Annotated in this window: 115 protein-coding genes, 9 tRNA genes and 3 riboswitches (1 of these 127 only partly in view); of the genes, 17 read left to right on the top strand and 107 right to left on the bottom strand. The window is 30.5% G+C overall.

Translation table 11 applies throughout. The features are described from left to right. Positions 1-10: 10 nt before the first annotated feature. From ACI48Q_RS14325 to yedE, 8 genes are all read right to left on the bottom strand, one after another. Positions 11-1,942 (bottom strand): OPT family oligopeptide transporter, encoded by a 1,932-nt coding sequence (locus ACI48Q_RS14325; protein WP_474919795.1) that lies wholly within the window; start codon positions 1,940-1,942, stop codon positions 11-13. A gap of 158 nt (positions 1,943-2,100) precedes the next feature. Continuing rightward, the gene (locus tag ACI48Q_RS14320) at positions 2,101-3,543 is read right to left on the bottom strand and encodes an aminoacyl-histidine dipeptidase (RefSeq protein ID WP_474919794.1); all 1,443 of its coding nucleotides are present in this window, start codon (positions 3,541-3,543) and stop codon (positions 2,101-2,103) included. 328 nt (positions 3,544-3,871) lie between these two features. Continuing rightward, positions 3,872-4,570, bottom strand: a complete 699-nt coding sequence (locus ACI48Q_RS14315) for a lysophospholipid acyltransferase family protein (protein ID WP_474919793.1) — start codon at positions 4,568-4,570, stop codon at positions 3,872-3,874. Positions 4,571-4,663: 93 nt separating this feature from the next. After that, the gene (gene queG, locus ACI48Q_RS14310; protein WP_474919792.1) at positions 4,664-5,650 is read right to left on the bottom strand and encodes a tRNA epoxyqueuosine(34) reductase QueG; all 987 of its coding nucleotides are present in this window, start codon (positions 5,648-5,650) and stop codon (positions 4,664-4,666) included. 11 nt (positions 5,651-5,661) lie between these two features. Beyond that, a complete protein-coding gene (locus ACI48Q_RS14305) occupies positions 5,662-6,639 on the bottom strand; it encodes an NAD(P)/FAD-dependent oxidoreductase (protein ID WP_474919791.1) in 978 nt (325 codons plus the stop codon). 234 nt (positions 6,640-6,873) lie between these two features. Beyond that, complete coding sequence (locus ACI48Q_RS14300) at positions 6,874-7,107, bottom strand: putative Se/S carrier protein (RefSeq protein WP_474919790.1); 234 nt, start codon at positions 7,105-7,107, stop codon at positions 6,874-6,876. A gap of 1 nt (position 7,108) precedes the next feature. After that, positions 7,109-7,315 (bottom strand): sulfurtransferase TusA family protein, encoded by a 207-nt coding sequence (locus tag ACI48Q_RS14295; RefSeq protein WP_474919789.1) that lies wholly within the window; start codon positions 7,313-7,315, stop codon positions 7,109-7,111. Next, complete coding sequence (gene yedE / locus ACI48Q_RS14290; RefSeq protein WP_474919788.1) at positions 7,308-8,411, bottom strand: YedE family putative selenium transporter; 1,104 nt, start codon at positions 8,409-8,411, stop codon at positions 7,308-7,310. The genes ACI48Q_RS14295 and yedE overlap by 8 nt, the downstream gene beginning before the upstream one ends. 145 nt (positions 8,412-8,556) lie before the next feature. Here yedE and ACI48Q_RS14285 point away from each other — a divergent pair, with 145 nt between their 5' ends. Both ACI48Q_RS14285 and ACI48Q_RS14280 read left to right on the top strand, forming a co-directional pair. Then, positions 8,557-9,708 carry an aminotransferase class V-fold PLP-dependent enzyme gene (locus ACI48Q_RS14285; RefSeq protein WP_474919787.1) on the top strand — a complete coding sequence of 384 codons (1,152 nt, stop codon included), beginning with the start codon at positions 8,557-8,559 and terminating at the stop codon, positions 9,706-9,708. Between the two features lie 119 nt (positions 9,709-9,827). Further along, positions 9,828-10,022 (top strand): asparagine synthase, encoded by a 195-nt coding sequence (locus tag ACI48Q_RS14280; protein ID WP_474919786.1) that lies wholly within the window; start codon positions 9,828-9,830, stop codon positions 10,020-10,022. A 401-nt stretch (positions 10,023-10,423) separates the two neighbouring features. Here ACI48Q_RS14280 and ACI48Q_RS14275 read toward each other — a convergent pair whose 3' ends face one another. The 13 genes from ACI48Q_RS14275 to ACI48Q_RS14215 form a co-directional block, all read right to left on the bottom strand. Beyond that, the gene (locus tag ACI48Q_RS14275) at positions 10,424-10,969 is read right to left on the bottom strand and encodes a GNAT family N-acetyltransferase (protein ID WP_474919785.1); all 546 of its coding nucleotides are present in this window, start codon (positions 10,967-10,969) and stop codon (positions 10,424-10,426) included. Positions 10,970-10,981: 12 nt separating this feature from the next. Continuing rightward, a complete protein-coding gene (locus ACI48Q_RS14270; RefSeq protein ID WP_474919784.1) occupies positions 10,982-11,725 on the bottom strand; it encodes a class I SAM-dependent methyltransferase in 744 nt (247 codons plus the stop codon). A 563-nt stretch (positions 11,726-12,288) separates the two neighbouring features. Then, the gene (locus ACI48Q_RS14265; RefSeq protein ID WP_474919783.1) at positions 12,289-13,056 is read right to left on the bottom strand and encodes a cobalt-precorrin-6A reductase; all 768 of its coding nucleotides are present in this window, start codon (positions 13,054-13,056) and stop codon (positions 12,289-12,291) included. A 1-nt stretch (position 13,057) separates the two neighbouring features. Beyond that, a complete protein-coding gene (cobJ, locus tag ACI48Q_RS14260) occupies positions 13,058-13,783 on the bottom strand; it encodes a precorrin-3B C(17)-methyltransferase (protein ID WP_474919782.1) in 726 nt (241 codons plus the stop codon). Positions 13,784-13,821: 38 nt separating this feature from the next. Continuing rightward, positions 13,822-14,817 carry a cobalt-precorrin 5A hydrolase gene (gene cbiG / locus ACI48Q_RS14255; protein ID WP_474919781.1) on the bottom strand — a complete coding sequence of 332 codons (996 nt, stop codon included), beginning with the start codon at positions 14,815-14,817 and terminating at the stop codon, positions 13,822-13,824. Positions 14,818-14,978: 161 nt separating this feature from the next. Continuing rightward, positions 14,979-15,734: a precorrin-4 C(11)-methyltransferase gene (gene cobM, locus ACI48Q_RS14250; protein WP_474919780.1), complete on the bottom strand. Its 756-nt coding sequence runs from the start codon at positions 15,732-15,734 to the stop codon at positions 14,979-14,981. A gap of 46 nt (positions 15,735-15,780) precedes the next feature. After that, entirely contained in the window at positions 15,781-16,446 is a 666-nt protein-coding gene (locus tag ACI48Q_RS14245; protein WP_474919779.1) for a cobalt-factor II C(20)-methyltransferase, read from the bottom strand. A gap of 19 nt (positions 16,447-16,465) precedes the next feature. After that, entirely contained in the window at positions 16,466-17,026 is a 561-nt protein-coding gene (cbiT, locus tag ACI48Q_RS14240) for a precorrin-6Y C5,15-methyltransferase (decarboxylating) subunit CbiT (RefSeq protein WP_474919778.1), read from the bottom strand. Then, positions 17,027-17,641, bottom strand: a complete 615-nt coding sequence (gene cbiE / locus ACI48Q_RS14235) for a precorrin-6y C5,15-methyltransferase (decarboxylating) subunit CbiE (protein WP_474919777.1) — start codon at positions 17,639-17,641, stop codon at positions 17,027-17,029. It lies immediately after the preceding gene. 5 nt (positions 17,642-17,646) lie between these two features. Further along, entirely contained in the window at positions 17,647-18,726 is a 1,080-nt protein-coding gene (cbiD, locus tag ACI48Q_RS14230) for a cobalt-precorrin-5B (C(1))-methyltransferase CbiD (protein WP_474919776.1), read from the bottom strand. A gap of 13 nt (positions 18,727-18,739) precedes the next feature. Further along, positions 18,740-19,366, bottom strand: a complete 627-nt coding sequence (locus ACI48Q_RS14225) for a precorrin-8X methylmutase (RefSeq protein ID WP_474919775.1) — start codon at positions 19,364-19,366, stop codon at positions 18,740-18,742. A 54-nt stretch (positions 19,367-19,420) separates the two neighbouring features. Further along, entirely contained in the window at positions 19,421-20,731 is a 1,311-nt protein-coding gene (locus ACI48Q_RS14220) for a cobyrinate a,c-diamide synthase (RefSeq protein WP_474919774.1), read from the bottom strand. Positions 20,732-20,777: 46 nt separating this feature from the next. Beyond that, entirely contained in the window at positions 20,778-21,608 is an 831-nt protein-coding gene (locus ACI48Q_RS14215) for a sirohydrochlorin cobaltochelatase (RefSeq protein ID WP_474919773.1), read from the bottom strand. A gap of 176 nt (positions 21,609-21,784) precedes the next feature. Further along, positions 21,785-21,958, bottom strand: a riboswitch (cobalamin riboswitch). Positions 21,959-22,229: 271 nt separating this feature from the next. On the opposite strand from ACI48Q_RS14215, the gene ACI48Q_RS14210 reads away from it, so the two are divergent. Continuing rightward, complete coding sequence (locus tag ACI48Q_RS14210) at positions 22,230-22,475, top strand: GIY-YIG nuclease family protein (RefSeq protein WP_474919772.1); 246 nt, start codon at positions 22,230-22,232, stop codon at positions 22,473-22,475. A gap of 91 nt (positions 22,476-22,566) precedes the next feature. On the opposite strand, the gene ACI48Q_RS14205 is transcribed toward ACI48Q_RS14210, so the two are convergent. From ACI48Q_RS14205 to ACI48Q_RS14125, 17 genes are all read right to left on the bottom strand, one after another. Beyond that, positions 22,567-23,886: a D-serine ammonia-lyase gene (locus ACI48Q_RS14205; protein WP_474919771.1), complete on the bottom strand. Its 1,320-nt coding sequence runs from the start codon at positions 23,884-23,886 to the stop codon at positions 22,567-22,569. Between the two features lie 282 nt (positions 23,887-24,168). Further along, positions 24,169-24,513 (bottom strand): hypothetical protein, encoded by a 345-nt coding sequence (locus ACI48Q_RS14200; protein ID WP_474919770.1) that lies wholly within the window; start codon positions 24,511-24,513, stop codon positions 24,169-24,171. Positions 24,514-24,887: 374 nt separating this feature from the next. Beyond that, positions 24,888-25,058 (bottom strand): Spo0E family sporulation regulatory protein-aspartic acid phosphatase, encoded by a 171-nt coding sequence (locus ACI48Q_RS14195; RefSeq protein WP_474919769.1) that lies wholly within the window; start codon positions 25,056-25,058, stop codon positions 24,888-24,890. An 890-nt stretch (positions 25,059-25,948) separates the two neighbouring features. Beyond that, positions 25,949-27,103 carry an N-acetylglucosamine-6-phosphate deacetylase gene (nagA, locus tag ACI48Q_RS14190; RefSeq protein ID WP_474919768.1) on the bottom strand — a complete coding sequence of 385 codons (1,155 nt, stop codon included), beginning with the start codon at positions 27,101-27,103 and terminating at the stop codon, positions 25,949-25,951. A gap of 12 nt (positions 27,104-27,115) precedes the next feature. After that, entirely contained in the window at positions 27,116-28,045 is a 930-nt protein-coding gene (gene pfkB / locus ACI48Q_RS14185) for a 1-phosphofructokinase (RefSeq protein WP_474919767.1), read from the bottom strand. Between the two features lie 3 nt (positions 28,046-28,048). Further along, positions 28,049-28,903, bottom strand: coding sequence for a class II fructose-1,6-bisphosphate aldolase (gene fba / locus ACI48Q_RS14180; protein ID WP_474919766.1), 855 nt, complete (start codon positions 28,901-28,903; stop codon positions 28,049-28,051). An 89-nt stretch (positions 28,904-28,992) separates the two neighbouring features. After that, the gene (locus ACI48Q_RS14175; protein WP_474919765.1) at positions 28,993-30,087 is read right to left on the bottom strand and encodes an ABC transporter ATP-binding protein; all 1,095 of its coding nucleotides are present in this window, start codon (positions 30,085-30,087) and stop codon (positions 28,993-28,995) included. Positions 30,088-30,187: 100 nt separating this feature from the next. Continuing rightward, positions 30,188-31,177, bottom strand: a complete 990-nt coding sequence (locus ACI48Q_RS14170) for an N-acetylglucosamine kinase (protein WP_474919764.1) — start codon at positions 31,175-31,177, stop codon at positions 30,188-30,190. A gap of 31 nt (positions 31,178-31,208) precedes the next feature. Continuing rightward, positions 31,209-32,456: a Gfo/Idh/MocA family protein gene (locus ACI48Q_RS14165; RefSeq protein ID WP_474919763.1), complete on the bottom strand. Its 1,248-nt coding sequence runs from the start codon at positions 32,454-32,456 to the stop codon at positions 31,209-31,211. Between the two features lie 60 nt (positions 32,457-32,516). Further along, positions 32,517-33,350, bottom strand: a complete 834-nt coding sequence (locus ACI48Q_RS14160; RefSeq protein ID WP_474919762.1) for a carbohydrate ABC transporter permease — start codon at positions 33,348-33,350, stop codon at positions 32,517-32,519. 25 nt (positions 33,351-33,375) lie between these two features. Then, on the bottom strand, positions 33,376-34,320 hold the full coding sequence (locus ACI48Q_RS14155) for a carbohydrate ABC transporter permease (protein ID WP_474919761.1): 945 nt from the start codon (positions 34,318-34,320) through the stop codon (positions 33,376-33,378). A gap of 93 nt (positions 34,321-34,413) precedes the next feature. Continuing rightward, positions 34,414-35,688, bottom strand: a complete 1,275-nt coding sequence (locus ACI48Q_RS14150) for an ABC transporter substrate-binding protein (RefSeq protein WP_474919760.1) — start codon at positions 35,686-35,688, stop codon at positions 34,414-34,416. 35 nt (positions 35,689-35,723) lie between these two features. Then, positions 35,724-36,911, bottom strand: a complete 1,188-nt coding sequence (locus ACI48Q_RS14145) for an SIS domain-containing protein (RefSeq protein WP_474919759.1) — start codon at positions 36,909-36,911, stop codon at positions 35,724-35,726. 53 nt (positions 36,912-36,964) lie between these two features. Beyond that, positions 36,965-37,693 (bottom strand): GntR family transcriptional regulator, encoded by a 729-nt coding sequence (locus ACI48Q_RS14140; protein WP_474919758.1) that lies wholly within the window; start codon positions 37,691-37,693, stop codon positions 36,965-36,967. Between the two features lie 246 nt (positions 37,694-37,939). Beyond that, positions 37,940-38,015: transfer RNA gene (locus ACI48Q_RS14135), tRNA-Trp, on the bottom strand. Between the two features lie 154 nt (positions 38,016-38,169). Next, positions 38,170-38,736, bottom strand: a complete 567-nt coding sequence (locus ACI48Q_RS14130; protein WP_474920182.1) for a DUF3867 domain-containing protein — start codon at positions 38,734-38,736, stop codon at positions 38,170-38,172. A 174-nt stretch (positions 38,737-38,910) separates the two neighbouring features. Next, complete coding sequence (locus tag ACI48Q_RS14125; protein ID WP_474919757.1) at positions 38,911-39,531, bottom strand: CBS domain-containing protein; 621 nt, start codon at positions 39,529-39,531, stop codon at positions 38,911-38,913. A 172-nt stretch (positions 39,532-39,703) separates the two neighbouring features. Here ACI48Q_RS14125 and ACI48Q_RS14120 point away from each other — a divergent pair, with 172 nt between their 5' ends. From ACI48Q_RS14120 to rimI, 4 genes are all read left to right on the top strand, one after another. Continuing rightward, positions 39,704-40,954, top strand: coding sequence for an HD-GYP domain-containing protein (locus ACI48Q_RS14120; protein WP_474919756.1), 1,251 nt, complete (start codon positions 39,704-39,706; stop codon positions 40,952-40,954). A gap of 117 nt (positions 40,955-41,071) precedes the next feature. After that, positions 41,072-41,530, top strand: coding sequence for a tRNA (adenosine(37)-N6)-threonylcarbamoyltransferase complex ATPase subunit type 1 TsaE (gene tsaE / locus ACI48Q_RS14115; RefSeq protein WP_474919755.1), 459 nt, complete (start codon positions 41,072-41,074; stop codon positions 41,528-41,530). After that, positions 41,527-42,234, top strand: coding sequence for a tRNA (adenosine(37)-N6)-threonylcarbamoyltransferase complex dimerization subunit type 1 TsaB (tsaB, locus tag ACI48Q_RS14110; RefSeq protein ID WP_474919754.1), 708 nt, complete (start codon positions 41,527-41,529; stop codon positions 42,232-42,234). The genes tsaE and tsaB overlap by 4 nt, the downstream gene beginning before the upstream one ends. Further along, entirely contained in the window at positions 42,227-42,673 is a 447-nt protein-coding gene (gene rimI, locus ACI48Q_RS14105; RefSeq protein ID WP_474919753.1) for a ribosomal protein S18-alanine N-acetyltransferase, read from the top strand. The genes tsaB and rimI overlap by 8 nt, the downstream gene beginning before the upstream one ends. Positions 42,674-42,832: 159 nt before the next feature. Here rimI and ACI48Q_RS14100 read toward each other — a convergent pair whose 3' ends face one another. Together ACI48Q_RS14100 and ACI48Q_RS14095 are read right to left on the bottom strand one after the other, a co-directional pair. Then, on the bottom strand, positions 42,833-43,429 hold the full coding sequence (locus ACI48Q_RS14100) for an ECF transporter S component (RefSeq protein WP_474919752.1): 597 nt from the start codon (positions 43,427-43,429) through the stop codon (positions 42,833-42,835). A 130-nt stretch (positions 43,430-43,559) separates the two neighbouring features. Next, a riboswitch (FMN riboswitch) is annotated at positions 43,560-43,672 on the bottom strand. 74 nt (positions 43,673-43,746) lie between these two features. Continuing rightward, on the bottom strand, positions 43,747-45,909 hold the full coding sequence (locus ACI48Q_RS14095) for a Tex family protein (RefSeq protein ID WP_474919751.1): 2,163 nt from the start codon (positions 45,907-45,909) through the stop codon (positions 43,747-43,749). Positions 45,910-46,037: 128 nt separating this feature from the next. On the opposite strand from ACI48Q_RS14095, the gene ACI48Q_RS14090 reads away from it, so the two are divergent. After that, a complete protein-coding gene (locus ACI48Q_RS14090; RefSeq protein WP_474919750.1) occupies positions 46,038-47,369 on the top strand; it encodes a M28 family metallopeptidase in 1,332 nt (443 codons plus the stop codon). A gap of 122 nt (positions 47,370-47,491) precedes the next feature. Here the strand turns inward: ACI48Q_RS14090 and prfB are convergent. From prfB to ACI48Q_RS14065, 5 genes are all read right to left on the bottom strand, one after another. Continuing rightward, positions 47,492-48,596, bottom strand: a protein-coding gene (gene prfB, locus ACI48Q_RS14085) for a peptide chain release factor 2 (protein WP_474919749.1) whose coding sequence is annotated in 2 segments (ribosomal slippage) — positions 47,492-48,517 and positions 48,519-48,596 — 1,104 coding nt in all. Because the reading frame shifts where the segments join, the coding sequence is not laid out codon by codon here. Between the two features lie 2 nt (positions 48,597-48,598). Beyond that, positions 48,599-51,100: a preprotein translocase subunit SecA gene (gene secA, locus ACI48Q_RS14080; RefSeq protein ID WP_474919748.1), complete on the bottom strand. Its 2,502-nt coding sequence runs from the start codon at positions 51,098-51,100 to the stop codon at positions 48,599-48,601. A gap of 337 nt (positions 51,101-51,437) precedes the next feature. Then, a complete protein-coding gene (hpf, locus tag ACI48Q_RS14075; RefSeq protein WP_474919747.1) occupies positions 51,438-51,968 on the bottom strand; it encodes a ribosome hibernation-promoting factor, HPF/YfiA family in 531 nt (176 codons plus the stop codon). Between the two features lie 423 nt (positions 51,969-52,391). Beyond that, entirely contained in the window at positions 52,392-52,607 is a 216-nt protein-coding gene (locus ACI48Q_RS14070; protein WP_474919746.1) for a hypothetical protein, read from the bottom strand. Positions 52,608-53,255: 648 nt separating this feature from the next. Continuing rightward, a complete protein-coding gene (locus ACI48Q_RS14065; protein ID WP_474919745.1) occupies positions 53,256-53,402 on the bottom strand; it encodes a hypothetical protein in 147 nt (48 codons plus the stop codon). A gap of 163 nt (positions 53,403-53,565) precedes the next feature. Between ACI48Q_RS14065 and ACI48Q_RS14060 the strand changes: the two genes are divergently transcribed. Further along, positions 53,566-53,898 carry a YmaF family protein gene (locus ACI48Q_RS14060; RefSeq protein ID WP_474919744.1) on the top strand — a complete coding sequence of 111 codons (333 nt, stop codon included), beginning with the start codon at positions 53,566-53,568 and terminating at the stop codon, positions 53,896-53,898. A 100-nt stretch (positions 53,899-53,998) separates the two neighbouring features. Here ACI48Q_RS14060 and ACI48Q_RS14055 read toward each other — a convergent pair whose 3' ends face one another. Next, positions 53,999-54,139, bottom strand: coding sequence for a hypothetical protein (locus tag ACI48Q_RS14055; RefSeq protein WP_474919743.1), 141 nt, complete (start codon positions 54,137-54,139; stop codon positions 53,999-54,001). A 374-nt stretch (positions 54,140-54,513) separates the two neighbouring features. On the opposite strand from ACI48Q_RS14055, the gene ACI48Q_RS14050 reads away from it, so the two are divergent. Together ACI48Q_RS14050 and ACI48Q_RS14045 are read left to right on the top strand one after the other, a co-directional pair. Further along, the gene (locus tag ACI48Q_RS14050) at positions 54,514-54,960 is read left to right on the top strand and encodes a helix-turn-helix domain-containing protein (RefSeq protein WP_474919742.1); all 447 of its coding nucleotides are present in this window, start codon (positions 54,514-54,516) and stop codon (positions 54,958-54,960) included. 25 nt (positions 54,961-54,985) lie between these two features. Continuing rightward, on the top strand, positions 54,986-55,420 hold the full coding sequence (locus ACI48Q_RS14045) for an ImmA/IrrE family metallo-endopeptidase (protein ID WP_474919741.1): 435 nt from the start codon (positions 54,986-54,988) through the stop codon (positions 55,418-55,420). A 307-nt stretch (positions 55,421-55,727) separates the two neighbouring features. On the opposite strand, the gene ACI48Q_RS14040 is transcribed toward ACI48Q_RS14045, so the two are convergent. The 13 genes from ACI48Q_RS14040 to ACI48Q_RS13980 form a co-directional block, all read right to left on the bottom strand. Then, positions 55,728-56,408, bottom strand: a complete 681-nt coding sequence (locus ACI48Q_RS14040) for a ComF family protein (RefSeq protein WP_474919740.1) — start codon at positions 56,406-56,408, stop codon at positions 55,728-55,730. Beyond that, complete coding sequence (locus tag ACI48Q_RS14035; RefSeq protein WP_474919739.1) at positions 56,381-57,394, bottom strand: hypothetical protein; 1,014 nt, start codon at positions 57,392-57,394, stop codon at positions 56,381-56,383. The genes ACI48Q_RS14040 and ACI48Q_RS14035 overlap by 28 nt, the downstream gene beginning before the upstream one ends. A gap of 14 nt (positions 57,395-57,408) precedes the next feature. After that, positions 57,409-59,613, bottom strand: a complete 2,205-nt coding sequence (recD2, locus tag ACI48Q_RS14030) for an SF1B family DNA helicase RecD2 (RefSeq protein ID WP_474919738.1) — start codon at positions 59,611-59,613, stop codon at positions 57,409-57,411. Between the two features lie 213 nt (positions 59,614-59,826). After that, positions 59,827-61,002, bottom strand: a complete 1,176-nt coding sequence (gene metK / locus ACI48Q_RS14025; RefSeq protein WP_474919737.1) for a methionine adenosyltransferase — start codon at positions 61,000-61,002, stop codon at positions 59,827-59,829. A gap of 184 nt (positions 61,003-61,186) precedes the next feature. Further along, a riboswitch (SAM riboswitch) is annotated at positions 61,187-61,287 on the bottom strand. A 100-nt stretch (positions 61,288-61,387) separates the two neighbouring features. After that, positions 61,388-61,472 (bottom strand) — tRNA-Tyr (locus ACI48Q_RS14020). 6 nt (positions 61,473-61,478) lie between these two features. After that, positions 61,479-61,553, bottom strand: a tRNA-Thr gene (locus tag ACI48Q_RS14015). Between the two features lie 25 nt (positions 61,554-61,578). Further along, a tRNA-Val gene (locus tag ACI48Q_RS14010) sits at positions 61,579-61,654 on the bottom strand. Between the two features lie 6 nt (positions 61,655-61,660). Further along, positions 61,661-61,745 (bottom strand) — tRNA-Tyr (locus tag ACI48Q_RS14005). Between the two features lie 6 nt (positions 61,746-61,751). After that, positions 61,752-61,826 (bottom strand) — tRNA-Thr (locus tag ACI48Q_RS14000). 25 nt (positions 61,827-61,851) lie between these two features. Beyond that, positions 61,852-61,927: transfer RNA gene (locus ACI48Q_RS13995), tRNA-Val, on the bottom strand. Positions 61,928-61,933: 6 nt separating this feature from the next. Next, positions 61,934-62,018: transfer RNA gene (locus tag ACI48Q_RS13990), tRNA-Tyr, on the bottom strand. Positions 62,019-62,024: 6 nt separating this feature from the next. After that, positions 62,025-62,099: transfer RNA gene (locus ACI48Q_RS13985), tRNA-Thr, on the bottom strand. A gap of 144 nt (positions 62,100-62,243) precedes the next feature. Then, positions 62,244-62,822: a hypothetical protein gene (locus ACI48Q_RS13980; protein WP_474919736.1), complete on the bottom strand. Its 579-nt coding sequence runs from the start codon at positions 62,820-62,822 to the stop codon at positions 62,244-62,246. A 149-nt stretch (positions 62,823-62,971) separates the two neighbouring features. On the opposite strand from ACI48Q_RS13980, the gene yyaC reads away from it, so the two are divergent. Beyond that, positions 62,972-63,502: a spore protease YyaC gene (gene yyaC, locus ACI48Q_RS13975; protein WP_474919735.1), complete on the top strand. Its 531-nt coding sequence runs from the start codon at positions 62,972-62,974 to the stop codon at positions 63,500-63,502. 177 nt (positions 63,503-63,679) lie between these two features. On the opposite strand, the gene mreB is transcribed toward yyaC, so the two are convergent. The 16 genes from mreB to ACI48Q_RS13895 all read right to left on the bottom strand — a co-directional run bounded on the left by mreB (position 63,680) and on the right by ACI48Q_RS13895 (position 78,296). Beyond that, positions 63,680-64,714, bottom strand: coding sequence for a rod shape-determining protein MreB (mreB, locus tag ACI48Q_RS13970; protein ID WP_474919734.1), 1,035 nt, complete (start codon positions 64,712-64,714; stop codon positions 63,680-63,682). A 92-nt stretch (positions 64,715-64,806) separates the two neighbouring features. Continuing rightward, positions 64,807-65,061, bottom strand: coding sequence for a sporulation transcriptional regulator SpoIIID (spoIIID, locus tag ACI48Q_RS13965; RefSeq protein WP_474919733.1), 255 nt, complete (start codon positions 65,059-65,061; stop codon positions 64,807-64,809). Between the two features lie 130 nt (positions 65,062-65,191). After that, entirely contained in the window at positions 65,192-65,884 is a 693-nt protein-coding gene (locus ACI48Q_RS13960) for a peptidoglycan DD-metalloendopeptidase family protein (RefSeq protein WP_474919732.1), read from the bottom strand. 182 nt (positions 65,885-66,066) lie between these two features. Next, on the bottom strand, positions 66,067-67,170 hold the full coding sequence (spoIID, locus tag ACI48Q_RS13955; RefSeq protein WP_474919731.1) for a stage II sporulation protein D: 1,104 nt from the start codon (positions 67,168-67,170) through the stop codon (positions 66,067-66,069). A 124-nt stretch (positions 67,171-67,294) separates the two neighbouring features. Continuing rightward, positions 67,295-68,548, bottom strand: a complete 1,254-nt coding sequence (murA, locus tag ACI48Q_RS13950) for a UDP-N-acetylglucosamine 1-carboxyvinyltransferase (protein ID WP_474919730.1) — start codon at positions 68,546-68,548, stop codon at positions 67,295-67,297. A 28-nt stretch (positions 68,549-68,576) separates the two neighbouring features. Continuing rightward, entirely contained in the window at positions 68,577-69,269 is a 693-nt protein-coding gene (locus tag ACI48Q_RS13945) for a hypothetical protein (protein WP_474919729.1), read from the bottom strand. Positions 69,270-69,603: 334 nt separating this feature from the next. Next, entirely contained in the window at positions 69,604-69,777 is a 174-nt protein-coding gene (locus ACI48Q_RS13940) for a hypothetical protein (protein WP_474919728.1), read from the bottom strand. A gap of 241 nt (positions 69,778-70,018) precedes the next feature. Beyond that, positions 70,019-70,420 (bottom strand): ATP synthase F1 subunit epsilon, encoded by a 402-nt coding sequence (atpC, locus tag ACI48Q_RS13935; protein WP_474919727.1) that lies wholly within the window; start codon positions 70,418-70,420, stop codon positions 70,019-70,021. A 35-nt stretch (positions 70,421-70,455) separates the two neighbouring features. After that, positions 70,456-71,850 (bottom strand): F0F1 ATP synthase subunit beta, encoded by a 1,395-nt coding sequence (gene atpD, locus ACI48Q_RS13930; RefSeq protein WP_474919726.1) that lies wholly within the window; start codon positions 71,848-71,850, stop codon positions 70,456-70,458. 28 nt (positions 71,851-71,878) lie between these two features. Next, positions 71,879-72,739 carry an ATP synthase F1 subunit gamma gene (gene atpG, locus ACI48Q_RS13925; RefSeq protein WP_474919725.1) on the bottom strand — a complete coding sequence of 287 codons (861 nt, stop codon included), beginning with the start codon at positions 72,737-72,739 and terminating at the stop codon, positions 71,879-71,881. A 29-nt stretch (positions 72,740-72,768) separates the two neighbouring features. Beyond that, a complete protein-coding gene (atpA, locus tag ACI48Q_RS13920; RefSeq protein ID WP_474919724.1) occupies positions 72,769-74,286 on the bottom strand; it encodes a F0F1 ATP synthase subunit alpha in 1,518 nt (505 codons plus the stop codon). A 36-nt stretch (positions 74,287-74,322) separates the two neighbouring features. Beyond that, positions 74,323-75,375 carry a F0F1 ATP synthase subunit delta gene (locus ACI48Q_RS13915; RefSeq protein WP_474919723.1) on the bottom strand — a complete coding sequence of 351 codons (1,053 nt, stop codon included), beginning with the start codon at positions 75,373-75,375 and terminating at the stop codon, positions 74,323-74,325. 1 nt (position 75,376) lies between these two features. Then, entirely contained in the window at positions 75,377-75,856 is a 480-nt protein-coding gene (locus ACI48Q_RS13910) for a F0F1 ATP synthase subunit B (RefSeq protein ID WP_474919722.1), read from the bottom strand. 75 nt (positions 75,857-75,931) lie between these two features. Beyond that, the gene (gene atpE / locus ACI48Q_RS13905; RefSeq protein ID WP_474919721.1) at positions 75,932-76,180 is read right to left on the bottom strand and encodes an ATP synthase F0 subunit C; all 249 of its coding nucleotides are present in this window, start codon (positions 76,178-76,180) and stop codon (positions 75,932-75,934) included. A 67-nt stretch (positions 76,181-76,247) separates the two neighbouring features. Then, entirely contained in the window at positions 76,248-76,925 is a 678-nt protein-coding gene (locus ACI48Q_RS13900) for a F0F1 ATP synthase subunit A (protein ID WP_474919720.1), read from the bottom strand. Between the two features lie 882 nt (positions 76,926-77,807). Further along, positions 77,808-78,296 (bottom strand): deoxycytidylate deaminase, encoded by a 489-nt coding sequence (locus ACI48Q_RS13895; RefSeq protein WP_474919719.1) that lies wholly within the window; start codon positions 78,294-78,296, stop codon positions 77,808-77,810. Positions 78,297-78,937: 641 nt separating this feature from the next. Here ACI48Q_RS13895 and ACI48Q_RS13890 point away from each other — a divergent pair. Continuing rightward, entirely contained in the window at positions 78,938-79,486 is a 549-nt protein-coding gene (locus ACI48Q_RS13890) for an NADH peroxidase (RefSeq protein WP_474919718.1), read from the top strand. A gap of 42 nt (positions 79,487-79,528) precedes the next feature. Here the strand turns inward: ACI48Q_RS13890 and upp are convergent, their stop codons facing one another. The 10 genes from upp to ACI48Q_RS13840 all read right to left on the bottom strand — a co-directional run bounded on the left by upp (position 79,529) and on the right by ACI48Q_RS13840 (position 87,539). Then, on the bottom strand, positions 79,529-80,158 hold the full coding sequence (gene upp, locus ACI48Q_RS13885) for a uracil phosphoribosyltransferase (protein WP_474919717.1): 630 nt from the start codon (positions 80,156-80,158) through the stop codon (positions 79,529-79,531). Between the two features lie 18 nt (positions 80,159-80,176). After that, positions 80,177-80,626: a ribose 5-phosphate isomerase B gene (gene rpiB / locus ACI48Q_RS13880; RefSeq protein ID WP_474919716.1), complete on the bottom strand. Its 450-nt coding sequence runs from the start codon at positions 80,624-80,626 to the stop codon at positions 80,177-80,179. Positions 80,627-80,693: 67 nt separating this feature from the next. Next, positions 80,694-81,146 carry a low molecular weight protein arginine phosphatase gene (locus ACI48Q_RS13875; protein ID WP_474919714.1) on the bottom strand — a complete coding sequence of 151 codons (453 nt, stop codon included), beginning with the start codon at positions 81,144-81,146 and terminating at the stop codon, positions 80,694-80,696. Between the two features lie 20 nt (positions 81,147-81,166). Then, positions 81,167-82,216 (bottom strand): L-threonylcarbamoyladenylate synthase, encoded by a 1,050-nt coding sequence (locus ACI48Q_RS13870; RefSeq protein WP_474919713.1) that lies wholly within the window; start codon positions 82,214-82,216, stop codon positions 81,167-81,169. 147 nt (positions 82,217-82,363) lie between these two features. Then, positions 82,364-83,092, bottom strand: coding sequence for a ZIP family metal transporter (locus tag ACI48Q_RS13865; protein ID WP_474919712.1), 729 nt, complete (start codon positions 83,090-83,092; stop codon positions 82,364-82,366). Between the two features lie 38 nt (positions 83,093-83,130). Beyond that, positions 83,131-83,724, bottom strand: coding sequence for a hypothetical protein (locus tag ACI48Q_RS13860; RefSeq protein WP_474919711.1), 594 nt, complete (start codon positions 83,722-83,724; stop codon positions 83,131-83,133). 34 nt (positions 83,725-83,758) lie between these two features. Further along, positions 83,759-84,838, bottom strand: coding sequence for a peptide chain release factor 1 (gene prfA, locus ACI48Q_RS13855; protein WP_474919709.1), 1,080 nt, complete (start codon positions 84,836-84,838; stop codon positions 83,759-83,761). A gap of 208 nt (positions 84,839-85,046) precedes the next feature. Continuing rightward, positions 85,047-85,898 (bottom strand): peptide chain release factor N(5)-glutamine methyltransferase, encoded by an 852-nt coding sequence (gene prmC, locus ACI48Q_RS13850; RefSeq protein WP_474919708.1) that lies wholly within the window; start codon positions 85,896-85,898, stop codon positions 85,047-85,049. A 14-nt stretch (positions 85,899-85,912) separates the two neighbouring features. Then, positions 85,913-86,821 carry a DUF1385 domain-containing protein gene (locus tag ACI48Q_RS13845; protein ID WP_474919707.1) on the bottom strand — a complete coding sequence of 303 codons (909 nt, stop codon included), beginning with the start codon at positions 86,819-86,821 and terminating at the stop codon, positions 85,913-85,915. A gap of 121 nt (positions 86,822-86,942) precedes the next feature. Continuing rightward, positions 86,943-87,539 carry a thymidine kinase gene (locus tag ACI48Q_RS13840; protein WP_474919706.1) on the bottom strand — a complete coding sequence of 199 codons (597 nt, stop codon included), beginning with the start codon at positions 87,537-87,539 and terminating at the stop codon, positions 86,943-86,945. A 191-nt stretch (positions 87,540-87,730) separates the two neighbouring features. Here ACI48Q_RS13840 and ACI48Q_RS13835 point away from each other — a divergent pair, with 191 nt between their 5' ends. Further along, positions 87,731-88,282 carry a cupin domain-containing protein gene (locus ACI48Q_RS13835; protein ID WP_474919705.1) on the top strand — a complete coding sequence of 184 codons (552 nt, stop codon included), beginning with the start codon at positions 87,731-87,733 and terminating at the stop codon, positions 88,280-88,282. A 231-nt stretch (positions 88,283-88,513) separates the two neighbouring features. Beyond that, positions 88,514-88,723, top strand: a complete 210-nt coding sequence (rpmE, locus tag ACI48Q_RS13830) for a 50S ribosomal protein L31 (RefSeq protein ID WP_474919704.1) — start codon at positions 88,514-88,516, stop codon at positions 88,721-88,723. 197 nt (positions 88,724-88,920) lie between these two features. On the opposite strand, the gene rho is transcribed toward rpmE, so the two are convergent. Next, on the bottom strand, positions 88,921-90,399 hold the full coding sequence (rho, locus tag ACI48Q_RS13825; RefSeq protein ID WP_474920181.1) for a transcription termination factor Rho: 1,479 nt from the start codon (positions 90,397-90,399) through the stop codon (positions 88,921-88,923). 366 nt (positions 90,400-90,765) lie between these two features. On the opposite strand from rho, the gene ACI48Q_RS13820 reads away from it, so the two are divergent. Next, positions 90,766-90,948 (top strand): hypothetical protein, encoded by a 183-nt coding sequence (locus ACI48Q_RS13820; RefSeq protein WP_474919703.1) that lies wholly within the window; start codon positions 90,766-90,768, stop codon positions 90,946-90,948. A 349-nt stretch (positions 90,949-91,297) separates the two neighbouring features. Here the strand turns inward: ACI48Q_RS13820 and ACI48Q_RS13815 are convergent, their stop codons facing one another. The 17 genes from ACI48Q_RS13815 to ACI48Q_RS13735 all read right to left on the bottom strand — a co-directional run bounded on the left by ACI48Q_RS13815 (position 91,298) and on the right by ACI48Q_RS13735 (position 110,460). After that, positions 91,298-92,896 carry a CTP synthase gene (locus ACI48Q_RS13815; protein ID WP_474919702.1) on the bottom strand — a complete coding sequence of 533 codons (1,599 nt, stop codon included), beginning with the start codon at positions 92,894-92,896 and terminating at the stop codon, positions 91,298-91,300. Between the two features lie 440 nt (positions 92,897-93,336). After that, positions 93,337-94,257 carry a sigma-54 interaction domain-containing protein gene (locus ACI48Q_RS13810; RefSeq protein WP_474919701.1) on the bottom strand — a complete coding sequence of 307 codons (921 nt, stop codon included), beginning with the start codon at positions 94,255-94,257 and terminating at the stop codon, positions 93,337-93,339. Between the two features lie 130 nt (positions 94,258-94,387). Continuing rightward, entirely contained in the window at positions 94,388-94,807 is a 420-nt protein-coding gene (locus tag ACI48Q_RS13805; RefSeq protein WP_474919700.1) for a YwiB family protein, read from the bottom strand. 15 nt (positions 94,808-94,822) lie between these two features. After that, a complete protein-coding gene (locus ACI48Q_RS13800) occupies positions 94,823-95,803 on the bottom strand; it encodes a tRNA 4-thiouridine(8) synthase ThiI (protein WP_474919699.1) in 981 nt (326 codons plus the stop codon). A gap of 20 nt (positions 95,804-95,823) precedes the next feature. Then, complete coding sequence (locus tag ACI48Q_RS13795; RefSeq protein ID WP_474919698.1) at positions 95,824-96,855, bottom strand: D-alanine--D-alanine ligase family protein; 1,032 nt, start codon at positions 96,853-96,855, stop codon at positions 95,824-95,826. Between the two features lie 159 nt (positions 96,856-97,014). Further along, positions 97,015-97,695 carry a stage II sporulation protein R gene (spoIIR, locus tag ACI48Q_RS13790; protein ID WP_474919697.1) on the bottom strand — a complete coding sequence of 227 codons (681 nt, stop codon included), beginning with the start codon at positions 97,693-97,695 and terminating at the stop codon, positions 97,015-97,017. Positions 97,696-97,909: 214 nt separating this feature from the next. Beyond that, a complete protein-coding gene (locus ACI48Q_RS13785) occupies positions 97,910-99,085 on the bottom strand; it encodes a Ger(x)C family spore germination protein (RefSeq protein WP_474919696.1) in 1,176 nt (391 codons plus the stop codon). After that, complete coding sequence (locus ACI48Q_RS13780) at positions 99,075-100,181, bottom strand: GerAB/ArcD/ProY family transporter (protein WP_474919695.1); 1,107 nt, start codon at positions 100,179-100,181, stop codon at positions 99,075-99,077. The genes ACI48Q_RS13785 and ACI48Q_RS13780 overlap by 11 nt, the downstream gene beginning before the upstream one ends. A 20-nt stretch (positions 100,182-100,201) precedes the next feature. After that, positions 100,202-101,665, bottom strand: coding sequence for a spore germination protein (locus ACI48Q_RS13775; RefSeq protein ID WP_474919694.1), 1,464 nt, complete (start codon positions 101,663-101,665; stop codon positions 100,202-100,204). 18 nt (positions 101,666-101,683) lie between these two features. After that, a complete protein-coding gene (locus ACI48Q_RS13770; RefSeq protein WP_474919693.1) occupies positions 101,684-101,884 on the bottom strand; it encodes a CLC_0170 family protein in 201 nt (66 codons plus the stop codon). A 251-nt stretch (positions 101,885-102,135) separates the two neighbouring features. Further along, positions 102,136-103,512 carry a TIGR00366 family protein gene (locus tag ACI48Q_RS13765; RefSeq protein WP_474919692.1) on the bottom strand — a complete coding sequence of 459 codons (1,377 nt, stop codon included), beginning with the start codon at positions 103,510-103,512 and terminating at the stop codon, positions 102,136-102,138. Positions 103,513-103,832: 320 nt separating this feature from the next. Then, positions 103,833-104,675 (bottom strand): 4-(cytidine 5'-diphospho)-2-C-methyl-D-erythritol kinase, encoded by an 843-nt coding sequence (gene ispE / locus ACI48Q_RS13760; protein WP_474919691.1) that lies wholly within the window; start codon positions 104,673-104,675, stop codon positions 103,833-103,835. A gap of 278 nt (positions 104,676-104,953) precedes the next feature. Beyond that, entirely contained in the window at positions 104,954-106,516 is a 1,563-nt protein-coding gene (locus ACI48Q_RS13755) for a DUF3794 and LysM peptidoglycan-binding domain-containing protein (protein ID WP_474919690.1), read from the bottom strand. Positions 106,517-106,959: 443 nt separating this feature from the next. Next, positions 106,960-107,196, bottom strand: coding sequence for a Veg family protein (locus ACI48Q_RS13750; protein WP_474919689.1), 237 nt, complete (start codon positions 107,194-107,196; stop codon positions 106,960-106,962). 351 nt (positions 107,197-107,547) lie between these two features. After that, positions 107,548-108,582 carry an SPFH domain-containing protein gene (locus ACI48Q_RS13745; RefSeq protein WP_474919688.1) on the bottom strand — a complete coding sequence of 345 codons (1,035 nt, stop codon included), beginning with the start codon at positions 108,580-108,582 and terminating at the stop codon, positions 107,548-107,550. Positions 108,583-108,594: 12 nt separating this feature from the next. Beyond that, a complete protein-coding gene (locus ACI48Q_RS13740) occupies positions 108,595-109,659 on the bottom strand; it encodes a TFIIB-type zinc ribbon-containing protein (protein ID WP_474919687.1) in 1,065 nt (354 codons plus the stop codon). A 126-nt stretch (positions 109,660-109,785) separates the two neighbouring features. After that, positions 109,786-110,460: a PspA/IM30 family protein gene (locus ACI48Q_RS13735; RefSeq protein ID WP_474919686.1), complete on the bottom strand. Its 675-nt coding sequence runs from the start codon at positions 110,458-110,460 to the stop codon at positions 109,786-109,788. Positions 110,461-110,704: 244 nt separating this feature from the next. Between ACI48Q_RS13735 and ACI48Q_RS13730 the strand changes: the two genes are divergently transcribed. After that, complete coding sequence (locus tag ACI48Q_RS13730) at positions 110,705-111,127, top strand: SoxR reducing system RseC family protein (protein ID WP_474919685.1); 423 nt, start codon at positions 110,705-110,707, stop codon at positions 111,125-111,127. A gap of 475 nt (positions 111,128-111,602) precedes the next feature. Here ACI48Q_RS13730 and ACI48Q_RS13725 read toward each other — a convergent pair whose 3' ends face one another. The 4 genes from ACI48Q_RS13725 to ACI48Q_RS13710 all read right to left on the bottom strand — a co-directional run. Then, entirely contained in the window at positions 111,603-111,938 is a 336-nt protein-coding gene (locus tag ACI48Q_RS13725; RefSeq protein WP_474919684.1) for a cupin domain-containing protein, read from the bottom strand. 2 nt (positions 111,939-111,940) lie between these two features. After that, a complete protein-coding gene (locus tag ACI48Q_RS13720) occupies positions 111,941-112,279 on the bottom strand; it encodes a cupin domain-containing protein (protein WP_474919683.1) in 339 nt (112 codons plus the stop codon). Between the two features lie 118 nt (positions 112,280-112,397). Continuing rightward, positions 112,398-114,035, bottom strand: coding sequence for a ribosomal protection-like ABC-F family protein (gene abc-f / locus ACI48Q_RS13715; protein WP_474919682.1), 1,638 nt, complete (start codon positions 114,033-114,035; stop codon positions 112,398-112,400). Between the two features lie 600 nt (positions 114,036-114,635). After that, positions 114,636-115,343, bottom strand: partial view of a peptidoglycan binding domain-containing protein gene (locus ACI48Q_RS13710; protein ID WP_474919681.1) — the 3' portion only. 678 nt of this gene lie beyond the right edge of the window; 708 of the gene's 1,386 nt are visible here — the last part of the coding sequence; its start codon lies beyond the right edge, outside the window; the stop codon is at positions 114,636-114,638.

Below are 115,343 nucleotides of genomic sequence, written 5' to 3'. Positions count from 1 at the left end.
ATATTTTTATCTAATTAGTACTTTTATCTTTCTTGCAAGAGAACTTGTAAATCCATAAACCTAGCAATAAGAACATTATACAAGCAAATAAATTGCTTTGAGTTAAACCAGGCAATAAATTTTTACCAAATGCTATGTTCACTTCTAAAGCCGCAAATCCTGCTACAACTATTCCCATTAATGCATCTCCAGCAACTAGACCTGAAGCAAGCAAAGTTCCTCTTTCAACAACCTCTGCTTTTCTGTCTTTTTCTTTAGCAAATTTTCTTTCAACAATTTCTCTTATAACGCCACCAACTAAGATAGCAGCATTTAAAGTTATTGGAAGATATATTCCAAGAGCAACTGGTAATATTGATATGCCAGCCAATTCACAGAATAGTGCTATAGATGCTCCAACTATTATTAATGTCCATGGAAGCTGAGCTGTCATTATACCTTCAACGATCATTTTCATAAGTGTAGCTTGTGGTGCAGCTACATCTGCAGAACCTATTCCATAAGCTTTATCTAACATGTTAATTACAAGAGCAGCAAATACACCGGCTACTGCAAGAGCAATAAACATTCCTAATTGAACCTTCTTAGGAGTACCACCAATAACAAATGTAGTTTTTAAACTTTGTGCAGCTCCACCAGCTACTGCTATAGCAACACAAACAACTCCACCTATTAATATACATTTAGTCATATAATCTTGAGACACTCCACCAGTTAACTTAATTACAGTGGTTACAAATAGCATTGTAGCTATAGTCATACCTGAAACTGGGTTGTTAGATGCTCCAATTATACCAACCATTCTAGCTGAAACAACAGCAAAGAAGAAGCTGAATATAACTGCCATAAGTCCACCTAAGAATCCTCCATTTATCATTGGTAATAACCAAGTTAATGCAAATCCAAAGGCTGCTGCTAAAATAACCCAAGTTAGAGGTGCTTCTAAGTCAATTCTACTAACTTTTTCATTTCCACCAGCACCTATTCCACTCATAGCTTGTTTAAAGCTTGTTATTATAGTTGGAATAGATTTAGCAAGAGAGATAAATCCTCCCATGGCAACGGCTCCAGCACCTATATATTTAATATAGTTGGCCCATATCTCATTAGCACTCATCTCAGCTATAATCTTAGTTGCTGGGAATAGTGGCTCTACTAATCCTACTCCTAAGAACTTAATTAATGGTATAAGTGCAAACCAAGCTATAACAGATCCACCAAACATAAGTAATGATGCTCTAGTACCAACTATAAATCCAACTCCTAGAAGTGATGCTAAAGTATCAAATCCCATCATTGTTCCCTGATAACTTTTAAATATATATGTAGCTTGTTCTCCCCAAAGTGCAAATCCACCTGAAGAAAGTTTATATCCAGCTCCTACTCCAAGTCCAGTCATAACTGTTTTAAATCCTTCTCCACCTTCACTACCTGTTACAAGAACCTCAGCTGCAGCCATACCTTCTGGGTAAACTAAATTTCCATGTTCTTCAACAATTAAGTATCTTCTAAGTGGTGTGATAAAGAATACACCCATAAGTCCTCCAATGATTGTAACAATAACAACTGTGAAAATACTTAACTTTAATCCCCATAGAATTAATGCTGGTAAAATAAATATAACACCACCAGCAAGAGATTCTCCCATAGCAGCTAGTGATGCTACCATATTAGCCTCTAGAATATTGTTTCTTCTGAACATTCCTTTAAGTACTCCAGTAGCTATTATAGCACCTGGTATACCCGCTGATATTGTCATACCAACTTTTAAGCCAAGGTATGTATTAGCTGCTGCAAAAAGACATGCTAATATAATACCTAAGATAATTGAGTATCCTGTTGTTTCTGGCATAGCCACTGAGGTTGGCACAAACGGAACATAATCTTCTCCCTTACACTCACCATAAGCTGTGTGGGATAATTTTTTCTTTTCTTGGCTCATAAAATAATTCCCCCTCTTTTCCAATTTTCTTTTAGTAATTAGGTCATATAGCTTGTCTTAAGAAAAGCTATATATTTAAATCTACAAAGATTTATTAATAAAGTTCAAATGAATTTACTAATAAAATTCAAATCAATAAATTCATTTGACCATTTATTCTATTTTATGTTTTTTAATAATCCTTGTATAAATGCCCACATATTTTGTACTGAAGTTATACTCATATGTTCTTGTGGGGTATGAACGTCATATAGATTTGGTCCAAAACTTATCATGTCAACATCAGCCATCTTTTCCTTAAGAAGTCCACATTCAAGGCCAGCATGTATAGCATCTATTTTCGGCTCCTGTCCAGTAATTTCCCTATATGTCTCTACACATAAATCTCTTATTTTTGAGTCTGGTTCATATTGCCATTCTGGATAATCTGAATCGTTTACCATTTCAGCACCAACTAATTTTGATAATGCTCCTACTCTATCGACTATCTCATTTTTTAATGACTTAACAGAACTTCTTATTGCTGATACAAAAGTAACTTTTTCTTCACTAAATACTATAACCCCTAAATTTAAACTGCTCTCTACTAGCCCTTCTATGTCTTTACTCATAGTCTGAACTCCATTAGGCATTAAATTCAAGAAATTCACTATACTAGCTGTCACTTCGCAATTTAAGTGCTTTTCAACTTTAGTTTCTGAAATTTCTAATTTTATATCTGGATCTTGAATTCTTAATTCATTCTTAAATATATCTACAGATTTATTAGCTATAGTTTTAACATTTTCAATACTTGATGCATTTACTGTTATTACGACTTCAGCTTCACGTGGAATTGCATTGTTCTTTGCTCCACCACTAATATGAGCAATATTAAAGTCAACTTCTTTGCTTATTGAATTTAATAACCTTCCCATAAGCTTATTAGCATTTCCTCTTTGCTTAATTATTTCCATTCCAGAGTGTCCGCCTTTTAAGCCCTTTATTTCAAGCTTTAATGCAGAACTGTTAGTAGTTTCCCATTGATTATTGATGTGTACATAGTTAGTAACTCCACCTGCACAACTCACTAAAAATATTCCCTCTTCCTCAGAGTCAATATTTAGTAGTATTTTTCCATCTAAATGTTTAGGATCTACAGCAATAGCACCATACATACCTGTTTCTTCACCAGTAGTAACAAGTAATTCTAATGCTGGATGTGGTATATCTTTAGAATCCAATAATGCTAATCCATAAGCTACGGCAATTCCATTATCTGCACCTAGAGTTGTTCCATTTGCATATATATAATCTTCCAAAATTCTAAGCTCTAATGGATCTTTTTCAAAGTCATGCTCTGTTCCTTTATTTTTTTCACAAACCATATCCATATGACCTTGAATTATAACTGTTGTTGCTTTTTCATATCCAGGTGTAGCTGGCTTCTTTATAATTACATTTAATTCACTATCTTGTATTACCTCTAAATTTCTCTCTTTAGCAAAGTTAACTAAAAAGTCACTTATAGCTTTTTCATTGCCTGATCCATGAGGTATCTTAGTCATGTCTTCAAAAAAGCTAAAAACCTTACTTGGTTTTAAATTTCCTAATACTGACATATTGCTTCACTCACCTTTCTAAATTTACAAAATTATTATCATAAAATATTAATATATTAATGAAATTTTAATATATTAATATTTTATTAAAATTTACTAATATAACATCTTAATAATAATGATAATCATAACTGAAATCAAACTCAGCATTATTAGATAAAACGGCAAATTCTTTAAAATTTATTGTATTCTCTTTATTTCTTTGAATTTTTCGTTTATTTAGAATTTTTTATAAATAGTTTAATAAAATTTAACAATTTACACTGCTGAAATTCATCATAGTAAATTAAACATAAAAAAATAGGCTGTTTTCACAGTCTATTTTAATTCAATTATATATTCCTCTGTATTCTTCTGGCAACAGATTTGATATTTTTCTCATTATTTCTGTCATAGCTCTTTCATTATACTGGTTTTTATCCTCTTCCTTAATTTTTTCTGGAAGATATGTAGCTTCTCCAAATCTTACTATAACATTAGCTGAACTAAAGTCTTCTTCTCCCATATCCGTATCATTAATAGGTAAAAAGTCCTCTGTACCTGTTATTCCAATGGGTACAATTTTAGCCTTAGATAGCTTAGCAATTAACAATAATCCTTTTTTTCCTTCTATCATCTTCCTAGTCCTACTCCTAGTACCTTCTGGAAACATCATAATATTTCCTCCCGTTTTTAAGGTTTGAACTATCTTATTTATAGCATCTTTATCAGCTGAATTAGGTTTAATCGGTATAGTTTTTACATATCTAATTCCATTTTTAGTAAAGTTATTATCAGAAAGTTTTACCCCTGCCACAAAGATAGGATTTCTGTCTTTTAATATCTCATTTAAGATTAATCCATCTGCATTACTTAAATGATTTGCAATAAATATTATTGGTCCTTGCACTTCTTTAACTTTATCATAGCCTTCAATTTTTAAATTAGCATACTTTTTTATATTGTTTTGCACATATTTACGAACTAGTTTATCTGAAAAACTATCTGGTAATATATTTAACATCTTCAAAAGAGTTTCCTTTTTCATTTAAATCTCCTCTTTCTTCAATACTCAATACTAAGTTCTAAATAATCATATCAAAATTACTTTAATTATCTACTAAATATTACGTATTGGTATTTAATATTTCTTAAATAACTTATTATAGTACTCTCTTACATAGGGTGATTTTATATTGTCTTCTATATTATCTACATCCTCACCATATATTTTTTTATAATTTATTAAGGCATTTCTTATAATAATATTCTTTCCTCTCCAACCACAAGAATGATTATGATATTTCTCCTTAAAGGTTTTATTATCTAAATTTATTAACTCTAATAGATTGGTATTGCTCATGTATTCTTTAGGATGAAATTCCTTTATATTAGATATTTCAGTATGTTTATTATGCGGACACACATCTTGGCATACATCACAACCAAAAATATTTCCATCGATTGTATCTATATCACTAGCATCTATTTCTTTTTTTTGAGTTATATATGATATGCATGAATTTGAATTTAAAAAATCTTTTTCTATTATAGCATGATTAGGACAATGTTTTATACATAAATCACACCCATAACAGCTTTTATTTAAAGGAACATCCCAAGGTACCTCTAAATTCATTATTATTTCTCCTAAAAATACAAAGGATCCATATTTTTCTGTTATCAATGTGTTGTTTTTTCCTATAAATCCTATGCCACTTAAGTATGCTATATATCTTTCTGGAAGTGGATTATTATCTACAAAACCAATAGCTTTCCCTCCTAAACCTTCTATATAATGGCAAATCTCCTCTAGATATTTTTTTATCACATTATGATAATCTAACCCTAAGGTATATTTAGAAAAGAATTTGTTTTTTCTTTCTAGAAAAGTTTCATAATTATAAGGAAATGCTATAGACATTATGGTCTTTCCATCCTTCATTAATAACATGGGATTTATTTTCTTTTCTATATCCTGTTCTTCAAATTCATTAAAAAAATTCTTTTCTTTTCTTATGTGAAAAAAATCTTTTATTTCCTTAAATTCTCTACATTCAATAAATCCTATTGTATCAATCCCTAGGCCATTACAAAAATTAATTATTTTCTCTTTAATTTCCTTCATATCTTATCCTTCTAAGTAATATTTTTTATATATTCGCTAGCTTTTTTACCAGCTAATTGTCCTTCCTTTATAACCCTATCAGATATATTATACCCTCTAAGCACTGTTCCACAAGCAAATATGCCATCTTCCGATGTCTCCATATTTTCTGAAACTATAATTCCTCTATTATCCCTATTTAAATTTATACCTATTTTCTGAGCTAATATGCTATCAGGCTGTAAATGGACTGACAATACTAAGGTATCGCATTTTATATGTTGTTTGCTTTCTTTTATGAAATCTTTATTTTTATCTATTTTTATTATATCTACGCCTTCAACTCTAGCATCACCATAAATTTTAATAACTCTATGTTTGAGCAATACTGGTATATTAAAATCTTCAATGTGCCCCCTAGATGATTGATTAATTGCTCTAATATTATCGCTGCTCTCTATTATTGCCTTAACCTTTGCCCCTTCTAACACTAACGTCCTAGCGACTAACGCAGCTGTATCCCCTGACCCTAAAATTATGCAATTCTTCCCTGGCAATACTCCTCTTCTATTTATATAATTTAATGCTGAGGATGCTGTTACTATGCCTGCAATTCTATGGCCTAATATATTTTTATAGCCTAATGGTCTCTCTCTGCATCCCATAGCTAATATTATTACCTTAGCTTTAAGGTTTCTTACACCTTCATCCCCATTAACCATAGTTACAGATTTATCACTATGAATATCTATCACTGTAGTATTACATTTAATATGAATCCCTAAATTTAACGCATCCTCTGTTAACCGCTCTATAAGCTCTGATGTTGTGAGATTCTCCTTAATACTTTTATAATGAAATCCACTATGAACACATTTATTTAGAGTCCCTCCAGCTTCTATATCTCTATCTACTATCAGAATACTTTCAACACCATTACTTTTTGCTTCTATAGCGGCCATAAGACCACTTATTCCTGCTCCCACAATAATTATATCGTAGTTTTTCATAATTCTCCTCCGAATGATTTTATCATAGCTCTATTATACTATTTTTTAAATAAATATCATACTATACTTGGGTATAATATATAGTTATTCAATACTCTATTTTAATATAGTGTTGGTAAAAAGCTACTCTATATTAAAACAGAGCTAAGAATAAAATTAAAGCTGTTCCATAAATTATCAACATCTAACTTATGAAACAGCTAACCTAAAAATTATATATTTATTTAACTACTACTATTCTTCATATACTACATCATATATCCCATTTTTTATTTCATATATTTTTTCTACGTCTGCCGTAATCATTTCATTTATGTTATTACTAGTATAGAATTTAACTCCAATTCCACAATTGGAGCTCAACTTCCTAGGAATTGGTAATGTTTCATTTTCTATTCCTGTAGACTTTAGATGTCTATGATATTTAATAGCACCAGAGTGAGTAAAAAAAACTGCAATATAATCCATACTATTTATCAGCCCTTATTAAAAAATCCTCATCTAACTCTTTTGTGCTAGCTTTTAATCCAGAATTTTTAATAAATCTACATACATTTTCTTTAGCCACATTATTATCAACTAGAATTTCAAAACCATCTCTATTCTCTGTCAACGCTTTCTTAGCCATTAACACTGGTTGCGGACAACTTACTCCTCTTGCATCTATTCTATTCAACTGACATACCTTCTTCCTTAATAATTTTTTTCTTTCCAATACTAAAGGATTTATCTATATTGAAATAAGATATTAAAAGTAATACTCCAAAGCCTATAATTACCGCTATTTGTCCATTTGGTGTTGGCCCCTTTGCACTTGATGCTAATTGAAAATTATGAGCGAAGGCTGCACCTAATACCATTCCCATCACTGAAATAGATGAATCTGCATTTCCTTCCCCTGATAAAATTAATTGTCTTAGTGGGCATCCTCCTAAGAGTACTGATCCCCAACCAGCTAAAACCATACCTAGAAAATTCCATAATCCATCTGAATGAGCCACTGGCTGTTCTGCGAATCCTAATTTAAAAAATTCTGATCCTAATAATACATTTCCTATAAGTGCGAATACAAAGATTGATAGAAATCCTAACATTAAATAACTATCCTTAAACATAATTAGATCTCTTATTCCACCAACCATACATAATCTTGTTTTCTGAGCAACAATACCGATAATAACTCCAGCAGCTAATGCCATCCATATAGGAGCATGGCTAGCTCCTGGTCCCTTTTTACTAATAAATATGAACGCTGGTGTCGCTATTGCTAAGACTAAAAGTAATATAGCTATCATTGGCATAGCGTAACCTTCTATAGTAGTTTGAGTATAGTTCCTTTTTAAAGTAAATCCTTTGTTTAAAAATTGAATTCCAACAAATATGCCCCCTGCAAAACCTAAAAGTCCAATAATAGCATTTAAATCTCCACCTGCTAATCTTAGAACCATTCTTAATGGACAGCCTAAAAACATTAATGCACCTATCATAACAAAAAAGGCTATAATAAATCTTAGAAATGGTGATGAACCACCCTTTACTTTAAACTCTTTAGTTGCTAATGAAATTATAAACGCACCTAATATCATACCTATAATTTCTGGCCTAATATATTGCACAATTTCTGCTCTATGAAGTCCTAATGAACCAGCAGTGTCTCTTATAAAGCATGCAATACAGGCTCCCATATTTTTAGGATTTCCAAAATACACTAGTACAACAGATAATATTCCTATAATTCCCCCTGCAACTATTATATTTCTCTTCTCTTTCATAAGCTTTACTCCCCCTTTAATATTTGGTAATATTTACTTATCATGTTAATTCTAACATTTGTTATAAAATTAATTAAATTCTTATTTCCAATAGATAATAATTTAACTATTAGTTTAGTTAATAATAAATAATAAGGAGATTATTATGCCTGAAATATATTTAGATAATGGATCCACTTCCTTTCCAAAACCTATTGAAGTAGTTGACAGCATTTCTGCATACATCTCCTCTATAGGTGGAAATATAAATAGAGGGGTCTATGAAAATTCCTTTAATGCAGAAAATACTGTCTTTGAAACCCGTGAACTATTGTGTGAATTATTTAACTACCATGAACCCACTAATGTAGTTTTTACAAAAAATATAACTGAAAGTTTAAATATAGTGCTTAAAGGTTTATTAAAAAATGGGGACCATGTAATAGTTTCATCCATGGAGCATAATGCAATAATGAGACCACTTAATTCACTAAGTTCTAAAGGTATCTCTTATTCTGTATCGCAATGTAATAAATATGGAGAATTAGATGTATTAGATCTTACAAATCATATTACACCCAATACTGTTGCCATAATTATGACTCATAGTTCAAATGTATGTGGAACTGTCCTTCCTTATAAAGAAATAGGTGCTTTTTGTAAAAAAAATAATTTATATTTTATAGCTGATACAGCTCAGACAGCTGGATTTTTAGATATAGATATGGAAGATATGAATATAGATGCTCTTTGCTTTACTGGTCATAAGTCTTTACTGGGACCTCAAGGTATAGGTGGACTAATAATAAAAGATAAATTATTATCTAAAATATCTCCTCTTATAGAAGGAGGAACTGGAAGTTTATCGGAATATGAAATTCAACCAAACTATATGCCTGATAAATTTGAAAGTGGAACCTTAAACATACCTGGTATTTATGGACTAAATGCCTCTTTAAAATATTTAAAACATAAAGGGTTAGAAAATATTAGAAAAAAAGAACTATATTTAACTGGATTATTTATAGACAGTGTATTACCTTTAAAAAATATAAATATTTTAGGAAAAACTTCAACAGATAATAGAACTCCTGTTGTTTCTATAAATTTTTTAGAGAAAGATAATGGAGAAATTGCTTACATACTTTCAAAAAATTATGGAATCTCTACTCGCTGCGGACTACATTGCGCACCATCAGCTCATAAGACATTAGAAACTTTTCCTAATGGAACAATTAGATTTAGTTTTGGAGAGTTTAATACTGAAGCTGAAATAAATTATACTGTTAATGCAATAAAAGAAATTTGTCATATGTAATTACTTACTTTAAAGAACTATTTATCCTTAAAACTCAACAACATCATAGTAATTAATAAAATTCATTGAGCAAACTATAAATATGACTTAATTTTAAAAAAATATAGTGAGGTGCTATTATGAGAGTTAAAGAAGGTTTAGTTCCCATAGTTCTTGGTACAGTGGTTACAGGTGCTTCTGCGGCACTTAGAGCGCAAGATATGAGAAGACATAAAATGAAAAAGAAAGATATGGTTCCAATGGCTGAGACTGCCCTTTTAGGATTTGGTGCTGCTCATATTGTTTTAGGTGCAATCGATTTAATCAAACATTAATATTTCATTTATAATAAAATTAAGAGATCACTAAGAATATAAGTCTCTTAACAATTCATGAGTTTAACTAGGATTAAATAATATCTATTTTTATGTCAAGAATAAATGATAAGTATTATCATTTATTCTTGACATTATTTATTCGTTATTGTAAAATATAAATAATTGATAATTCATGTCAATTGAATTTTATTCTCATTATATCTGTAGAAGATGATTTTATGCCTAATAGCTTTTTTAATCTATTAAACTCTCTTGATAATATTAAATATAAGGAGAACCTTGTATCTCGCTTGATTCCTCCGGTTATTATTGGTGTAAAACCATCTTCCACTATATTTTTTGACTCAATAAAAAATAAAATTCATTTCATATTTTATAAACTAAGACTACTATAAAGATTACATTTCATCGTATTCCTTCTTTAATATGGACATAATTATATAGTCTGTATATTTTCCATTTTTATAAAAATGTTGTCTCATTATCCCTTCTTCCACAAAGCCGCATTTTCTATAACAAGCCCTTGCTCTTTCATTATAATCATGAACATGAAGCTGCAATTTATTAAGATTTAAGGTGTTAAATACAAAACTTTGTAGCAACTTTATTGCTTCATAGCCATAACCTTTACTCCAATTCTCTTTTGTGCCTATTACTATTCCAATCTCTGCAAATCTACTTCTCCAATCGACCTTAAGCAAATCTATTTGCCCTATATATTTTTCTGAATCCTTATGCGCTATTATAAAGTTTCCTCTTTCTATTCCTGTTTTGCTTAATACAGAGTTTAGATATTCCTCTGTTTCATTGATGGTGTTAGGATATATAAAAATATCAGATAAGAAATCCACCACTTCTGGGTCATTTACCCATTTTCTTATGTCCTCTAAATCTTCTCTTCTATATTCCCTTAATACTATTCTCTCTCCATAAAGTTTCCCCATTGTAAATCCTCCCTATAGTTTCTCTACTGCCCAAAATATACACTCTGTTGAAAATTCTTTTACCTTTTCACTTTCTTCACACAACACACTTCTACTTGTACATTCTATAATGTTAAATTCACCTCTTCGTAATAATCTCATTACCTCCTCTAAAGTTGGAATGTGTATAAAACTTTCTCTTTCTTTATTTGGTATAATCCTATCCCCAAATTCTAATAGTTTAGGATCATTATTATTTTTTCTCCATCTTTTTTCTTCTTCCTTCCAGTATTCCAAATAATTACTGTTTCCTCTATTATGAGTGGTAAAAATAAATACTCCTCCATTTTTTAATACCCTGTGTATTTCTTTTAGCGCCCTAATTCTATTACTTTCCCCTGGTATTTGCATAAAACCATTAAATGAAAATATTACTGCATCAAAACATCCCTTTTCATAAGGTAGTCTTATTGCATTCCCTATAGTAAAATCTATTTCATATCTTTTAATTTCATTAAGCTTTTTAGCATTTTCAATCATAACTTCACTTAAGTCTATTCCTTGAATGTTCTTATATCCAAGTTCATAAAGTGAAAATGTAGTTCTTCCAGCTCCACATCCTATATCCAATATTTTATTTTTCTTTTCAATATATCTATTAAAGATTATCTCCTCCGATTTCCATAACCCAATTTCATTTACTGCATCTCTATATTCTTCCGATGTTACTTTTTCATTAAAAACTTCCTTGATAAAACTAAAATCCACTTTTGGCATTCCTTCTCCCCCAATTTCTAAATTCTTCTTATATTTATATTCATAGGTGCTAAAATATATAATCAAACAACAAAAAAACCTACAAAGACACTATTTCCGAGGAAATTAGTGACTCCGTAGGTTTAAAATTTCTACGTGTAGGATCTTACCATATCCCTGTACCGCTCAGTTTAAAACCTAGATACACTCACAAAACAATATTATTTATATTCTAATTATAATATGACCTTATGTCAACCTTTAAATAAAGTGTGAAGCATCTTTATTTAGGTAAGGGCAACCGTAGGTTGCAGGTAAAAGGCTCACTTTGTTCGCAGGGAAGGAGTGCCTTTGGCACAGGTAAGGCGCTCGCTTCGCTCACAGGTGAAGGTAACTTTTGCATAGGCAAAAGCAGTTATATTACGACTTTGTTGCTTTAAAATATAAAATCAGCTTTGCTGATTTTTTCCTTTCCTGCAACCTTTGGTTGCGCCTTACCTGTCAAAAAGTGACTCCTTACCACGAAAGCAGTGAGTACTTACCTATGCCTAGGGCACTCTTCCCTAAATAAGTTACTTCATACTTTATTTATAATGTTCACATATATAATTAACTAAATCTACTTCTTTATTAAAGACTTTCCCATATTCCATAGTCTTTCTGCCTATTACTATAACCTTAACTCCCATATCTATGGCAGCTTTTAATTTTTCATAGGTTCCACCCTGCGGTCCACTATCCTTGGTAAGTAGAACCTCTGCACCGTACTCATTTATAAAAGCACAGTTAAAATCATAGCTTATAGGGCCTTTTATGAATACTAAATCCTCTACCTTGATTCCTAGATCAAAACATTCTTTCATAACTTTTAATGACGGTAACACTCTATGAATGATTCTATTAGGTAAGTTTAAGCCTAGTATTTTATCTAAATTTCTACTTCCTGTGGTATTTAATATATTACCATTTACATCTTTTAATGCTTCTGTTAAGCCTGTATAATCCTCTATTTCTATAATTAATGGGTTATCAGGAAATTCCTTTAGAGTGCTTTCTCTTTCATATCTTAAATATTCTATATTAAGCTCTTTAGCTATTTTCATTGAGGTTTTACTTATTTCTAGTGCATAAGGATGAGATGCATCTACAAGGACCCTTACTCCATTTACTACTAATAAGTTTTTTAACTCCTCATAAGTTAGAGCTTTGTCATTTAAAACCTTATATTTATAATCCTTAAGCAATTCTCCTCCATATGTAGTAGCTGTTGATACTAATATGTCTGAAGTCTTCTCATTTAGCTTTGATAATATTACCTTACCTTCTGAAGTACCTAAAATTAAGGCTATCATTTTACTTCTCTCCTACCTTATATCCTCTTGGAGTTACAAATAATCCTTCTTTTATATAACTCTTACTATTTCCTATAATAACTAACGTAAACATATCTACCAGTGAATCATCAAAGGTATCTATTGTTAATACATGTGACTCCTGTCCATCTCTAAGAGCATTCTTTACTATAGCTACTGGAGTGCTTCCATTTCTATATTCTTTAATTATATCTATAGCTTCACTTAAATAATGAGGTCTTCCCTTACTCTTAGGGTTATAAAGCGATATCACAAAATCTCCTTCTGCTGCAAGCCTTACTCTTTTTTTAATATCCTCATATGGAGTCATTAAATCACTTAAACTTATATTACAGTTATCATGCATTAATGGAGCTCCTACTACAGATCCTGCTGAAGATGATGCTGTAACTCCTGGAATTATTTCAATTTCCTCATCTTTCTTCATCTCTAGTATTAAACCTGCCATACCATATATTCCCGCATCTCCTGTGGAAACTACAGCTACAGTGCCTTCTTTTGCAAGGTTTAATGCCTCTTCACATCTAGCTTCTTCACCCTTCATTCCTGTAGAATATATTCTCTTTCCATCTAATAATGGCTTTATCATTTCAATATATTTTGTATATCCAACTATGATATCACATTCTTCTATAGCCTTTGCAGCCTTTAATGTCATATGCTCAAGTCCACCTGGTCCTATTCCTATTACGTATAATTTTCCCATCTTTATTCCTCCTTAGAACTTAGTATTAATGTAGAATTCTAAATTGTTATTTTACCTATACAAAGGGTTATACCTTCAAAGCTTAGCTTCTCTGTGATTAATTCTCCTCCACTAAGCTCTACACATGGCTCACACACAGCCCTAGCCCCTATAGTTTTTTGAACAAAATCACTCCCTTTATATTTATGCTCTACAGTTTTTATTTCATCTACAGAATGTATATCTATAGGACAATCTAAAAATCCACTTAAAGCTATAAGTGCCTGTTCATCTTTTTTTATCTCCACAGTGGATATCTTTTTTACTGCTCTTAAATCTATATTATATTTCCTTAAAGTATCCACAACAAAATTTCTAACCTTCAAACTATCCACATTTTTTCTACATCCCATGCCTAAAATTATATTTTTTCTTATAAGTCTTAGCTCTGAAGTGCTCTTTCTCTTATGTGGATATTCAGTATTTAACTTATTCGTAACTATGACAACACCTGTGATATTTTCACTTCCACTTTTATATCCCTTTGGTAATGTTATCTTTTCTTCTTCATCTATAAAACCAATTACTTCTCCATCTACTAATCTAGCAGCAATATCTTTAGCTTTTTTCAAGTCCTCTATAATCAGATTATTGTCCTTAGCTAATATATCTGGAGCCACTATTCCTAAACTATCTGTAGCTGTTGTTATAACAGGAATACACTTTAAAATATTAGAAATTTTGAGAGCAAGATCATTAGCCCCTCCTAGATGTCCTCCTGCAAGACTTATAGAAAATTTACCTTCACTATCTATTACCACTATAGCAGGATCCTTATCCTTTCCTTTAAGAAAGGGGGCTATAGCTCTAACAGCTATTCCTGTAGAGGCTATAAATATTATTCCATCCATGTTTTCCATTAAGTTCTTAGTTACGTCCCTAAGCTTAAACTCTTTATTCTTATAACTTGAATAAAGCTCTAGTTCAAAATATCCCTTTAACTTCTCAGCTATAGCATTGCCATTTCTAGTTACAGAGACCACCGCTAACCTCATACCTTCACTCCCCTCCTTAAAACTCATAACTTAAAAATTCTAATTTCATCAACCCAAAGCTTACCTTCCCTGTTCACAAAGTGAATATTTCACCGTGAACATAGTGAACACTTCTCTGTGAACGCAGTGAACTCTTCTCTGCGAACGTAGTGAGCACTTCTCTATTCCGCTGTTCCTTCTCTAAACATATGAGTAAAAGTTTTATCATATAAAAGACTCTTCTCATAATCACAATCTATAAAGTCTCCTACTAATATTTGCGCACATTTTACTATATTTGCTTCTTTAACCTTTTCAGCTATATCATCAAGAGTCCCGATAATAATTCTTTGATCTTCCCATGTAGCTCTTTCTACTACAGCTATATTCACATTTCTGCCATACCCTTTTCTTAATTTAGCTACTACCTTATCAATCATACTTATAGATAGGAATATAGCCATAGATGCACCTATAGATGCTAATCTTTCTAAATCTTCTGTTTCTGGAACTGGAGTTCTTCCTTCAACTCTTGTTAATATTACTGTTTGAGTTACTGATGGAAGAGTGAATTCCTTTTTAATAGCTGCTGCAGCTGCACTGAAAGAACTTACTCCTGGAATTACTTCATAATTTATATTCATTTTATCAAGCTCATCCATTTGCTCCTTTATGGCTCCATAAATAGCAGGATCTCCAGTATGAAGTCTTACTACCATTTTACCTTCTTTTTCAGCCTTATCCATAACCTCTAAAACTTGCTCTAAACTCATGGATGCTGAATTATGTATTTCACAGTCTTCTTTACAAAAATCTAAATGCTCTTTACTTACAAGTGAGCCTGCATATATTACCACATTTGCCTTTTGCAATGTATCTCTACCTTTTATTGTTATTAAATCAACATTTCCTGGACCTGCTCCTATAAAATAAACCATTGTGATATCCTCCTATTTATTTAACATTATATATTAAATACTAATGTTAAGCTCTATTAGCTATAATTAGTGACATGTATTCATTGTTGTTAAGTATCTCTTCTCTATTTTTTAATATCTCTTGCCCTTCTCTTCCGGCTCTTTTTATATACACATAGTTAAAACCCTTTTTATCTAATACATTAAGTACTTCTTCTTCTCTTTTATAAACCTTCATTATTACCACATATTTTTCATCTTTAATATCTTGAACTCTACTTGCTGGTAAAATTAATAATGGTTCATCTCCAATAACCAATGGAGTTTGTGCAAGGCTTGCTGAAGCACAGAAGGATGTTATTCCTGGTACTGTCTCAACCTCAAAGCCATGTTCCTCTATATACTTCAGTAAATATATATAAGTACTATATACAAATGGATCTCCAAGGGTTAAAAATGCTATATTTTTTCCTTCTTTTAGCTTCTCTTCAATAGCCTTGAAAGCTTCATATATTTTTTCCTCTTGGTCTTCTCCTCCCATGGGGAACTGTTTTATCATAATTTCTTGTTTTTCAGATATATAATCCTCAGCAATACCCAGCGCTATACTAGTACCGCCCTTCATTGCACTTGGTGAAACTATTACATCACATTTTTCTATGGTTTTAATAGCCTTTATTGTTAAAAGCTCCTTATCTCCTGGACCTACACCTACTCCATATAACTTTGCCATATATTTCACTCCTTAACTTTTACTTCTCTGCTTCAACTATAAATATTGGATTATATCCGAACAACATATAGCTCTGCCCTCTAGTTTTGCTAACTCCTACTTGAGTACAGCTAATCTTAAACTCTAGTTCTTTCAAAGTGTTCATAGCTTTATATACATTATCTAGGGTTATGAAATTTAACACCATTTTTCCACCCTCATGTAACTTTAAACTATAATTCTTAATTATTCCTTCTAGGTTTCCGCCACTTCCACCTATAAATATGCTATGAAACTTTTCTTCTATATTATCTAATATTTCCATAGCATCTCCTTCAACTATTTCCAAGTTGTGGCACCCAAATTTCTCCTTATTCTTATGCGCTATTTCTAAGGCTTCTTTATCTCTCTCTATAGCAATAACTTTACCTTTGGTACATATCTTGCATCCTTGTATACCAATTGTACCCGTACCTGCACCAATATCTAATAGGTTTGAATCTTCTTCTAAATTTAATTTAGCTATACTAAGAATTCTTATATCCTCTTTAGTCATAGGACAATTTCCTCTAATAAATTCTTCATCTTTTATAAACTTCATCTAAGCTTCCTCCACTATAAAAACACTTAAGGATGTAAATTCTCCCTTAGATATTTCCAAAGGATTTCCTATAGTTATTTTTTCATCTTCATAGGATAGATTTTCTCCTACATAAACTTTACAGTTTATATTTCCTTCTAAAAGCTTCTCAGCTAAAATCTTTGGAGAATTAGTCTTATCCGTTAAAAAAACACACGTTTTGTTTTTACTAACTATACTTAAAAAATCTGCTTCTCTTCCATGAACACTTCCTAAAAAAGCTCCTTGCCAGCTTTTACCTAGTTTACACATAAGATATTGAAAAGAGCTGATTCCTGGAATTATCTCTACTTTATCTTTATTTAAATTTCTCTTTATATATTCAGTCACTCCATAAAAACATGGGTCTCCTGAAGCTATTACAGCAATGTCTTTATCTTTATTTTTCTCTACATTATCTAATATATCACTTAAAGTTTTAATAGCTATTTTATTATTGTCTATGAAATCAATACTTTCTAAAGCTCTAGAAAAACCCATTACTAAATCAGCATTTTCTAAGGTTTTTAAAGCTTTAGGAAGTATATAATCACTACTACCAGGCCCTAATCCAACTATATATATCAAACATTTCACCCACTTTATTCTGCAGTAGCTAGTATTTTAGGATCTGTAGCTCCCCAATACATTACTGCATTACATTTAATTGCATCATAGCTATAGGCTTCCATTCTCTTTTTAACCTTTTTAACTATACTTTGATATATCTCCTTATAATCATCACCAAGAGCTTTTATGGCTCCTTCAGTGGTCTTCTCCATATATATTCTTTCTATTACTTCCTTTGGTGCACCTAATAGTGCAAGCTCTAGTGCTATTACCTCTAATCTTACGTCACACACTCTACTATGAGTATTAAAACATCCTGCCGATACCTTACATAGTTTACCTATATGACCAATTATTAAAATCTCCTCTACTTTACACTCTATACAGTATTCTATTGCAAGACCTACGAAATTAGATATAATAGCCACTTGCTCTTCTCCATATCCCATTTGTTCTGCAACCTTTTCTCCCATGTTTCCAAAAGCTAAGATAAGTTTTTTATGTTTTAGCGCTTTTTGGGTAATCTCTATTTTTATGGATTCCTTAATGGAATCTTCTGACATCGGATATACTATTCCTGTAGTCCCTAAAATAGAAATGCCTCCAATTATATTTAATCTAGGATTAAAGGTTTTTTTAGCTATTTCTTCTCCTTTAGGTACAAAAATAGTTATTGATACCCCTTTATCCTTAGGAAGCACTTCAGCAACGCTTTGTTCAATCATAACTCTAGGCACAGGATTTATAGCTGGTTCTCCTTTACTTATATAAAGTCCCTCACCCATAACAACTCCTACACCTTTTCCACCCTTTAGCACATATCCATGATCTAATTTCTCAGCTCTCGCCCATATGCTAAGGCCATGAGTTGCGTCTATATCATCTCCACCATCTTTTATAATGGAGCATTCAACATAATCCTCTTCAATTACTACTTTATTTATTTTTAAATCTAGGGTTATACCCTTAGGTGTAGTAATTTGAATTTCTTCTATAACCGTTCCTGTATAAAGCATGAATGTTGCTGCCTTCGCAGCCCCTGCTGCGCAGGAACCTGTAGTATATCCACATCTTAATTTTTTCCCATTACTATTAACATATAAATTTAACATAATTATCCCTTCTTTATCTTTCCACTAACATGTACATAAGAGCATTTACTATAGCCGCTGCCACAGCACTTCCACCTTTTCTTCCTCTAACTGTCATCATTGGCACATTTTCAAGCTTTTCTATTTCCTCTTTAGATTCAGCTGCTCCAACAAAGCCTATAGGTGCTCCAATTATGAACTTCGCATTAGATTTTCCTGCTTCAATCAATTCCTTAAGTTTAAATAACGCTGTTGGTGCATTTCCAAATACGAAGAACTCTACTCCATCTTCTACAGCTTTCTCAACTGCTGCCATAGAACGAGTTATTCCTTTTTCTTTAGCAATTTCAGCTACATCTTTTTCAGCCACATAACAAACTACCTTACAGTTTAATTTCTCTAGTGCCTTTTTATTAATTCCTGAAAGAGCCATATTAGTGTCAGTATAAATAGTAATACCTTTTTTAAGAGTTTCTAAGGCAGCATCAATAGCTCCTTCTCTCATATAAACAAGATTTTTATATTCAAAATCCGCTGTAGTATGAATAACTCTTTTTATTATTGAAAGTTCTCTATTATCAAAATTATGAGGACCCATCTCTTCTCCAATAATTTCGAAACTCTTTTTTTCTATATCCATTGGCATTTTTATATAATCCATTTTTTATCTCCTTCTTACTTATGCTAAAGATAATAGCTATTTGTTTCTTTACGCTTATTCAACTAAACTTTTTAAAAACTCTATATTTGAAAAGAAATGAACATGACCGTAAGCTGCTAAGGTATTTCTTTTAACATATCCACAATTCCATTGCTTTTTACTTCCATCATAAACCTGCTTCTCTAAAGCATAAACTTGTTCTTCCTGTAGTTCTACTAAGGATTTATGGAATTCATGGCAGTTTATTTTAGTACCTACTGAAATCATTGTATTTTTCTTTTTTACTTTAATTGATGCATATCCAAAATTATTTAATCTCTTAGTCATATATGACTTTCCTTTTAAAAATCCAACCATCTCTACCCCCTCTATGCTTTCAGTAAGGTACATCAACCCTCCACATTCCGCATAGCATTTTAACCCATCATTTAGAGCTTCATTAATACTTTTAAGCATAGACTTATTAGCACTCAACTCTTCTCTAAACACTTCAGGATACCCACCTCCTATATATAGAAAGTCTATATTTTCTGGAAGCTTCTCATCTATTAGGGGGCTAAAATATTGTATGTTACCTAATTGCTCTAAAAGTTCTAAATTTTCTTTATAATAGAAGCTAAAAGCCTTATCATAAGCTACTGCAATATTTAGTCCTTTATTTTTAAGTAAAAACTTATTTTCTGAATGTTGCGCTTCACATTCTTTAAATACTTTTAAAATTTCATCTATATCTACATACTTCTCTAAAAGTTCACTACATAGTTCTAATTTTTCTTCTAAATCCTCTACTTCACTGCTTTGTACAAGTCCTAAATGTCTGCTCTTTAAGCTCAATCTTTCATCTTTAGGTACATATCCAAAAACCTTAGTATTACAATTTTTTTCTACACAAAGCTTTAGTAATTTATAGTAACCTTCTGCGATATTATTTAGAATTACTCCTCTTATATCTATATCTTCATATTCCATAAGCCCTTTAATCTCTGCACAAAGAGTAGCAGCCTGAGCCTTAGGTGACAATACAAGGATTACTGGTATCTTTAAAACCTTCGATACATGTGCTGTGGAATAGCTACTATCTATTCCCTTACCATCATAAAGTCCCATAACCCCTTCAATAACACCAAGATCACCTTGACCTCTAGCATAACTTTCAACTACACCTTCTTCTCCCATAAGAAACAAATCTAAATTTCTTGAAGCAACTCCAGTCACTGTTTTATGGAAAGCAGGATCAATATAATCAGGTCCTACTTTATATCCCTGTACAACATATCCTCTTTTTCTAAGAGCTTTCATAAGTGCTAAAGTTATGGTAGTCTTTCCTCCACCACTACTATTAGACGAAATTATTATACTTTTCATATAATCACATCCTATACTTTTACCTATAACTGTAAGGAATATTTTCTTATATAGTTTTTTTTGTATCACCCAAATGGAGATATTTACCATCTATTACATCTTGAACGTGGTCTATATATATTTTTCTAAACTTTTCTATTTCTCCTAGTCCATGAAGATAAACTTCTGTCTGTATTCCATTCTCATTCAAAATAGTTTTCCATGAATCTTCTTCATCAGAGGCCATATCATTTGTAGCATGGTCTCCAGCAACTAACATTAATGGAGCTAACTTAACTTCTTTTACCTTATCCTTTTTAAGCATTTCTATCATTTTTTCTATAGTTGGATATCCTTCAACAGTTCCCACATAAACATTATCTATATGCACATATTTAAATACACTCTGAAGACTCACAAAACATGCATTAGATGGGTGATTACTTCCATGTCCCATAAATAGCATTGTCTTATACTCTGGTATTATTTCTTTTATAGATTCAATGAATATCTCATAATCATTTGGAGTTTCTTCTCCTCCTTGAAAGTGTAGTGCTGGTCTTCCAACCTTTATAGATTTAAATTTATTTTCTGTTCTAAACTTATCAACTACTAATCTTACATATTGAAATTCTTCTCCTGGAATAATATGTAGCGGTTGAACTATAACCTCTTCATAACCTTCCTTATAAAGTTCCTCTAATGCTTCTTCTGGAGTTGGAACTATTATTCCATCTCTTTTCTTTAATTTATTGATAATCATATGAGCAGTAAATGCTCTTTTAACATAATACTCCTTAAAAGTATCTCTTATCTCATTTTCTATTTTTTCTATAGTTAGTTCTAAAGTCTCCTTATATGTCGTACCAAAACTAACAACTAAAATTGCCTTTTTCATCCTCAAACTCCTCCCAAATTATGTAACCACCCCAGGGGTCGTAACAATTTTTCCCAATAAAAAACCTCTACCATTAGAGGTAGAGGTTAAAGTTATCTTTAACTATAAACATAATTTATTAGCATAATTTTATTATGCCGAAGCAACATTATGTATTTTACCTTCCCTCCGAAGTATTAGCTTCAAGTTTTAAGGCAGGTCTCCTGACTCACGGTTCATCCTTATCTTGTCTTCCCAGATATTAATCCAGTGACTTATAAGATTCGTCGCCGTTTACAGTAGCGGGGGCTGTAGTGGATTTAAACCACTTTCCCTATTAAACATAATGTACCCAAAACTACATATATTCTATTTTACTTATTTATTATATACTAACCAATAACTTATTTCAACGGAAAATTTTTATTATCAATATATTAGCATTTATACTATACTTATGATATAACTTATTTACTTTTAAATTTATAATGTAGGATACAAAATAATCTTACAAATTTAAATTTATCCTAATTTATAAATATTTTTAATTCCTGATAAACACTATATATTTATATATTTTTAACCGTGTATAAATATATAAATTATGATAAGTATATTTTAATTAATGAAAGGATTTAACTTATGTGTTATGTATATATTCTAAAATGTAGCGATAATACCTTATATACTGGTTGGACTAATGACTTAGGAAAAAGACTCTTAACTCATAATAATGGAAAGGGCGCTAAATATACTCGATGTAGATTACCTGTAGAAATAATTTATCATGAAGAATTCCAAGACAAGTCATCCGCTCTTAAAAGAGAGCACGAAATAAAAAAGCTTTCCAGAACCGAAAAGCTTTCTCTTATAAATATTCTACCTTAGAATCTGAAATACAAATTTCATAGAGAGTGAGTGTGTGTAAATTAATCTGTGTATACTTTATATAAGTTCTCACTCTAGTTATATATTTTTACTATTTCTTATTACTCCCTTTGATATAGTATTCATCAAACATCTCCTTAGGCAAGAATAATCCTCCTGTTGTCCATGCTATATGAGTTGCACCTTCTATGTTTATATCTTCTATATGGTTTTCTGCCATTCTCTTTAATCCTAAAAATGCTGCTGCTGATGATGGTTCTATTATTAATCCTTCTCTATCCTTTAACTCTTTTAAAATAGGATAGAGTTCCGAATCTTCTACCGTATAACATCCACTTATCCATGGACCTATAAATTTGCTTACTAAGGCTGAAGGGCATCCCACTGCAAGTCCATCTGCTTCTGTTATATTATCTATTCCTAAATCCTGAACTTTGATTTCATCATGTTCGCCTGTAATCAGCCCTAACATCATAGCTGGGGCATGAGTAGGCTCTCCAAAATAACACCTAACATTATCTCCATATATTGCTTTAAGTCCAAAAGTTATTCCTCCTGGACCTCCACCAACACCACAAGGAAGATATACAATTAGTGGATGTGTTTTATCTACTATTACATTAAGATTATCTAATTGCTCTTTAAGTCTAAAAGCAGCCACTGCATATCCCATAAACAAGTCTTTAGACTTTTCATCATCTACAAAATAACTCTTAGGGTCCTCTAGTGAACTTTTTCTCCCCTCTTCTACAGCTTTCGTAAAATCAGAGCTATACTCTCTAACCTCTACACCTTTGCTTCTTAATAAATCCTTTTTCCACTGTTTCGCTTCTTGAGACATATGAACTATTGCCTTAAAACCCATAGCTGCAGACATAATTCCTATGCTTAATCCCAAATTTCCTGTAGATCCAACTTCTACCTTGTAACCTGAAAGAAATTTCTTCATCTTTTTAGTTCCAAATGTTTCATATTTGCTATTATCGTCTATAATTCCATTTTCTAAAGCAAGAGTTTCAGCATGCTTTAATACTTCATAAATTCCTCCTCGTGCTTTTATAGATCCTGCAACCTTTAATTCACTGTCACACTTCATAAGAAGGGTTCCATTAATGCTAATGCATAATTCTTTCTGAAAATACTCCTTCATATTTTTAATTTCTTTCAATGGTGATTCTATGATTCCGCCTGTATCCTTCAACTCCTGAAATTCATTCATTAAAAATGTAGAAAACTTTTTTAGCCTACATTCTGCTTGAGTCATATCATCTAGAGTAAACGGCATGTTCTCTTTGGATTTTAGATATCCTTCTGTCTTAGGGTTCTCCCAAAATAGAGGCTTATATTTTATCATATCCTCTATTATCTCATACTTCTGAATATAATAATTCAACTCTCTTCTCATACTCATAACTCCCCCTCGTGTAAGAACTATACTTACTAACTTAATTTTACTACATTAACATTAATTTCTCTATGTTATCTACGCTCCAACACTTAATCCTATTCTCCATTTTCTTTTTCTATCCCTCGCTGAATAATATTGAGTAAAGGTAACTCTATTAATAATGTTGCCTTTACTTCATATAGCTGAATATAATTTTCTTTGTATACATTTACATTATTATATGTTATCATGTAGTTGTTTCGAATAGTGAAAAGGTAGTTTCGTAATGGGACTACTTTTTTGCTATTATTTTATATCTAATATTTTATTTAAATCAGTATTTTTAATACCTATACTTATATTTAGATTTGCAGCATAGAAATTAGTGACTTCTGGAAGTATAGTTATATGAACTTTACTCTTTACCGGTATTATATTCCAATTAGACATATACATATATACTCCATCTGTTTCAAGATTTTGTTCTTTAGATAATGCTTTTTTTAATATTTCTTCATTTAATAGTAATTGCTCCTCTACAGCTTCTATTGCAAAGCTCATAGAATCATTTCTTGAAAGCGCACTGCACTCATATTCTATCTTTTCATCTCTACAAGAGTATACACATGGTATTCCTTTAAATAATTTCATAGTAATATCTCCTATCTAAATCAGTTGTACAAGAACATATGTTCTTGTATCTATTCTACTATGTATCCATAAAATTGTAAATATTTAAATAAAAAATAGAGGACTTCATCAAGCCCTCTATTTTTATCGTAATGAATTGTACCTATTTCAAGATTTTATATATTCCTATATATGACTATACAGCAACTCCTTGGTTTATTTTTTATTATCTATTGTCAACTAAAATTATACTCTAACCACTTAGCTTTTACACTAAGTATCTTCTATGGGTGGAATATTTAGGGCTATGTCTTTAATATCTTGTTGTTATCTTACCTTGTTTTGTATGTATAATTAGAAGGGAGGAATTATATTAAATTCCTCCCCATTTGGCATTACTTGTTCAGTTCTCTAAGTAAATTATTATACTCATTAAGAACTACGTCAAGCTCTTGACTAGCTGCAACAACTACAGGATCTGCTAAATCTTCTTTTTGTTTAATAAGTTCTTGCAGTGCTTGTCTTAAGTTATAAATTTTTCTGTACATTTCTTCAATACTTTCCATAATAACCCTCCTTTCGCTCTTTATTATAATCGTGCTGAGGTATATTATGGAAAACTTGAGATAAAATAAAAGACACCTAGTTTCCTAAGTGCCTCTTTGGAGGAGGTTATGTCTAATTTCAGCTTTCCATACTATCATTATCTCATGTTTAAAATACTATGATAACTCCGACATTTCACCATTGTTATACTGCATCTAGTTTTAATCCATATATCCCAAATACCAATATACTTAGTTCATTAATCATGTCTATATGAGCTATTATAATTAGTGTTTTACTCTTGCTTTTCTAAATATGCAACGAGAAGAGATTTAAAAAGCTTCAAAATTCTTATAAAAAAATAAGTGATTTTTTTATAGTGTTTAGTTAGACAACCAACACACCAAAAACCACTCATTTTATGATAAAATAAAAACTCAGCAAACCTTTCAGTTTACTGAGTTTCTGTGGCAGGGGCACGAGGACTTGAACCCGGAACCAACGGTTTGGTTATATATTTTTTATATAAAGATTGTAGTAATGCTTTATTTGTCAACATTACTCTACACTTCCCTACTTTATTCATATTCTAAATTTTTATCAATAATCTCTTGGTTTATAATACAAATTTGTTGATTATGGCTTATACTACTGTAATCTTTTTAAAGCTTCACCTTTTTCTATTAAACAATCTTAGTATAGCTCTATTATCTATGTTTAATTTATATATATTAAATATCCTACTTTTCCTCTTCTCTTAAATTTGTTTGTCCAATTAATTGGCTGTTCTTTGATATCTGCTATATAGAAATCCTTTCCAAAGTCTAAAGCATTCCTTAAAAAGCTAATGAAGCTTTTTAAGATGAAGTAAAGCGCTACATTTAATTTAACAATTCAGCGCTAAAAAAAGTTAGAGAGCAATACAATTTCCATAAATAAAGACAAAAGATATATTCATATCATCATCAAATAATAACATGTCCGCTTCTTTACCAATTTCAATACTTCCTTTAAATCTACTTACACCAATGGCTTTAGCAGGAGATAAGCTAGCCATCCTTATAGCATCTTGAATTGGTATATTTAGCCTATTCACCATATTGTATACTGCATCTTTTAACTTTAATGTTGACCCAGCTAAACCTCCATTCTCTAGACGAGCTGCTCCATTATTAACTATGACCTTTTGTCCACCTAATTCATATTCTCCATCTTCAAGACCAGCTGCCCTCATAGCATCGGACACCAATACTATTTTATCTACGCCTTTTGTTTTTAGAGCAATTTTTACAGTTTCATCATGCAAATGTATTCTATCATAGATAAGTTCACAATATACTCTATGGTCTGTAAGAGCTGCCCCTATTATACCTGGCTCCCTATGGTTAAATTCTCTCATACCATTAAATAAATGTGTGGCTACACTTACACCATGATCTATTCCCTTTCTGGCTTCGTTAAATGTAGCGTTGCTATGAGCCATGGAAACAGTAATATTTCTATCTTTCAAATAAGAAATAATCTCCATAGCTCCATGAATTTCTGGGGCTATAGAAACCATCTTTAATTTATCTTTAGCTACTTTTACAAATTCCTTAATAATCTTCAAGTCTGGCTCCTTAATATACATTTCTGGTTGCGCCCCTTTTCTAAGAAGGGAGAAAAACGGCCCCTCAAGATGAATACCAAGAATTTGTGAAAAGGCTTTTTTGTTTTTATAATTTGCTATATTTTTTATAGCGGTAATAATATTATCATATGAAGAGGTTATTATAGTCCCTAAGTAGGAAGTAACTCCATTTTTTATATGAAATTCTCCCATTTTATCAAGGGTTTCCTCTGTACTATCCATAATATCATGACCTGTGTTGCCATGGTTATGAATATCGATAAAGCCAGGTGATAAGAATCTTCCTTCTCCATCAATTATTTCACTCATTAAGTCTAAACTTATATTTTCTTCTAAATCTATATCTATTATCTTACCTTCATTGATTATAACACAATATCCTATTAACACACTATTAGGTGTGATTAATCTAATATTTTTGATTAAAGTACTCATTAAATCTCCTTTTTATAATCTAATCTTTTCAATAACTATATCTTCTATAAGCCTATTAATATTATTAATGTCTACTTTTCCTGTTTCTTCTTCCAAAGCATTAGCTGTACCACAGGCCACTGCTAATTTTAACATATTTTCAAATTCATAATTTCTTTTTAAAGATACAGCAAATCCTGCTATCATTGCATCTCCTGAACCTACTGGATTGATAGCCTTTACCTCAGGCACTCTTACTCTGTACATATAATTATCATTAAATACCAAACAACCCTCTCTTCCAAGAGATACGGCAACTATATTAATACCTTGTTTAATTATAGGACTTACTCCTTTAATTATATCCTCTTCCGTAGAAATAATATTTCCAATGAGATTTTCTAGCTCTTCCTTATTTGGTTTGATTAAATATGGTCTAGCTTCCATACCCTTCTTTAATGCTTCTCCACTAGTATCTAACAAAATTTTCTTTCCTCGTTTATTGGCTATCTCTATTAAATTCCTATAGGTCTCTACCTCCATATCCTTTGGCATGCTTCCTGAAATACATATAACTTTAGAATCTCTAATTAGCTCTTCATATAACTCATAGAACCTTTGCATATCTGTTTGTGATATCAAAGGACCAGACTCTAATATCTCTGTTTGACTACCATCCTCTGAGATTATTGCCAAGCAGCTTCTGGTTTCACCATTAATAGAAACAAAATTATTCACAATATTTATTTCATCTAACTTATCCTTTATATAGCTCCCAGATTTTCCTCCTAAGAAGCCTGTAGCTATCACAGGTTCATTGAGAATTTTTATTACTTTTGCTACATTTAATCCTTTTCCTCCAGCAGTATATTGAAAATCATCAGTTCTAAAAACTTTTCCCTTCTCAAATCTCTCAATGTTATACCTTCTATCAATTGACGGGTTTAAGGTAATAGTAATCATAGCCTACCCCCTATTTGCACTACCACAAATTTGTATCTTCTCTACTACCACCTTTTTCAATGCCTCTTTAGCAGGTATTAGGTAATGCCTAGGATCATTTACTTTGGGGTTTTCATTAAGGAATTTCTTTAATGCATTAACAAAAGGCATTTTTAGTTCTGTTGCAATATTAACTTTACAAATACCATTTTCTATTGCTCTTATAACACTTTCAGCCGGCACTCCTGAAGCTCCATGTAATACTAAAGGGATACTAACTAAGTTGTTAATCATATTTAATCTCTCGAAATCCAACTTTGGTTCACATTTATACACTCCATGGGTGGTACCTATTGCAACTGCTAATGAGTCTATATCTGTTTTTTCAATAAAGTCCAAAACCATATGGGGATTTGTAAGCATACTATCTTTTTCTTCAATTTTTCTCTCATCTTCTTGTCCACCAACTAGACCTAGTTCAGCTTCTACACTTACATTATACTTATGTGCAAACTCCACCACATCTTTTGTTATTTTAATATTTTCCTCATAATCCTTTAATGAGGCATCTATCATTACAGACTTATATCCTTCTTTTATGCATCTTTTTATGATTTCAATATCTGAGCAATGATCTAAATGTAATGAAATGGGGATATTATACCTTTTAGCCCCAACTTTAGCCATTGAAACTAAATAATCCATCCCTGCATAATCAATAGTTCCTGGTGAAGTAGCAATAATTACTGGTGAGTTTAACTCATTAGCAACTTCTAATACTCCCTGCATGGTTTCCAAGTTATAAATATTAAAAGCTGGAACAGCATATTTATTTTTTTTACAATCTAATAACATTTCTTTTGTTGAAACAATATCCATCTTATTCACCTCTCTAATATCAATTTATATAGTTAAAATTCCTTCATGGTATATGCCTTATCTATTTGTTTTATAAAATTCTAATAATGCTATACTAATACTCCACTTTCTTTATCAAATATATGAATTTTCTTATCATCTAGATATAGTCTTATATTATCCCCTTTTTCCACAATATTATCTGAATTTACTCGAGCTGTAAATGAATTGCCTTCCATTGTAAGGTAGAGATACTTCTCCGAACCTAGCATTTCTATAAAGTTTAATACACCCTCTAAGAAAACATCAGTTTTCTTATCATTATAATACATATGCTCTGGTCTAATCCCCATTACAACATCTCTATCTAGGTATCCCTTCTCTACTATTCTTTTACCTTTATCATTATCTAATTTAATCATGGAATTAAGGAGTTTTATGAAAACATCCTCACCCTCTTTAATAACTGTAACATCCATAAAATTCATCTTAGGGCTCCCTATAAATCCAGCTACAAAAATATTTGCTGGATTAGAATATACATTCTCTGGTGTATCCACTTGTTGGACTAAACCATCCTTCATTATTACAATCCTATCTCCCATTGTCATTGCTTCAGTTTGATCATGAGTAACATAGATAAATGTAGTTTCTAATTTATTGTGTAGCTTTGTTATTTCTGCTCTAGTCTGAATCCTTAATTTTGCATCTAAATTTGATAATGGTTCATCCATCAAGAAAACCTTTGGATTTCTAACAATAGATCTTCCAAGAGCAACTCTTTGCTTTTGACCGCCTGAGAGAGCTTTAGGCTTTCTATGAAGCAGTTTTTCTAATCCTAGTATTTTTGCAGCCTCTTTAATTTTCTCATCTATTTCTTGTTTTGAATGTTTTCTAGATTTAAGACCAAAGGCCATATTGTCATATACAGTCATATGAGGATATAATGCATAATTCTGAAAAACCATGGCTATATCCCTATCCTTAGGATGGACATCATTGACAAGTTCGCCATCAATATATAGGTCACCTTTAGAGATCTCTTCTAATCCTGCAACCATTCTAAGTGTAGTAGACTTTCCACATCCAGAAGGTCCTACCAATACTATAAATTCTTTATCTTTTATTTCCAAATTGAAATCACTTACAGCAGTTACATCACCTTCATATATCTTATATAAATTTTTAAATAATAAACCAGCCATAAAAATTCTCCCTTCATATTTGGGTAGTATTTGGGTATCTTCAAAAATAATAGAAATATGTTAATCTGTTTTCTTTTAAATACCTTAATTTATTCAAAGATTAATGGATTTCCCATTTTAATTGCTCTACTTTTATATTTTCAACAATATTAACATTATTTTTTCCCATTTTTATAGTTGAAGCATATAGTGCAGCACCATATACTGGCTTTAATATAGGAGTAATTAACTTAATGTGTCTATCTTCATCTTGAAAATAGTTTCTTAGTGGAGCTAAGACATATTCTCCTGCATTAAATACTCCGCCTGAGTAAGAAACCAATAATTTTTCCTTAGGTAAAAAGACTAATTTGTCTATTATGGATTTAATAGTTAGGTAAAGCTCAAATGCAGCTTGTGAATAAGCTTCTATTGCAATTTTGTCATCTTCTTTAGCCGCTTTATATAATAATTTAGCAAGTTTTGCAACTTCCTCTCTCTTCATTTCCATCTTATTCACAACTATATCAAGTAAATCAAAATCATTTTCAATACCAAATTCTCTTCGAACAATATGGTATAAAGGTGTTCTCTCTAATCTTCCATCAGCCTCTTTACTAAATATCTCTATGACCTTTTTACCAATCCAAAATGCTGAACCTTCATCTCCACAAAATGGTCCCCAGCCACTAGATCTTGCAACCTTACCTCTATAGTCCACCCCATATCCTATTGCACCTGTTCCAGCTACAACATTTATTCCAGGGGCACATCCTAGAGAACCTGCCCATGCTACTACAGCATCATTTACACATTTATATGTATCTTCCAACAGGATACTTTCAACCACTTTTTCAATATCATCAATATCTGTTGATATTTCTCCATATCCTGCAATCCCTATTACAGAAAAATCTATCCCCCGTATACATATATTTGCTTGCTTACAAACCTCTTCTATACCTTTCACCATAACTTTTTCAAATATTTCTAAAGATGTTTGTTTGTAATGACAGGTAGGTTTAATATCATGACCAAGTACCTGTCCATTTTCGTTTATTATGATGAATTCGGTTTTAGTTCCACCTCCATCTACTCCTAAAAAGTTCAAACAAACTCCCCCTATCACTAAAATATATATATTAAAAATTATTGTAATACTCCTTCATATTCACTACTTTGTTTGTTAATCTTGATTCCTCTGCTGCAAAAGCCATCATATGACTTTGTACAGAAACATTAGCAGATGTCAAAGCTTTACCTTTATTAGATAAGATTAAAGATATGAAATCTTGCATTATCCCTGTATCTCCACCACCATGGCCTCCGGTTATCTGCTTAGGATTTAGTACTTTTCTTTCATTTGTATCAAATAGTTGAATTTCTATTTCATTTTTACTGTCTATTGAACGAATTTCTCCTTTAGTTCCCATTATTTTAAGGGTTCTATTAACTTGATTTGTAAATGCTGATAAGTTAAAAGTGGCTGTAACATTATTTTCAAACTCCAATATGGTACTTTGATGATCAACTACATTATTATCACAATTGTATACACATCTGCCATAAGGACCTTCCTTAACTGCTTTTTCAACTTCTTCTATGGTTTGAGTCTCAACTATTGCAGTAGTTGGCCACTTTCCAACATTGCTGTAATATAATTTAATTGCTGAATAAGGACACTGGCTTTCTATTTTGCATTCAATACATCTATCCCCTGCACCTTCAGGTTTTCTTTCTTTTTTGAAATAGCTTAATTCTCCAAAGGAAGCAATTTGGGTACAACTACTTCCCACTAGCCATAACAAGATGTCCATATCATGACAAGATTTCTGTAGCATTAATGAGCTTGATAAGTTAGAATTTCTCCAGTTTCCTCTTACAAAACTATGAGCAAAATGGAAATATCCAATATTTTCGTTATGTTGAATAGACATTATATCCCCTATTTCTCCACTGTCTATTAATTTTTTGATATTATTAAATAAAGGTGTATATCTGAGAACATGACATATCATGAAAATCTTATTATTTTCCTTTGCAAGCATTCCTAATTTCATTACTTCATCTGGGATACTTGACATAGGTTTTTCTAAAAGTATATGATAATCTCTTTTTAATGCAAGCTTTGCAGGTTCAAAATGTATTCTGTCTGGAGTAGCGATGATTACTGCATCGCAGAATTTATCTTTTTCTAAAAGCTGCTCCCATGATTCAAATTGATATTCTGGCTTTATATTATGTTTTTCTGAAAACTCTCTTCTTTTTATCTCATTTGGTTCTGCTACTGCTACAAATTCTATATGCTCAGGATTTGTAAGTGCATAATTTCCATAAATATCCTTACCTCGTTGTCCTGCTCCTATTAACCCAACTCTAACCTTTGACATTTTTAATCCCCCTTAACTAATTAAGATTTTTAAAATATTATAATTTGAAATTCAATTATATTAGCCTTTTGTTCCAGTGAAAGCCATTCCTTCAACAAATTGTTTTTGGAATATTAAGAATACAATTATCATAGGCCATATAGCAAGTACCGTTCCAGCCATCATTACTGGGTAATTGGTAGAATGCTGTCCTTGCATAGAAGCAAGACCTGCTGACAATGTCATCTTATCTATAGATGTGTTTGCAATTAAAGGCCACATTAACGAATTCCAACAATATAACATTGTACTTATTGCAAGTGCAGTTAATGCAGGTTTAACTAAAGGAAGCATTATCTTGGTCAATATTTGAAAACGATTATAACCATCCAATACTGCAGCTTCTTCTAACTCCTTTGGAATATTCATAAAAAACTGTCTCATTAAATAAGTGCCAAAAGCGCTAAATAAACCAGGAAGAATAAGGGCAGGTATTGAATTTAATAATCCTAGTTTTTTAATAATCATAAACTGAGGGATTATAAATATTTGCCCTGGTACCATAAGTACAGATAGTATAAGAATAAATATAAAATTTTTCCCTGGAAAATCAATTCTCGCAAAGGCATATCCTGCCGTGGAGCAAAAAATTAGTTGTCCTATAGTGGTCACTACAGTGTATACAATAGTATTGTAATAAAATGTTCCATAGGGTAGTGTATCTATAGCATCTTTATAATTGCTCCACTGTAGTGAAGATGGAAAAATTTTAGGTGGTATTTGTGTCGTTTCTCCTAATGTTTTAAGCGATGTTAGTATCATCCATATAAATGGTATCGCCGTAGTAATTACTCCTATTATTAAAAGAAAATGTATAAGAATTTTTTTATTTTTATTTAAATTTAATTCATTCATTTCCAACTCTCCTAACCTATTCTTACTAATCAACAAATTTCTTCTGCAGTTTAAGTTGAAATGCTGTAATAATAAGTATTATTGCAAATAATACTATAGAAATTGCTGATGCATATCCTTTATCAAGATATTCGAATGCATTCTTGTAGAATAGATATACAATAGACATAGTGCTATCTATTGCCATACTAGTCTTGCTAATCATCATAAATATTATGTCGAACATTTGAAGGGCACCAATCAATGATGTAATTGAAACAAAGAATATTGTTGGTGATAGCAAAGGTAAAGTTATTGAGAAAAATTGTCTTATTGGGCCCGCACCATCTATAGTTGCAGCTTCATAATAAGATTTTGGAATTCCCTGGAGCCCTGCAAGAAAATAGATTATTTTCATTCCTAAGGAACTCCATATGCCTACAATTATTAAAGCTGCCATTGCGTATTGAGGCTCTGCTATCCAAGCATGTCCCTCTAAACCAAGCTTAGCTAAAATTTGATTTATTAAACCATATTGTCCATTGTAAAGCCATTTCCACATCGTTGCGATGGCAGCAGGCATAGTTACAGCTGGCAAGAAAAACAATAATCTATAAAATGAGATTCCTTTTATCTTCAAATTTAGTAATGTAGATATAATAATTGATAAACAAATACTAATCGGAACAGATACTATAGTAAATTTAAAAGTATTTAATAATGCTCGTGGGATACTGGGATCAGAAACAAGTCTTTTATAATTTTCAAGTCCAATCCATGAGTATTTTCCAAAAGAGCCTAAATCAGTAAAGCTATAATACAGGTTTTGAAAAAAGGGTATTATATAAAATAAACCCAGCCCTAATAATAATGGCAGTATTAATAAGTACCCCCAAAGACAATCATTTAACTTTTTATTTCTAAATTTACTCTTTTTCTTAGGAGGTTGTTCCTTTTTAATTTCTCTTTCTTCAATAATTAATGTATCCATTTTACTCCCCCTTCTTTAAATCTAAGGAATAGTACAAACTAGGTGAACTCTTTAAAAAAAGTCCAACTAGATGTACTACTATTAGTTTTTACCTTATTTTTCTTGCTGAAGTGCTTCGTCCATTTCCTCACCGATTTTTTTTAAGCCTTCTTCAACTGATATTTGTCCAGCCCACATTTGCTTAATATATTTAAGTTCAATATCATTCCACTTTGGTGTATTTTTTGATGCTGGATACATTATTGAATAGTCTAATTCGTCAACATATGCTTGAAGATTTAGGCCAGGATAAGTTTTTTTCCATATATCTAATACATCCATACGTGCAGGAATAACTACTCCTGATTTTGCCCAAATTTCATTTGCTTCTTTACCTCCAAGAAACTTCACAAATTCCCAAGCTTCTTTAGGATGTTTTGTATTAGCAGAAATAACATTACTCAATCCATGTATTACTGCTGCACGCTCTTTAATCAATGGCATTACAGTTAAATCAACATTATCTTTTATTAATTCATTTTCCATAAATACAGGTACATTCCATGAAGCCGCGTTAACCATGGCCAATCTCTCAGCCTTAAACATGTCTATTTCATAGGTATCTGCCATTTCTTCTAGAGTAGGTGATACCCCCTCTTTTATAAGATCTATCCACATTTGTGTTCCTTCAATAGCTTCAGGAGAATTATATCCTGATTTTTTTCTATCCTCTGAAATTATAAACCCACCGTTTTGAGGTATTGAGTTATAAAGACCTTCTTGTGTATCAGGTCTTGCAGCTATTCCGTAAACACCTTTTTCTTTATCTGTTAGTTTTCTAGCAGCTTCAACCAAATCATCCCATGTCCAATTCTCATTTGGGTATTCTACACCTTTCTCATCAAACAGCTTTTTGTTATACCATAACGCTGTTAAATCCCAATCTTTTGGAATACCATATAGTTTATCATCAATAGTATATAAGTTTACTAAGCTTTCTGGATACAAATTTAAGTCGATATTATCTTCTTTCACCTTATCATCAATAGGCAACAATATTCCATTTGATGCATATTTAACTATATTGGGACCATTCATCCAAAATATATCTGGAAGAACTTCACCAGTAGCGGCAGCTTCTAGTTTTGTCCAGTATTGGCTAAATGGTGTTAATTGAATATCAATTTTAATATTTGAATTTTGTTCTTTAAATTTGTCCGCTATTTCTCGTAGTATTGGTTCTTGATACTTATCCCACAATCCAAAGGTCAAAGTTACATTGTCGTCATTACCAGAAGTTTTCTTATCAGTTTCTCTGCTACATCCAGCAAGTATTGTAGTCACTATAATTACAGAGAGAATGGTACTTATCATTTTTTTAAATTTCATAATATTTTCCCCCTTAAATATATTTTTTATAGTTATTACTTGTAATTATAAATTGATACTCCCTTAACTACTCTATTAACAAGTCCACTTGGATTAGGATCGTCAGGTTCTACATGCACTTTTACTGAATATAATAGTGCGAATATTTGAGCGTAAACTAGATAGAGTAATGATATATAAGTTTCATTCTCAACTTTAATTGGATATTTACTTAAATAAAATTGATAATTTGAATTTTTTTCAACCTCTTCATCATATTCCTTTGTAACTGAGATTATCTTATGCTCTCCAGTATTGTTGTAAACCTCATTTAACATGTCTATATCATATTTTCTTGCATAATCATCTATTGAAACATATAGAAATATTAAAGTTTTATCATCAACAATGGACTTAGGACCGTGTCTAAACCCTAAGACTGTCTCATCATAAGATATAATTTTTCCCCTAGTTAGTTCTAATAATTTTAATGAGCTTTCTTTTGAAATTCCAAAAAAACTACTAGACCCTAAATATACAACCCTCTTATAATCATAATTTAATAATTTCTTCTGTTCTTTATATCCAACATCTAATAAATGTTTGCCGATGACCGACATTTCAAATATCTGTTTTTTATTCTCTTCAAGGTTTTCCATATCAAAAATCAATGACGCCGCAAGTGTCATACAAGTAAAGCTACTAGTCATTGCAAATCCTAAATCATTAGATCTATTTGGCATAAGTAATAAAAAAACGTTTTCATTCTCCTTGGACATTTTTGCTAGTTTTCCTTTTGAATTGCATGTGACAAATATATGACTTATGTCATCAACTAAATTATTAGCTAAATCATAAGCTGCCACACTTTCGGGACTATCCCCTGAACGAGCAAAGGATACCAATACTGTAGAAATATCCTTTTTAAAATATGACTCCGGATTAGAAACTATGTCCGTTGTAGGTATAGATTCAAAAATGTATTCCTTTCTTTTGTTTAAATAGGGAATCACTACTTCCCCTACATAGGCAGACGTTCCAGCTCCTGTAAATACAATTCTAATCTTTTTCTTTTCAAGTCTTTCCTCTATAAACTTGTTAATACTATCTTTGTTACTTTCGATTATTTCCAATGTTTCCAACCAAAGCTCAGGTTGTTGGTATATTTCTTTGGCTGTATTAAATCCATTCAGTTCTTTCCATTTTTCTTCATTAAATCCAAACATTCTATCACCCTTTATCATATTATAACGTCATCATGTCATCATGTTGTAATTACCAGTTGTATTAAAAAAATTTATTTTTTTAATACAACATGATATTTAAATTTATCTCCTCTTGCAATGCCTTTTGTATATTCAATAATCATAGTATTTTCATATGTTATTCTCTCTATCATCATTGCAGGCGATCCAGAATTATACTTTAATATTTCTGCTTCTTCTTCCCTGGCTAACACTGGTTGAAATATTTCCTCAGCGCAGGTAAATGTTGTTTTGTATGCCTCTGTAAATATATTGTACATGGCATCTTTTTCTAGTTGTTCTTTTGTAAGCTCTGGGAATCTGCTATAAGGCACATAACTTGTTTCTAGCATCATAGGTTCATTATCAGCTAGTCTTAATCTTGTAAATACATAAATTTTTTCTCCTGACAATAAATTCATCTTTTTTGCTAACTCGTCATTACATTCTATTGATTTAAAATCTAATACTTGTGATGATGGTTTCTTCCCTATTTTTTTCATTTCATCAGTAAAGCTATAAAACTCTAGAAGGTCTTGTTTCAATTTTCGGGGTGAAACAAAGGTCCCTTTTCCATGTTCTCTATATACATATCCTTCCCTCTCTAATTCTTGTATAGCTTGTCTTACAGTAGATCTACTAACATTGTAAGTTTCACACAACTCTCTTTCTGAAGGTAGTTGATCATTTTCATTCAGATACCCTTGTTCCATCATTTCTATAATTATATCTATCAACTGGTAATATAATGGTATTCTGCTTTCTTTATTTATGCTCTTCATATTTTCCACCTACGATTATTTTTATTACTGGTACGTACCATTTATGTTAATATTATATTATTTCTCATATACTGTCAATACAATTTAACAATTTACTTTACTAAAATTACATCCTTTATTTGAAGAATAAAAAAACTATTTATTACTAAGACTTGAACCAAGTAAGAACAACAACTTTCATCATCAAGCTGTTGACCATGCGGGCATAAAAAAACTCAGTAAACCTTTGAGTTTACTGAGTTTCTATGGCAGGGGCACGAGGACTTGAACCCGGAACCAACGGTTTTGGAGACCGCTACTCTACCAATTGAGCTATACCCCTTCGTAACAAGACTTATTATATAATATATACGTAATAAAATCAATAGTTTTTATTTTATTTGCCAATAAAATATTAAAAACCATTGTTGAAAGTGAATTAGTCTATCATTAATATTTTTAATAATACACTATTCATTTTCAACTTGGGAAAGCTATTAATAAAGATAAGTTGAAGCATTCTCACAAATAGATATATTAAGCATTTTCTCTTTTACTATTTTTTTATAAGAACACAAAAATTCATTTAACTCATTATCCGTTAAGTCAATTTTCTTAAAACTTTTTAATATTACATTTTCATCTTGAAGTATTATCTCTAAGCTGTTTTTGTCATTACTAATGCTATATGTGTTTATAGTTTTAGTACTCATTCTAGCATTATACTTCTCTTGAAATCCAATAGCCTTCCTTACACCTTCATAATCCTTACCGATGCTCCCAAGCACACTGTTATTATCAATACCTAAATTACTCATCTCTTTTTCTATATCATCCATAGAAAAACCATATCTCTCCATAAGCTTTTTTTGTATATTCATAAACTTCTCTTGGGATATGTTATTGTCTAACATATACTTCTGTATCTTTCTACTCATTTCAGCCATAGATAATTTACCTTGAGACATAGTATAGTACATTGAATATATATATTCTTCAAACTTATCTATATCTTTATCCGTGGCTTTATTCTTTAACTCATTAAAATCTATTACATCACTAATTTTAACCATCTCCTAACATTAATAATTTTAATGCTTATGATTTATAAACTAGTATATTATATAAAACTCTTAATTTCTACTATGTTTAAATAAATTTTTTATTAACAACCACATAAATAAAATACAATTTATGTGGCAGTTAATAAATGGTTTATATAAATTATTCCAAAGTAATTATTGTACTTTAAACCCTGCTGCTTTAATTTTTTCTATAATTTGATCCATGCTATCGGTTCTTAGCCTAACAACTATTTCTTTTACTTCTGTTATACTCTTAGGATCTACAACTACAAAGCTAATTATATGTCCATTATTGTCCGTTATTATTTTAGATAATTTTGATATCTGTCCTGGAATATCATATGCTATGACAGCTAAACGATTTCCTCTATTTAATCCAAATACTTCTGTGAACTGATGGAATATAGCGTAATGTGTAACAATTCCTTTTAATTCTCCCTTTTTATCCACTACAGCTACAAATGAAATATTTTTAGTTTCTAAGAAATGAGCTGCCTCTTCTACTTGTTCTAATGGATCTATTACTGGTACATCTGTTCTCATAACGTTTTCAACTAAAAAGTCTGATAGTAAACAATTTCTTTCTATACATTTTTCATAGTAATACGTATATACTTGCTCTTTAGATATGCAGCCGTAGAATTTATCACCTTCCGCTACTGGTATGGATAAAAACCCATTTTTTTCCATTAAGCTTAGTGCATCACCTATGGTAGCTTTTGGTACTATTGTAACTAATTTTTCTTTTGGTAACATTAAATTTCTTACAAACATATTTATCCCCCTTTTCAAATCCATTTATATGTATATTATACTTTATTTTTTAAGAATAATGTATCAATTATATTTGTATAAAATAATTTTCCATATATTCTTATATTAATATGTAATGAATATGATATAATGTTACTAAATTTATATAGTTTATAAATTTTGGGAGGATAATATGAGTATAAGTCTTAGTAAAATCGTTATGGCTCTATCTATCTCCTTAGATTTAGCAGAAAATAATTTCATGAAGGATGTCCATGTGGTTGAACATGTATCAGAGGTTAACTTTTCAATGCATAAATACTCACACCACTCTCAGTGTACAACCTATATAGCTCTTGAGTTGGGTAGAGTCTTGAATCTAAGTGAGGATAGTTATTACAATTTATATGTCGCTTCTATGCTTCATGACATAGGGGCACAAAATATGTTAGATAAAGTCCATAATTCAAGTGAATATATTAAAAAACACTGTATTGAAGGTGCCCGTATGATTCAACAAACTCCTTCTCTTATACAGGTTTATGATATTATTCTATATCACCACGAAAATTATAATGGTACCGGTTGTATGAAGCTTAAAAGCTACCTAACTCCTTTTGAAAGCCAAATAATAAGATTAGCTGATTTAATAGAAATTAAATATGATTCTAATTTACAGCTTTACCCTGAAAAGGATAACATTATTAACTGGGTGAAATCGCAAAGTGAAATATTATTTAATCCCAAAATTGTGGATGCTTTCTTAAATATAGCTAATACTGATAGTTTTTGGTTTAATCTTTATAATGTTTCATACAGAAATTTTTTATTAGAAAACATAGCTCCTATTAATGATAGATTTCTTTCCTTAAAGGAGTTTGAAACTATTGCAGAAACATTTGCTACTATAATAGATAATAAAAGTAGTTTTACTGCACGACATTCAAGAGACATAGCCAATTTGGCCTATGATGTGTCAAAATATTTAAATTATGATGACGATAAATGCATAAAAATGAAAATATCTGGACTTTTACATGATATTGGCAAGTTAGCTATACCTACAGAGATATTAGATAAAAATGGGAAACTAACAGATGAAGAATTCTCTATAATAAAGTCTCATCCTTATTATACAAAATTAATTTTAGATAGAATTAGTAATATAAAAGATATTAGTGACTGGGCATCTAATCACCATGAGAAACTAAACGGCTTTGGATATCCTAGAAGACTTAAAAGTGATGATATTTGTGAAGAGAGTAGAATAATTGGAGTTTGTGATATATATCAAGCCCTAACTGAGGATAGACCTTATAGAAAGGGAATGTATATGTACGAAGCATTTCAAATATTAGATGATATGTCCAGAAATGGATTAATCTGCAATAAGGCAGTTAAATATCTTAAAAACACATTGGTATCTAAGGTAGAAAAAAAATAATACCATAAAACAAAACATAGTATATAATATTATATGCTATGTTTTGTTTTATGGTATTATTAAGCTACACTTTTCATTTTTTTGATTTTGGGCTAAAATATTAATGAGGTGAAATACATGGAGTTTTTAGTTAGTAGTGTTGATGAAATGATGAATCTGGGTATTCAATTAGGAAAGCTATGTAATAAGAATGATATTATTTGCTTAATTGGAGATTTAGGTACTGGTAAAACTCATCTTACAAAAGGAATTGCAAAAGGATTGGAAATAGATAATCATATCACAAGTCCTACTTTTAATATTGTAAATGAATATGAAGGAAGGCTTAAGTTTTATCATTTTGATGTTTATCGAGTTAATGATCCTGATGAAATTGAAGCTATTGGCTTTGATGAATATATATTTGGTGATGGAGTAAGTGTAATTGAATGGGCAAACTATATAGAAGAACTAATTCCATCAGAAAATTTAACTATAAAATTAGATAAGATCCCCTCACTAGGAAATACCTATAGAAAAATAACAATAAACTATACTGATAATAGATATGATTATATAAAGGAGCTAACACTATGAAAATTTTGTCTTTAGATTCTGCAACTGAAAGTGCCACTGCCGCTATTATAGAAGATAATAAACTTTTAGGCGAAATTACTTTTAATTATAAAAAGCAACATTCAGTAATCATGATGCCTATGATAGATAAGCTTTTAATCAATACAAATTTGTCTATATCGGATATAGATGGTTTCGTTGTTTCAAAGGGGCCAGGTTCCTTTACTGGACTTAGAATAGGAATGGCTACCATAAAAGGCTTGGTTCAAGCAACTAAAAAACCTTTTATTTCCATATCTTCATTAGATGCTCTTGCAAATAATTTGATAGTTGAAGATTGCATAATTTGTCCAATTATTGATGCTCTAAGAGGAAATGTATATACGAATTTTTATAAGCGTGATAACAATGAACTTTTAGCTTTAGATAATCCTCAATTATTATCTATTGAACAGTTGATAAATAAACTTAAAGGTTTTAATAAGAAAGTATACTTTGTAGGCGATGGTACCTATAAATTTAAATCTACCCTCATAGAAAACTTAATCAATATAAGCTTTGCCCCTTCTCACCTTAACATTGTAAAAGCTTCTGCCCTAGGAGAAATTGGGCTTAATCTACTTAAAGATGGTAAAGAGGATAACGTATTTAGTTCCTCTCCTATATATCTTAGATTATCTCAAGCTGAAAGAGAATATGAGGAGAAATTAAAAAGCAATGCGTGATATTTCTATTGTAGCAATGAATGATGAAAATATTATTGGTGTCAAAGAAGTAAGTGATTTAAGTTTTTCAATTCCTTGGTCTTTTGATGCTCTAAAAAAAGAATTAGATAATAAATATTCTAAATATGTAGTGGCTAAATACGGTGATACTGTAGTTGGATTTGGTGGAATATGGCTTCTCTTTGATGAAGGCCATATCACTAATATAGCTGTGCATCCAGATTATAGATGCCATGGAATAGCAGATTCTATTTTAGAACACTTAATGTCCATATGTAAAGCTCATAACGTAGCTGGAATAACCTTAGAAGTAAGACAATCTAACAAGGCTGCAATTTTATTATATGAGAAACATAAGTTTTCTATAGAAGGAATAAGGAAGAATTATTACCATCATCCTAAAGAAGATGGATATATAATGTGGAATCATAATATATAAATTATAATTAAGTTTCTACATTATACTAATAGGCTTTTATTTTATAAAACATTGAAATTGAACTTCATATTGTTCCTGTGAATACCATTTGCAGGAACAATATGAAGTTCAATTAATCTAATTTCATATTTAAGCCTATTTGTATAATGTTTAATTATACTAAATTTGGTTTTTTACAACCTTTTTATTGTCTAGTTTTGGTTCTACTTTAAATATAGCTAAAGAAAGTCTCTTATATAAAACAAAGGTAACTATTCCAACAAGGATGGCTTTAATACCGTTGAAAGGTAGTAGTCCAAATAATATATAATTAGTTAATTCTGCTCCAGCCATTTTCATTCCAAAAGCTGGTAATAACAAGAATGTATTGGCGAATATTCCTATAATTTCTATAGATAGCCCCCCTACAATCATTCCTATTATAGCTGATTTTTTACACTTATTCCTATGATAAATCATAGCAGCAGGTAATACTAAAGATACTCCTACTAAAAAATTTGCTATTTCTCCCACAAAACCTGTTCCTGTGCCTTTAACTAATAATATTAAGATATTTTTTAAAAGTTCAATTACTACTCCTGTTAATGGTCCAAAGGCAAAAGCTCCCATTAATGCTGGTACATCACTAAAATCAATTTTTAACCATGGAAATGCTGGTAGTACCGGAATATCAATGTACATCAATATAACTGCTACTGCTGATAATAAAGAGATTTTAATCATTCTGTCCAAACTGCTGTTTTCATTTTTCTTCATTTTATAACCCCCAAAATATTGGCATCTTCAAAGGGTCTAGTATAATAATATTAAATAAAATTAAAAGCCCTGATTAAAAAATCAGGGCATATACACTAAATAATACAATTATATTTAATATAATCATACTGCTACCTTCTTTCATCCAGACTATACTGTCGGCTTCGGAATTAAACCGAATCAACCTTACGGCTCGCGGGCTTTACCGCCGGTGGGGACTTTCACCCCGCCCTGAAGTGCATTATTAAATTATTACTATGTTAATATATTATCATGAATTATATTAATATTCAATAAGTAATATTAAATTAATATTATTAGTTCTTCTTCATTGATAGTGAAATTCTATGTCTTTTTTCATCTATTTCAAGTACTGAAACCTCAACTATGTCTCCAACTTTAACTATATCCAGTGGATGCTTAACAAATCGATCGCTTAGTTGGCTCTTATGAACTAATCCATCTTGATGGACTCCTATATCTACAAAGGCTCCAAAATCAGATACATTTCTAACTGTTCCTAAAAGCTTCATGCCTGCCTTAAGCTGTGATAATTCTATTACACCTGTCTTAAATATAGGCTTTGGTAATTCCTCTCTTGGATCACGGCCTGGTTTTTTTAATTCTTTAATAATATCTAGTAGAGTTGGTACTCCTACACCTATTTCATCCGAAAGCTTTTCAACACCTATACCTTCAATTTTTTTATCTATGTCTTTAATATTTTTATTGCTTATATCCTCTTTACTATAATTTAATATTTTCATTAATGATTTACAGGACTCATAACTTTCTGGATGAACTGAAGTACTGTCTAACATCTCTTTACTCTCCATTACTCTCAAGAACCCTGCACATTGTTCAAAAGCCTTAGCTCCTAGTCTCTTAACCTTTAACAGCTCCTTTCTTGATTTAAATTTCCCAACTTCATCTCTGTATGCAACTATATTTTGTGCAATAGTAGAATTTATTCCAGAAATATAAGAAAGTAGAGATGGTGTTGCTATATTTAAGTCCACTCCTACATTATTTACACAGTCTTCAACTACATTCTTTAACGATTCATCCATTTTTTTAACTGTAACATCGTGCTGATATTGGCCTACTCCTATGGACTTTGGATCTATCTTTACTAATTCAACCAATGGGTCTTGCAATCTTCTACCTATAGATATAGCTCCTCTTATAGTTACATCTAACTCTGGATATTCTTTACTAGCAAGTTCAGAAGCTGAATATACTGATGCCCCAGCCTCTGATACTACTACATAAAATACTTCTCTTCCAGTTTCAGCCTTAACCCTATTTATAACTTCACTTAGAACCTGTTCTGATTCCCTAGATGCTGTCCCGTTTCCTAAAGATATTACCTCCACCTTATACTTTATTATCATATCTTTAAGCTTGTGAATAGCTTCTTCTACTCTATTTTTATTTTCTGAAGTTGCCTGTACTGTAACATAGTCTAAAAATTTTCCCGTTTCATCTAGTACAGCTACCTTACACCCAGTTCTAAAGCCTGGATCAAATCCCATAACTGTTTTTCCCTTTATAGGAGGTGTCATAAGCAGTGCCTTTAAATTCTCTTTAAATATCTTAATAGCACCATTCTCTCCTATTTCAGTTAACATATTACGGATTTCTCTTTCTATTGATGGATATATTAATCTTTTTAAAGAATCTTCTACGCTAAATGCTATATATTTATTACACTGTTCATTTGAAGTCAAAGTCTTATTATTTATATAGTTTATAATTCTTTCATTTTCACATACTATTTTAACTGAAAGTATTTTTTCATCTTCCCCTCTATTAATAGCTAAAATTCTATGAGGTGGAATAGATTTTACAGGCTCTTTATATTCATAATACATCTCATAAGGTGTTCTTTCTTTACTCTCCCCCTTGGTTTCTATGATTCCTGTTCTTTGAACGTATTCTCTAATCCATTTTCTAATATCTGCATCATCACTTATTTTTTCACTTATTATATCCATAGCTCCTTGAAGGACTTCCTCTATAGTTTCCACACCTTTTTCGGCATTAATAAACTCCTCTGCATACACATTCAATTCTTTACTACTATCTCCATTTATAATAAATTCACTTAATGGAGTTAATCCTTTTTCTGCAGCTATAATGGCCCTAGTTCTCTTTTTAGGCTTATAGGGTCTATATATATCTTCCACTTCTGTCAATGTACTTGTCTTCTCTAGAGCGAGTTTTATTTCCTCTGTTAACTTTCCTTGCTCCTCAATTAATCTAACAACAGCTTCTTTTCTTTCTTGTAAATTTCTTAAATATGTCAATCTTTCAGATAGGTTTCTCAATATTATGTCATCAAGACCTCCTGTTTTTTCTTTTCTATATCTAGCGATAAAAGGTACTGTATTACCCTCATCTAATAATTCAATAACATTATTTAACTGATCTTTTGAAATCTGGAATTCTTTTAACAATTTATCATTAATTATATTCATTATTTAGCCTCCTCGAAATAAAATGCGCAGTACTTTATTTATTTTATCACAAAATTATCTATTCTTAATCATAGCTCATGATTTTTTTTCATATTATTGGTATTAGTAAAAATAAATTAGGTGATATTATGAAAAAAGCAATAATAAATTATCTACTAACATCTACGTTAATAACTCTCTCCTTAAGCTATAATACTTACTACAATACTAATAATTTTAGTACTAAAGATGTTAAAGACAATATAGCTTATTTATCTAGTGATGATTTTAAAGGTAGAATGACTGGTACTTTAGAAAACGCACTTGTAGCTGCTTACATTAAAGATACCTTTATAAGTAATAATATTAAACCCTATGATAAAGATTATCTTCAAAATTTTCAGGTTAACTATCCAAAACATATCGAAGATACACCTATGATCTCTGTGATAGATAGTAATAATAGGATAGTTAAGAACTTGGACTATGGAGTTAATTACAAAGAAGATTTATTGAACTTTAGAATTAATGAAATTCAATTTAATAAATCTAATGTTTTGAGCTCCAGTGACGACTTTATTAATGTGAAAACTGACCATGGAAGTATTATTTTATATACAACTGAAAAAGATAATTTAACCTTTAGAAGTTCTTTCTATCAAGACAGTAAACATGACTTATATGTTTTTATTACTACTAAAACTCTAACTGAAATACGAAATTATCTTGATAATGATTTTTCCATATATGTAAACATTCCAATTAAGATTGAAGCTACCACTGTTAGTAATGTAGTAGGCTATATTGAAGGAAAAAATCCATCTCTTCCGCCTTTAGTTTTTGGTTCTCACTTTGATCATATAGGTTATGATCTAGGTAATACCATATATAATGGAGCCTTAGATAATGCCTCTGGGACATCCTTTGTTCTAGAATTGTCTAAGTATATATCTTCTCTTGGGATTCCCGAACGAGATATTATATTTGTTAGCTTTAATGCTGAGGAATTCGGTCTACTTGGTTCTAAAGCCTTTGTTGATAAATATGAAAATAAGCTTAAAGGAGCTAAAGTAATCAATTTTGATATGATTGGAAGCTTTGATGGTATCCCCTTATGTATAATGGGAAGTAAAACAGATAGTGTGGATACACCTTTTATTAAGGACTTAACATCTATCTTTAGGAATGAAAATATTTATTTCAATTACTTATTTCAAGATGCTAGTGACCATGCACCGTTTAGAGGTAAAAATATTGAGGCTGTAACACTATGTGATAATGATATGCTTAGAATCCACACTCCAAATGATAAAATTGATTATATCAGTGAAACTGCAATTAAACGATGCTTTAATGTAGTTCAAGAAAGTGTTCTTAGTTTAGCTTATACTAACAATATTTTATATAATCATACACCTTTATTACTTGTAATTTCTGGAATATCTAGTCTAATATTTATATTTATTAGATTAAAGCTATAAATTTTCATTATACTATGTGGTTTTATTAAAAGTATATATTTTAAATAAACTTGTAAATAATCATAGTTATATAAATAGTTGGGGTAACTTCAATCTTTGAAATTACCCCAACTATTTATAGACTATTTATTGTACCCTAAATAAGATTTTATAAACATGTCAATATTTCCATCCATAACTGAATTAACATTAGAAGTTTCAACTCCAGTTCTATGATCCTTAACTAAGTTATAGGGGTGGAATACATAAGATCTAATTTGACTTCCCCAAGCATTATCCTTCAATTCTCCAGTTAAATCTTCAATCTTATCTTTATGTTCCCTCTCTTTTAAGTCTACAAGCTTAGCCTTTAACATCTTTAGTGCATATTCTCTATTATTATGTTGACTTCTTTCATTTTGGCATTGAACAACTATTTTTGTTGGTATATGAGTTATTCTTATAGCCGACTCTGTCTTATTTACATGCTGTCCTCCAGCACCGCCTGACCTATAGGTATCTATCTTCAAATCATCTGACCTTATTTCTATATCTTGATCCTCTGTAAGTTCTGGCAATATTTCACAGGATGCAAAAGATGTTTGCCTTTTACCATTGGCATTATATGGAGATATCCTAACTAATCTATGAACACCCTTTTCAGCCTTTAAATATCCATAGGCAAATTCTCCTGTAATTTTAATAGTAACAGCCTTTATTCCAGCCTCATCATCAGAAACATAGTTTAAAACTTCAGTCTTAAATCCATGAGCTTCACACCACCTAGAATACATCCTATATAGCATTTGAGTCCAATCTTGGGCATCATTTCCACCGGCACCTGTATGAAGTTCCAAAATTGCATTGTTTCTATCATACTCACCGCTTAAAAGAGTCTCAATACTTAAGTTTTCAATTTCTTCTTCTAGAGTTTTTAATTCTACTTTTATCTCTTTGTAGGAGGAAGAATCCTCTTCCTCCAAACTAAGAGTTATAAGTATCCCTACTTCTTCAATTCTATTACAAAGATTGTTAAAATTATCTATTTTATCTTTTAATGTTTTAGCAGTTTGAGTTATTTCTTGTGCATTATTTATATCATTCCAAAAATCTCTCTCCTGCATTTTGAATTCCAGTTCACTTAATCTTTTTTCTATTGTTGCTATGTCAAAGAGACACCTTTAATTCTTCTAATTTTCCTTTAAGAATATTTACTTCATTTATAAATTCTTCTAATTGTAATAACACTATTATACTCCTCTTCCACAACAATTTTTATATTTCTGTCCTGAACCACATGTACATGGATCATTTCTATTTGGTTTTTCTTTTTTCTTAACTGGTTCTTTTTTAAGTGAACTATCCTCATTAGTTGAAGTTATTTTTGCAACTCTTTCTCTTTCGGGCGCTTTTTCTATTCTTACATGGAATAAATATTTAACTGTTTCATGCTTAATGTTCTCTATCATTTCATTAAACATATCGCTACCTTCCATTTGGTACGCCTGACCTGGGTCCTGTTGCTTATAAGCTCTTAATCCTATTCCTTGTTTTAGATGATCCATATTATCTATGTGATCCATCCACTTGCTATCAACTACTCTTAATAGTATAACTCTTTCTATTTCTCTTATCTGTTCTTCGCCAAACTCTCTTTCCTTTTCGGCATAAAGTTCTTTAGCTTTAGATAATAATTTATCTTTTATCTCCCCATCAGATATCTGTTCTAAATCCTCTACTTTAAGCTCACCTTTAGGTAAGAATATCTCTTCCATATATCCTATTAATGTTTTTAATTCATCCTTAAAAGTATCCTCTGAACCAGTAATATGAGTTTTCACGCTGCTATCTATAACATCTTCTACCATATTTTGTATTTGATCCTTAATGTCTTCACCTTTAAGAACTGTTTGTCTTTGACTATAAATAATCTCTCTTTGTTTATTCATTACATCATCATATTTAACTACATTTTTTCTTACGTCAAAGTTATTACCTTCAACCTTCTTCTGAGCACCCTCTATAGCACTACTAACCATTTTACTTTCAATAGCGTCATCTTCTTGTAAGCCTAATTTATCTACTACTCCAGATAATCTTTCAGATCCGAATATTCTCATTAAGTCATCTTCTAGTGAAATATAGAATCTTGAAACTCCAGGATCTCCCTGACGACCAGAACGTCCCCTAAGCTGATTATCTATACGTCTTGATTCATGTCTCTCAGTTCCTAATATCTTAAGACCTCCAAGGTCAACTACACCCTCTCCAAGCTTAATATCTGTACCTCTACCAGCCATGTTAGTTGCTATAGTTACAGACCCCTTTTGGCCTGCTAAGGATACTATCTCAGCTTCTTTTTCGTGGTATTTAGCATTAAGTACTTGATGTGGTACTCCTTTTTTCTTAAGCATTGATGAAATAAGTTCTGACTTTTCAATACTTACAGTACCTACAAGTATTGGTTGACCTATTTTATAAGTTTCTGCAATTTCATCAACTAAAGCTATATATTTTCCTTTAATTGTCTTATAAACCACATCTGGTAAATCCTTCCTTATAAGTGGCATATTTGTTGGGATTACTATTACATCTAGTCCGTAAATTTCTCTAAATTCACTTTCCTCAGTTTCTGCTGTACCAGTCATACCTGCTAATTTTTTATACATTCTAAAATAGTTTTGGAATGTTATTGTAGCTAGGGTTTTAGACTCTTTTAAAACCTTAACGTTTTCTTTAGCCTCTATAGCTTGGTGTAATCCATCACTATATCTTCTACCTTCCATAAGTCTTCCAGTAAACTCATCTACTATAACAACTTCTCCATCTTTTACTATATAGTCTTTTTCATTTTTCATACTATAATTTGCTTTTAATCCTTGAACCACGTGGTGTTGAACATCCATATTTTCAGGATCTGCATAATTATCTACATGAAAATACTTCTCAGCTTTAGCTATACCTTCGTCTGTTAATATAACAGAATGTGCTTTCTCATCTATTAAATAATCCTCTTCTGATAGTGACTTTACAAAAAAGTCTGCTACTCTATAAAAATCTGTAGACTTTTCACCTTCACCAGAAATAATAAGTGGCGTTCTAGCTTCATCTATAAGTATTGAATCTACCTCATCAACTATTACATAATTAAGCTCCCTTTGAACTCTTTCTTGTTGATAAACTACCATGTTATCTCTTAAGTAATCAAATCCAAACTCATTATTTGTTCCATAAGTAATATCACAATTATACATCTGTTGTTTTTCTAATTGAGATTGCCCATGGATAATAACGCCCACTGTAAGACCTAAAAATTCATGAACCTTTCCCATCTCGTCTCTATCTCTTTTAGCCAGATAATCATTAACAGTAATAATATGCACGCCTTTTTCTTCTAGCGCATTTAAATATGAAGGAAGTGTAGCTACTAAGGTCTTACCTTCTCCTGTTTTCATCTCTGCAATTCTACCTTGATGTAAAACAATACCTCCAATTAATTGGACATCATAATGCCTTAATCCTAAAACTCTTTTTGATGCCTCCCTAACTACAGCAAAAGCCTCTGGAAGAATATCATTTATCGTTTCACCTTTTTTCAATCTTCCTTTAAATTCTTCAGTTTTATTTCTTAAATCCTCATCAGATAAAACTTCTATAGTTGGCTCAAGAGAATTGATTTTTTTCACCATTGACATCATTCTTTTAATCTCTCGTTCACTATAGGTTCCAAATATTTTATTCAATATTCCCATAAACTCATCCTCACTCTTTATCACTATTTTTCAGCAGCAATTATTTAAAAATATATGTTATATGATTTAAAATACTCATTAAAATACTAACGTAAATTATAACACTTATTTATTTTTACTTCAACTTTATGATATTTATAAATAAAAACAAATTGCAACATTTATTTAAATCATAGGCTTTGTTTTAAATGGTGATTGATTTTAGAACTACATATTATTGCGAAGCAAACCATTTGTATGTAGTTCACATTATTAACACTATATTAAAATAAAATTAAATCATAAAAAAATTACTGAGATTAGGATCTCAGTAATTTTTCATTATATTAATTTTTAATTAAAATTCTTGTTCTATCAAGCCATAATTTCCGTCTTTTCTTTTATATACTACATTGACTTCTTCTGTATTTCCATTTCTAAATACGAAGAAATCATGTCCTAATAGCTCCATTTGTAATACAGCCTCTTCCTCATTCATGGGCTTTATTGCAAATCTTTTTGTTTTTACAATCCTTGGCTCATTCTCCTCACTATAATTATCGTAATCCTTTATATTGTTAAATCTTAGAGAACTATCATGTTGTCTTCTTTGAAGTTTAGTTTTTTGTTTTCTTATTTGTCCTTCTAATTTATCTATAACTAAGTCTATAGCTGTATACATATCTATGTCTTTTTCTTCTGCTCTAAGAATCACACTATTAAAAGGTATAAGTACCTCTATCTTTTGTAAATTCTTTTCTACACTTAAAGTTATTGTGCTTGAAATTTTTTCATCAAAATACTTATCTAGCTTACTAATTTTCTTTTCAACTGCTCCCTTTAGTGCTTCAGTTATTTCTAAATTTTTGCCAACTATTCTTATTTTCATAATTTCAGCCCCCTTCAAGCTAATAGGACTTTTTATATCCTGTATTATTAAGTTATATCTTATTTTGTAATTTAATTTTAATACTAATTAAAAATTTTATCAAATTAATTTTTGTTAATATTCTGTTTTTTTTTGTGTTTGATATAACTTATCATGTTATTTCTTTATATATATAACTATTTCTATAGAATATATAGTATGAATTTTTTCCTTATTTATGATATAATTTAAAGTATGGGTTAGATGTTTATAATTAAAAAACACTTTATATTAATGTGTTTCTAATAACTTCACCGGAGTTTCTACCTATTATATATGCATAGATTATTATAAAAATCAAGAAGACTTGTAAATTACAAGTCTTCTTTTAGTTTTGATTTTTTATTGTAACTAATTACATATGTTTCAATATTTTATATGTTTCTATATATCTGACTGTGCAATAACTCCTTGGTTTATTTTTTTAAGATTTGCATATCCTACAAAACTTAAAACTAAACTTGGTATAACAAATATAATATATAATAAAAATAATACTCCACCAACACTATATAAAATCCCCGCTGTTAGTGCAAACCCTCTTTTGTTGCTAAAAAAAGTAACCCAATTAAATATTGTAGCTAATATCACAAGAATCATATGTGGCATTACTAATACTGTTGCTATCGCTGCTCCTACCTGTTCAGTTCCCTCACTACCAAAAGTTGCTCCACTGAAATAAAAGATAATATAAATTGAATATATAGCCCCAAGTATAGCTCCATTGAAATTTCCCCTATCAAAATAAATACATCTAACATAAGTATAGAAGATTTATTATATAAGATTCCAGAAATAGCTAAGATTTTAAAAATTGATGAACTAAAAGTTAGAAAGCTTATCGTAGTTCATTATCATGGTAAATTTTATGATCCAGAGTTTAGTCTATTGGATGAATGGTTCCACACGGAAGGATAGGATCGTATCTAGAAGTTTTTTAGATGAAAATAATGATAATAAAGAAATACTTTAAACTGTCCTTAATTATATAGAAGGATAGTATGAAGGTAACACAGAAAGAATGGGGAAGACTCTTCATACTAATAGGATTAAAAAATATATTAGAAACAATAAAATATAAGAATTAGATTTGAAGATGATATATTCCATATTAATTTTGAAAATTCTTTGTTTAAAATTTAAAAGTATGGATATGATTATAATAATTTCATTTTCATTATAACTTCCAAATCTTACAACGATAAAAAGCCATGGACCATACACCTAAGTGTAATCCATGGCCTTAATCTATTTCCTATTCTCTATTATATATTCCATAAATTTTCTGCAGGTATCATATACATCTGAACCTATAATCTCAATATTATATTTAACCTCTTTACAAGCCTCACCAACAACCCTTCTTGCAGTTCTAACTTGATATTGATATGGCATAAGAATTCACCAGCTAAAAGCTCTATTTAGATATTTGGTAGCAAATAATCATCTTGTCTATCTGCTCTATCTTTATATATAGGAAATATTTCATATAACATGTCTGCACTATCTTACTCTATTTTTAATATTATATATTATCAACAATAAAGGAGGAGAGCTTATGGCTTGTCCTGAAGTAAGACAATTTCACGTTCATGAATTTTTGGGTAGTACTAGATTGGCTGAACTTGAATCAGAAGATGCTCATAACCACCGTTTCGCGGGAATTAGTAGCGAGGCAATCCCTGCTGGTCAAAGCCACGTTCACTTTATAAAAACAAAAACAGACTTTTTTGACCATTTCCATGAAATCAGAGTTACTACTGGCCCTGCAATACCTGTGGGTGAAGGAAGACACGTTCACTTTGTGTCTGGAACCACCACTTGTGTTGATGACCATGTGCATCAGTTTATTTTTGCAACCTTAATTCAAGCACCTATATTTGTAGGTTAATACTATTTGATTATATGGTAGCTTTGCATCTATTTGGTGTAGAGCTGCCTTTTTTAATTTTGTCTGTGATAGCCATTTCCTTACTTAATTCTCCTTTTCTCTATTTTTTTAATCTATTTTTTATTTTTACATCATTTTGATAATACTCTATTTCATTTTCTTTGCTTCTTGCCTTTAGCCTTTTACCATAGTAGTCATTTTTAACTTTTTTCATAAATTCACCTTTAGTCAGTCTTTCCATGTTTATTTTTCCTCTCTATATAGATAGTGTTATCTATTAACTCAACTTTTCATTTACAACTCCATTTTTAGTAATAAGATATTTTCTCTTTAAAATTTCTGAATTATACATCCAATATTGTTACCATTTATATCACCTTAAATTACTAAGCAGTAAAATGATAGGAAAATAATTCTTTATTTATAATTCATTTATTTCCATTCTTGAAACATGGAAAACCTGGTGTATGAACTAATTGTCTTATCTTCATTTATTCCTGAATGTTGAGATGTTTCTTCAATAGTTAAAGTTACTTTTATCTCTTTCTTACTTCTTAAAATTTCATTGTTTTTTGTTAACTGTGAGTATATAATGTTAACTGTGAGGTGATAACATTGTTAGGTGACACTATAAAAAAAATTAGAATAAATAAAGGATTAGGCTTAAACGAAACTGCTAAAAAAGCAGGTATAACAGGAGGCTATTTAAGTTCTATTGAAAATAATAAAAGAACCAATATAGGCACTGATATTTTACAGGCGCTAGCTGATGTTTTAGGTGTATCTATAAGAGAATTTTACAATGATGATGAAGATGCTTCAGTTAATGAAAATATAGATAACAACCTACCTGCACTTAATAATAAAGATGAAAAAGATATAGCTAAAAAACTAACTGAAACTTTAGAGTGTTTAGAAGGCTCTCAAGATGGTTTAATGTTTGATGGTGAACCAATAGATGATGAAACAAAAGAATTACTTAGAATAAGTTTAGAAAACTCTATGAAACTAGCTAAACAGATTGCTAAGCAAAAATATACCCCAAATAAATATAAAAAGTAGTAATTATTAAGGGGTGGATGGGGATATGAAAAATTTAATAAAAATTGAGATTGAAAAATTAATAAAAAAATACAACACTTCCAATCCTTTTGAGATTGCAGGTGCTGAAAATATAATAATCGTAACAGAACCATTAGGTGGAATCTGTGGATATTATAATAAAATTTATAGACAAAAATTTATTCACATCAATTGTAATCTGAGTGAATCTAGGCAATTATTAACTTGTGCTCATGAGTTAGGCCATGCAAAGTTTCATGCAAATGCTAACACTCCATTTTTAAAGAGTAATACCTTTTACTCTGTTTCCAAACTTGAGCGCCAAGCTAATTTATTTGCTGCTCACTTATTAATTTCAGATGACTTAATTAATAATTATGAAGGATATAATTTAGAACAAATATCTATCTTAGAAAATCTTCCTTTAGAATTATTAAAACTTAAATTTGACTTAATTTAATTAAGTATATATTTTTTTAATTTTCATCCGAACATATATTCGTAAAAGAAAAATAGCAGCCCATAAAAGACTGCTAAACCGCACAGTTAGTGCATTTCTTATCAGTTGACCTGGTCTTTGACCCCACACTCGCCTGCTGGAGCTTTTGCTACCCAGAATTACCCTCTCACTACTAACTCTCTCTTCTTATAAGAAGGCAGGTCTTACCTCTAAGCCGCACCATGATCATTAAACATTTTATTTAACTTACGTGGATCGTTTCGCCTGCGACTGGCATCGACTTTCAACCACAAACCTGACTTCTTTATTATACTCTACTTTTTGCAATAGTCAATATGTATACTTCTTTTGCTCCAGCTTTTTTAATTTCTTTTGCACAATAAAATGCTGTAGCCCCTGTAGTTAACACATCATCTATTAATAATATCCTTTTATTTCTTATAAATTCATTATTTACCACTGTAAAAGTATTCCTCATATTGTTCCATCTTTGTTCATTATTAAGTCCTATTTGGTCACTATTTTCTCTTATCTTCTCTGTTAGCTGCTTAAATGGAATATCTATCTTCTTACTTATATTTTTACATATAATCTCACACTGATTAAATCCCCTTCTCTTCAATGCCTCTTTAGAGCTTGGAATATATGTAAGTACATCTAATTCTCCTAGCAATTCCATTTGTATAAAATTACTCATATAATTCCCTAGAATTTCTCCTGCTCTAAAAACTTTTTTATATTTTAATAGCATTATTAGTTTTTTTAGCTCATATCCATATGCCCCTAGAGAATAACAGGTAAATTTATCTTCATAATCTTCTATCCAATAGCATAAATTTAAAAATTTTATTTTATTATTGCATCTATTACACATATATTCTTCTTCTACATATTCATCACATAATAGACATTTATCTTCTCCTCCATATATGATAGATAAAATATAATCTATATATTTATTTATAACTTTAAAGCACCTTCGTCCCACGCTCTTTTATTTAACTCCCTTAATATATCTTTTGCTTTATCCATATGTTTATTTTCATCATTACACAAAAATATTGCTTCCTGTCTATTAGAGTTTATATCCATCTTAACTTTACTAATTAAATATACTAATTCTTTGTAATTAAATCTATAATTATCTGCAAAAAATATCATTATATTCAACTTCTTTAAGGTTGGATAATCCATTTTAAAATTATTTGTTACTAGGATAAATCCCTCCTTATTCATAATTTTTTTTATAGATGAATTACTCTCTATAGGTGCATTTGATAAAAATATATTTTCTGTTAACTTTTCCTTGATATTTAACAAGTAATTATATATTTTTTCACCCTTTTCCTCTGATGGTACATAGATAAGCACATTACTATTAGAATTTATTGCCCAAAGTAAATATTCATATACCACCATGGGTATATCTTCTTCTATTTTTAATCTTGTTGTTATAATTCTTGGTTCTATCAAGGGTGTTTTTATATATTTATCGTGAGTGCAATAAAGTATAGATTCATTATCAAAAATAGGTTCTATAGAATAAGCTATCATTAGCCCATAACTACTCACCAAATTTCCCATAATTTTACCTATACTCTCCTTCGAAACTAGTGGGTAAGAATTAATATCATCATATATTACTAAATTAAACTTATCAGTTAAATATAATGCTTCACTAGGAGTACATACATTAACTTTATTACTTTGACTAGCTGTTAGTTTAGTGCTTAATATATTAATCTTGAATTTATTTAAAATGTCAATACTATTAGAAACCTCTGTAGTTATATATAAGACTTTTTTACTCTCCTTTAATGCAATGCTTATTATATCATTGAATACTTTTCGCTTGTTACCTAAAAAAGAGATAATATTTACCTTCTCTTTTTTCTCTTTATAGAATTGTAGTAACTTATCCTCTACTAAGCCTTTTTCAACTTTATCCTTTTTTTTGAATCTACCAAATAGCATAAGCTCTCTCCTAATTACATATGAATTATTTCTTTTATTCTCCACTTAAGTCCTGAATATCTCTCAAAACTTCTATTATTATCTTTCATAAAATCTACCGCTCTAATACTTCCAACTAATACTACAAGTTTTTTAGCTCGTGTGATTCCAGTATAAAGTAAATTCCTATTCATTAAAAGTGGAGGACCCATAAACATAGGTATAATTACTACTGGAAATTCACTTCCTTGACTTTTATGTATTGTTATTGCATATGCCAAGCTTAACTCTTCTAATTCACTTTCCTCATACTCAACTACTTTGTCATCATCAAAAACTATTACTACCTTGCCTTCATCATCAATATCTATTATGTAACCTACATCACCATTAAATACTCCACTACCATCTTCTTCAGTATTTCTTTTCTTCCACTTTAAATTATAGTTATTTTTAGTTTGCATTACTTTATCCCCAACTCTAAAAATAACTTCCCCTAAAATCTTTTCATTTTTACTACCATGCTTTGGATTAAGTATATCTTGTAGTTCACTATTTAAATTATCTACACCTACGCTAGATTTTCTCATTGGTGATAATATTTGAATATCTTTAACATTATTCCATTCCTTATTAAATTTCGGTAGTCTTGTTTTAACTAAAGATTTAATTTGCTCTAAAATTTTGTCTTGATCTAGTGCATCAATAAAATAGAAGTCTCCACTCTTTCTATTTAGTATTGGCATTTTTCCTTCATTAATAAGATGGGCATTGACTACTATCATACTTTCCTGCCCTTGTCTAAAAATCTCATTTAATCTAACCACCTTAACAGCTTCACTTTCTATGAGATCTTTAAGTACATTTCCTGGTCCCACAGATGGAAGCTGATCTACATCTCCAACTATAATAATCCTTGTGGTGAAGCTTACTGCTTTAAGCAGTGCATTCATTAAAGTAATATCTATCATAGATGCCTCATCTATGATTAATACATCTGCTTCTACTGGACTACTTTCAAATTCTAAATCTTCCTCTTCACTCTCTGAGTAAGAGCCAATCTCTAAAAGTCTGTGTATAGTTTTTGCTTCCATACCTGTAGCTTCACTCATTCTTTTAGCGGCTCGTCCTGTTGGCGCAGCCATAGCAACCTTCATACCTAAACCTTCAAATATATGAACTATACAATTTATAATTGTAGTTTTACCAGTACCAGGTCCCCCTGTTATTATTTCTATACCATTATTTATAGCTCCCTCTACAGCTTCCCTTTGTTTTGAAGCTAATTTAATACTATTCTCATCTTCGAACTCTAGTATTTCCTTGCTTAACTTAACCTCTAGCTTTTCATAGGTAGTAGTAGCAAGTTCAGCTATCTTTTTAGTTACACTCATCTCCATATACAGATAATACATATTATATACAGCTGTTATATCGTCTACCTCTTCAATTTTTATTTTTCCCTCTATGGTTAAATCATATATATTCTCTTTAATCTTATCTATAGTTACTCCTAATACATTTATTGCCTTCTCTTCTAAAATATCCATAGGCATAAATGTACTTCCCATAGCACAATACTCATTAATTATATAGGATATTCCACTCTTTATTCTAAATGGAGAATCACTCTCTATTCCTATACTCCTAGCTATCATGTCCGCTGTTTTAAATCCTATTCCTGAAATATACTCTACTAATATATAGGGATTATCTTTGACAATATCTATAGATGTCCATCCAAATTTCTTATAAATTTTCATGGCTTTATTTACAGATATCCCATACTTTTGAAAAAATATAATTATTTCTCTTGTAGCTCTTTGACTAGCATAAGACTCTATTATTGTATCGATTTTCTTTTTTCCTATTCCCTTTATTTCATTTAGTCTTTTTATATCATTATCTAAAACCTCTAAGGTTTTAGTTCCAAAAAACTCCACTATTTTTTTTGCCGTTATTGGTCCAATACCAGTTATAATACCACTGGCCAAATATTTTTCTATGCCCGATAATGTAGTTGGAACTATTTCTTCTATATTATCTACTCTAAATTGTTTTCCGAATTTAGGATGATTAACCCACTCTCCTGTTACCTTATATTTATTTCCTTCAACAATATAAGCCATAGTACCAACCATGGTGATATTTTCTCTTCCGTGAATAGCTCTAATTATGGCATATCCATTTTCTTCATTTTTAAAAACTATATTATCCGCCACAACTTCCATAACTATCATACTTTATCTCTCCTAAATATTTTCTTCTATTAATTATAGCATCTGAAGCATATTTATAGCTGTACTTTTTTATATTTATATTATTTACTATTCTCAGTCCTATTAAATCAAAATTTTTTATAAATACGATTTTGTTTTATATAGTTCATTATCAACACTATATTAAGACAAAGTTATAAAAAAAGAGCGAACCATAAAGTTCACTCTGTTTTATTATAAATATTTTTTAATATCATCAACTTTATTTAATCTTTCCCACGGTAAATCTAAATCATTTCTACCAAAATGTCCATAAGCAGCTGTTTGTTTATATATTGGTCTTCTTAAATCTAATTGTCTTATTATAGCTGCTGGTCTTAAGTCAAATACCTTTTCTATTAATTCAACAATTTTATCATCATTAATTTTTCCTGTTCCAAAGGTATCAACTGCTATAGATACAGGTTTAGCTACTCCTATAGCATACGCTAATGCTATTTCTATTTTATCAGCAACTCCTGCAGCAACTAAATTCTTAGCTACCCATCTTGAAGCATAAGCCGCAGATCTGTCAACCTTAGTTGGATCTTTTCCTGAGAATGCTCCACCACCATGTCTACCATATCCACCGTAAGTATCTACTATAATTTTTCTTCCTGTTAATCCTGAATCTCCTTGTGGACCGCCAATAACAAATCTTCCTGTTGGATTTATATAATACTTAGTATTATCATCCAATAGTTCAGCTGGAACAATATTAGCTATTACATATTGCTTTAAATCCTTCTCAATTTGTTCACGCTCTATTTCTGGATCATGTTGAGTTGAAATAACTATTGCATCTACTCTTACTGGTTTGTTATCCTCGTATTCAACTGTTACCTGAGTTTTTCCATCAGGTCTTAAATAATTTAAAGTACCATCTTTTCTAACTTCTGACAATCTTCTTGCTAATCTATGAGCCATAGCAATTGGAAGTGGCATAAATTCTTCTGTCTCATTTGATGCAAAACCAAACATCATACCTTGATCTCCAGCACCAATAGCATCTTCTTTATTAATTTCACCCTTTTTGCTTTCTAAAGCCTCATCAACCCCCATTGCAATATCCCCTGATTGTTCACCTATAGAGGTTAACACTGAACAAGTATTGCAATCAAATCCATATTTAGCTCTAGTATAACCTATTTCTTTAATGGTCTCTCTAACAACTTTTTGTACATCTACATAACATTTAGTGCTGATTTCTCCCATAACTAAAACCATTCCTGTTGTTGTCGCTGTTTCACAAGCAACTCTAGCCATTGGGTCCTTTTCTAAAATAGCATCTAAAATAGCATCTGATATTTGGTCACACATTTTATCTGGATGTCCTTCTGTAACTGATTCTGAAGTAAATAATCTTCTCATTTCTTTATCTCCTCTCTGATTTTTTTATCTGGAGTTCTCACATATTAAATTCCAATAGGCAAATAAAAACTTATAATATAAGTTAAGACTCCAATAATAAAAATTTAATTTAATAATACATACAAACAAAATAAAACCTCTTCTTAAGATTAAGAAGAGGTTAGCTATCACAATACACTACTCTCTCTTATCTCGCAGTATGTCTGCTGGAATTGGCACCATGGTGATAATTCACCGGTTGCCGGGTTTCACAGGGCCGTATCCCTCCACCTCTCTTGATAAGAGTTATTAATTATTTTTACAACATCATAATATCATAATATGAAAAGCATGTCAATTTGATTATTCTCAAAATAAAAAATATCACAAAAGTGATATTTTTTTATGGTGGAGGAGGACGGATTCGAACCATCGAAACGAAACGTAACAGATTTACAGTCTGCCCCCTTTGGCCACTCGGGAACTCCTCCAAGTTTTGGAGCTGGCAATAGGAATCGAACCTACAACCTGCTGATTACAAGTCAGCTGCTCTACCGTTGAGCCATGCCAGCATATATTATTTAATTATTAGTTTAATGGTGGTCACAACAGGGATCGAACCTGTGACCCTCTGCTTGTAAGGCAGATGCTCTCCCAGCTGAGCTATGCGACCATATTGTGGTGGAGGAGGACGGATTCGAACCATCGAAACGAAACGTAACAGATTTACAGTCTGCCCCCTTTGGCCACTCGGGAACTCCTCCACATTTTGGAGCTGGCAATAGGAATCGAACCTACAACCTGCTGATTACAAGTCAGCTGCTCTACCGTTGAGCCATGCCAGCATATATTATTTAATTATTAGTTTAATGGTGGTCACAACAGGGATCGAACCTGTGACCCTCTGCTTGTAAGGCAGATGCTCTCCCAGCTGAGCTATGCGACCATAATATGGTGGAGGAGGACGGATTCGAACCATCGAAACGAAACGTAACAGATTTACAGTCTGCCCCCTTTGGCCACTCGGGAACTCCTCCACATTTTGGAGCTGGCAATAGGAATCGAACCTACAACCTGCTGATTACAAGTCAGCTGCTCTACCGTTGAGCCATGCCAGCAAATCCCGATTTATAAACTTGACAAGTTATAGTATACAATTTTAGTTTTACTTTTTCAAATTCAAATTTACCCATTTGGGATGATTATTTTACTCTCCTTCTATTTTTCTAATGAATACTTCTATTTACATTGCACTCTTGTTCTTATCTAAGGCTACTAAAATCTATATATCTAGAGAATACTTTCAAAACATATTCAACATCTTTAGGTTTAAGTTTTTCTTTTACAATTTCTATTATTTTTTCCACTCCTATTTTTTCATTCTTATACTCTATATACTCGCTTATTTTTTCAATATCTCTATTTGATAAGTCTTCTGAAATTATCATTAATTTCGCTTTTTCAATCATACTAAGATCTTTCTCTATATCTTCTACAGAGGTCTTTATTATTTTATAATCGGTTTCTGGTATATATGAATTGTAATTATCGTTCATATACTTATCATTATATTCAAATTGCTCTTCCATTCTTAACATCTGATTTTCTTTAAACTTCATATATTTTTTAAAATTTGTATCATCATTTACTTCACTAGCTGTATTTTCTTCTTCATAATTCTCTTCTTTATAATTCTTTTCTTTATAAATTTCTTGTTCTAATTCTTTAGCAATCATACTATTTTCATTATACACATGATAACTTTTGTTTAAGCTAATTAGAACTCCTGATATAAAAATAGTATATGCAATTATAACTCCACTATAAAAAACTCTTTTCATGATTTTGAGTCACCTCACACTTAAAATTTTGCACATCTTAATTATGTCTTAATGATTTGATTTTATACATATTATGTTTCAGAACAAAATATATATTTCGTTAATATTTATTAATCTTTAATCATATAAATTCATAGGGAGGTGTTTATGTGAGTAAAATTAAGATCCATTACAAAGACCCTTTGGGTTATTATAGTTTATCAACATTTTTAAAAAATCAATTAGATGAAAATACTATTGTTGTTTGTATTGGAACTGATAGATGTATAGGTGATTGCCTCGGGCCTCTTGTAGGTACACTACTTAAAGAAAAGTTTTTCCCATTACCAGTGTATGGCACTATCAATGATCCTATCCATGCATTAAATCTAGAGAACAAACTATCAACCATAAAACTAAAGCATCCTTCATCAAAAATAATTGGTATTGATGCTTGCTTAGGACCATTTTTAAATATAGGAGAAATTCAGATTAGAGACTACCCAATAAGTCCTGGTAAAGGTGTAGGTAAAAGCCTATGCCCTGTAGGAGATATTTCTATAATAGGTATAGTTGATTCTAGTGAAGATGAAGAACCCTTCACTAGTAGAAATATTAGATTAAATCTTATTATTGAAATCTCGAGAGTTATAACTAATAGTTTAATTCATGCGTATCACCTCTATACTTGTAAACTTTGATCTCTATTTTGAATAAGCACTGTTTTAGATTTATAATTTTATATTCTAAATTCTAAAATATATTTATAAAGTAATTTCTTAACTTTAAATGAAGATTTTCAATTCTAATAATAAAATAAATAACAAAAGGAATGTATTTACTTAAAACACATTCCTTTTGCTATTTATTGGACAATATTAATCTATCACTGACCACCCTTGAGTACTTTGAGTGGTATCTAACTTATCAATAAAGTCTAACATTTTACCAGTTCCAATAGCTACACAAGAAACAGATTCTTCTGCTACATAAACAGGTACCTTGGTAACTTCCTCAATTAGCTTGTCTAGCCCATCTAATAATGCTCCTCCACCAGTCATAATTATTCCTTTATCTGCTATATCGGCAGCTAACTCTGGTGGTGTTTTTTCTAGAACTGAGTGAGTGCATTCAGCAATAGAATATATAGTTTCTTTTAATGCCTCTCTCATTTCATTAGAGTTTACTGTTATATTTTTGGGAAGACCTGTTATTAAATCTCTTCCTCTTATTTCCGTACTAATTTCTTCTTCCTTTGGATATGCAGACCCTATGCTTATTTTTAGTTCTTCTGCAGTTCTTTCTCCAATCATTAACTTGTGTTTTTTTCTTATATAACGAATTATAGCTTCATCGAACTTGTCTCCTGCAACTTTAATAGATTCTCTAACAACCATACCACCTAAAGATATAACTGCTATATCCGTAGTTCCTCCACCAATATCTATTACCATATTTCCACTAGCTTTTGTAATATCTAATCCTGCTCCTATAGCTGCTGCCAAAGGTTCTTCCACTAAAAGCACCTTTTTAGCTCCAGCATTTCTAGCAGCATCTTCCACAGCTCTTCTCTCAACTTCGGTTGCTTCACAAGGAACGCATACTACAACCCTTGGTGTAGAAATTTTTCTCTTTCCACAAGCCTTTTTAATAAAATGCTCTAGCATCTTTTCTGTAACATCATAGTCCGAAATAACCCCGTCTCTTAATGGACGTATAGCTACTATATTTCCTGGAGTTCTTCCTATCATTTTTCTAGCTTCTTCACCTACTGCTAATACTTTATTTAAGTTTTTATCAATAGCTACCACTGAAGGCTCTTTAAGTATGACCCCTTTACCTTTCATGTACACTAACACTGTAGCAGTTCCTAAATCAATCCCCATATCTGTTCCCATTCCGAAAAAAAACATCTAAAACTCACTCCCGCTTCTTGATCTATTTTGAAGTATAAATATACTAATATCTACAATTTCTCCTAAATATTATTATATTACTATTTATTCTAACCTTCAATTACTTTATACTTCATTTTAGTAGCTTTTCCACCTCTAATGTGTCTTTCAGCTTTATTTAAATTTAAGATGCTTTTTGCTTCTTCTGCTATTTGGGGGTTAATTTTAGGTAATCTTTCTGTCATATCTTTATGTATAGTGCTTTTACTTACTCCAAAAACTGATGCTGTTTTCCTAATTGTAGCCTCTGATTCAATAATATATTTTGCAACTTCTAGTACTCTATCTTCAATATAGTCCTTCAAAGTGTTACCTCCTTAATGCTTCTATAAATAATAATATGCTAAATTGCGAACTTAAATTACTTATTATTAGTTTCTTATTAGCCATTTCCTCTTTAAAAGAAAATGACTAATAAGACTAAATCTATAAGAACTATTTCTTATAGGTTACATATTTTGCAGGGTCTACTTCATTCCCATCTTTTAAAACTTGGAAATGAAGATGAGTTCCGTATTCCTCATAAGCAAAATTTGTAGTATTTCCAACTTTACCTATTTCTTGTGAAGCCGTAACCTTATCACCCTTTTTTACTGAAATATTTTCTTCCAGATTTCCATATACAGTTATTAACCCATTTTGATGGTCAACTTCAATAAAAGCTCCCTCAGTATTTTTACCTATGTTTTTTACAATTCCTTCAGAAACTGATTTAACACTAGCTCCTTCTTTTGCCTTTATATCCATGCCTAAATGAGTTTTATAACTCTTAGTTGTCGCCCAATATACTGGGTCTTCTGAGTATGCTCTTCCTAAACTTCCATCTACTGGATTTACAAAAGATTTATCATTTGAATTTGATACTGCTTTTGTCTCATTATTAGCTTTCACATTAGGTACTTCTTTTAAATTTTCTTTTACCTGAAGTGCCCCTTCTGGATTTTTAGGTTGTTCTACTACATTCTTGTCTGTATCTTGTACTACTACTTTTGCACTGTCTATATCATTCTTAGCTCTTGTTGATGTTACAACCGCCACTGTAGCTACAGAACATAAGCAAACGAAAAGTATTACATAGAAACCTTCTTTTTTAATAAACTTTTTGAATTTATCAAATTTATTGTTCATAAAAACACCTCCATATGTATTTTGACCCTTTATTAGAAAATTAATACATGTACAAGAAAAAAATTTTAAATTTTTAATATTTTATTTAATATCTAATAAAAATCTCAGTAAATAAAAATTGCATAAGATTTAGCCATATATGCTAAACCCTATGCAATCTTTATTTAATATTTTAATTGTATTTAATTATTTATTTTATATATTTCTATTCCAGTATAATAGTGTTTCAATATATTAATATAAGACTCCCCTTCATTAGCCATAGCATTAGCACCCCATTGACTCATTCCAACACCATGCCCAAATCCAACACATTTTATTTCTATAGTCTTATTAGTTATATCTATAGTAAAGTTAGCTGAATTTAATCCCAATAATTCCCTTAATTTTTTCCCACTTATAACTACCCCACCTAATTTAAGTTCTTTTACACTACCACCTTCAGTATGACTAATTATTTTTATTTGTTTTGTTAACTTGTTTACATTTAATCCAGCCTGATTATATGTTCCATTAACCTTTGAAACAAAATCACTTTTTTCAATACTTACATTACTTTTATATCTTGGTGCCACTTCTTCACCTTTACTTTCTACACTTCTTAAATAAGGCAATTTGGCACTAAATACTTCCTCTACATTTTCCGTCTTCCCCCCACTAGTTGAAAAATAGTATGCACCCTTAGCCAACTCATTATTATAAGTGATAATCATATTAGCAGTAGAATTTACAGCTTCCTCAATTTTCATCCAATTATCATTTCCATTATTTCCCCATTGATTTATTTTTTTATTCTTACTTGTATATACATGACAATGAGTAGTATCACATAAATCCCCTCCATAAGCGTTAGCACACCCACTGCCTATTGGTTTCATATGCGCTATAGCATAAGTTCTAGCCGCTATTGCTTGGGCTTTTAAGGCCTCTAAATTAAATCCTACAGGCATCTCACTACTTACTACTCCTTTTATATACTCTTCTAATGGAAGCTCTTCAATTCTATTTTCTTTTGTCATATATACCTTTACCGTCTTTATATTTATATTCAACCTCTTATTTACATCAGTTATATCACCATTTTCTATAATAACCTGCTGGATCTTTTCACTACCTTTTTTATCAATATTTTTAGTTTCTTCGTTAGAACTTTCTAATATAATTTTTGATGATAAAAATAAAAAACCTCCCAAAAGAAGAATATAAATTAATACGGTTCCTACAGGTTTCAAAATATCTAACGCTTTGCACGAATTAATATTAATTCTCTTACCCTTGTTTTTCATACTCTCATCCTTTCTCACCCTCTACTTATAAAATCACATGTATCATTTATATTATATGTTCTATCTAAATATTCATCTCCTATAAAAAATACTCAAAAGCTACAAAGCTTTTGAGTATTTTTTATCATATTCTTCTTATATCTACACCTAAGTCTTGAAATTTCTTCTCTATATTTACATATCCTCTATCTATATGATAAACATCTTCGATTATTGTCTGTCCTCTTGCATTTAATGCGGCTAAAATCAAACCTGCACCAGCTCTTAAATCAGTTGCTTTAACCTCTGCTCCAGTAAACTCTCGAACACCTTCTACTATGGCACTTCTACCATCTATTTTTATATTTGCACCCATCCTTATTAATTCTCTTACTTGCATAAATCTATTCTCAAATATGGTTTCTGTAATCACGCTAGTTCCCTGTACTTGTGCTAATAAACTCATTATTTGAGATTGCATATCTGTTGGAAATCCTGGATACGGAAGAGTTATAATATCTACTGGTTTCAAATCTACATCACCATCCACTACCATAACCCCTTCACATATAGTTATTTTAACACCCATTTCTGTAAGTTTCGCTATTACAGGTTTTAGATAAGCTTCATTTATGCCATGTATAGTTATCTTACTCTTAGTTATAGCTGCTGCAATCATAAAAGTTCCAGCTTCTATCCTATCAAATAATGGTGTATATTCTATATTGTTTAATTCTTTCACTCCATCTATAATTATTCTATCTGAACCCGCACCACTAACTTTAGCTCCCATTAAATTCAAAAAATTAGCTAAATCTATAATTTCAGGCTCTTTAGCTGCATTCTCTATCACCGATATACCATCAGCTAAAGTTGCAGCCATCATAATATTTTCTGTAGCACCAACTGATGGAAAATCTAAATATATATTATTTCCTTTAAGTTTTCTTACTTTTGCTTCCACATATCCATGACCTTGATTAATATCCGCTCCTAGAGCTCTTAATCCCTTTAAGTGTAAATCAATAGGCCTTGCTCCTATATTACACCCTCCTGGAAGTGAAATTTTAAATCTTCCAAATCTAGCAAGCATTGAACCCATCACTAAGAACGATGCTCTCATTCTTCTTACCAGTTCATCATCAACGCTAATGTCGCATAAATTACTAGTATCTATTTTTACTAAATTGTTTCCACTATCTATATTCACATCTGCACATAGGCTCTTTAAAACATCACATAAAACAAAAACATCTTCAAGCATAGGTGTATTCTTTATGCTACATCCACCATTACTCAATACTGAGGCTGCAAGTATTGGTAATACTGAATTTTTTGCTGAACTTATGTTTACTTCCCCTGATAATTTATTATTTCCTTTTATAATAAACTTACCCATCTTCATCCTCCAAATTAAATGCTATTACTCAATACGCTAAGGTTATTTCAGGTGATCCCATTATTAAATAGCATCCTGAAGAATAATCAACTAATGCACATTGAAAATCAATATCAGTACCGAATATATTCTTTTTATTATATAAACCAGTATCTGCCAATATACTATATCCATTATAAATTTTCGCAGTATTGATATTTTGTGATTTACTTACACTAAGTGTATCTAAAATTAGATCCTTATATTCATCTACGGTTCCTTTTGAAACTTTAACTTTGATACACTGTGAATATTCTATGCTATTATCAATATAGGATAAAGCATTTGAAATTTTTACCTTAAGCTTTTCTAAATTAGAATACTCTAAGTCCGAACCTCTTTCTATGATGGAAACTTTCCCCATCAATTTTTCTTGCATATGGTAAAATTCAATTTTCCCATCATACTTTTCATTAGTAAAGTCTATAGTAATCACCCTATCATTCTCAGTTATTTCATAATTAACCTTACCAAAATCAAAATTTATTCTATCTAATAAATCCATATATATATTCTTATCATTATCATTACTATAAAATTCTGCACTTACGTTACACTGTTCTATTTTACCTTCCATATCATTTATTAGTACACTAAAAATATCTGTGTTTGGTTTTACATAAAATATACCTGAGGTAAGAACTATTACAATGATATTAATAATAATTCTGTGCAATCTCATACTATATTCCCCCTCTCCTATTTTCAAATTATTTCCAAATGCATCCGTATTATTCACATTTGAAAGTTAAATATTCGAAAGAGAATACATACTTATTTATGTTTATACTATAATATATAATATTTTCTTGAAATTGTTCTTAACCTATATGTAAATTTTAATATATGAAACTCTTTCCTATTATTTAGGCTACAAATATTAAAAGATTTTCATGTTAAATTTTTATAATTTTAATATTTAACTATATAAAAATTAACCTAAGTTAATTTGAGCTAACTTAGGTTTCTATACTTTTTATTATAATTATTAATTTTAATCTATCTTCATCAATACTCTATTTATTTTTTTTATCTGGATAATTCAACCCCTTTTCTACCTTTTCTAAATAATTTGTTTGATTTACTATGTTCTCTTCAAAGCTTTCCACAGCACCTTTTGTATAACCCCCAATTTTATGCACATCTAACCCACTTAAATTATTAGTATTACTTTTAATATCCTTTTTCATATTAAAGGCCTCCTTAGGTTTATTTTATAAATTACTTATTAGTGAAGTGCAAACCTTAGGTTGCAGTGAAATGTACCCTAGGCACAGAGAATTGGCTTTGCCAGAGAAGTGAGCGATTATCTGCAACCTAAGGTTGCACTTCACTAACCAAATTGCATAGCAATTTATTTATATTATTCCAAAAAACAAAAAAATCATGTTAGTTATAAACTTACATGATTTTTTTATATACATTTTATATCTAATCTACTATGCTTAATCTTCCAATAGCTCTATATAATGCATATTGGGCTCTTTTTAAATCTGTATCTGGTGATTTTTCTTTCAGTCTTTGTTCAGCCCTATGTTTTGCATTAAGAGCTCTTTCTTTGTCTATTTCACTAGGCCATTCTGCAGCATTGCATAATATAGTTACTTGGTTTTTATTTACCTTAATTACTCCATCAGAAGTAAATACATGCTTTTTATCTCCAGCCACATCCTGGAAAGTTGTTTTGGTTGGTATTAATACTGATAACATTGGCCAGTGATTTGGTAAAATTCCTCTCTTACCATCTGTAGTTTCACAGTTTAAAGAAACTACATTTTCTGAATATAATTCTCTATCTGGAGTAATTATTTTTAAATGAAATTTATTGTCCATGATATATCACTTCCATTCCAAGCATACCTTAATAACTATTCCATCATAGTCTTAGCTTTTTCTATAGCCTCTTCTATGCCACCTACAAATAAAAAAGCTGCTTCCGGTAAATTATCATGTTTACCTTCTAATATTTCCTTAAATCCTCTAACTGTTTCTTTAACTGAAACATATTTACCCTTTATTCCAGTAAACTGTTCTCCAACTGTAAATGGTTGTGATAAAAATCTTTGAACCTTTCTAGCTCTGCCAACCACCAATTTATCTTCTTCTGATAATTCATCAATTCCTAAGATAGCTATAATATCCTGAAGCTCTTTATATCTCTCTAATATATGCTTAACATCTGTGGCTATCTTATAATGTTCCTCTCCAACAATTCTTGGATCAAGAACTCTAGATGATGACTCAAGAGGATCAACAGCTGGATATATTCCAAGTTCAACTATAGCTCTAGAAAGAACTGTAGTTGCATCTAAGTGAGTAAATGTAGTCGCTGGTGCTGGGTCAGTTAAATCATCGGCTGGTACATAAACAGCTTGCACTGATGTAATTGATCCATCTTTAGTTGATGTAATTCTCTCCTGTAATGCTCCCATTTCTGTAGCAAGTGTTGGTTGATATCCAACGGCACTAGGTATTCTACCTAATAATGCTGAAACTTCCGAGCCTGCTTGTGTAAATCTAAATATATTATCTACAAATAATAATACATCCTGGCCTTTATCTCTAAAGTATTCCGCCATAGTAAGTCCAGTTAAGGCAACTCTCATCCTAGCTCCAGGTGACTCATTCATTTGACCAAAAACTAATGCAGTCTTATTTATAACTCCAGATTCAGTCATCTCATTGTATAAATCATTACCTTCTCTAGTTCTTTCACCTACACCTGTAAATACAGATAGTCCACCATGCTGTTTAGCTATGTTATTTATTAATTCTTGTATAAGTACTGTTTTTCCAACTCCTGCTCCTCCAAATAGTCCTATTTTTCCACCTCTTTGGTATGGAGCAATTAAATCTATTACCTTTATTCCAGTTTCAAACATTTCTGGTTCTACAGACTGTTCTTCAAAAGTTGGTGCTGATCTGTGAATTACATATTTATTATCATAATCAACATCACCTTTTTCATCTTTAGGATGACCTAAGACATTGAATAACCTTCCAAGTACTGCATCACCTACAGGCACCTCTATAGGTCTACCTGTATCTATTGCTTTAACGCCTCTTCTTAAACCTTCAGTGCTCTCCATTGCAATTGTTCTTACAATATCGTCACCTATATGTTGTTCAACTTCCGCAATTATAACTCTACCATCCATCTTAATCTCTATAGCGTTATAAATGTTTGGAAGAAAATCTGTGTCAAATTTTATATCTATTACAGGTCCAATAATTTGAACTACTTTCCCTACAGGTCGTGACATAATAAACCCTCCAAACAATTTTACTAAATTACTTTTGAGCTTGAGCTCCACCTACAATTTCGGATATTTCTTGTGTTATAGCACTTTGTCTAATTCTATTATAGGATAAATTTAATTTATTTATTAATTCATCAGCATTTTTAGTTGCATTTTCCATTGCTTCCATTCTATAACTTTGTTCAGAAACTTTGGCATTAAGCATAGAATTTAATACCACCCCATTGAAATAAGGCTCAAGTAATTTTTCTAATAGCTCTTCTTTGTCTCCCTCTAACTCAAAGTCACTATTAGATTTATCTAAATCCGTGACTTCTTCTTGAACAAGTGGTAACAATTGAATTGTACATGTTTTCTTTGTTAGCTGATTTATAAATTTTGTATAAACTAAATCTACTTCTCCTACTTCTCCTCTTAAGAACATCCCTGACGCATGCCTAAATATAGTAGAAGCTTCCTTGATAGTAGGCAAATCTGGAATTTCTACATATTCAGCAACAGTTTCATATTTATGTTTTTTTATTAATAACTTTCCTCTTTGTCCTACCATTAATATATCGTAATTACTTCTATCACCATGTATAGTTTCTATAAGACTCTCAATAATATTATTATTATATGAACCACAAAGCCCCATATCTGAGGTTATAGCTATTAACAACTTTTTACTGCTATTATTACCCTTTAAATACACATTATCAACAGATAATGATGGGACAACCTCATTAACTATTTCCTTATATGCATTAAAATAATTATTATTGCTATATAGCCTAGTCTTTACCTTTCTAAGTTTAGATGTTGAAACTAAGCTCATAGCCTTGGTAATTTTCTTTGTGTTTTTTATAGATTTCATTCTTCTTCTAATATTTACTAATCCTGCTGCCCCCATGTTTTCCACCTCCTGTAAAACATAGTTGCTTAGCTAATTCCCTGCAAAAATGTTTGCTTAAATTCACTTATTACTTCTTTTAATCTAGATTCTATTTCATCATCCATTACTTTTTTATCATCTATTAAATCTAAAATATCTCTATGGTAAATATCGATGAAATCTAAAAATTCTCTTTCAAACATTCTTATTTTATTTACTGGTATATCTATTAAGAAATTATTTACTCCACAATAAAGTATGATAATTTGCTTCTCAACAGGCATAGGTTCATATTGGTCTTGTTTTAATATCTCTATCAACCTCTTACCCTTTTCAAGTCTTTTTATAGTTTCTTTATCTAAATCAGATCCAAACTGAGCGAAATTAGCAAGTTCCCTGTATTGTGCTAATTCAATTCTTAATGTAGATGTAACTTGTTTCATAGCTTTAATTTGGGCATTACCACCAACTCTTGAAACTGATATTCCTGCATTTATGGCAGGTCTTTGTCCTGAATGAAATAAATCTGCTTCTAAGAATATCTGCCCATCAGTTATAGATATTACATTAGTTGGAATATATGCTGTTACATCTCCTGCTAATGTTTCTATGATTGGCAATGCCGTTAAAGACCCTGCCCCTAAATTATCTGAAAGCTTTGCTGCCCTCTCTAATAATCTTGAGTGAAGATAAAATACATCTCCTGGATAAGCTTCTCTACCTGGCGGTCTCCTTAGTAATAGTGACATGGTTCTATATGCTACTGCATGCTTAGATAAATCATCATATATAATAAGTACATCTTTACCTTTATACATGAAATGCTCTCCCATACTACATCCCGCGAAAGGTGCTAAGTATTGTAGTGGAGCAGATTGAGAAGCTGTTGCGGCAACTACTATAGTATAATCCATAGATCCCATTTCATTTAATGTATTAACTATATGTGCAACAGTTGATTGTTTTTGACCAATTGCTACATATATACATATTACATCTTTACCCTTTTGATTAATGATAGCATCTATAGCTAATGCTGTTTTTCCTGTCTGTCTATCTCCTATTATCAATTCACGCTGGCCTTTACCAATAGGAATCATAGAATCAACAGCTTTAATTCCTGTTTGCATAGGACTCTTAACTGATTGCCTATCTATAACCCCTGGAGCTTCTACTTCTACAGGTCTATATTCTGTAGCTCCAAGAGGCCCTTTTCCATCAATAGGATTTCCTAACGAGTCCACAACTCTACCTATTAGTTCTTCACCTACTGGAACTTCTACTACTCTTCCTGTTCTCTTTACTATGTCACCTTCTCTTATACCTTCTTCAGACCCAAGAAGCACACATCCAACATTATCTTGCTCAAGATTAAGAGCCATTCCATAAACATCGTTAGGGAACTCTAACAACTCTCCTTCTAGGCAATCATCTAGGCCATAGACTCTAGCAATACCATCACCAATTTGGATAACAGTTCCAGAATCTATAGTGTTCATATGACTTTCATATCTTTCTAATTCTCTTTTTATTATTGATGTTATCTCACCTGGTTTTATGTGCATTTTTTCACCTCTATTTCTACAACTAACTTAATTACCTTAGGATAAATCTCTTTTATAGTTTCTAAGCTTAGTTTTTAGCGTACCATCAGTTATGTCTTCACCTATTCTTACAAGTACTCCTCCAACTATGGTTTTGTCAATCTCCTCGGTAATAATTATTTTTCTATTATAAAATTTTTCTAATGCATCTATAAGTTTTTCTTTCTGATTAATATTTAATGATATTACAGTTTTGATGTGAGCATTTAAAGTTTTATTCTTGTCATAGGAGTTAACATATGGCTCTTCATATGAACATGACTTAGGTTTCCTATTTTCCCCTTCATCCTTCATAAGCATTATTTTATTTCTATCCATAACGTCATTTCCAATAACAACCTTTATATCATTCACTATATTAGAATCTAGTATTTGTTTTACTATGATGTTTTTATTATAAAACTTAACTAGTATATCCTTTAGTTCTTCTACTTGCTCATAAGAAAGTGGCCAACTTGTAAATACTTCTGCTAATAAATCTTTCCTCATTTGAACAAAATTATATCTACTTCTTCCGCTTCCTTCAGATAAGTCCTTAAACTCTGTAAGTTTATTTTTTATTGACCCATCTATTACATCGCTACCTACTCTAATCATCAAACCCCCAATTAATTTAGGGTCTATTTCTTCTTGCAATATAACCTTCTTTTTGTACATATACTCTAATTTGTCTTTTAGTTTTTCTCTTTGTTCTGATGATAGTGAAATAACAGTTTTAACATTAGCAATAACAGTATTATTATTTTCCAAATGTATTAATTTAAATTGCTCATATTTTTCCTTTAAAAACAGTATTCTTTCTCTATCAATAAGTAATATTAGAAAATTTAACAATTCTTCATCAATTTTTCCTGAAAAAATCTCTTTGAATATTCTCTTTTTTGCAGATTTACTTATTTGAGGATGCTTAATTATTTTAACAAGTCCTTCATTATTAGCTAATCCGTTTACAATACCCTCAAATTCTTCCATAATCTTGTCGATTTTTCCTTTTTCTTGACAAGTTTTGTATAAGGCAAGCGCATACCTTCTGTCTAAAAATTCATACATGTTAACTACCTACCTTGGTTATAAAGTCATCAATAAGTCTCTTATGTTCCTCTTCATTTATTTCTTTCTCTAATGCTTTTTCTGCAAACTTCATAGATAAATTAATAATTTCTGATTTTATCTCTTTTTCAGCTTTTTCTTTTTCTCTTTTTGCATCTAAAATAGCTCTCTGACGAATATTTTCTGATTCATCTTTAGATTTTTTCACAGTTTCATCATAAACTTTATTTGCTTTGTCTTTATAAGACTCTACAAGGTTTATGCCTTGCTCTTTATATTTTTTAAGATTAACTTCATGTTCTTTTCTTAGCTGTTCTGCTTTTTTCTCTTCTATGTCAACCTTTTTCAAAGCGTCCTCTACCTCTTTTTTTCTGCCATTTATTACGCCTAACGTCTTTTTAAATACAAACTTTTTTAATATAAGATAAAATATAAAGAAATTTATAATTGACAATATAATAACCTGAATATTTATTTCCATATTTATTCTCATTCACTAACTTATATAAATTAGTAATAAAGAGGTTTCACCTGCCCTTCACACCATTCTAAAATCCTAACCTTTAACTCCAAATAGTATTAATAATAAGCCTAATAAGAATCCATAAATAGCTGTAGCCTCTGATAAAGCTCCCCCTATAATTAATGCACTCATTATTTTTCCACTTGCCTCTGGTTGTTTAGCAATACTTTCTACTGCCTTACCTGTTGCATTTCCTGTTCCAATTCCTCCCCCAATAACTGCAAGTGCTGCTATTCCTGCTCCAATTGCTGACATTCCTGCTATAAAAGCTGCTGATTCCATATTAATATTCCTCCTTAAATTTTTCACTAATTCTTAAATTTATTATTACTTTAAGCATCTTAAATTATTAATGCTCAGATATAATTTTAATATTAATCATACTCAACATTACAAATATGATCATTTGAATTGCACCATCAAATACATCGAAATAAAAATGAAATGGAAGTGGTATCCCTATTCCAGCTATAGTACCTATCCCCGTTAACAGCTCATATAAGAGCTCCATAATCATAGTTGCTGCAAATATATTACCAAACAACCTCAGACTTAATGAAATAGGTAGCATTATTCTTTCCATAATATTTATTGGTAATAACATAGCTACCGGGGATGCATAGCCTTTAAAATATCCCCATAATCCTAACTTCTTAATAGTATATCCTTGAATAACTAAAAATGTTGTTAAACCCAACCCTAGTGTTACACTAAAGTCTGCTGTAGGTGGCTTAATACCAAATAATCCAACCAGATTTAATAAAAATAAATATAATCCCAAGGATCCTATATATGGTACAAACTCTGCCTTACCTTCACCCATGTTCTCTTGTACAGTTTTTTCTATAAATTCTACAATTATTTCTACTACACTTTGCACTTTTCCTGGTACTTTTTTTACACTTCTACTGTATAAGACTGCTAAAATAAATGAAATAGCTATAATTACCCACTGAACTATCAGACTTAATGTGGCCTCAAATTGAAATCCAAATATATTTAATGGATATCTAAGTGCTTCATGCATTTTCTCACCTCTTTCTTTCCTTCAAATTTAAACGTACTCCATACATAACAATAGATCCTATTTGTGCTGTGTATCCAATTATATATATGAAAAAATTCAATTCATTATTTTTTATAATGATTATTGAAGTTATACACACTAAAAGTATTCTAAACATATGTCCTAATATACTTAATATATTTTTAAACATTCCTCTTTTAAGTAATAAAAATGTAATACAAGCGGAATTTATTAAAAAATTAACATATGCATGAAATATCCCCAGTAAAAAAAACAAACTGGAATTACCTATTACTAAATAAAGTATAGTTGTAATAGTTATTCCAACGCTTAAGTCATATTTCCCTATTTTTTTTAATAAAGACCTGTCGATTTTACTCAAATTATAGTCCTCTGCTTTCATTACTTAATCTAATTATACATCTTAAATAACTTTATTAGAAATCTGTTATTAGTCTAAAAAAGCCTATATAAATATATACAGCATAATTTAAGCGAAATTGTATAGCATTTATTCTCGTTTTCTCTGTATTATTCATCTTTTCTATGTGTATAACGTTTTTCTTGTACATTATTCATATTTTCCCAAAATCAGACTATTCTAACATATCCTAATAATTTACTTTTACATTTATCATTTTAGAATATTTCATTTTAAGTACCTAAGTTATCTATGTAAATGTTTAATTTGAAAATAAAACTATAAATAACCTTATTTAATTGAATATTTAATAATATTATTTATTTTTTTAACATTTAAATTTGAATTTCATGAAACTGATTTATTCATTTTTTTTTACTTATTCTATTGTTTTCAACAACTTATTTAAATTGAGTCTTAAATTTATCTAAATCAAGCGTTAACATAACTCTTTATATCTACTAATATCCACCATTTCCTGATAATGAATCATCATCTTTTACCCATTGACTTACAATAATGTGTCTATATTCCGTTGCAGTATCTCTAATTATTACTCTATCTATTCCAGCATTTATTATAAATCTTTTGCATAATGAACAAGGAAATGCGTTTTTTACCAACTCATTATTTTCTTTTTCTTTTCCCACTAAATACAAAGTGCTGTTTAGCATATCCTGTCTTCTAGCTGATATTATGGCATTTTGTTCTGCATGAACAGATCTACATAATTCATATCTAGTTCCTCGAGGTACGTTTAATTCTTCTCTTCTACACTTTCCTAAATCTGAACAATTAAGCCTTCCTCTAGGTGCTCCTGTATATCCTGTTGCAATTATTTCATCATTCTTAACTATGATCGCTGCAAAATTTCGCCTTAAACAAGTTCCTCTAGCCAATATGCTTTCACATATATCTAAATAATAGTTATCTTTATCAATTCTATCCATAGTTCTTCCCCCATTTTTCTACTTATATTATATACATTAATAAAGCCCTCAATACCTCGCTTACTATTATAAATACAATTCATCATTTCTTAAATATACCTTTATTGACACTACTAACATTATAAGTATAATATATACTTACCTTAAGAAAATGTCTTTAACATATATTTTGACTTTAACATATATTATATAATAAAACTAAATATGAAGCCATGATTCCTATAATAATACACAAAAAAAACATGTACCTATATAATCTAATATTAATATTATAAACTTCTAATTAATGTAGCATTAGATATGCCTATAGTCTTTAACTTCACTTAAAATTACCGCTCTAATTTCTTTCCTATTAATATCATTATTTTAAGATAATAAAGATTTTCTTACATTATATATCCTTTCAAATGTACTTTTTTAATATTATTAGAATTAATAAATATAAAGATTGAAGATATAATAAGCCAGAGCATTCTTAAAAATTACTATTTTTGATACACGAAAATTATTTTAAAAAATAATATTTTTCTCTTGATAATTATTATTTGTTGTTGTATAATAAAGACATCGAGTGAGAGAACAAACAGGCTCTAAAAATTAAGAGAGTTAAATAAAAAGTTATTTTAAGGAGGAATTTTAATATGAAAAAATTTGTATGTACAATCTGTGGTTATATTCACGAAGGAGAGGTAGCTCCAGATTTCTGTCCAGTATGTAATGCTCCAGCTAGCAAATTCATTGAAAAAACAGAAGATTCTTTAGCTTGGGCTGATGAACATAGAATAGGTGTTGCTAAAGATGTTGATCCTGAAGTTATAGAAGGTTTAAGAGCTAACTTCGTTGGTGAATGTACAGAAGTAGGAATGTACTTAGCTATGAGCCGTCAAGCTGATAGAGAAGGATATCCAGAAGTTGCTGAAGCTTATAAAAGAATAGCATTTGAAGAAGCTGAGCATGCATCCAAATTTGCTGAATTATTAGGAGAAGTTGTTGTTGCTGACACAAAAACTAACCTTCAAATGAGAGTAGACGCTGAACATGGTGCTTGTCAAGGTAAAAAAGATTTAGCTACTTTAGCTAAAAAATTAAACCTAGATGCTATCCATGATACAGTACATGAAATGTGTAAAGATGAAGCAAGACACGGAGCTGCATTTAACGGATTATTAAACAGATATTTTAATAAATAAGAAATAGAAGGCTATATGCCTTCTATTTTTTTATTTTATTAGTTATTTTGTTCCAAACAACCTATCTCCAGCATCACCAAGTCCTGGAACTATATATCCATGATCATTTAATTTTTCATCTACTGAAGCTAAATATATATCTACATCTGAATGAGCATCCATAACTGCCTTTACTCCCTCTGGAGCTCCAACTAGACACATAAGTTTTATACTCTTAGCCCCTCTTTTTTTAAGAGCACTTATAGCATCTATAGCTGATCCTCCTGTAGCAAGCATCGGGTCAGTTACTATTATATCTCTCTCTGCTATGTCTTGAGGTAACTTACAAAAATACTCTACTGGCATTAATGTTTCTTCATCTCTATACATTCCTATATGCCCAACCTTAGCTGCTGGTATAAGTTTTAACATTCCATCAACCATTCCAAGTCCTGCTCTTAGTATTGGTACTATAGCGACTTTTTTTCCAGCCAACATCTTACATTTTGTTTTACATATAGGAGTTTCTATTTCTACCTCTTCTAATTGCATATCTCTTGTTACTTCATAAGCCATAAGCATAGCTATTTCTCCAACAAGCTCTCTAAAGTCTTTAGATCCTGTATTTTTATCCCTTATAAAGGCTAACTTATGTAATATTAATGGGTGTGCAATTTGTGTAACTTTACTCATATTAATTATTCCTCCAAACTATTTACTATATTTTTTTTCTATATCAGTTATTTTATTTACTCTTCTTTCATGTCGAGTTCCTTCAAACTCACTAGAAAGAAATGTATCTACTATATCTAAAGCTAATCCACTACCTACAACTCTTTCACCTAGGGCTAGTATATTGGCATCATTATGTTGCCTTGTGGCATGGGCACTAAAAGTGTCTGAACATAGCGCAGCTCTTACCCCTGGCACTTTATTAGCAGCTATACTTATACCTATACCAGTTCCACATATCAATATGCCAAAATCAAAATTCTTTTTGACTACCTCTTCTCCAACTTTTTCTGCATAATCTGGGTAATCACAAGATTCTTCTGAATAGGTTCCGAAGTCTTTAACCTCTATGTTCTTTTTCTCTAAATGTGCTATAACTTCTCTCTTAAGCCTTAACCCTCCATGGTCGCTTCCTATAGCTATTTTCATACTAAATACCTCCATAAGAAATTTAATGTTAAAATATGATTATATATAAAAAAAAAGATAACAGTAGCTAAATACTAGTATCTTTTTTTAACTTATCAATAAGACAAAGAATGTCACCTTTTAACATTTTAAATGTCTCTAAATAAACACTCTCATCTCTTCCGAAAGGATCTAAAACATCCCCTTCTTTTCCGATGAATTGTCTTAATATATTAACTTTTCCGTCGAATTCTGAAAATTCACTAATGATTACTTCTTTCATATATGCTGTCATTGTAATTACTAAATCTGACTCTATAAGCATTTCTTCTGTTAACTGAACAGCCTGTCTATTAGAAATGTCAATATTCATTTCACGCTTTAATATAGATGCAGTATTTCTAGAAGTTCTAGAATAAGGGACGATAGATATACCTGCTGATTTTACTTCTAAATCATGTATATCAGAAAGACTTCTTAGAATCTCTTCTGCCATGTTACTTCTGCAAGTATTTCCTGTACAAACAAACAATATTTTCATACCTATCTCCCTCCATTTAATCATACTTCAACTATATCAAATCCTGCACTTTTCTTTAATCTATTCATTATAGCAGTCCCAATATGTTTTTCCTCAAAGGCTTCACATAGAATTATATCTACATCTAAATTATCAAATCCTCTAAGGACTTTAAATAAATTTTTACCGATACTATCTATATCTTTTCTAGTGCCTAAAGATACTACTATTCCATTATTATAATAGTTTATAGTTTCATCTGTAGCAATTATACCTACAGCTTTTCCGCATTCTATATAATTTAACACTATTTTATTGATTTTTGCAATAGTTTTATCAATATCTCCCTTTATAATTTTTACTGGTGCTTTTGGAGCATAATGTCTGTATTTCATTCCAGGAGCCTTTGGTTTAAAGTCCCCTTTAGGTTTAGATAAGATTGATGGGTCAATATAAACTCTCTCATCTATTTCTTTAAGCATTTCTAAAGTTATTGCTCCAGGCCTTAAAATACATATAGGGTTTACTGTACAGTCAACTATTGTAGATTCCACACCTACTACACTGTCCTCTCCACCTAATATATAGTCTATCTTTCCACTTAAATCCTCCATACAACCATTAACATCTGTAGGACTAGGCCTTCCTGATATATTGGCAGAAGGTGCAGCTATAGGAACTCCAGAGGCCTTAATTAACTCTCTAGCAATATCATTATCAGGCATTCTTATACCTATAGTTGATAATTTAGCACTAGTAGTATCTGGTATTATAACATTTTTTTTCAATATTATTGTTATTGGTCCTGGCCAATACTTATCTATTATTTTTTTAGCTGGAGTAGGTATACTAGTAACATATTTCTCTATATTACAATCTCCTACATGAATTATTAGCGGATTATCTTGAGGCCTTCCCTTTGCTATAAATATTTTTTTTACCGCCTCTTCGTCTAATGCATTTGCTCCTAACCCATATACAGTCTCTGTAGGAAACGCAACAAGTCCTCCATTCTTTATAACCCTTCCCGCTTCATCTATTATATCTTTATTTATGTCATTTTCATTTAATATGCTAACCTTTGTTTCCATACTAATCCCCCTATATTAATTTCCAACTGAAGATTTAAAATCAAAGATGAATGTGAAAATCTCAAAAATTCTATTCTAAAATACTATTAAAACTTTCTTTGGAGCTGTATTAATAATTCCATATTCTAAATCTAAAATTTCAAATTATTAAAGTAAGTGAATCATTATAAAACCAAAAATAACACCTACTAAAATCCAAACTGCATTTTTACTATCACTATACAATTCATTGCTTTCAGGTAACATTTGTCCGAAGGCCACATAAAGCATTACCCCACTAGCAAAAGCAATACTATATCCTAAAAATAGTGATGATATAGTATTTAAAGCTATCCCAATCCAGGCGCCTATAGCTGTAGGAAGTGCAACCAAAAATCCATACCATAATATTTTATACCATTTTTCTCCCGATGCAATAAGAGGAGCAACCATTGCTATTCCTTCTGGTATATCATGTATAGAAATTAATACACTCATTCCTATTCCTAGTTGAGCCTCCTTAACAAAGCCAAACCCCATAATAACTCCTTCTGGAAAGTTATGAAGCATGATTCCTAATGCCATTAAGAATGCAACCTTTCTGTGATTACTTGAAGTAACATTAGTTCTCCTCATAATGAATTCTAAGACTCCAATGACTATGATTCCTAATATTGTTACTGCCAGGGTTCTAATAAATCCTATATTGTATAACGCCTCAGGAATAAGCTCTAAAAATATAATAGCTATAATTATACCCGTAGCAATGCTTAATAATGTTCCCAAAGACTTATTTGAAGGATTCCTTAAGGATATTCCTATAAGACATCCCAGTATTGTACCAATTAAAGAAACTATACCGGAAAAAACCCCTATATTTAAAATTGTACTATTCATATTTTTCTCCTTTTAAAATACTCTTAGTAACAATTTATTTATCTTTTGCCCGCTTTATTCTCTTTTATAAATTCTTTAATATTTTCTATAGCATTCTCACTAAATGTAGCTGCTAAACAGCTTCTAAATAAAGTATGAAGAAGGAAGTGTTTTTTCACTCCACCTCGCCGTATTATTAAGTAATAATAATTTCTATTTCCAGGCAGTTTTATTTTATTATATAAATTATCTAATCCTTCATACTTAGTTATAGTCTTATCTGTTAACATCCTAATTCTCTTATTCCTAAAGGTTGAAGTAGTTATAATCATTATGTCAAAATATTTTTCTTGCGGTATTGCATGTACTGCAACTACCTTCTCAGAGTTTAATTTATATTTTACCCTTCCCATAAGCACCGATATACTTATCTTATCTCCATTGACACTAAACTTTAAATAGTCATCATTAAATCTAGCAATAATGGCTAATAAGATTAATAATTCTAATATACATAAATATATAATAAAAAATATATTAAAAGTTTTACTTAAATACAATATAATGGGCAATAAAAGAAAAATAAAGCCCATTGAGAGCATAAATCTTTTATAAGATTTCCTTTGCTTCCGTAGGACTTTATCAAATTCCATAAGTACACCCTCTAACTAAAGAATTTTATAGTTATTATTCATTACTATTTCCCATAGCTTTCATCTTTTCAGCTTGATCCGTAGTTATTAATCCATCTAACATTTCATCAATATCCCCATCTAGGAATGCTTCTAACTTATATAAAGTCAATCCTATTCTATGGTCTGTAACTCTTCCTTGTGGATAGTTATAGGTTCTTATTCTTTCACTTCTATCTCCAGTTCCAACCTGACTCTTTCTATCTTCAGCAATTCCTTTTGATCTTTCTGCTTGTGCTAATTCAAATAATCTTGCTCTTAATATTTTAAGTGCCTTTTCTTTATTCTTCAACTGAGATTTCTCATCTTGACATGAAACAACTAACCCTGATGGTAAATGAGTCATTCTTACTGCTGAATCCGTTGTATTAACACACTGACCACCGTTTCCAGATGCTCTGAAAACATCTACTTTAATATCATTCATATTAATTTCTACATCTACGTCATCTACTTCTGGAAGCACTGCTACTGTAGCTGTAGATGTATGAATTCTACCACTTGATTCAGTATCTGGAACTCTTTGAACTCTATGAACTCCACTTTCATATTTTAGTTTACTATAGGTTTTATCACCTTTAACCATAAATACTACTTCTTTAAATCCACCAATATCTGTTTCATTAGCACTCATTATCTCAACTTTCCATCTATTACGCTCAGCATATCTTGTATACATTCTAAATAGGTTTGCTGCAAATAGAGCCGCTTCATCTCCACCTGCCCCTCCTCTTATCTCGATGAATACATTTTTATCATCATTAGGATCCTTTGGAAGCATCAATATCTTTAGTTCTTCTTGATAAGTTTCACAATTTTGAGCTAATCTTTTTATCTCCTCTTGAATCATTTCTCTCATTTCTCTATCTGATTCTTCATTAAGCATTTCTTTATTAGATTCTAACTCATCCTGTGAATTTTTAAATTCCCTATATTTTGTAACTATAACCTCTAATTCTGCATGCTCCTTGCAAAGCTTTTGCCATTCTTTTTGATTAGCCATTACACTAGGGTCACCTATTTTGTTTGATAATTCGTCATATTTATTTTCTAAAAAATCTAATCTTTGTAACATATCTATAACACTCTCCGCTTTTTCAATTATCAATGTTCAATACTCAATAAAGGCTAAAATTTCTTTATCATAATCTCTTTAAACCATCCTCGGAGTTTTCTCCTAATAAATCATTGATAATTGAGCATTGTTCATTTATTACTTAATTCTTTACATCATTTCATTATACCATAAAAATCTCTATTTTCAATTTTTGTCTTAAAAAAATTTATGGTAATTTTCCCACTACTACCCTTGGATTCCCTGCTAGATCCTTTAATGCATATATATCTAAAAATCCTTCTCTATTCATGATTTCTTTGACTTCATCTTCTTGATCATGACCAATTTCAAAAGTTAAATATCCACCAGGAAGTAAAACTTCTTTACTTTGAATCGTTATATCTCTATAAAAATTCAAGCCGTCATCTCCTCCACAGAGAGCTATGAAAGGTTCATAACTTTTAACATCCTCCATTAATGTAGGAATTATTTCTGTTTTTATATATGGTGGATTTGATACTATTATATGAAACTTTAAGTTATCTTCAATAGCTGTAGCAAATAAGTTACTATATGATACTTTAGCTTTATCTTCTAGTTCAAGACCTATTATATTCTCCTTGGTTACCTTTAGTGCAATATCACTTATATCATAAAGCCAGATTTCACTATTTTCTGTATAGTTAGCTATAGAAAGCCCTATTGCACCACTACCACAACACATATCGCACACATATTTAAGCTTATTTTTATTAATTATCTTAATACATTCCTCCACCAGTACTTCCGTGTCTGGTCTAGGAATAAGCACTCCTTCTTTAACCTTGAAATTAAGAGCCATAAATTCGCAATTGCCCAATATATATTTTATTGGCATTTTATTTTTTCTCTTCTCTATCAACTGAAGAAATTCTCTCTCCTTGTCATAATCTACATATTCATCTCTATTTAATATTAATTGTAGTTTTGACATGTCTAGAACTTCACATAAAAGCAATTGAGCATCAATCATATAACTTTCTATATTCTCTTCTTTTAATATATCATAAGCCTTAGTTAATAATTTTCCTATTTCCATTTTACCCTCTTCTTCTATTCTAACCCTTCTGCTGTTTTTAATGCCTTTATTGCAACTTCTAACATTTCTAAATTGGGTTCTTTTGTCGTTAATTTCTGCAGACATATACCTGGAGCCGCTATGATTTTTGATATACTACCATTATTATTGCCAAGCCATTTTATAACTTCATAAGTAACTCCTGATACTACTGGTAATAATATTATTCTTGATATTATTCTCTGCCATACTGATTGCCATCCAGTAAATGAAAAAATAATTATACTTATTACCATAACTAAAAATAAGAAATTAGTGCCACATCTCGGATGAAATCTTAGGAATTTGGAAGCATTCTCTGGTGTAAGTTCTTTTCCACTTTCATAACAAAAAATTGCCTTATGTTCTGCACCATGATATTGATAAACTCTACTTATGTCTTCCATTTTTCCAACCAAATAAACATAACCAATAAATATACACACCCTAATAATTCCCTCTACTATATTTAAAATTATAGAATGTGAAGTTACATAGGTTTTTATAAAACTTGTTAAAAGGGTTGGTAATATAAAGAAAAGCAGAACTGCTAATGTCATGGAGATAACTAAAGAGATACCCATAATTATACTGCTCCCCTTTCCCTTAAAGGTCTTATCAAACCATTTATCAAATTTTGAAGGTTCACTATCTTCTTCCTCAAAAAACGATGCTGAGAATTCTAAGCTTTTCATTCCTATAGTAAGGGACTCTATAAGAGATATGAACCCTCTTATTATTGGCAATCCCAAAATCTTATTCTTTTTTACTATGCTTACATACTTTTCTTCTTTTACTTCGATTGTTCCATTTGGAAGTCTAACCGCAGTAGCCATTCCTTTAGAGCCCCTCATCATGACCCCCTCGATAACCGCCTGTCCTCCCACGTTATATTTTTTTTTCATTCACCAACACCTACTTTATGATTTAAATTTATACCATTTTATTTAATGACTAGTTTTAAAATTTTACCGTATCAAAAATATATTTTCAACAGACAAATAATACTCAAACTTAATAATATCTCTATCCATTGTTATATTCATTCCTGTATTTATAATAACAATCTCCGCATAATGACTCATACTCTACATTATCTTCATTATCTATAGCCACTTGATCTCCTTCAAAAACAAATTTTCCATTTATTTTTCTACCATTTAATATAGCTTTTCTGCCACAGTTACAAATAGTTTTCAGCTCTTCTAGGCTGTGAGCTAATAAAAGCAGTCTTTCACTTCCTTCAAAGCCCTCCATTTGGAAATCTGTTCTTAACCCATAGCATATTGTAGGAATATTTAATATAATAGCAATATTAAATATCTCATCTATATGAGTCTTTTTGAAGAATTGAACTTCATCAGCCAGAATACAATCTATTTTCCCATTTTTATCTATATATTCTTTTACCTCTTCAAATACATTTTCTTTGTCACTTATAAGTAAATCAACTTTTCTTGTAACTCCTAATCTAGATACTATTTTATCTCCACCTTTAGTATCAGTCTTAGGTTTTATTATGATAACTTTCATTCCTCTTTCTTCATAATTATGAGCTACTTGTAATAGGCTAGTAGACTTACCGCAATTCATTGCTCCATATCTAAAATATAATTTACTCATTTTAACCTCCAAAGTTGTTTCATTTAACTATAAACCTATTTTATTAAAAAAGTTTCTATTAAGCAAATTAATATTTAAGAGTTATAACAAAATAAGAGAAAAGGGTCTATGAAAATTAGTATATTTATAGTAAAATTTTAGCATAAACTTTTTTATTAATTTAATTTTAAAGTTAGCTAGGAGGAAATATATTGAACGTTAAAATTGGGAATAGAGTGAAAACTTTAAGAAAGTCTTTAGGAATGAGTATTGTAGAGCTTTCTAATAAAAGTGGTTTAAGCACAGGAATGATTAGTCAAATTGAACGAGAACTTGCTTGTCCTTCTGTTGATTCACTATGGAGAATTGCCCAATCTTTAAATGTTTCCATAGGATATTTTTTTAATGAACAAAGCAACATAAATAAAAATCCTGTAGTAAGAAAAAATGAACGTAAAGCTCTTAAAATGTCACCATCAAATCATCTATATGAACTTCTTTGTCCTGACTTAAATAAGAGGATTGAATTTTTACATATAACTTTAGAACCTGGAAATGCTAACGTGGAAAAACTATTAAGCCACGAAGGAGAAGAATGTGGTGTTGTTATAAAAGGAACTTTATTAATAAAATATGGTGAGCAAGAATATATTCTAAATGAAGGTGATAGCATTTATTTAGATAGTACATTACCTCATAGATATATAAATATAGGTAATGAGACTAGTATATCTGTTTGGGCTATGACTCCTCCGAGCTTCTAATAAGGAAAAATACATGTAGCTACAACATCTTGCTATCTGTATTTTATTACTCTTACGAAACTCAGATATTTTAACAGTAATATTGTTTAAAATATCTGAAGGCCCATCAAAAACCAATCAGACACAGCAATTAATCCTCTAGTAATATTATTGACTCTCTATTATGTATATGTTATAATTTAGTGGTTGACAGTACGGATATATATGTTATTTCGAAAGAGGTGAAAAGATATGCAAGAAGGATTACATCCAAATTATAATCATGATACAGTTGTTAAATGTGCTTGCGGAAACACTTTTACAACTGGTTCTGTTAAATCAGAACTTAAAGTTGAAATCTGCTCTAAATGCCATCCTTTCTTTACTGGTAAACAGAAGATTGTTGATGCTGGCGGAAGAGTTGATAAATTCATGAAAAAATTCAACCTTAAAAGCGAATAGTCATATATATTTAGGTTATGGAGAAGATGTTATATCTTCTCCTGCTTTTATTTAAGGGTTTTTTTCATTCTATCGCTTTGCTATACTATAAATAAAAACCTAGTTAAGAATTGAACTTATATCAATTCTTAACTAGGTTTTTAATGCAAATTTGGAATGAAGATAAAAGAGTTTTATCTTCATTTCTGTATTAAAAATTATCTAAGCATATCTATATTTTTACTCACTAAATCAAAAAATTCATCATTGCTCTTAGTTTTAGACAATAATCCCAAAAGCTTTTCTGTAACAGCTTGAGGATTTCCATCTCTATACATTATTTTTCTAATATTATAACTCACTTCTAACTGTGTTTTTGTTAAAAGTAATTCTTCTCTACGAGTTCCTGATTTATAGATATCTATAGCTGGGAATATTCTTCTTTCTTGAAGTTGTCTATCTAAATGAACTTCCATATTTCCAGTACCTTTAAATTCCTCAAATATCATGTCGTCCATTCTACTTCCTGTTTCAACTAGTGCTGTAGCAAGTATGGTCAAACTTCCGCCTTCTTCTACATTTCTAGCTGCTCCAAAGAATTTTTTAGGCATGAGCAATGCACCTGTATCAAGCCCACCTGATAAAGTTCTTCCAGTTCTAGTAATAGTCAAATTATATGCTCTCGCAAGTCTTGTTATACTATCTAATAGTATTATAACATCTTGTCCTTGCTCTACCATTCTCTTAGCTCTTTCAAGCACCATAGATGCAACCTTTGCATGATGTTCTGGCTCTTCATCAAAAGTAGAATACACTACATCTCCTTGAATAGATCTTTGCATGTCTGTTACTTCCTCTGGCCTCTCATCTATTAAGAGTACTATAACTTTAATTTCTGGGTGATTATCAGTTATACTATGTGCTATATTCTTTAGCAATGTAGTTTTTCCAGCCTTTGGTGGCGCTACTATAACTCCTCTTTGTCCTTTTCCAATTGGGATTATAATATCCATAAGTCTTTGAGATAAATCTTTACTATCACGAGTTTCTAATCTTATCCTTTCTGTAGGATATATTGGAGTCAATTTTTCGAACGGGACTCTCCCTATGGCTTTTTCTGGATCTTCACCATTTATCTTTAAAACTTGCAAAAGAGCTTTATATTTTTCTCCCTCTTTTGACATCCTAACCTTACCTTCAACCTCATCTCCTGTTTTAAGGTTAAATCTCCTAACTTGAGATATAGAGACATATATATCTTCGCTTCCACTTAAATAATTATTCATTCTAAGCAACCCAAAATTGCCGTTATCACTTAATTCAAACACACCTTTTGCAGTATCTGATTCATTTATTAACAACTTAAGTTTTTCTCTTTTTTCTTCTTGAGTCTGTATTTTTTCTTCTTGCATTATTTGTTGAGCATCCTCACTATTCTCTTCCATTTTTTCTTCTGTTCTACTCTCTACATTTTCTTCTGTTTTAATTTCTATCTTTTTCTCTATAGTATCACTGACCTCATTTGTAACTTCTCTTAATTGTTTTGGTGCAATTTTTTCCCTTAATACAACTCCTGATTTTTCTATTGATACAGGAGAAACTCTCTCAATTTCTAATATTAATTCTACTTTTTTAAACTTTGAAATATTCTTAATACCTAATTCCTTAGCAATCTCTTTCAATTCAGAAAGATTCATGCTATGTAAATCCTTTTTATTCAAAGTGTATCACCTCCAAATTTATAAAATACTTAAATCATGGGAAATTCATATACATCAATTAAAAATTTGTTACACATATACATGTAAAATAAGACAGCGTTATTATTTGATTTCATTAAGATATGACTTATTTACTTAAGTGTTAAACTTATTTTTAAACTACATACAAAGTTAAACTTAATTATATCAACCGATTATGCTTATTCCTTATATAGTAAATTTAATGATATAATTATATATAATAAATACCTATCTATCAATAGCTTAACTTCATATAAATTATTTTCATAAATTTTATTTTATATACTTTATAATAATTAAATTTTAGGGTGGTTGAAAGTTATGATCAATTTTAAAAATAAAAATTTTAGAAGATTTCTTTTTTATTTAGGTGGATTTATATTCATCATTTCTCTTATTTTCTTTGAAGAAATTCCTTTTTCTATGTTTTGGGGATTTATTGGAGTGCTTTTAATGTGTGGTCTTCCTGTAAACAATATAAAAAGACATAAAGTTATCAAGTAAAGTCCGTTATACTTTACTTAAACTAATTATATCAGTACTACGCTAATTACTCAATAACCTTATTCTAGACACTATTTCCCTATAATTATTCAATTTCATAATTAATACCTTTAATTTCAAAAGTATTAATTATGTATACTTAGTCCTACTAATAGCTATAAAATTCAACTTACTCATAATCATTTATAGTGAATCTGTAGATGTTTATGAGTAAACTAAGTACTTCACATAAATATAATGAGTATTATCAAATCATATAGTAATAGTTTCTAAGATTATATTATATCTTTTAATTATTGACTTTGTTTTAATATGTAGTTCTAAAATTAACAACCATTTAAAACAAAGTCTAATTATTAAGTGCTGCTTTTATAAAACCAGAGAAAATAGGATGGGGTTTATTTGGTCTCGATTTTAATTCAGGATGAAATTGTACAGCCATAAACCATGGGTGGTTCTTTAACTCTACTATTTCAACAAGTTTTTTATCAGGACTTGTTCCACTTAGAATTAATCCATTATTTATAAATTCTTCTCTATATTTACTATTAAATTCATATCTATGTCTATGTCTTTCATAGACCACTTCATCACCATAGACTTGGTAGCCCTTACTATCCTTAGCTAATCTACAAGGATATAAGCCTAATCTCATAGTGCCACCTTTTTCATCTACATCCTTTTGATCAAGCATTAAATCTATAACTGGATACTGAGTATCAGGACAAAATTCTGAGCTGTTACCATCGCTAAACCCCAAAACATTTCTTGAGTACTCGATTACTGCACATTGCATACCAAGACATATCCCTAAAAATGGTATTTTATTTTCTCTTGCATATTTTATAGCTTCAATCTTTCCCTCTACACCTCTATCTCCAAATCCACCTGGTACCAAAACACCATCTACTAGTTCTAGTAATTCTTTGACATTTTCTTTTGTAACATGTTCAGCATTTATCCACTTAATATCTATATTAGCATTATTGTCCAATCCACCGTGATTTAATGCTTCTACTACAGAAATATATGCATCATGAAGTTCTATGTATTTTCCAATCAATCCTATAGTTACAGTATTCTTCAAACCCTTCAACTTGTCAACCATACGAATCCAATCTGTATTATCTATATTCTTTGAATTTAAATCAAGTTTATCGCAAACTAATCTATCAAGCCCTTCCTTATGAAGCATCAATGGAACCTCATAAAGATTTTCTGCATCCAAATTTTGTATAACTGATTTTCCATCCAAGTTACAAAATAGACCTATTTTATCTCTTAATTCCTTAGATATCTCTTTTTCACTTCTACAAACTATAATATCTGGCTGAATTCCAATACTCCTAAGTTCTTTTACAGAATGTTGAGTTGGCTTTGTCTTAAGTTCTCCTGCCTTTCCCAGATAAGGAACTAATGTCACATGAATAAAGCATACATTTTCTATTCCCACCTCATACTTTATTTGTCTAATAGCTTCTAAAAATGGTAATGATTCTATATCTCCAACAGTTCCACCAATCTCTGTTATTATTACATCTATGTTCTCCTCTCTAGAAACTCTGTACATCCTATCCTTTATTTCATTAGTAATATGAGGAATAACTTGTACAGTTCCACCTAAATAATCACCTCTTCGCTCTTTAGATATCACTGACCAATATACTTTCCCTGTAGTTACATTATTATGTTTACTTAAATTCTCATCTATAAATCTTTCGTAATGTCCAAGATCCAAATCTGTTTCCGCACCATCATCGGTTACAAATACCTCTCCGTGTTGATATGGACTCATAGTCCCTGGATCTACGTTTAAATATGGGTCAAATTTCTGAATAGAAACCTTAAGTCCTCTATTTTTTAATAATCGGCCTAAGGAAGCTGCTGTAATCCCTTTCCCTAATGACGATACAACACCACCTGTAACAAACACATACTTTGTATTCATATTTACTCCTCCTTGATAATATATAAATTCTTCATATCAATAAATTTTATCTCAAACTATGCTCTTTAAAGTCTTTATTCTAAATGCCTATGTTATTAATAAAATTTTTCACAAAACCTATTGACTCTTTAAACAAATTCACCTATAATAGTAATTACCCTGTAAAATGGGTGTGTTGTTTATATTTTTAAAAACATATATTATCATAGCATAGAATTTTATTTAATGCTATACTTTTTTGTGTTAAATAAAATTATTAAAGTGGAATATCTAAATATCATTATACAAACTAACGCCATCCTTATGGATGGCGTTTAATTTTTATTTATGGCTCTGTTTTAATGGTTTTTAATTTTAGAACTATATATTATTGCGAAGCAAACCATTTACAGAAAGATTAGATTTACTTATTAATCAAGTCTAATGGCTCTGTTTTAAACCTACTTAAATCCATATTTTCTAATCTTATACTGAAGTGTTTGTCTAGGTATATCTAAAAACTTTGCAGCTTTACTTACATTATAATTACATATTATAAGAGCTTCATTTATATACTTTCTCTCTTCTGACTCTAATTTTTCCTTTAAAGAAGTACCAGTTTTACTATCTAAAAATATATCTAAATCTCTAGAAGTTAAATATCCTTCTTTCTTATAATTAAAAGCTCTTTCTATAATATGCTCCAATTCTCTTATATTACCCTCATAATCCTTTTGCACTAAATAACTTAAAACCCTTTCATCCACGCCTTTGATATTGCCATTAAACTTATAATTAAACTTCTTTATAAAATGATTTATCAGTATTGGTATGTCATCTTTTATCTGATTAAGACATGGTAGATTTATTCTCACAACATTTAATCTATAATATAAATCTGCCCTTAGTCTCTTTTCCCTTATAAGATTTTCAGGATGCTCATTTACTGAAGCAATAATTCTTACATCTATTTTTTTGGTTTCATTATCCCCAATTCTTCTTATTTCTTTTTCTTGTAAAACTCTTAAGAATTTACCTTGAAAACTAATATCCATAGAATTAAGTTCATCTAAATATAATGTTCCACCATCAGCTGTTTCAAATAATCCCTTACCCTCAATAGCTCCTGTGAATCCACCTTTACCAATCCCAAAAAAGATACTCTCCAATAAATTTTCTGGTATAGCTGCACAGTTCTGTGCTATAAAAGGCTTATTTCTTCTTTTTGAGCTACTATGTATAGCTTGTACAACTAATTCTTTTCCCGTGCCGGTTTCACCATATATAAATACTGGTGAAGAACTTCCTCCAATTTTTTCAATTACCTCTCTGATATGCCTTATACTTTTACTTTCCCCTATAATATCATTGGAGTTATACATACCCTAGTACCCTCCCCATAGATAACATATTATTTATAATGCACAATTTACAGTACTGAATAATTCTTAACTATGGATATCCTTAAGAATTATTCAGTACTGTTCATTGTGCATTAATGGTTAAAATATTTTAGTTATTAACTTTTATATTAGCTGTAAGCTTAGTATTTATAATGTCATTTTTAGATACTAAAATATCATAATTTACATATACCTTACCGCCATTGTCATCAATATTTATATTCACATCTTTGGTCCTAATATGAAGAGACATACTTCCTTGGGGTGTATTATATATGATAGTGGTACTTCCACCTCTTTTAAACTCCATAGTAGTATTAACTTCCCCTGTTCTCACTAAATTAAAGTAATCTCTACCAATTTCAAAGGTTGTAAGGGTATCTCCTAGACCTGATAATTCAGTTTCTTGATATTTTAATTTATATAGGTCATCCTCTTTATAAAAAAGACCCGGACTAACCAATTCTATTTTTTCTTCCTGTTGGTCGTTTTGTACACTTCCAAGCTCTACCACCGCATTATTCTTCATATAAATCACTCCTGACTAGTTGATGTTATGTTTATTTATCTCCTCATCTGTAGCACTAATTTCCTCTATTATATCGCTCATAGGTTCCCCGAAGCCACCATATTTTACCTCAACCTTAGGTTCATCCTTACCTTTGCAATATCTTATAGTAATTTTAGCTGCAAATCTAAGTGCTTCTTCTGTATATTCACCTAAAATAACAACCATAGAACCTGTAAATTCCTTAGCAAATAAGATTGTATCCCCTTTTTTAAGCAGATTTTTAATTATCTCTCCCTCATCTTGAGTTCTTGTAGAAATAATCTTAACATCTCCAACCCTAAAATGACGTCCTATTCTTAATAAGTCTAGTTCTCTTTGCTCAGGAGTTTTATTATTCTTTAATAACTCCGATAATCTGCTTGAATAATTTGGCTCTGTAAGCTTACATCCACCTGCAGGTGATGGATACTCTTTTATGCCCCATTTTTCAGCAAGCTCCATTTGTGGCTTTCTACTTCTTCCACTTAACCCTAAAAGATTTTCTCTATGAACTAATCCATTTTCTTCCATATCAGTAGGTAGGAGATTCTTTGCGCATAGTGGTCTTAATATTTTATTTCCTATACCACTTTCATTCTTAACTTTATCTAATGCACTTCTATTTTGAGACATAGGTCTTTGATTTAAAACTTCTCCAGTTATAATAAAATCTGCATTAAATTTCTCCAATAGCTCTCCACAATATCTCATCATCATAGCATGACAATCAATACATGGATTCATATTTTTTCCATATCCATGCTTAGGGTTTTTAACCATCTCAAAGTGTTCATCACTGAAATTCACAACTTCTAATGGTATATCTATTTGCTTAACCATTTTTTTTGCATTCTCTTCATTAAAAAAGTGAGATCTAAAACATATTCCTATAACTTCTATACCTTGATCCTTAATCAATTTTGCAGCAAGTATGCTATCTAAACCACCTGAAACCATCGCTAATGCTCTTGTCATAAAAATTCCCCTTTATATTGTTAATTATTTCCTCTCTCTATAGCAAACTCTATTAACCTATCTATTAGTTCACTATATTTAATTCCTGTGGCTTCCCACATTTTAGGATACATGCTTATGTGAGTAAATCCTGGAATTGTATTTACTTCATTAAGATAACACTCTCCAGTCTCCTTATCAACTAAAAAATCTACTCTTGCCATTCCTGCACAATCAAGTTTTTTATATATTTTCACAGAAAGCTCCCTAATATTCTTCATTTCTTCAACATCTAGTGCAGCAGGTATTAATAATTTTGAAGCTGCATTGTTATACTTAGCTTCATAATCATAAAATTCTTTAGCAGGAATTATCTCTCCTGCAATAGATGCCTTAGGATCGTCATTCCCAAGAACTGCCACTTCTATTTCTCTTGCGTATATTCCTTTTTCTACAAGCACTTTTCTGTCGTGTTTAAAGGCCTCCTCTAACCCATCTAGTAGTTCTTCTCTATTATGAGCTTTACTTATCCCTACTGATGATCCGCTATTAGCAGGCTTAACAAAACATGGGTAAGATAACTTCTCCTCTATGGCGTTAACATAGATTTCTCCTTGCTTTTTATACTCAAAAGAATTTACTACAACATAAGGAGCTTGTTTTATTCCCTCATGTTCTAATAAATATTTTGTATATACTTTGTCCATGCAAACAGCTGAACTCATTACTGAAGGACCTACACAACTTAATCTTAATAACTTACACAATCCTTGGATTGTTCCATCTTCACCAAACATTCCATGTAATACTGGAAAAACCACCTCTACTTCTTTATTTAAGAGAATATTTAATCCATTTTCAATCTTATTTTCATTGTCTTTTTCCCACTGTCCATTTTTTATATTTTCATAATCTCCTTTATAAAGAAACCACTGTCCGTTTTTTGTTATTCCTATAGGAAAAATATCATATCTACTTTTATCTATATGATTTAAAACAGAATTAGCTGAAATTCTAGATACCTCATGTTCGCTTGATTGTCCACCAAATAATATTGCAACTTTTCTTTTCACATCAATCTCTCCTAACGACATTTTTATCTCTTGTATATTATGACTACATTAGCATATATGAAACTATTATAAACATAAAATGAACATATATAAATTATACCTATATATTTTATATATGTTCAACTTTTTATTCAAATTTTAAATAAATTACACAATTTTTTATTTACAAAGTTTCTTTATCATATCGACCAATTTAGACTTTACAACAATATTATTATCCCTTGTATTATCTACTATCTTTGTATCATTTATCATTTTATATTCTTCCTTAGTTAACACTCTTTTCATCTGTTCCTCTGTTTCTTCATAGGCAACCTGACCTTTAGTTATATCTACGAAACATATAGGTGGAAACATAACACACCACCAATTTTGTCCTTTACCAGTTCCTACTATAATTCTATAAGCCTCATACTCCCCTTGTGGTAAAGTTATATTTCCGTAGCTTTTCACTGGGAAATATTCCTTTGAAAGAGTTGATTCCACAGAATAATCATATCCGTTTTCCTCTATAACAGTCTTTGCTATATCTAATATTCTTTCATTTTCCTCATTTAATATAATTCTTGATTCTTCAATGCTCTTACTTTTTTTTAACAATGGCTGAACATACTTTAAAACTTCATCTCTAATTTTTAACTTTAAAGCTTGGTCTTCTTTTGTATCACTATTAGCTATTACATGAAATCTAATAAGTTTTTCAGATATCTCCTCTATAGATATTTGATCTTTCTCAACTTCCTTAGCATTTACCTTACCTATATTCACTGCAGACTTTATTCCTAAAAAAAATGTTAAAATAACAAATATGGTAACAACCATAGATATAATCTTTTTCATTACTCTTTCCCCCTAAAATAAAAGTTTATATCCTAATTGTTACCAATATGGACAAGTTATATTCACTTATGTTTATATTTATTATTTTATTTTAAATAGTCATTGATTTTAAAATTACATATTATCGCGAAGTAGGCTCTGTGTAAGTTCAACTAAACTTTGATGATAACATGAAACTAAGTTTACACTTAAACTATTTGCAGGAAGATTAGATTTAATTGGTAAGTCCCACAGTTCTAATATTGTTTTCTACACTTACAGATATATTTGCATTATAATAAGCTTGTGGCCAATTATACTTTACCTTTTTCCAAATTTTGGGGTGATATTTCTTTATGTGCTTCTCAGCTTCTATTAAATCTAAATTCATCTCATTTTTAGCAATATTAGCTATTGATAAAAGTTCTGCCGCCATAGTATCGTCAAAATGTTGTTGTATACTCTGAACCAATTCAATGTCTAAAAGATTAGCCTCAGTAAAATACCCCTTTAGACTTCCTTCTGTGGATACCCTATAATTTAAATACAAAGCCTCCTCTTTATAATCTACATCTACCTTCCTAGTAACACCTCTTATATAATAATCAATGGGATGACCATCTTTATAAATAACTTTCTTACAAGAACCTATATCACCTTTTAATATTTGAATGTCTGTAATCTGTCTCTCATTTAAATATTCAGTAATTTCATTATCTTCTATAATCCCCACACCTTCAAGATTAAGTTCATTTTCACTTTTAAAAGAAAATACAGGTAACATATTTATACCGTCACTCTTAGCTGTATCTATATATGAATTTAAAGTTACTGGATAAATAGATCCATTTTTTGTACTGTTGCCCATTATCCCTAATATATAAGTATCTATATTTTCCTCCATTAATGGCTTCATTTTTACATAATCCTTCGCTTTTCCATTAACTATAGCAACTACAATAGTTCTATTTAAGCTAGGTTCTCTTTCAATATAATCCATTACTTCTCGCGCTAGCTCTCTATGTTGAAAAATTTCATCACTTAATAGAAGTAATTTACTATGTCCAAAATGAAGGGTTCTACTGCTTTGTAATATAGCCTTAGAATAGGCATCTGTCATAGAATATCCATCTACAGTAATAGCTACATCTGGGGCTGTAGCTTTTCCACTCTCCATAGTTCTTATATCTGGAAAGCCATAAGTTACCTGTACCATATTCAAATTATCCGGATAATAAACCTCACTAGGTTTAATATGTTTTATATCTTCTCTCTTCAGAACATCGCTTCCTACATCTATAGCTATTGTAGAAACAAATGCTTTTTTATCTATTTCTATATTATCCCAGCATCCAGTAAGCAGTAACGACAAGACTATAATCGGAATCACCTTAAAAATTTTAACCTTCACTTATGGCTCCTCCTCTCCTCTTCTTTATATAACTTACTATAAATGTAATCAATATAACCACTATAATACTAGCAATAAAACCAATTCTAAGCCATCTAAGCTTTAAATCTCTAACATCTATTATACTTTCGGGAAACAATGCTGCTACGTATACTAAAGGTATGAAAATTATAGATGATATTCTTATCTCCTCCACATTAAATACTTCTTTGCATATATAAGATGCGAAATAATAAATGTTTGCAAATGATGTAAAATAAAATATAACCCATAGTGACATAACTAAGCTATCCCATCTTTCTAAAAATCCACTTTTCGACGTTATAGATTGAAGCATGTTTATTGTTGGAAATATACTATCTACAGTTTGACCTACTGATAAGGTTGAAGTAACTAAAATAAAAGTTATGGCATAGAAAATAGCTACAAATAGACTACTTCCACCTAACATCCGCTTTATTCTGTGTTTCTTCTTCACATGTGGAATTAATATAAAAGCCATAGAAAATCCATTTAATAGAAATACTAATTCAAAACTAGACATAAAGTAACTTTTAATTCCAGCCGTAAAGGTTGGTAATAAGTTAGAAAAGTCTGCTATTGGTATTGTTAGTATTAATACTATAGTTATAGGTATAAACATTACCCAAAATGCTATTTCATTAAAATGTACCACATTTGCAAGTCCTCCTCGACTTAAATATACTCCCATAAATATAAAAGTTATTAAAATAATCTCTGTAGGCGTATTTACTAATAAGTACATTGATATAACTTCTGAAAACATTCTTAAAGATAGTGATAGTGCTAATATCATCATAATGGCATAAATTAAAGAAATTATTTTCCCTATTATCTTTCCATAGGAATTAGTTAAGATGCCCACTATTCCTTTAAAATCATTGGCTTTTATAAGCATATATATTAAATAAAGTACAATAAATATTAATGCACCTGTAATGAGTGCTGATACCCATGTATCTGCTCCAACATATTTAGCAACTATAGCAGGACCATAAAATACCCCTATTCCTATCATAGATACTACTAAACTAGCAAAAAAAGCAAAATCTTGAATAAAACTCTTTTCTTCCATAAAAACACCTCCAATAGGACTTATTGTTTTTGTCTTATTTTATCTTTTGGTCTTAAAAATTTAGGTCTATTTATAAAATCCCTAAATGGAGCTCTTACATATAAATCCTTCATATCTGACCAAACCAAGTCTACAGCAGGCGCTAAGTAAGGAATTCCAAAACTTTTAATTCTAGTTAAATGTATTATAAGAAATATAACTCCTAAAGTTATTCCATAAAGTCCTAAAATCGCTGACAAAAGAATGAACATTATCCTAAAATAGGAAAATGCGGAGGTCATGGTATAATTAGGAATTAAAAATGTGGTTATAGCCGTTAGCCCCAACACAATAACCATAATGGGACTTATTAATCCTGCTGTTACTGCAGATTGACCTATAATTAACCCTCCTACAATACCTATCGTCGAGCCAACAGGCTTAGGAAGTTTTATTATAGCTTCTACAAGAAATGCTAAGCTAACTTCCATTAATAAAGCCTCTACGTATGCAGCAAAAGGAACCCCTTCCCTTGAAGCCGCTATAGTGTAAGCTAGCTTAGTAGGAATCAATCCTGTATGGAATGTAGTTACTGCTACATAGAAAGCTGGCAATATCAAAGACAATATTATAGCTGTAATTCTAATAATTCTAACCACAGTTCCATTTGTCCATCTATTATAATAATCATCTGGTGATTGAAGAAAGCTAGCTAATACTGCTGGCACAATCAATGCGAAAGGAGAATTATCAACTAGTATGGCCACTCTTCCTTCATATAATGCTGCTGCTACCACGTCAGGTCTTTCCGTACTTTGAACCTGTGGAAATGGAGTACTTTCGTTATCCTCAATATACTGCTCTATATATCCACTATCTAGGATAGCATCTAAATCTATTCTATCAATCCTTCTTTTTAATTCCTCTAAAACATCATTGTTTACAATATCTTCAATATACATAATTGCCATATCTGTTTTAGACCTTACACCACATTGAGAAGCTTCAATTTTTAATCGAGTATCTCTTATTCTTCTTCTAACTAATGCTGTATTGAATCTTATTGTCTCAGTAAAGCCTTCTCTAGGTCCTCTAATTACAGTTTCCCCTGATGGTTCTCCTACTCCCCTATTAGGCCACGCTCTATTGGCAATAGTTAATGCCCCTTGCAAATCATCAATGAGTACTAATGTTTCTCCAGATAGTATTACATTAACACCATCACTTAGCTTATAAATCTGCTTCATATCTGATATAGCAATAATTCTTTCTTTTATATCTTCAGGCTTCTCTATAATTCCTTTAAAGTTCATCATTGGCTCTAGCAAATAATCATTCAATAAGCTCTTATCTGCCATCCCATCTATATAAACTACTCCTATATTATACTTTCCGCACTTAAATTCTCTAAAAACCACATCTGAATTATTTTCAAATAATTTTCTTAAATAATCCATATTCTCTTTAGTGCTGCTTGAAATATGTTCTCTTATATCTTCTTTCATTAAATCACCCCTCCTCTTTTAAATCACAATAATTCTTATGATATACATAATTAGGGTAAATACACTCAGTCCAATCCCTATATATACACATTGATTTCTGGCTCTAACTTTATTTTCTCTCTTAAAATACTTTCCATCTAAATAAGCTACAAAAAAACCGTATACTAAAACTAATATAAGCAAATGCAAATCAAACCTCTCAATGATTGTAAGTATCATAAAAATTCCCCTCTTATCACAATGTTTAAGATTTCATATACCTTAGTTTTTGCTAAGAGAAAAATTATATACACTAAAAAGCGAAGCTTTTAACTATGTGATATCAAATAACAATTACCAATTAATTAAGAAATTCCTTAGAAATCTCAACCCTATTGAATATTATTTATTGATCATCACTTATTAAAAACTTCGCTTTAAAATGTTTTATATAACTTTATAATTAAATCATAACTACATTAATTAAATAATTATAGTATTATTCCCCAAATTAAGAATCCAGCACATATTATAACTCCTGAGTATAATAGGTCTATTATACAATATCCCATTATATCTTTAGCTCCAAGTCCTGCTATGCCTAATGCTGGTAATGCCCAGAATGGTTGAATCATGTTAGTCCAAGCATCTCCCCAAGCTATAGCCATAGCTGTTACAGCTGGCGGAACACCTAGAACTGCCCCTGCTGGTATCATAATAGGTGCTTGAACAGCCCATTGTCCACCCCCTGAAGGTACAAAAAAGTTAACTATCCCAGCACTTAAAAATGTGAATAGTGGAAATGTTATCGGAGTTGATATAGAAACAAAGCCTTGTGATATCACTCCTCCAAGAGAAAGTCCTGAAGCACTAGCTCCTGTCATCATGCCCATTATTCCAGCATAAAATGGGAATTGAAGTAATATACCTGCTGAAGATTTAGTAGCATCATTTATAGCATCTATATATCTTCTTGGAGTCTTATGAAGAAGTATTCCTACAAATAAGAATATAGTATTAACTATATCTAAATTTAAACTAAATCCATTTTCTATAAAATACATTATTATATATCCAAAACCTAAAAGACATATTATTATTGATACTATTGAACTATGTTCTATTTTATCAGCTGGACTTAATTCTTTAAAACTTACTTTTGATGTTTCTAATGTAGAGGCATTTTCATCCTCTAATAATGAAGGGTCTATAGTAACAGTTTCACTTTCACTTGGATGCATTGCTCTATTTATTAATGGCATAGTTAAAAATATTACTACTACTACCCCAAGCATTATTGGGTTAAATATAGTTTGACTTGTAGGTATAGGATTAGTAATTATTCCTAAGGTTGCTTTTTCTACTGCTTCTCCACCACCAGCTAAGGTTAATGGTATAGAACCAGAAAGTCCCGAATGCCAAACTAAAAATCCTGAGTATGCAGATGCTATCAATAGACGATAATCCACTTTTTTAACAACCTTGGCAATTTCCTTTGCAAAAATTGCTCCTATAACAAGTCCAAATCCCCAGTTAATCCAACAAGCAATAATAGATATTACTGTAACTAATATAATTGCTTGAAATGCATTCTTAGGTATTCTTGCCATCTTTTTTAATATTTTATTAAAAGATGGAGCATTAGCTAATGCGTGGCCTAAAACAAGAACTAATGCCATCTGCATAGAAAATGCAAGTAGTGACCAGAACCCATTCCCCCAGTGCTTTACCATAGCTATGGGAGTTTGATTTGTTAAGAAAATACCAAACACAAATACTAAAAATGTAAGTATCGCAGCAAAAATAAATGGATCTGGTAAATACTTCTGAACTAGCTTTACGCAGCCGTTAGTAAATTTTTTAAACACATAAATCCCCCCTGATCCTGTATTTATAATTCTTCAATATAAATAAATTAATCTATTTATACCTTTATTATAATGACTATATTTTAACAATGCCAACTTTGCAATCTGTCATATATCCTTATATTAATGCATTTTTTTCTATTTACTCAATTTAAATACATATATCTTATATTTTAGAATATTATGAATATTAGTATTTTAATATTTATTTTCATGAAAATTAACTATTTCTTATAGGTTATTTAAAAATAAACTTATAAAAAAAAGAGTTCATAAGAAAAAAAATGAACTCTTTTTACAATTTTACATTTAGTTTATATCTAGATAGTTTTAGTAAGAAACACTTCTGTATATTTTCTTTTCAATAAATCATAACAATTTTGGGCATCTCCTTCATTGTCAAAAAAACTAAAGACTGTAGGTCCACTTCCGCTCATTAATCCACCTAAAGCACCTTGCTCTAGCATTACATCCTTTATTTTTTGTATCTCACTATGTTTTTCTATAGTAACTAATTCTAGTAAATTCATCATATTCTTTGCAATATATTTAAAATTATCATTCTCTATTGCATTTATAAGTTCATCTACCTTAGGATGCTCTATTACTTCTTCTAAATTAAATTTTTTATAGGTTTCTATTGTAGATACTCCAAAATTAGGTTTAACTATCACCATCAATTTGTTATTAAAGGGTTTTAGTGGAGTTATGATCTCTCCTATGCCTTCACAAAGAGCAGTTCCCCCTTTAATGCAATAAGGTACATCAGCGCCTATGTTAACTCCTAATTCCATTAGCTCTTCATCTCTAATCTTCGGCCTATATAAATCTCTCATTCCTTTAAGTGCTGCAGCAGCATCTGTGCTTCCTCCAGCCATGCCGGCCTCAATAGGTATATTTTTCTGTATATGGATTTTTACTCCACTATGTACATCATAAGTCTTACAAAATAACTCTATAGCTTTGTATACTAAATTTCTTTTATCTGTTGGCACAAATTCTTTATCACAGGTTATATGTATTCCTTTATCACAGGGTGTAAAAGTAAGTTCATCATATATATTTACAGTTTGCATAATCATTCTTAATAGATGATACCCATCCTCTCTTTTACCAATTACATCTAAAGCTATATTTACCTTTCCATATGCCTTAATTTTCATAAAAACACCACCTAATATTTATAAAATAAGTATAGTAATATATACCTTCAAAAACAAAACTTTAAAATAAAAATCTAATTTCACTATATCTAAAATCTAGTATACAATAAAAATTTAACTTTATCACAAATAAATAAAAAACTAACTAAGTTAAGCAGATTTTAAAACTTAACTAAGCTAGCTCTTTATATGAACATTATTTTTAAAATTTATATGTCGTTTAATACATAACATATTCCTTTAATTAAGGAATAATTATTTATAAAAATCCAAATTTACTAAATAACAGCTCTTCCAGGAACTATTAATTTATCACCTGGTTTTATATCATCATTTTCATTTAAATCATTTATACTTACAAGTTCACCCACTGTGGTCAAATACTTTTTAGCAATTTGCCATAATGTATCTCCTGACTGTACTACGTATATAACAATACTAGCTTTCTTTTCTGGCAATTCACCTTCATTCATTTTCATATCTACCAAAAATTTCTTCTTAGTATTATATCCCGCTTTACAGTGTATTCTAACTATTGCTCTTACAGAAATATTTCCAGCTTCTAAACTTCCCTCAATCATTTCTAAGCATGCCCTATAGGATACATTCATATCAGCTTTAACTCCACCTACATGAACCTTACAATTAAATGGCATATCTTCATCTACAGTTAAAACATAATTGTCCTCATCTTCGGTGCCATATAACACATTAACTTTTAATACTCCTTCAATCTCAACCTTATCATCCTTAACTTTTTTATCTGTTAAGCTAACATTACCTGTGGTCATTATTATCTTATTAGGTTTCATATCATTAGATTTAATGTCTATATCACCTTTAACTAAACATTCCTCGTAGCCTTGTCCCTGTAGAATAAATATGTTATATTCTTGAGCTTCCATATCTATAGTTTTCTTTGGCGAATATCCATCTTGAATTACTTCTACTTCTTCTTTATACATAACATGAGTATTTGTTTTTACCAAGAATTCAACATCAACTATCCTATTTTCACCCATATCATCCTGTCTAACATCACATTCTGCAGATTGAACTTCAAAATCAGTATAATACTCCATATTTGGTTTTAATTCGTCAACAGTAATTTCTTTATAGAGAGGAACATTTTCACATACACAGCTTAAATCTCTTGAACCTTTAACCTTGTATAATACACAAACATTAGCAATTGCTTCTATCTTTATCCCACCATCAAATATTCTAACTTCTTTCTTGCCAATATTAATATTATATTTAATGACTTTTAAGCACTCACCTTTGTCCATATCAATCTTTATTTCTGCTTTACCTACTAACTCACCTTCAATAGGCTGTATAACCTTATCTAAAGTCATAGGTGTCTTTAAAAATTCTATATCTTTATCCTCTTGTACATCTTTAACTATTTCAAAAGAATTTATATTATATCCATTACATTTACATAACATAAATCCTTGAATAGCTATTTTTCTCTCATTTACAATAATACAGTCCATATGTTCAATACTTAGTTCTACCTCACAGAAGGTGTTACTCTGAGCTCCTGGCATATCAATTGTTTCCATTAAATTGCCATTATAAGTAACTGATTGAGCTTCTGTAGCTCCATTATCTTTTGACATATAAAGTACATTGTATTGAAGTTGCGCACCTAAGCCTAATTTATTTTCACTAATATCCTTAGTTGTTATTATAGGCTTAACATCTAGCATTAGTATGTTATCCACATCAGGAAGTATATCAGGTATTACATATTCTTCTTTCACAAATAATTTCACATTATTTTGTGCTATTGATTGTTCATATTCTATACTGTCTTTTATTAACTCCAAATCCATAGCGTCCCTCCTAAAATACCTACTAATAATTTATATATAATACTTCTTTAGAATATAACTATTAACTCATAAAAACTTTCAACAAAATTCGTCAAATATATGTTGACATATATCTTATATTGTCTTATAATCTTAATTGGTTATTGACCATATAACCTCTCATAAATTCTCAATACCCTTTTATACCATAGCTGAAAGATGGACTCATACCATCTTTCTTTTTTTATTCATTTTTATATTTTATTATATTCACACTAAACTTTTCATATAACTCTTTATATTCGAAAATTTAGAATATAAAGTTAAAAACTTTTAATAAATTCACTTTAACTCAATAAATCTTCATACTGACTTATGCTATAAGGCTTAATTTTAAAACTATAACCTAATTACTAATAATTTAAAAGTTCAAATAAAAAAAAACCATACTGAAAAGTATGGTTTTAGCCTGCAAATACTAATTGAACTGTCTTCGTTAATACATCACTATAACTGTATGCTACAACTCTTTTGGAATGATTGTCAAGTCTAATAACAAATATGCTATCGTAAGTTTTTTCTAATGTTCCGTTATTAACTATAACCTTACGTCTTCCGCCATTTGCCTTCAATGTCACTTTTTCGCCAACATGACTCTCAATATCTCTCTTTATTGAGGTCAATACATTAATCCCATTCATTCCTGACACCTTCTTTCTTAATTATAAGTATAAGTTAAAAATCACTATTTGTCAAGTAAACTAAATATTGTACAATATTTTTAATACTTTTGTCAACGTTAAATTTCTGTTAATTTTTTTGTTAAGTACTAATAAATATTAATAAACTCCATAATGCTCTTGAAAAATAACTTATTTTACATTTGACATTAGTATGTGTATAAATTATTCTAAATATTCTTTAATTTTCATTTTTATATAATTTTATAAAAAATTATTTTTACCTTTATATAAAAAGGCAGTGCAAAACTTTAAAAATCTTTGCACTGCCTACTCTTACCATAAATACATTAACCAGTTTAAAATAAATACTTAGTCAATTTTATTTCCACATTGATTACAGAACTTTGCGTCTCCATGAACCTTCGCTCCACATTCACTACAAAATTTTTTCTTTTCTATCTTAGTTTCTACTGAAAGCTCAACCTTCTCTCCACATCCACTACAAAATTTAGCTCCCTCTGCCAAAGGCGTACCACATTTTATACATAGATTTTTATCTTTCACTTCATTCTCTCTTTTAAAGCTCTTTGCCATTTCCATTCCCATGGCCATTCCCATACCTGCACCTGCCATATTGGCCATGCCATTAGACCCATTGCCCATAGCATCAATAGCCCCTATGTTTTGGTATCTACCTAAATCTCCAACCATCTCATAGGATGCATTTTTTTCAACCATTTTTTGAACATTCTCAGGATAACTAAAGGAGGAAACCGTAAAATCACTAACAGAAAGTCCTATCTTAATAAGTTCCATATCTAAGTCATCCTTTATACCCTTAGATATATCATAGGCATTAGCCTGAAGATTAAATAAGTCCTTACCCTCTCTAGTAATCCACTTCATTAAGAGTTGATCTAGAAGCGTTACTGTCCTATCTTTTACATCATCCACTGTAAACTGCTGCTTTACCCCTGCAATTTTATCTATAAGCACCAAATAATCATTTATCTTAACATTAAAGGCTCCAAAAGCTCTTATTGGCAATCCTCCTGGCATTCTTGGAGTTGGTATATTAATAGAATTTCTGGTACCCCATTTAACTAAAAATTCCTTAGTGTTAATGAATAATATTTCTGCCCTAATTCCACTATTGAAACCAAACTTAAAACCTTTTAGCGTACTTAAAAAAGGAATTATATCTGTTTCAATTTCATAATTTCCCTCATCCTTAAAAATTCCTTCAATTCTACCATTATATAAAAATATAGCATCTTGACCTGGTCTAATTACAAGTCTACTATTTTTTTTGATTTCTTTATTTCTCCAAAGCCAAAATAATACATCATCTCTTGTTTCATTCCATTCAATTACATCTAAAAATTGATTTTTAAAAAATCCCAACTTTCTGTCCTCCTAACCCCTATTTGAATAATAAAATACCACAGCTATAATAATTATAGCTATAACTATTATACTTATAATCTTATAAATGCTGTAAGGATATTTTCCTTGAATTTCTCCAGTTTGTCCATTAATTATATATACATATTTTTCACCTTTATAATCATACTGTGCCGTCCAAATGGGCAGGAGTACATGTTTGTAGCATATATTTGAATAATCCGTATTTACATGAATACTCCTTGCCTCATCATATCTAGCTAAAATTTCACTTCTTGCTTCATTTACAATACTATCATGCATTTTACCCTTTGCTTCCTCAAAGCAATTAACTACGTTTTTAACATATCTTTCAGCCATATATCCAGATAAAAATTGTGGTTTATACGGCTCCATTGCCTCAGTATAGAAAGGCTCTATAGTATTTATAAGGGATTGGTCATAATTATTACTAGCATTTACTAATACATCATCAAAAAATCTGTTGATTCTTCCACTGACATGATGCCATCTAGTTCTTCTCTCTTGAACCTTTTTTCCATCTCTTTCAACGGTTACATAATAATGCTCTCCACCTTGTCCACTATAAGTACTATAAGTGTTGGCATCATAAGTCCAATAAGGTATATAAATAGCTTTTAGTTTATCTGTTTGATGAAGATTCTTTAAATCATTTGGAGCAATCCATCTACGCTTTACCCATGAGTTATACAATTCGCTAGCCTTATATCTATCTATCTTAAAAGGTATAACTCCTTCTGGTCTAATCCCCGCTGACTGTTTGCTCTTTAAAACATGAGAAGAATTACAATAGCTACAAGAAATAGCTGTCTGTTCTTTATTTACTACCATTTCTGCACCACAAACATCACATTTTAAAACTTCAACTTCATTGTTCCAAGTGGAATTTTCCTCATTACTAAGAGCTGCATAAAAATCATATTCCTTAACCTTTGCATTTCCCTCTAATATGTCCATTTCATTATTGCAATAAGGACATTTTAATTTTTGACTATTAATATCAAAGACCATGTTCCCACCACAAGTAGGACACAAATATACATCTACCTCTGTCATAAATACACCCCTTATTATGTATACGTTATCCCAAATAAAATAATTAGTTAAGGCATCTGAAGAAAAATAGCTAATCAAATATACCCGTTGACTGATTAGTTATTTTTTAAGATGCCTTTATATAGGTTACTTTTTCATCTGATCCTTAAGTCTTTGAAGTTCGTCTTCTACATCTGTTGTAGGACTGTCATACTTATTAAACAGAGCTTCAACACTATCCTCTTTAGGTTTATTAAGCTCTGCCATAGCATTAGCCTCGTCCATCATTTTATTAACCTTATTTTCCATCCTATCAAAAGCGCTTAAGTTAGCTCCTACTCCACCTATCTTACTTTGAATATCATTTAATTTTCCTTGCATCTTTGCAGTAGCAGCCTTTGCTTTTATTTCATTTTTTCTATTGTTTAATTGAGATATTTGTTCTTCTAACTTACTGTGCATCTCTTTCATCTTTGTAGAATTTTCTACAGCTATTTGGTACTTTGTTGATAGTGTTCCCTGAGTATTCACTAATTCTGCTTTCTTTTGAAGAAATGCTCTAGCATCTCCATCATTTCCAGCATTTATAGCTCTTTCAGCATATTTGAGCATTTTTTCTATTTCACTATTACACTCATCAAGCTCTCTTTTTGCCCTAGCTTCTTCTGCCATAATAGATGCAGTTTCTGCTTTAACTTTTGAAAGGTCATCATTTAAATCCCTAAGTATTTGATCCACCATTTTTCCTGGATCTTCAAACTTATCAAGCATTGCATTTATATTTGCTGACATTATATCACTGAACCTACTTAATATAGACATTGTAATTTCCCCCTTAATTTTTAACATATATATAATTGTATCATAAATTTTATCAAAGGTTAATCAAAGTAATATATCTACTTCTTTTAAATTACTATAATTTTATTAAGTGATTTTAGGTTCAATAGGAATTCTACTGCCTGTTGATAAACTTCATAAAATCTCCATAATTATAGATTATACTTTATACATACTTACTATATGAGAAATCATTTATATATGTTTAAAATTATGGGGTGATTATATGGAACAAATAGGAATTGTAACAGTGCTACATGGGGATGTTGCTACAGTTGCATTTAAAAAGAAAACAGGCTGTGGAGGTAGCTGTGGTGCCTGTAAAGAAACTAATTCTGAAAATACTATATTTATGAAAGTCAAAAACACTGAAAATTGTAATATTGGAGATAAAGTAGTTGTATCTATGAAGAATAACACCTTCTCAAATATGACTTTTTGGGCATATGGTTTTCCTACCCTTATTACAGTTATAACATTAGCTGTTACTCTATTTATATTTAATTCCTTAGAGCTGAAAAACTATGAGTTATATTCAATAATCTTATCCATGGGAGCTATGGTATACTCTTTTATATTGACTAAAAAGCTTTGTAAACAAGATGATGAATATGTATTTAAAATTATAAGAGTGCTTAAACATCAGTAGCCTAGATATAATCTATATTATCAAAGGTTTTTTGCAATATATAGTGCTGAATTAATATGAAGTATTATTACAATATATATTGAACTTAAATAACTAAAATAAAGGAGTTATCTTAAAAGTGCTTAGAATAAATTATTCTTCAGCACCTTTAAGATAGCTCCTTTTTATACTGCTACTACATCTTCATATCTGATAATCTTTTGAAAAATCTAATGAAATCAATCTGCTCTGCTATATTAGTATTTATAATTTCCCTTTTCTTAATTCCAATAATACTAGGCTCTATATTTAATTTCTCATCAGACGACGACATACTAATGTGCATATGTTTTGGAATTACGTTTTCAATTTTTTTCTGTACAAACACAATTTTAGATGAATTAAGAGCTAGAAAATGATTTATGTTTAAAACATAAAAAGGAGAAGCCTAAGCTTCTCCTAGTTTTCTATAAATAATTTCAAATTTGATTTTATTCTAATATCTAACTAGTATATTGTACATTTTAGAATCCTCTAAGACTTCTATTCCGTAATCTATATCTGATTCTAGTGCAACTATATCACCTTTTTTTAGAATTACTTCATCATGTTCTTTGTAAAGGACCTTCATACTTCCTTCAATCATTATGAATAAGGTTTCCATCTCATAGTATTCTTTATCAATACTCTCACCCTTTGCAAGAGAAAAAAATCTTATTTCTACATTTTCATTGCTTATTAAAGTCTTGCTAGCTATCTTATTTCCCGTATGACTTACTATTTTATCTATAGCCATTGGTTCAAAGGGATTAATATTTTTTAGATATTTCATATTTAATCCTCCTTAACTACAACAAGAAGCATTGACATATTTTCTTTGGCTGTTACTTGATGAGGAATATTAGCTGGCATAACTACAATTTGACCTTTGCAAGCTTCCATAGTCTCTTCTCCAATCTTTACTGTAGCAACCCCCTCATTAATATATATAAGAGCATCTCCCTTAGCTGCATGTGGACCTACTCCTTCACCTTTTCCAAACGCTAATGCAGTAACTCCAACACCTTTCTTTTGAGCTAATGTAACTGTTTCTATTTGACCATCTCTTGCAACTACTAAGCTATTAAAATCTACAACCTTTGATTTTTCTATATTTTTTATTAATTCCTTCATTTTCTTTTCTCCTTTTATACCTAATATTTTTAATATTTTGATATTTACTAGCATCTCTAATTCTTGACTTTATTCTAGCATATAAACATTAAACATTACGTATCTACGGATACTACTTTTAATTCTCATCTCTAGTTCGCAATTTTATAAGTTCATTATACTCACTATCTAACTCTTCATATCTTTCTGTACCAGGTCTGCTTTCGCTAAGGGCGCCTATAACATAGGCTATTCTATTATCTAATATCATTTTCCATTCTGCTTGTTTTTTGCTGATTTTAGTTTTACTCTGTATTTTCTTTTCACTTATATTCTCCAAATATTCTTTAATTCCATATTCATAACGGATTATCTTATTATTGTTAAATACGAGGAGTTTATCACATATTTTCTCTAACATATAACGGTCATGGGTTACTAAAATAATTGTGCCATTATACTTTTCAAGGGTGTATTCTAGCTGCTCCCTAACATGAAGATCTATATGATTAGTTGGCTCATCTAAAACAAGCACATCACAACCCTCTTTAATCATAAGAAGTAGTTTAAGTTTCATTCTTTCACCAAGACTAAGACATCCCACCTTTTTAGATAAACTCTGAGTAGGAAACCCCATTAAACTTAACTCTGTACGAATTTCTCCAAGATCCTGTCTATTCTGAATACTAAAAAGCTCTAAGATAGTTAAATTTTCATCTAAACCTATAACCTCTTGGCTAATATAGCCAATTCGCCTTGATGGGCTTACATATAATTCTCCACCTATATCTATTTCACCTAATAAAGCTTTTATAAGAGTTGATTTCCCGCAGCCATTGACACCATATAAGCCAACTTTTTCTCCTTTTTTAATATAAAAGGAGGTTTTTTCAAATAATATTCGTTTATCATAACTTTTCCTAATGTCTTTTGCTTCTACTATCAATGAACCGCCTTTACTAGCTTCTTCAATCTTAAATAAAACCTTTATTTCTTCTTCTGGTTTTTCAATTCCACCTACCTCTATTTTCTCTAATCTTTTAATTCGGGATTTAATTTGTTGATCCATCTTTTTAGCTTTTGCTCTATTAAATTGCTTACCACCCTTTTTATTGCCACTTAACCTAGCCTTAACTGCCGCTTCTCTATGAGCCTTACTAGACCATCCCTTTAGCTCTTCGATTTGACCTTTAATTTGCACCTTCACTTTCTCCTGCTCCACATATAAATGAAGGGTATCCTCATAATCTTTCTTCTTCTTCTCCCTATACCAAGAATAGTTACCTTTATAATTTGTAACTTTACAATTCTCTATTTCCGCAATACGTGTAACACACTGGTCTAGAAAATATCTATCGTGGGAGATAATAACTACTGCTCCTTTAAAAGCTTTGACTTTTTTTATAAGCCAATTAACCCCTTGATAATCTAAGTGATTAGTGGGCTCATCCAATATCAACATATCACATCTGCTATATAATACCTCAGTTAAAAGCGCTTTTGTCTTTTCTCCACCACTTAAGGTACTTTTCATATCTGTGTAATCTGTCGCTTGCTGCATATATCCTACTTGAATTCCACCTTTATACCCGATCACTTCCCCAGATGTAGCTTCTGACTTTCCTGCTAATATATTAGCTAATGTGGTTTTACCTGCACCATTGTTCCCTACAATACCTATTTTCTCACCTAATGTTATATCCATATTTATATTTTTTAAAATAGTAGTGTCTCCATACTCTTTAGTAATGTTTTTACATTGTAATAAAACTGTCATAAAATCACCTCATCCTATTCTGAGGTAATAATCTTGTTTGTTTGCAATTAGTTCTACTCATACTAAATTATTTAGTTTCTATCCTCTGATTTAATGGTCTTATGTTCTGTGAATTCCGAATTTAATTGTACTATTTTTTTGACATCATAATAAAAAAAATGACTGCAAATGAACATACGCTCACCTACAGTTCTAATTTGTCTACACTTCACTTTATTCTAATACTGGCTTATAACATACTTAATTATAGTATGATTTATAAGCCTCAAAGTAAATTTCTAATATTACCTTGAATTAGCTATATAAAATTTAAATCAAGAAGAACCTGTATATGAGTATTATTAGCTTTAGCTGTTTCTTTGCACAACAAATAAGATATCCCTCTTAAATTGTTTAACAAAATTACATTCAATGATTAAGCTAATAATATCCTCATTTCGTTCTCCTTTCCTTTTGTCCGTTTTTTGATTCTATCTATATGATATACAATTTTTCATACTTTAGTCAATGTAACTACATAAATATATCTTTTGACATATGATATAAAATAACAAGTCAACCACTCTGAGTATATCTTAAATATGCCTTACTATCCAACCATTAAAAATAACAAATAACTGGAATTCCAGACTCAATATTATAAAATATTGCCTCTGCTACATTATAAGGTGCATTTATGCAACCATGAGAACCATTGGTTTTATATATGTTTCCTCCAAAGCTTCCTCTCCAGGTTGCATCATGAAGACCAATATCACCATTAAAAGGCATCCAAAAGCTAACTGGTGTAACATAATCATCACCTCTTAAAATTGCATTCTTTTGTTTATAAGCTAACTTATAAGTGCCTGCTGGCGTTGAATGATTACTTCTTACGTTTCCAGTAACTACATCTCCTTCTGCAATAAGAACCCCATCTTTATAAAACCATAAATATTGTTTTGTAAGATTAATCTCCACATAAGTATTTCCAATGTCATTACCATCTCGATTTAACGCCCTTTGAGTATATATTGGTTCTTTTGTTATAGCTTGACCTTGCTTTATAGCTGTAATTAGATCCTGCACTTCTTTAGATCTATTAATGAGCCAGCCATAATCACCATCGCTAACTTTTACTGTGGTGCCTAATGATGTAACAAAATCTCTTGTGTCACTTAATGTATCATAATTATTAGCCATTACATCTACATAATTTCTGACTTTTTCTTTATCAAATATAACTTCTAAGTTTTCATTAACCTTAAGCCAAGTATTTATTGTAGAACCATCTAAAACTTGTTTATCTTTACCAAAGGTATAGGTAAT

This window comes from Clostridium sp. LXY-7, from assembly GCF_056172015.1.
Note: the sequence above shows the minus strand (reverse complement) of the source record. Positions and strands in the feature narration are given on the sequence as shown.

Bases quoted from the DNA above. Each gene is read 5' to 3' on its own strand.
- ACI48Q_RS14325 (WP_474919795.1), bottom strand. From the start codon at position 1,942: ATGAGCCAAGAAAAGAAAAAATTATCCCACACAGCTTATGGTGAGTGT.
- ACI48Q_RS14320 (WP_474919794.1), bottom strand. From the start codon at position 3,543: ATGTCAGTATTAGGAAATTTAAAACCAAGTAAGGTTTTTAGCTTTTTT.
- ACI48Q_RS14315 (WP_474919793.1), bottom strand. From the start codon at position 4,570: ATGAAAAAGGAAACTCTTTTGAAGATGTTAAATATATTACCAGATAGT.
- queG (WP_474919792.1), bottom strand. From the start codon at position 5,650: ATGAAGGAAATTAAAGAGAAAATAATTAATTTTTGTAATGGCCTAGGG.
- ACI48Q_RS14305 (WP_474919791.1), bottom strand. From the start codon at position 6,639: ATGAAAAACTACGATATAATTATTGTGGGAGCAGGAATAAGTGGTCTT.
- ACI48Q_RS14300 (WP_474919790.1), bottom strand. From the start codon at position 7,107: ATGGATTATATTGCAGTTTTTTTTACTCACTCTGGTGCTATTAAATAT.
- yedE (WP_474919788.1), bottom strand. From the start codon at position 8,411: ATGAAAGAGAAGAGAAATATAATAGTTGCAGGGGGAATTATAGGAATA.
- ACI48Q_RS14285 (WP_474919787.1), top strand. From the start codon at position 8,557: ATGCCTGAAATATATTTAGATAATGGATCCACTTCCTTTCCAAAACCT.
- ACI48Q_RS14280 (WP_474919786.1), top strand. From the start codon at position 9,828: ATGAGAGTTAAAGAAGGTTTAGTTCCCATAGTTCTTGGTACAGTGGTT.
- ACI48Q_RS14275 (WP_474919785.1), bottom strand. From the start codon at position 10,969: ATGGGGAAACTTTATGGAGAGAGAATAGTATTAAGGGAATATAGAAGA.
- ACI48Q_RS14270 (WP_474919784.1), bottom strand. From the start codon at position 11,725: ATGCCAAAAGTGGATTTTAGTTTTATCAAGGAAGTTTTTAATGAAAAA.
- ACI48Q_RS14265 (WP_474919783.1), bottom strand. From the start codon at position 13,056: ATGATAGCCTTAATTTTAGGTACTTCAGAAGGTAAGGTAATATTATCA.
- cobJ (WP_474919782.1), bottom strand. From the start codon at position 13,783: ATGGGAAAATTATACGTAATAGGAATAGGACCAGGTGGACTTGAGCAT.
- cbiG (WP_474919781.1), bottom strand. From the start codon at position 14,817: ATGAGGTTAGCGGTGGTCTCTGTAACTAGAAATGGCAATGCTATAGCT.
- cobM (WP_474919780.1), bottom strand. From the start codon at position 15,734: ATGGTTTATTTTATAGGAGCAGGTCCAGGAAATGTTGATTTAATAACA.
- ACI48Q_RS14245 (WP_474919779.1), bottom strand. From the start codon at position 16,446: ATGGCAAAGTTATATGGAGTAGGTGTAGGTCCAGGAGATAAGGAGCTT.
- cbiT (WP_474919778.1), bottom strand. From the start codon at position 17,026: ATGAAGTTTATAAAAGATGAAGAATTTATTAGAGGAAATTGTCCTATG.
- cbiD (WP_474919776.1), bottom strand. From the start codon at position 18,726: ATGTTAAATTTATATGTTAATAGTAATGGGAAAAAATTAAGATGTGGA.
- ACI48Q_RS14225 (WP_474919775.1), bottom strand. From the start codon at position 19,366: ATGGATTATATAAAAATGCCAATGGATATAGAAAAAAAGAGTTTCGAA.
- ACI48Q_RS14220 (WP_474919774.1), bottom strand. From the start codon at position 20,731: ATGAAAAGTATAATAATTTCGTCTAATAGTAGTGGTGGAGGAAAGACT.
- ACI48Q_RS14215 (WP_474919773.1), bottom strand. From the start codon at position 21,608: ATGAAAAAGGCAATTTTAGTTGTTAGTTTTGGTACGACATATAAGGAG.
- ACI48Q_RS14210 (WP_474919772.1), top strand. From the start codon at position 22,230: ATGTGTTATGTATATATTCTAAAATGTAGCGATAATACCTTATATACT.
- ACI48Q_RS14205 (WP_474919771.1), bottom strand. From the start codon at position 23,886: ATGAGTATGAGAAGAGAGTTGAATTATTATATTCAGAAGTATGAGATA.
- ACI48Q_RS14200 (WP_474919770.1), bottom strand. From the start codon at position 24,513: ATGAAATTATTTAAAGGAATACCATGTGTATACTCTTGTAGAGATGAA.
- ACI48Q_RS14195 (WP_474919769.1), bottom strand. From the start codon at position 25,058: ATGGAAAGTATTGAAGAAATGTACAGAAAAATTTATAACTTAAGACAA.
- nagA (WP_474919768.1), bottom strand. From the start codon at position 27,103: ATGAGTACTTTAATCAAAAATATTAGATTAATCACACCTAATAGTGTG.
- pfkB (WP_474919767.1), bottom strand. From the start codon at position 28,045: ATGATTACTATTACCTTAAACCCGTCAATTGATAGAAGGTATAACATT.
- fba (WP_474919766.1), bottom strand. From the start codon at position 28,903: ATGGATATTGTTTCAACAAAAGAAATGTTATTAGATTGTAAAAAAAAT.
- ACI48Q_RS14175 (WP_474919765.1), bottom strand. From the start codon at position 30,087: ATGGCTGGTTTATTATTTAAAAATTTATATAAGATATATGAAGGTGAT.
- ACI48Q_RS14165 (WP_474919763.1), bottom strand. From the start codon at position 32,456: ATGTCAAAGGTTAGAGTTGGGTTAATAGGAGCAGGACAACGAGGTAAG.
- ACI48Q_RS14160 (WP_474919762.1), bottom strand. From the start codon at position 33,350: ATGAATGAATTAAATTTAAATAAAAATAAAAAAATTCTTATACATTTT.
- ACI48Q_RS14155 (WP_474919761.1), bottom strand. From the start codon at position 34,320: ATGGATACATTAATTATTGAAGAAAGAGAAATTAAAAAGGAACAACCT.
- ACI48Q_RS14150 (WP_474919760.1), bottom strand. From the start codon at position 35,688: ATGAAATTTAAAAAAATGATAAGTACCATTCTCTCTGTAATTATAGTG.
- ACI48Q_RS14145 (WP_474919759.1), bottom strand. From the start codon at position 36,911: ATGATAAAGGGTGATAGAATGTTTGGATTTAATGAAGAAAAATGGAAA.
- ACI48Q_RS14140 (WP_474919758.1), bottom strand. From the start codon at position 37,693: ATGAAGAGCATAAATAAAGAAAGCAGAATACCATTATATTACCAGTTG.
- ACI48Q_RS14125 (WP_474919757.1), bottom strand. From the start codon at position 39,531: ATGTTTGTAAGAAATTTAATGTTACCAAAAGAAAAATTAGTTACAATA.
- ACI48Q_RS14120 (WP_474919756.1), top strand. From the start codon at position 39,704: ATGAGTATAAGTCTTAGTAAAATCGTTATGGCTCTATCTATCTCCTTA.
- tsaE (WP_474919755.1), top strand. From the start codon at position 41,072: ATGGAGTTTTTAGTTAGTAGTGTTGATGAAATGATGAATCTGGGTATT.
- tsaB (WP_474919754.1), top strand. From the start codon at position 41,527: ATGAAAATTTTGTCTTTAGATTCTGCAACTGAAAGTGCCACTGCCGCT.
- rimI (WP_474919753.1), top strand. From the start codon at position 42,227: ATGCGTGATATTTCTATTGTAGCAATGAATGATGAAAATATTATTGGT.
- ACI48Q_RS14100 (WP_474919752.1), bottom strand. From the start codon at position 43,429: ATGAAGAAAAATGAAAACAGCAGTTTGGACAGAATGATTAAAATCTCT.
- ACI48Q_RS14095 (WP_474919751.1), bottom strand. From the start codon at position 45,909: ATGAATATAATTAATGATAAATTGTTAAAAGAATTCCAGATTTCAAAA.
- ACI48Q_RS14090 (WP_474919750.1), top strand. From the start codon at position 46,038: ATGAAAAAAGCAATAATAAATTATCTACTAACATCTACGTTAATAACT.
- secA (WP_474919748.1), bottom strand. From the start codon at position 51,100: ATGGGAATATTGAATAAAATATTTGGAACCTATAGTGAACGAGAGATT.
- hpf (WP_474919747.1), bottom strand. From the start codon at position 51,968: ATGAAAATAAGAATAGTTGGCAAAAATTTAGAAATAACTGAAGCACTA.
- ACI48Q_RS14070 (WP_474919746.1), bottom strand. From the start codon at position 52,607: ATGATTCTTGTGATATTAGCTACAATATTTAATTGGGTTACTTTTTTT.
- ACI48Q_RS14065 (WP_474919745.1), bottom strand. From the start codon at position 53,402: ATGCCATATCAATATCAAGTTAGAACTGCAAGAAGGGTTGTTGGTGAG.
- ACI48Q_RS14060 (WP_474919744.1), top strand. From the start codon at position 53,566: ATGGCTTGTCCTGAAGTAAGACAATTTCACGTTCATGAATTTTTGGGT.
- ACI48Q_RS14055 (WP_474919743.1), bottom strand. From the start codon at position 54,139: ATGGAAAGACTGACTAAAGGTGAATTTATGAAAAAAGTTAAAAATGAC.
- ACI48Q_RS14045 (WP_474919741.1), top strand. From the start codon at position 54,986: ATGAAAAATTTAATAAAAATTGAGATTGAAAAATTAATAAAAAAATAC.
- ACI48Q_RS14035 (WP_474919739.1), bottom strand. From the start codon at position 57,394: ATGCTATTTGGTAGATTCAAAAAAAAGGATAAAGTTGAAAAAGGCTTA.
- recD2 (WP_474919738.1), bottom strand. From the start codon at position 59,613: ATGATAGTTATGGAAGTTGTGGCGGATAATATAGTTTTTAAAAATGAA.
- metK (WP_474919737.1), bottom strand. From the start codon at position 61,002: ATGAGAAGATTATTTACTTCAGAATCAGTTACAGAAGGACATCCAGAT.
- ACI48Q_RS13980 (WP_474919736.1), bottom strand. From the start codon at position 62,822: ATGAAAAGAGTTTTTTATAGTGGAGTTATAATTGCATATACTATTTTT.
- mreB (WP_474919734.1), bottom strand. From the start codon at position 64,714: ATGTTTTTTTTCGGAATGGGAACAGATATGGGGATTGATTTAGGAACT.
- ACI48Q_RS13960 (WP_474919732.1), bottom strand. From the start codon at position 65,884: ATGAACAATAAATTTGATAAATTCAAAAAGTTTATTAAAAAAGAAGGT.
- spoIID (WP_474919731.1), bottom strand. From the start codon at position 67,170: ATGAAAAACAAGGGTAAGAGAATTAATATTAATTCGTGCAAAGCGTTA.
- murA (WP_474919730.1), bottom strand. From the start codon at position 68,548: ATGGGTAAGTTTATTATAAAAGGAAATAATAAATTATCAGGGGAAGTA.
- ACI48Q_RS13945 (WP_474919729.1), bottom strand. From the start codon at position 69,269: ATGAGATTGCACAGAATTATTATTAATATCATTGTAATAGTTCTTACC.
- ACI48Q_RS13940 (WP_474919728.1), bottom strand. From the start codon at position 69,777: ATGAAAAAGGATATTAAAAGTAATACTAATAATTTAAGTGGGTTAGAT.
- atpC (WP_474919727.1), bottom strand. From the start codon at position 70,420: ATGGACAATAAATTTCATTTAAAAATAATTACTCCAGATAGAGAATTA.
- atpD (WP_474919726.1), bottom strand. From the start codon at position 71,850: ATGTCACGACCTGTAGGGAAAGTAGTTCAAATTATTGGACCTGTAATA.
- atpG (WP_474919725.1), bottom strand. From the start codon at position 72,739: ATGGGGGCAGCAGGATTAGTAAATATTAGAAGAAGAATGAAATCTATA.
- atpA (WP_474919724.1), bottom strand. From the start codon at position 74,286: ATGCACATAAAACCAGGTGAGATAACATCAATAATAAAAAGAGAATTA.
- ACI48Q_RS13915 (WP_474919723.1), bottom strand. From the start codon at position 75,375: ATGTATGAATTTTTAGACAGAAGGTATGCGCTTGCCTTATACAAAACT.
- ACI48Q_RS13910 (WP_474919722.1), bottom strand. From the start codon at position 75,856: ATGGAAATAAATATTCAGGTTATTATATTGTCAATTATAAATTTCTTT.
- atpE (WP_474919721.1), bottom strand. From the start codon at position 76,180: ATGGAATCAGCAGCTTTTATAGCAGGAATGTCAGCAATTGGAGCAGGA.
- ACI48Q_RS13900 (WP_474919720.1), bottom strand. From the start codon at position 76,925: ATGCATGAAGCACTTAGATATCCATTAAATATATTTGGATTTCAATTT.
- ACI48Q_RS13895 (WP_474919719.1), bottom strand. From the start codon at position 78,296: ATGGATAGAATTGATAAAGATAACTATTATTTAGATATATGTGAAAGC.
- ACI48Q_RS13890 (WP_474919718.1), top strand. From the start codon at position 78,938: ATGAAAAAATTTGTATGTACAATCTGTGGTTATATTCACGAAGGAGAG.
- upp (WP_474919717.1), bottom strand. From the start codon at position 80,158: ATGAGTAAAGTTACACAAATTGCACACCCATTAATATTACATAAGTTA.
- rpiB (WP_474919716.1), bottom strand. From the start codon at position 80,626: ATGAAAATAGCTATAGGAAGCGACCATGGAGGGTTAAGGCTTAAGAGA.
- ACI48Q_RS13875 (WP_474919714.1), bottom strand. From the start codon at position 81,146: ATGAAAATATTGTTTGTTTGTACAGGAAATACTTGCAGAAGTAACATG.
- ACI48Q_RS13870 (WP_474919713.1), bottom strand. From the start codon at position 82,216: ATGGAAACAAAGGTTAGCATATTAAATGAAAATGACATAAATAAAGAT.
- ACI48Q_RS13865 (WP_474919712.1), bottom strand. From the start codon at position 83,092: ATGAATAGTACAATTTTAAATATAGGGGTTTTTTCCGGTATAGTTTCT.
- ACI48Q_RS13860 (WP_474919711.1), bottom strand. From the start codon at position 83,724: ATGGAATTTGATAAAGTCCTACGGAAGCAAAGGAAATCTTATAAAAGA.
- prfA (WP_474919709.1), bottom strand. From the start codon at position 84,838: ATGTTACAAAGATTAGATTTTTTAGAAAATAAATATGACGAATTATCA.
- prmC (WP_474919708.1), bottom strand. From the start codon at position 85,898: ATGGAAATAGGAAAATTATTAACTAAGGCTTATGATATATTAAAAGAA.
- ACI48Q_RS13845 (WP_474919707.1), bottom strand. From the start codon at position 86,821: ATGAAAAAAAAATATAACGTGGGAGGACAGGCGGTTATCGAGGGGGTC.
- ACI48Q_RS13840 (WP_474919706.1), bottom strand. From the start codon at position 87,539: ATGAGTAAATTATATTTTAGATATGGAGCAATGAATTGCGGTAAGTCT.
- rpmE (WP_474919704.1), top strand. From the start codon at position 88,514: ATGCAAGAAGGATTACATCCAAATTATAATCATGATACAGTTGTTAAA.
- rho (WP_474920181.1), bottom strand. From the start codon at position 90,399: ATGAATCTTTCTGAATTGAAAGAGATTGCTAAGGAATTAGGTATTAAG.
- ACI48Q_RS13820 (WP_474919703.1), top strand. From the start codon at position 90,766: ATGATCAATTTTAAAAATAAAAATTTTAGAAGATTTCTTTTTTATTTA.
- ACI48Q_RS13815 (WP_474919702.1), bottom strand. From the start codon at position 92,896: ATGAATACAAAGTATGTGTTTGTTACAGGTGGTGTTGTATCGTCATTA.
- ACI48Q_RS13810 (WP_474919701.1), bottom strand. From the start codon at position 94,257: ATGTATAACTCCAATGATATTATAGGGGAAAGTAAAAGTATAAGGCAT.
- ACI48Q_RS13805 (WP_474919700.1), bottom strand. From the start codon at position 94,807: ATGAAGAATAATGCGGTGGTAGAGCTTGGAAGTGTACAAAACGACCAA.
- ACI48Q_RS13800 (WP_474919699.1), bottom strand. From the start codon at position 95,803: ATGACAAGAGCATTAGCGATGGTTTCAGGTGGTTTAGATAGCATACTT.
- spoIIR (WP_474919697.1), bottom strand. From the start codon at position 97,695: ATGAAAAAGATTATATCTATGGTTGTTACCATATTTGTTATTTTAACA.
- ACI48Q_RS13780 (WP_474919695.1), bottom strand. From the start codon at position 100,181: ATGGAAGAAAAGAGTTTTATTCAAGATTTTGCTTTTTTTGCTAGTTTA.
- ACI48Q_RS13775 (WP_474919694.1), bottom strand. From the start codon at position 101,665: ATGAAAGAAGATATAAGAGAACATATTTCAAGCAGCACTAAAGAGAAT.
- ACI48Q_RS13770 (WP_474919693.1), bottom strand. From the start codon at position 101,884: ATGATACTTACAATCATTGAGAGGTTTGATTTGCATTTGCTTATATTA.
- ispE (WP_474919691.1), bottom strand. From the start codon at position 104,675: ATGAAAATTAAGGCATATGGAAAGGTAAATATAGCTTTAGATGTAATT.
- ACI48Q_RS13755 (WP_474919690.1), bottom strand. From the start codon at position 106,516: ATGGATTTGGAGTTAATAAAAGACAGTATAGAATATGAACAATCAATA.
- ACI48Q_RS13750 (WP_474919689.1), bottom strand. From the start codon at position 107,196: ATGAATGGGATTAATGTATTGACCTCAATAAAGAGAGATATTGAGAGT.
- ACI48Q_RS13740 (WP_474919687.1), bottom strand. From the start codon at position 109,659: ATGACAGAGGTAGATGTATATTTGTGTCCTACTTGTGGTGGGAACATG.
- ACI48Q_RS13735 (WP_474919686.1), bottom strand. From the start codon at position 110,460: ATGTCTATATTAAGTAGGTTCAGTGATATAATGTCAGCAAATATAAAT.
- ACI48Q_RS13730 (WP_474919685.1), top strand. From the start codon at position 110,705: ATGGAACAAATAGGAATTGTAACAGTGCTACATGGGGATGTTGCTACA.
- ACI48Q_RS13725 (WP_474919684.1), bottom strand. From the start codon at position 111,938: ATGAAATATCTAAAAAATATTAATCCCTTTGAACCAATGGCTATAGAT.
- ACI48Q_RS13720 (WP_474919683.1), bottom strand. From the start codon at position 112,279: ATGAAGGAATTAATAAAAAATATAGAAAAATCAAAGGTTGTAGATTTT.
- abc-f (WP_474919682.1), bottom strand. From the start codon at position 114,035: ATGACAGTTTTATTACAATGTAAAAACATTACTAAAGAGTATGGAGAC.